General features: G+C 68.8%; 94 protein-coding genes, 1 tRNA gene and 7 pseudogenes (1 of these 102 running past the window's edge). 43 read left to right on the forward strand and 59 right to left on the reverse strand.

Going from position 1 to position 115,343, the window contains the following annotated elements; translation table 11 throughout:
• The first annotated feature begins 316 nt into the window (after window positions 1-316).
• The 7 genes and pseudogenes from IPK24_18905 (at window position 317) to IPK24_18935 (ending at window position 3,177) form a co-directional block, all read left to right on the forward strand.
• Window positions 317-460 (forward strand): hypothetical protein, encoded by a 144-nt coding sequence (locus IPK24_18905; protein MBK8077582.1) that lies wholly within the window; start codon window positions 317-319, stop codon window positions 458-460.
• A 37-nt stretch (window positions 461-497) separates the two neighbouring features.
• Window positions 498-1,062: pseudogene (locus tag IPK24_18910) on the forward strand (nicotinate-nucleotide adenylyltransferase).
• Window positions 1,063-1,100: 38 nt separating this feature from the next.
• Window positions 1,101-1,478: pseudogene (gene rsfS / locus IPK24_18915) on the forward strand (ribosome silencing factor).
• 18 nt (window positions 1,479-1,496) lie between these two features.
• Window positions 1,497-1,622 (forward strand): annotated as a pseudogene (locus IPK24_18920) (histidine phosphatase family protein).
• 615 nt (window positions 1,623-2,237) lie between these two features.
• Window positions 2,238-2,513 (forward strand): hypothetical protein, encoded by a 276-nt coding sequence (locus IPK24_18925; GenBank protein MBK8077583.1) that lies wholly within the window; start codon window positions 2,238-2,240, stop codon window positions 2,511-2,513.
• Between the two features lie 140 nt (window positions 2,514-2,653).
• Window positions 2,654-3,031 carry a hypothetical protein gene (locus IPK24_18930; GenBank protein MBK8077584.1) on the forward strand — a complete coding sequence of 126 codons (378 nt, stop codon included), beginning with the start codon at window positions 2,654-2,656 and terminating at the stop codon, window positions 3,029-3,031.
• Window positions 3,032-3,103: 72 nt separating this feature from the next.
• Window positions 3,104-3,177: transfer RNA gene (locus tag IPK24_18935), tRNA-Ala, on the forward strand.
• A gap of 610 nt (window positions 3,178-3,787) precedes the next feature.
• Here IPK24_18935 and IPK24_18940 read toward each other — a convergent pair.
• From IPK24_18940 to IPK24_19000, 13 genes and pseudogenes are all read right to left on the reverse strand, one after another.
• Window positions 3,788-4,135 (reverse strand): annotated as a pseudogene (locus tag IPK24_18940) (recombinase zinc beta ribbon domain-containing protein).
• Window positions 4,136-4,292: 157 nt separating this feature from the next.
• Window positions 4,293-4,886: a recombinase family protein gene (locus IPK24_18945; protein MBK8077585.1), complete on the reverse strand. Its 594-nt coding sequence runs from the start codon at window positions 4,884-4,886 to the stop codon at window positions 4,293-4,295.
• 1 nt (window position 4,887) lies between these two features.
• A complete protein-coding gene (locus tag IPK24_18950) occupies window positions 4,888-5,421 on the reverse strand; it encodes an ImmA/IrrE family metallo-endopeptidase (GenBank protein MBK8077586.1) in 534 nt (177 codons plus the stop codon).
• Between the two features lie 14 nt (window positions 5,422-5,435).
• Window positions 5,436-5,765: a helix-turn-helix transcriptional regulator gene (locus IPK24_18955; GenBank protein MBK8077587.1), complete on the reverse strand. Its 330-nt coding sequence runs from the start codon at window positions 5,763-5,765 to the stop codon at window positions 5,436-5,438.
• Between the two features lie 263 nt (window positions 5,766-6,028).
• Window positions 6,029-6,349 (reverse strand): hypothetical protein, encoded by a 321-nt coding sequence (locus IPK24_18960; protein ID MBK8077588.1) that lies wholly within the window; start codon window positions 6,347-6,349, stop codon window positions 6,029-6,031.
• Window positions 6,350-6,426: 77 nt separating this feature from the next.
• Window positions 6,427-7,428, reverse strand: a pseudogene (locus tag IPK24_18965) (site-specific DNA-methyltransferase).
• Window positions 7,429-8,217 (reverse strand): replication-relaxation family protein, encoded by a 789-nt coding sequence (locus IPK24_18970; protein ID MBK8077589.1) that lies wholly within the window; start codon window positions 8,215-8,217, stop codon window positions 7,429-7,431.
• A gap of 148 nt (window positions 8,218-8,365) precedes the next feature.
• A complete protein-coding gene (locus tag IPK24_18975; GenBank protein MBK8077590.1) occupies window positions 8,366-10,651 on the reverse strand; it encodes a type IV secretion system DNA-binding domain-containing protein in 2,286 nt (761 codons plus the stop codon).
• A gap of 376 nt (window positions 10,652-11,027) precedes the next feature.
• A complete protein-coding gene (locus IPK24_18980) occupies window positions 11,028-11,837 on the reverse strand; it encodes a hypothetical protein (GenBank protein ID MBK8077591.1) in 810 nt (269 codons plus the stop codon).
• Complete coding sequence (locus IPK24_18985; protein MBK8077592.1) at window positions 11,834-13,009, reverse strand: DNA cytosine methyltransferase; 1,176 nt, start codon at window positions 13,007-13,009, stop codon at window positions 11,834-11,836. The genes IPK24_18980 and IPK24_18985 overlap by 4 nt, the downstream gene beginning before the upstream one ends.
• Window positions 13,006-13,560 (reverse strand): methyltransferase, encoded by a 555-nt coding sequence (locus IPK24_18990; GenBank protein MBK8077593.1) that lies wholly within the window; start codon window positions 13,558-13,560, stop codon window positions 13,006-13,008. Before IPK24_18990 ends, IPK24_18985 begins: the two co-directional genes overlap by 4 nt.
• Window positions 13,548-13,706: a hypothetical protein gene (locus IPK24_18995; protein MBK8077594.1), complete on the reverse strand. Its 159-nt coding sequence runs from the start codon at window positions 13,704-13,706 to the stop codon at window positions 13,548-13,550. Before IPK24_18995 ends, IPK24_18990 begins: the two co-directional genes overlap by 13 nt.
• A gap of 319 nt (window positions 13,707-14,025) precedes the next feature.
• On the reverse strand, window positions 14,026-14,391 hold the full coding sequence (locus tag IPK24_19000; protein MBK8077595.1) for a hypothetical protein: 366 nt from the start codon (window positions 14,389-14,391) through the stop codon (window positions 14,026-14,028).
• Between the two features lie 563 nt (window positions 14,392-14,954).
• On the opposite strand from IPK24_19000, the gene IPK24_19005 reads away from it, so the two are divergent.
• Window positions 14,955-16,016 (forward strand): hypothetical protein, encoded by a 1,062-nt coding sequence (locus tag IPK24_19005; protein ID MBK8077596.1) that lies wholly within the window; start codon window positions 14,955-14,957, stop codon window positions 16,014-16,016.
• Window positions 16,017-16,018: 2 nt separating this feature from the next.
• On the forward strand, window positions 16,019-17,638 hold the full coding sequence (locus IPK24_19010) for a serine/threonine protein kinase (protein ID MBK8077597.1): 1,620 nt from the start codon (window positions 16,019-16,021) through the stop codon (window positions 17,636-17,638).
• Window positions 17,639-17,885: 247 nt separating this feature from the next.
• Here IPK24_19010 and IPK24_19015 read toward each other — a convergent pair whose 3' ends face one another.
• Complete coding sequence (locus IPK24_19015) at window positions 17,886-19,478, reverse strand: VCBS repeat-containing protein (protein MBK8077598.1); 1,593 nt, start codon at window positions 19,476-19,478, stop codon at window positions 17,886-17,888.
• A gap of 716 nt (window positions 19,479-20,194) precedes the next feature.
• Between IPK24_19015 and IPK24_19020 the strand changes: the two genes are divergently transcribed.
• Window positions 20,195-20,575, forward strand: coding sequence for a hypothetical protein (locus tag IPK24_19020; GenBank protein ID MBK8077599.1), 381 nt, complete (start codon window positions 20,195-20,197; stop codon window positions 20,573-20,575).
• The gene (locus IPK24_19025; protein MBK8077600.1) at window positions 20,572-21,030 is read left to right on the forward strand and encodes an abortive infection family protein; all 459 of its coding nucleotides are present in this window, start codon (window positions 20,572-20,574) and stop codon (window positions 21,028-21,030) included. The genes IPK24_19020 and IPK24_19025 overlap by 4 nt, the downstream gene beginning before the upstream one ends.
• 42 nt (window positions 21,031-21,072) lie before the next feature.
• Here the strand turns inward: IPK24_19025 and IPK24_19030 are convergent.
• The 5 genes and pseudogenes from IPK24_19030 to IPK24_19050 all read right to left on the reverse strand — a co-directional run bounded on the left by IPK24_19030 (window position 21,073) and on the right by IPK24_19050 (window position 24,416).
• A pseudogene (locus tag IPK24_19030) lies at window positions 21,073-21,805 on the reverse strand (adenylate/guanylate cyclase domain-containing protein).
• Window positions 21,806-21,812: 7 nt separating this feature from the next.
• Window positions 21,813-22,340 carry a hypothetical protein gene (locus IPK24_19035; GenBank protein ID MBK8077601.1) on the reverse strand — a complete coding sequence of 176 codons (528 nt, stop codon included), beginning with the start codon at window positions 22,338-22,340 and terminating at the stop codon, window positions 21,813-21,815.
• Window positions 22,341-22,381: 41 nt separating this feature from the next.
• Window positions 22,382-23,278 carry a hypothetical protein gene (locus tag IPK24_19040; protein MBK8077602.1) on the reverse strand — a complete coding sequence of 299 codons (897 nt, stop codon included), beginning with the start codon at window positions 23,276-23,278 and terminating at the stop codon, window positions 22,382-22,384.
• Between the two features lie 113 nt (window positions 23,279-23,391).
• Entirely contained in the window at window positions 23,392-23,655 is a 264-nt protein-coding gene (locus tag IPK24_19045) for a hypothetical protein (GenBank protein MBK8077603.1), read from the reverse strand.
• Between the two features lie 215 nt (window positions 23,656-23,870).
• A complete protein-coding gene (locus tag IPK24_19050) occupies window positions 23,871-24,416 on the reverse strand; it encodes a DUF1643 domain-containing protein (GenBank protein ID MBK8077604.1) in 546 nt (181 codons plus the stop codon).
• A 253-nt stretch (window positions 24,417-24,669) separates the two neighbouring features.
• Between IPK24_19050 and IPK24_19055 the strand changes: the two genes are divergently transcribed.
• The 4 genes from IPK24_19055 to IPK24_19070 all read left to right on the forward strand — a co-directional run bounded on the left by IPK24_19055 (window position 24,670) and on the right by IPK24_19070 (window position 31,105).
• Window positions 24,670-26,337 carry a TIGR04141 family sporadically distributed protein gene (locus IPK24_19055; GenBank protein ID MBK8077605.1) on the forward strand — a complete coding sequence of 556 codons (1,668 nt, stop codon included), beginning with the start codon at window positions 24,670-24,672 and terminating at the stop codon, window positions 26,335-26,337.
• A gap of 320 nt (window positions 26,338-26,657) precedes the next feature.
• Window positions 26,658-27,785 carry a hypothetical protein gene (locus IPK24_19060; protein ID MBK8077606.1) on the forward strand — a complete coding sequence of 376 codons (1,128 nt, stop codon included), beginning with the start codon at window positions 26,658-26,660 and terminating at the stop codon, window positions 27,783-27,785.
• Window positions 27,782-29,728 (forward strand): DUF87 domain-containing protein, encoded by a 1,947-nt coding sequence (locus tag IPK24_19065; GenBank protein ID MBK8077607.1) that lies wholly within the window; start codon window positions 27,782-27,784, stop codon window positions 29,726-29,728. Before IPK24_19060 ends, IPK24_19065 begins: the two co-directional genes overlap by 4 nt.
• 3 nt (window positions 29,729-29,731) lie before the next feature.
• The gene (locus IPK24_19070) at window positions 29,732-31,105 is read left to right on the forward strand and encodes a hypothetical protein (protein ID MBK8077608.1); all 1,374 of its coding nucleotides are present in this window, start codon (window positions 29,732-29,734) and stop codon (window positions 31,103-31,105) included.
• Between the two features lie 49 nt (window positions 31,106-31,154).
• On the opposite strand, the gene IPK24_19075 is transcribed toward IPK24_19070, so the two are convergent.
• On the reverse strand, window positions 31,155-31,403 hold the full coding sequence (locus tag IPK24_19075; GenBank protein MBK8077609.1) for a hypothetical protein: 249 nt from the start codon (window positions 31,401-31,403) through the stop codon (window positions 31,155-31,157).
• Between the two features lie 421 nt (window positions 31,404-31,824).
• On the opposite strand from IPK24_19075, the gene IPK24_19080 reads away from it, so the two are divergent.
• Window positions 31,825-32,793, forward strand: a complete 969-nt coding sequence (locus IPK24_19080) for an aldo/keto reductase (GenBank protein MBK8077610.1) — start codon at window positions 31,825-31,827, stop codon at window positions 32,791-32,793.
• A gap of 3 nt (window positions 32,794-32,796) precedes the next feature.
• On the opposite strand, the gene IPK24_19085 is transcribed toward IPK24_19080, so the two are convergent.
• A complete protein-coding gene (locus IPK24_19085) occupies window positions 32,797-33,306 on the reverse strand; it encodes a hypothetical protein (protein MBK8077611.1) in 510 nt (169 codons plus the stop codon).
• 67 nt (window positions 33,307-33,373) lie between these two features.
• Entirely contained in the window at window positions 33,374-34,621 is a 1,248-nt protein-coding gene (locus IPK24_19090) for a DUF4062 domain-containing protein (GenBank protein ID MBK8077612.1), read from the reverse strand.
• A 195-nt stretch (window positions 34,622-34,816) separates the two neighbouring features.
• Here IPK24_19090 and IPK24_19095 point away from each other — a divergent pair, with 195 nt between their 5' ends.
• From IPK24_19095 to IPK24_19120, 6 genes are all read left to right on the forward strand, one after another.
• On the forward strand, window positions 34,817-35,269 hold the full coding sequence (locus IPK24_19095; GenBank protein MBK8077613.1) for a hypothetical protein: 453 nt from the start codon (window positions 34,817-34,819) through the stop codon (window positions 35,267-35,269).
• A 27-nt stretch (window positions 35,270-35,296) separates the two neighbouring features.
• Window positions 35,297-36,013 carry a Crp/Fnr family transcriptional regulator gene (locus IPK24_19100; protein MBK8077614.1) on the forward strand — a complete coding sequence of 239 codons (717 nt, stop codon included), beginning with the start codon at window positions 35,297-35,299 and terminating at the stop codon, window positions 36,011-36,013.
• Window positions 36,014-36,456: 443 nt separating this feature from the next.
• Entirely contained in the window at window positions 36,457-37,737 is a 1,281-nt protein-coding gene (locus IPK24_19105) for a sugar ABC transporter substrate-binding protein (protein MBK8077615.1), read from the forward strand.
• 3 nt (window positions 37,738-37,740) lie between these two features.
• A complete protein-coding gene (locus IPK24_19110) occupies window positions 37,741-38,682 on the forward strand; it encodes a sugar ABC transporter permease (GenBank protein MBK8077616.1) in 942 nt (313 codons plus the stop codon).
• A 148-nt stretch (window positions 38,683-38,830) separates the two neighbouring features.
• Window positions 38,831-39,571: a carbohydrate ABC transporter permease gene (locus tag IPK24_19115; protein MBK8077617.1), complete on the forward strand. Its 741-nt coding sequence runs from the start codon at window positions 38,831-38,833 to the stop codon at window positions 39,569-39,571.
• 67 nt (window positions 39,572-39,638) lie between these two features.
• On the forward strand, window positions 39,639-41,471 hold the full coding sequence (locus IPK24_19120) for a xylan 1,4-beta-xylosidase (GenBank protein ID MBK8077618.1): 1,833 nt from the start codon (window positions 39,639-39,641) through the stop codon (window positions 41,469-41,471).
• A gap of 96 nt (window positions 41,472-41,567) precedes the next feature.
• Here the strand turns inward: IPK24_19120 and IPK24_19125 are convergent, their stop codons facing one another.
• Window positions 41,568-42,149 carry a PspC domain-containing protein gene (locus IPK24_19125; protein MBK8077619.1) on the reverse strand — a complete coding sequence of 194 codons (582 nt, stop codon included), beginning with the start codon at window positions 42,147-42,149 and terminating at the stop codon, window positions 41,568-41,570.
• A 356-nt stretch (window positions 42,150-42,505) separates the two neighbouring features.
• Here IPK24_19125 and IPK24_19130 point away from each other — a divergent pair, with 356 nt between their 5' ends.
• From IPK24_19130 to IPK24_19160, 7 genes are all read left to right on the forward strand, one after another.
• Entirely contained in the window at window positions 42,506-42,910 is a 405-nt protein-coding gene (locus IPK24_19130) for a TOBE domain-containing protein (protein MBK8077620.1), read from the forward strand.
• A 383-nt stretch (window positions 42,911-43,293) separates the two neighbouring features.
• A complete protein-coding gene (gene modB / locus IPK24_19135; GenBank protein ID MBK8077621.1) occupies window positions 43,294-44,535 on the forward strand; it encodes a molybdate ABC transporter permease subunit in 1,242 nt (413 codons plus the stop codon).
• Between the two features lie 32 nt (window positions 44,536-44,567).
• Window positions 44,568-45,665 (forward strand): ABC transporter ATP-binding protein, encoded by a 1,098-nt coding sequence (locus IPK24_19140; protein MBK8077622.1) that lies wholly within the window; start codon window positions 44,568-44,570, stop codon window positions 45,663-45,665.
• Window positions 45,666-45,864: 199 nt separating this feature from the next.
• Window positions 45,865-46,422, forward strand: a complete 558-nt coding sequence (locus IPK24_19145) for a hypothetical protein (GenBank protein ID MBK8077623.1) — start codon at window positions 45,865-45,867, stop codon at window positions 46,420-46,422.
• A 153-nt stretch (window positions 46,423-46,575) separates the two neighbouring features.
• Entirely contained in the window at window positions 46,576-47,757 is a 1,182-nt protein-coding gene (gene trpB, locus IPK24_19150) for a tryptophan synthase subunit beta (protein MBK8077624.1), read from the forward strand.
• Window positions 47,754-48,638 carry a tryptophan synthase subunit alpha gene (locus tag IPK24_19155; protein MBK8077625.1) on the forward strand — a complete coding sequence of 295 codons (885 nt, stop codon included), beginning with the start codon at window positions 47,754-47,756 and terminating at the stop codon, window positions 48,636-48,638. The genes trpB and IPK24_19155 overlap by 4 nt, the downstream gene beginning before the upstream one ends.
• On the forward strand, window positions 48,577-49,362 hold the full coding sequence (locus IPK24_19160; GenBank protein ID MBK8077626.1) for a GntR family transcriptional regulator: 786 nt from the start codon (window positions 48,577-48,579) through the stop codon (window positions 49,360-49,362). The genes IPK24_19155 and IPK24_19160 overlap by 62 nt, the downstream gene beginning before the upstream one ends.
• Window positions 49,363-49,371: 9 nt before the next feature.
• Here IPK24_19160 and IPK24_19165 read toward each other — a convergent pair whose 3' ends face one another.
• Window positions 49,372-50,493, reverse strand: a complete 1,122-nt coding sequence (locus IPK24_19165; GenBank protein ID MBK8077627.1) for a hypothetical protein — start codon at window positions 50,491-50,493, stop codon at window positions 49,372-49,374.
• A gap of 430 nt (window positions 50,494-50,923) precedes the next feature.
• Here IPK24_19165 and IPK24_19170 point away from each other — a divergent pair, with 430 nt between their 5' ends.
• Window positions 50,924-53,755 (forward strand): winged helix-turn-helix domain-containing protein, encoded by a 2,832-nt coding sequence (locus IPK24_19170; protein ID MBK8077628.1) that lies wholly within the window; start codon window positions 50,924-50,926, stop codon window positions 53,753-53,755.
• Here IPK24_19170 and IPK24_19175 read toward each other — a convergent pair.
• From IPK24_19175 to IPK24_19255, 17 genes are all read right to left on the reverse strand, one after another.
• Entirely contained in the window at window positions 53,745-54,200 is a 456-nt protein-coding gene (locus IPK24_19175; protein ID MBK8077629.1) for a phage tail protein, read from the reverse strand. The genes IPK24_19170 and IPK24_19175 overlap by 11 nt on opposite strands.
• Before the next feature lie 113 nt (window positions 54,201-54,313).
• Entirely contained in the window at window positions 54,314-56,263 is a 1,950-nt protein-coding gene (locus IPK24_19180) for a putative baseplate assembly protein (protein MBK8077630.1), read from the reverse strand.
• A gap of 1 nt (window position 56,264) precedes the next feature.
• Window positions 56,265-56,726, reverse strand: a complete 462-nt coding sequence (locus IPK24_19185) for a GPW/gp25 family protein (GenBank protein MBK8077631.1) — start codon at window positions 56,724-56,726, stop codon at window positions 56,265-56,267.
• A 1-nt stretch (window position 56,727) separates the two neighbouring features.
• On the reverse strand, window positions 56,728-57,009 hold the full coding sequence (locus IPK24_19190) for a PAAR domain-containing protein (GenBank protein MBK8077632.1): 282 nt from the start codon (window positions 57,007-57,009) through the stop codon (window positions 56,728-56,730).
• A gap of 27 nt (window positions 57,010-57,036) precedes the next feature.
• Window positions 57,037-58,767: a VgrG-related protein gene (locus tag IPK24_19195; protein ID MBK8077633.1), complete on the reverse strand. Its 1,731-nt coding sequence runs from the start codon at window positions 58,765-58,767 to the stop codon at window positions 57,037-57,039.
• 6 nt (window positions 58,768-58,773) lie between these two features.
• A complete protein-coding gene (locus tag IPK24_19200) occupies window positions 58,774-59,529 on the reverse strand; it encodes a LysM peptidoglycan-binding domain-containing protein (GenBank protein MBK8077634.1) in 756 nt (251 codons plus the stop codon).
• A gap of 13 nt (window positions 59,530-59,542) precedes the next feature.
• On the reverse strand, window positions 59,543-59,986 hold the full coding sequence (locus tag IPK24_19205) for a phage tail protein (GenBank protein MBK8077635.1): 444 nt from the start codon (window positions 59,984-59,986) through the stop codon (window positions 59,543-59,545).
• Window positions 59,987-60,050: 64 nt separating this feature from the next.
• Window positions 60,051-62,189 (reverse strand): hypothetical protein, encoded by a 2,139-nt coding sequence (locus IPK24_19210; GenBank protein MBK8077636.1) that lies wholly within the window; start codon window positions 62,187-62,189, stop codon window positions 60,051-60,053.
• 18 nt (window positions 62,190-62,207) lie between these two features.
• Complete coding sequence (locus tag IPK24_19215; GenBank protein MBK8077637.1) at window positions 62,208-62,363, reverse strand: hypothetical protein; 156 nt, start codon at window positions 62,361-62,363, stop codon at window positions 62,208-62,210.
• On the reverse strand, window positions 62,360-62,836 hold the full coding sequence (locus IPK24_19220) for a hypothetical protein (GenBank protein MBK8077638.1): 477 nt from the start codon (window positions 62,834-62,836) through the stop codon (window positions 62,360-62,362). The genes IPK24_19215 and IPK24_19220 overlap by 4 nt, the downstream gene beginning before the upstream one ends.
• Window positions 62,836-63,279 carry a phage tail protein gene (locus IPK24_19225; protein ID MBK8077639.1) on the reverse strand — a complete coding sequence of 148 codons (444 nt, stop codon included), beginning with the start codon at window positions 63,277-63,279 and terminating at the stop codon, window positions 62,836-62,838. Before IPK24_19225 ends, IPK24_19220 begins: the two co-directional genes overlap by 1 nt.
• A gap of 50 nt (window positions 63,280-63,329) precedes the next feature.
• Complete coding sequence (locus IPK24_19230; protein MBK8077640.1) at window positions 63,330-64,910, reverse strand: phage tail sheath family protein; 1,581 nt, start codon at window positions 64,908-64,910, stop codon at window positions 63,330-63,332.
• Window positions 64,911-65,110: 200 nt separating this feature from the next.
• Complete coding sequence (locus IPK24_19235) at window positions 65,111-69,046, reverse strand: hypothetical protein (protein ID MBK8077641.1); 3,936 nt, start codon at window positions 69,044-69,046, stop codon at window positions 65,111-65,113.
• A 104-nt stretch (window positions 69,047-69,150) separates the two neighbouring features.
• Window positions 69,151-69,939 (reverse strand): DUF4157 domain-containing protein, encoded by a 789-nt coding sequence (locus IPK24_19240; protein ID MBK8077642.1) that lies wholly within the window; start codon window positions 69,937-69,939, stop codon window positions 69,151-69,153.
• 137 nt (window positions 69,940-70,076) lie between these two features.
• Window positions 70,077-72,506 carry an Hsp70 family protein gene (locus tag IPK24_19245; GenBank protein MBK8077643.1) on the reverse strand — a complete coding sequence of 810 codons (2,430 nt, stop codon included), beginning with the start codon at window positions 72,504-72,506 and terminating at the stop codon, window positions 70,077-70,079.
• A gap of 11 nt (window positions 72,507-72,517) precedes the next feature.
• Window positions 72,518-74,590 (reverse strand): ATP-binding protein, encoded by a 2,073-nt coding sequence (locus IPK24_19250; GenBank protein ID MBK8077644.1) that lies wholly within the window; start codon window positions 74,588-74,590, stop codon window positions 72,518-72,520.
• A complete protein-coding gene (locus IPK24_19255) occupies window positions 74,587-75,231 on the reverse strand; it encodes a DUF4255 domain-containing protein (GenBank protein ID MBK8077645.1) in 645 nt (214 codons plus the stop codon). The genes IPK24_19250 and IPK24_19255 overlap by 4 nt, the downstream gene beginning before the upstream one ends.
• A gap of 170 nt (window positions 75,232-75,401) precedes the next feature.
• Between IPK24_19255 and IPK24_19260 the strand changes: the two genes are divergently transcribed.
• Window positions 75,402-77,237 carry a hypothetical protein gene (locus IPK24_19260; protein MBK8077646.1) on the forward strand — a complete coding sequence of 612 codons (1,836 nt, stop codon included), beginning with the start codon at window positions 75,402-75,404 and terminating at the stop codon, window positions 77,235-77,237.
• Between the two features lie 17 nt (window positions 77,238-77,254).
• On the opposite strand, the gene IPK24_19265 is transcribed toward IPK24_19260, so the two are convergent.
• Window positions 77,255-78,277 carry a hypothetical protein gene (locus tag IPK24_19265; GenBank protein MBK8077647.1) on the reverse strand — a complete coding sequence of 341 codons (1,023 nt, stop codon included), beginning with the start codon at window positions 78,275-78,277 and terminating at the stop codon, window positions 77,255-77,257.
• Window positions 78,278-78,381: 104 nt separating this feature from the next.
• Here IPK24_19265 and IPK24_19270 point away from each other — a divergent pair, with 104 nt between their 5' ends.
• Both IPK24_19270 and IPK24_19275 read left to right on the forward strand, forming a co-directional pair.
• A complete protein-coding gene (locus IPK24_19270; GenBank protein MBK8077648.1) occupies window positions 78,382-80,340 on the forward strand; it encodes a dynamin family protein in 1,959 nt (652 codons plus the stop codon).
• Entirely contained in the window at window positions 80,337-81,800 is a 1,464-nt protein-coding gene (locus IPK24_19275) for a dynamin family protein (GenBank protein MBK8077649.1), read from the forward strand. Before IPK24_19270 ends, IPK24_19275 begins: the two co-directional genes overlap by 4 nt.
• A gap of 56 nt (window positions 81,801-81,856) precedes the next feature.
• On the opposite strand, the gene IPK24_19280 is transcribed toward IPK24_19275, so the two are convergent.
• From IPK24_19280 to IPK24_19290, 3 genes are all read right to left on the reverse strand, one after another.
• Complete coding sequence (locus IPK24_19280; GenBank protein MBK8077650.1) at window positions 81,857-83,236, reverse strand: M23 family metallopeptidase; 1,380 nt, start codon at window positions 83,234-83,236, stop codon at window positions 81,857-81,859.
• Between the two features lie 13 nt (window positions 83,237-83,249).
• Window positions 83,250-83,876, reverse strand: coding sequence for a response regulator transcription factor (locus IPK24_19285; GenBank protein ID MBK8077651.1), 627 nt, complete (start codon window positions 83,874-83,876; stop codon window positions 83,250-83,252).
• 105 nt (window positions 83,877-83,981) lie between these two features.
• Entirely contained in the window at window positions 83,982-84,791 is an 810-nt protein-coding gene (locus IPK24_19290) for a DUF2817 domain-containing protein (protein MBK8077652.1), read from the reverse strand.
• Between the two features lie 39 nt (window positions 84,792-84,830).
• Between IPK24_19290 and IPK24_19295 the strand changes: the two genes are divergently transcribed.
• The gene (locus IPK24_19295) at window positions 84,831-85,319 is read left to right on the forward strand and encodes a DinB family protein (GenBank protein ID MBK8077653.1); all 489 of its coding nucleotides are present in this window, start codon (window positions 84,831-84,833) and stop codon (window positions 85,317-85,319) included.
• Between the two features lie 87 nt (window positions 85,320-85,406).
• Here the strand turns inward: IPK24_19295 and IPK24_19300 are convergent, their stop codons facing one another.
• Window positions 85,407-86,459 carry a LacI family DNA-binding transcriptional regulator gene (locus IPK24_19300; GenBank protein MBK8077654.1) on the reverse strand — a complete coding sequence of 351 codons (1,053 nt, stop codon included), beginning with the start codon at window positions 86,457-86,459 and terminating at the stop codon, window positions 85,407-85,409.
• A gap of 35 nt (window positions 86,460-86,494) precedes the next feature.
• Complete coding sequence (locus IPK24_19305; protein MBK8077655.1) at window positions 86,495-88,840, reverse strand: glycoside hydrolase family 3 C-terminal domain-containing protein; 2,346 nt, start codon at window positions 88,838-88,840, stop codon at window positions 86,495-86,497.
• Between the two features lie 402 nt (window positions 88,841-89,242).
• Here IPK24_19305 and IPK24_19310 point away from each other — a divergent pair.
• From IPK24_19310 to IPK24_19320, 3 genes and pseudogenes are all read left to right on the forward strand, one after another.
• Window positions 89,243-90,611, forward strand: a pseudogene (locus tag IPK24_19310) (extracellular solute-binding protein).
• A complete protein-coding gene (locus tag IPK24_19315; GenBank protein MBK8077656.1) occupies window positions 90,608-91,531 on the forward strand; it encodes a sugar ABC transporter permease in 924 nt (307 codons plus the stop codon). Before IPK24_19310 ends, IPK24_19315 begins: the two are co-directional and overlap by 4 nt.
• Before the next feature lies 1 nt (window position 91,532).
• A complete protein-coding gene (locus tag IPK24_19320) occupies window positions 91,533-92,417 on the forward strand; it encodes a carbohydrate ABC transporter permease (GenBank protein MBK8077657.1) in 885 nt (294 codons plus the stop codon).
• 16 nt (window positions 92,418-92,433) lie between these two features.
• Here the strand turns inward: IPK24_19320 and IPK24_19325 are convergent, their stop codons facing one another.
• Together IPK24_19325 and IPK24_19330 are read right to left on the reverse strand one after the other, a co-directional pair.
• Entirely contained in the window at window positions 92,434-93,132 is a 699-nt protein-coding gene (locus IPK24_19325) for a response regulator (protein ID MBK8077658.1), read from the reverse strand.
• Window positions 93,129-95,318, reverse strand: coding sequence for a DUF4118 domain-containing protein (locus tag IPK24_19330; protein MBK8077659.1), 2,190 nt, complete (start codon window positions 95,316-95,318; stop codon window positions 93,129-93,131). The genes IPK24_19325 and IPK24_19330 overlap by 4 nt, the downstream gene beginning before the upstream one ends.
• 145 nt (window positions 95,319-95,463) lie before the next feature.
• Here IPK24_19330 and IPK24_19335 point away from each other — a divergent pair, with 145 nt between their 5' ends.
• The 3 genes from IPK24_19335 to IPK24_19345 are packed head-to-tail and all read left to right on the forward strand — an operon-like array spanning window position 95,464 to window position 99,117.
• Window positions 95,464-97,581, forward strand: coding sequence for an APC family permease (locus IPK24_19335; protein MBK8077660.1), 2,118 nt, complete (start codon window positions 95,464-95,466; stop codon window positions 97,579-97,581).
• 4 nt (window positions 97,582-97,585) lie between these two features.
• Window positions 97,586-98,374 carry a VOC family protein gene (locus tag IPK24_19340; protein MBK8077661.1) on the forward strand — a complete coding sequence of 263 codons (789 nt, stop codon included), beginning with the start codon at window positions 97,586-97,588 and terminating at the stop codon, window positions 98,372-98,374.
• 5 nt (window positions 98,375-98,379) lie between these two features.
• The gene (locus IPK24_19345) at window positions 98,380-99,117 is read left to right on the forward strand and encodes a haloacid dehalogenase type II (GenBank protein ID MBK8077662.1); all 738 of its coding nucleotides are present in this window, start codon (window positions 98,380-98,382) and stop codon (window positions 99,115-99,117) included.
• On the opposite strand, the gene IPK24_19350 is transcribed toward IPK24_19345, so the two are convergent.
• From IPK24_19350 to IPK24_19365, 4 genes are all read right to left on the reverse strand, one after another.
• Window positions 99,106-100,515 (reverse strand): DUF2786 domain-containing protein, encoded by a 1,410-nt coding sequence (locus tag IPK24_19350; GenBank protein MBK8077663.1) that lies wholly within the window; start codon window positions 100,513-100,515, stop codon window positions 99,106-99,108. The two genes, IPK24_19345 and IPK24_19350, sit on opposite strands and share 12 nt — an antisense overlap.
• Window positions 100,516-100,716: 201 nt before the next feature.
• A complete protein-coding gene (locus IPK24_19355; GenBank protein MBK8077664.1) occupies window positions 100,717-102,126 on the reverse strand; it encodes a bifunctional enoyl-CoA hydratase/phosphate acetyltransferase in 1,410 nt (469 codons plus the stop codon).
• Between the two features lie 4 nt (window positions 102,127-102,130).
• On the reverse strand, window positions 102,131-103,060 hold the full coding sequence (gene yidC, locus IPK24_19360; protein MBK8077665.1) for a membrane protein insertase YidC: 930 nt from the start codon (window positions 103,058-103,060) through the stop codon (window positions 102,131-102,133).
• Between the two features lie 110 nt (window positions 103,061-103,170).
• The gene (locus tag IPK24_19365) at window positions 103,171-103,500 is read right to left on the reverse strand and encodes a hypothetical protein (protein ID MBK8077666.1); all 330 of its coding nucleotides are present in this window, start codon (window positions 103,498-103,500) and stop codon (window positions 103,171-103,173) included.
• A 207-nt stretch (window positions 103,501-103,707) separates the two neighbouring features.
• Here IPK24_19365 and IPK24_19370 point away from each other — a divergent pair, with 207 nt between their 5' ends.
• On the forward strand, window positions 103,708-105,468 hold the full coding sequence (locus tag IPK24_19370) for an alpha-glucosidase (protein ID MBK8077667.1): 1,761 nt from the start codon (window positions 103,708-103,710) through the stop codon (window positions 105,466-105,468).
• On the opposite strand, the gene IPK24_19375 is transcribed toward IPK24_19370, so the two are convergent.
• From IPK24_19375 to kdpF, 6 genes are read right to left on the reverse strand one after another with little or no spacing between them, the layout of a single operon-like run.
• Window positions 105,450-106,124: a response regulator gene (locus tag IPK24_19375; protein MBK8077668.1), complete on the reverse strand. Its 675-nt coding sequence runs from the start codon at window positions 106,122-106,124 to the stop codon at window positions 105,450-105,452. The two genes, IPK24_19370 and IPK24_19375, sit on opposite strands and share 19 nt — an antisense overlap.
• Window positions 106,109-108,661 carry a sensor histidine kinase KdpD gene (locus tag IPK24_19380; GenBank protein MBK8077669.1) on the reverse strand — a complete coding sequence of 851 codons (2,553 nt, stop codon included), beginning with the start codon at window positions 108,659-108,661 and terminating at the stop codon, window positions 106,109-106,111. The genes IPK24_19375 and IPK24_19380 overlap by 16 nt, the downstream gene beginning before the upstream one ends.
• A gap of 10 nt (window positions 108,662-108,671) precedes the next feature.
• Entirely contained in the window at window positions 108,672-109,277 is a 606-nt protein-coding gene (gene kdpC / locus IPK24_19385; GenBank protein MBK8077670.1) for a potassium-transporting ATPase subunit KdpC, read from the reverse strand.
• Window positions 109,274-111,322 carry a potassium-transporting ATPase subunit KdpB gene (gene kdpB, locus IPK24_19390; GenBank protein MBK8077671.1) on the reverse strand — a complete coding sequence of 683 codons (2,049 nt, stop codon included), beginning with the start codon at window positions 111,320-111,322 and terminating at the stop codon, window positions 109,274-109,276. The genes kdpC and kdpB overlap by 4 nt, the downstream gene beginning before the upstream one ends.
• Window positions 111,319-112,992, reverse strand: coding sequence for a potassium-transporting ATPase subunit KdpA (kdpA, locus tag IPK24_19395; GenBank protein ID MBK8077672.1), 1,674 nt, complete (start codon window positions 112,990-112,992; stop codon window positions 111,319-111,321). Before kdpA ends, kdpB begins: the two co-directional genes overlap by 4 nt.
• Window positions 112,992-113,081, reverse strand: coding sequence for a K(+)-transporting ATPase subunit F (gene kdpF / locus IPK24_19400; GenBank protein ID MBK8077673.1), 90 nt, complete (start codon window positions 113,079-113,081; stop codon window positions 112,992-112,994). Before kdpF ends, kdpA begins: the two co-directional genes overlap by 1 nt.
• Before the next feature lie 376 nt (window positions 113,082-113,457).
• Here kdpF and IPK24_19405 point away from each other — a divergent pair, with 376 nt between their 5' ends.
• Window positions 113,458-114,900, forward strand: a complete 1,443-nt coding sequence (locus IPK24_19405) for an APC family permease (GenBank protein ID MBK8077674.1) — start codon at window positions 113,458-113,460, stop codon at window positions 114,898-114,900.
• On the forward strand, window positions 114,897-115,343 hold the 5' portion of the coding sequence (locus tag IPK24_19410) for a universal stress protein (protein ID MBK8077675.1). The gene runs 72 nt beyond the window's last position; the window shows 447 of its 519 coding nt (coding positions 1-447); it begins with the start codon at window positions 114,897-114,899; its stop codon lies beyond the right edge, outside the window. The genes IPK24_19405 and IPK24_19410 overlap by 4 nt, the downstream gene beginning before the upstream one ends.

Below are 115,343 nucleotides of genomic sequence, written 5' to 3' on the forward strand. Positions count from 1 at the left end.
GCTCACCGTCGCCGTCGAGCACGGGAGGCGCAACCGGGCTGCGAAGAGAGCAGGACTGCGTCTCTTCGTCCGTACATCAGGACGACGACGCTCAGCTCGACCGGTTCGCGCACCGGCCGGGCCTGCAGGATACCGGCGTCGTCCATCGTGGTGTAGTCCTTCCCTCGTTCGCGTCCACGGCCGGGTGCATCGCACGCGACCCGCCTCCGGCCGTGACCAGACTGTGCGCTGCCCTGCCTGACGCCTAGCCCGCGCGGGAAACGGTTCGAAGGGATCAGGCGCCGAGGTTAGCCGAAGGGTCGTCAACGAACTGCCGATGGACGCGATGTGGTTCAGCCTGCTCGCGTTGGCTGTGTTCGCCCTGTTGCTCGCGGTCACCTTGGCGTTCCGCTCGATGGCCCACCGCCTGACCAGCGGCGTTCGTCGCTCACGGTTCGACCGGCGCGCAGGGACAAGGTAGCCACTAACCAGTGGTCAAGCCCACCCGGCTCGGGGTGATGGGTGGCACGTTCGACCCGATCCACCACGGCCACCTGGTCGCCGCGAGCGAGGTGGCCCCCAGGTTCGACCTCGACGAGGTCGTGTTCGTGCCCACGGGCCAGCCGTGGCAGAAGGCCGACCGTGAGGTCAGCCCGGCCGAGCATCGCTACCTGATGACCGTGGTCGCCACGGCGTCCAACCCGCGGTTCACCGTGAGTCGGGTCGACATCGACCGACCCGGTCCGACCTACACCATCGACACCCTGCGTGACCTGCAGAAGCAGCGTTCCGGGGCAGATCTGTTCTTCATGACCGGCGCCGATGCGTTTGGCTCAGATCCTGTCGTGGAAGGACGGCGGCGAGCCTGTTCGAGCTGGCCCACTTCGTCGGGTATTGGCCGGGCCACGTACTGAGACGATGCCGGGCTTGCCCGCCGACCGGGTCTCGCTGATGGAGGTGCCGGCCGCTGGCGATCTCGTCCACGGACTGCCGGGATCAGGTGGGGCCCGGAGCGAACCGGTCTGGTACCTGGTGCCGGACGGTGTCGTTCAGTACATCGCCAAATACGGGCTCTATGCCCCTGGTTCGCCGTCGACTGTTGGGGAAGGTCCATTCGGTGAGTGCTTCCGGAGCGGGCACGGGAGCCTGGCCGTCGCGCGGCGCTCGCGGCGTCCGACAAGTTGGCGTCCGACGTGGTGGCGCTTTGGACGTCGGCGAGCAGTTGGTGATCACCGACGTGTTCCTCCTCGCCTCGGCGCCCAACGATCGGCAGGTGCGCGCCATCGTCGACGCGGTGGAAGAGCGGCTGCTGGGCCTGGGGCCAAGCCGCTGCGCCGCGAAGGTGAAGCGCGAGGGCCCGCTGGGTGCTGCTCGACTTCGGCGAGATCGTGGTGCACGTGCAGCACACGGATGAGCGGCAGTACTACTCGCTGGAGCGGCTGTGGCGTGACTGTCCGCCCCTCGAGCTGCCCGTGATGCCGCGCAACCCGAGCCAGTGAGCTGGTGGTGATCTCGCAGTGAGCGCTCGACGGCTCGTTCTGCTGCGGCACGGGCGCACGGCGTCCAATGCCGAGAACCGGTTCCAGGGCCACCTCGACGTCGAGCTGGACGACGTGGGGCTGGCTCAGGCGGCCGTCGCGGCGGCCCACCTGGGCGAGCTGTTGGCGGACGCCGCGGCGCTGCGGCGCCGTCCGGGTAGTCTCCTCGGACCTGTCCCGGGCGACAGACGGCCGAGCCGCTGGCCAAGAGCGCTCGGCGTCGACCTGGAGCTGGACGACGCGCTGCGCGAAGCAGGACGGCGGGGCGTGGCAGGGGTTGTTGCGTGACGAGATCGAGCGGCGCTTCCCGGACGAGTACGGCCGCTGGATGGCGGGGGAGGACCTGGTCATCGGCGGCGGGGAGTCGCTGGGGCAGTGTTGGGTGCGCTGCGAGGGCGGTATCAGTCGGCACGCCGAGGCGATGACCGGTGAGGCGGACGGCGGCACGCTCGTGGTGGTCTCGCACGGGGCCTCGATGCGCGGGGCGATGCTGCGGCTGCTGGGTCTGATCGGGCGAGGGCGCCGAGGAGGTCGCGCGCGACCTGGCGCTCTACCGGACCTTCGACGGCTTCGGGAATGCCCATTGGGCCGAGCTGGGGGTGCGGAGCAGCGGCTGGGTGCTGGAGCGGTTCAACCTGAGCGCGCCGGACGCACCGGCGTCCTGAGCAGCGGATTGCATCTGCGTTGCATCTGCGCCTCATGGCGGAGACAATGTCGTTCATGGCAACCACAACGGTGGGATTCGCGGTGGCGGACGAGGATCAGGAGCGCCTTGCTCGGCTGGTCGAGTACTTCGGCGCAGGCAATCGCTCCGCGTATCTGAGGGCGACCCTGGCCGTGATGGAGTCGTTGGCCCGAGCCGAGAGGTTGCGCGAGCTGCAGGCCGAGAGCGCCGAACGGCTGGCGGGCGAGAACCTGAGTGATGGCGATTTGCTCGAGGGCATTCGTCGGGCCTACAAGAAGCGTCCCCGCGGCGAGCACGTGTCGAACCCGTGACCCTTCCCGGCCCGGTGGCCGTACCCGTGGTGTTCGACGTCAACGTCCTGGTGCGAGCTGTAGCTGATGGCGAGTCGGCATTTCGGAGCTGGCCTTCGCCGCCCCCCACGACCAGCAACCCCTGTGCGGATTGCCTCGGTGTGATCAACGATGCCGCTGAGTTCGGGCTGTGGCTGTCGCCCCACATCCTGGTGAACACCGCCACGGTGCTGGTCGACTACCTGCGATGGCCCACCATGCGCGCGGACGCCTATGTCGAGCTGCTGGGCGAGCTCGCGGACGCCTCGGGGGGCGGCCTGGTCGATCCACCGCCGGCCGTCGGGGATTGTCCTGATTGGGAGGACAACAGGGTGCTCGACCTCGTTCTCGCCGTCGGCGCACATCTGGTGGTGTCTGCGGACGCCGACCTGACCACGATGTCTCCGTGGCGCGGTCGACCCGTGCTCGAACCAGCGCAGTTCGCCTCGCTGGTCGACGCCTCAAGGCGTGCACGCCGCAGACCGCCCCGGCAGCGCTGACTGGTCGGCCCGGCAGGCGAGTATCGATTTGGAGTCCGGAGGGGAAGTCGGGATAGACTCACTCCGCTCCACGGGGCTGTAGCGCAGTTGGTAGCGCACCTCCATGGCATGGAGGGTCAGGGGTTCGAATCCCCTCAGCTCCACCATGGCGGTTCTACTCGAACCCCCGTCCAAAGAGACGGGATCGAGCAGCCCCGCCAAGGTTCCCCAGATAGCAGGCTCGCCGTTCGCGGTGGGCCTGTTGTCGTATGCGAGGCTGGTGGCCGCAGCGTGCTGGCGGAACGCTCGCGCGGAGGCCATGAGACCTCGGACGGGCTCGGTGTACGTCTGGTCTACGACCTTGGTCTCCAGGTCGTCGCCCCGGTCGATTAACAGCTCATCGAACATCGCCTGGTTGAGGAGCCGTCGCCCTTGATCGGGGACGCGCTGGTAGAGCGCTTGGGGATGGGCGAGCAGATCGAGTTGAGATAGCAGTACGGCAGCGCCTTGTTCCATGCCGTCGTCGGTGGCCTTGAGCCGTTTCTGGATGCCGTGCCGTTGGTTCTGGAGCCGTGTGAGGCGGGTTCGAATCTTGTCGGTGGCCAGGCTTGCATCGGCGGCAAGATCGAGCAGGTTCTCCTCCTGCACGTCGATCTTCGCCAGCTCGGCCGTCAGCTGCTCGTGGAGCAGCCTGGCGCTGGCGTTCGTGTCGTCGAGCGTCGCAGTCACGTTCGCACGGGCTCGCATGACGAAGTCCTCGGGCAGTGTCTGGGTGCCCCAATGGTCAATGACGGCGTCCTCGACATGCTCCATCGGCAGGTACGGCAGGTCGCAGATTCCGTCCTGGCGACCTCGGCAGAGGAAGTACCAGTAGTCCGCGCCATGCCGGTTCGTGACCTTCGTGATGATCAACCGCCCTCTTCTGTCGTGGGCGTGACAGCGGGCGCACCACAAGCTGCCCTTGAGGTAGTGGTCGTGGACACGCTTCCGCTCACCGGCGACGCCTCGGGCATCGAGGATCACCTGAACGTGGTCGAACAGTTCCTGGCTGACGAGCGGTTCGTGCCGCCCCGGGTACTCGATGCCCTTGAAGGTCACGATGCCGAGGTAGTACCGGTCGCGCAGCATCACGGCGAGCTTCGAGTCAGTCACCGGTCCCGCCGGGTAACGGCCGGGGCGGGTGCGCAGGCCGCGGGTCGTCAGCTCGTCGGCCAGCCGCTCGAAGCTGTACTGGTTGGTCGCGAACAGCTCAAACGCCAGGGCAACAAACGGTGCGCGTTCCTCATCCAGGACGACGGTGCGCACCTCCACGTCCCTCAAACCGCTCGCGCACGTTCGTGTAGCCGAGCTTGGCTCGGCCCAGGGTGCCGCCTCGCTTGGCCTTCTCCGCCATCTTGTAGCGGATGTCCGCGCCGTCTTCAGCCGATCGGTACTCGTTGAAGGCCGCCAGCATGCCGTGCATGAGCTGGCCGACGGGCGTCTCATCAATGCTCTCGGTGGCCGAGATGAGTGTGGTCTTGTACTTGCGCAAGCTGGCCATAACAAGGGCGTCGTCAACCCGGTTACGGTTCATCCGGGACAGCTTGTAGACGATCACGTAGTTGACGTCCCGCATCGTGCGGATGCGATGGAGCATTTCCTGGAACGCAGGCCGCTTATCCATGCTTGTGGCCGACTTGCCGGGCTCGATGTACTCCTCGACCACGCGCACGCCCAACTGGGCGGCCTTGCGCAGGCAGGCCTCGCGTTGCGCCGGGATCGAGATGCCCTCGGGGTCGTAGTCGGTCTTGACCTGACTCGGGGTGCTCACGCGCAGGTAGATCACTGCAGTGGGCGCGGCGAACGTCCCGCCGGTAGGTGTCAGCTCTGCTGTCATGTCATACCTCCTTAACGATGTAGTGGGACTTGGCATCCACCAGCCCAACCTGGAGTAGTCGGATGCGGATGGCCTTGCGGCTCACGCCAAACCGCTTGGCGAGTGCGCCCTGGTCGCGCGTGCCGGAGCGCCAGGCTGCTCGCAGCCACTTCCGTGGGACGAGGAGGCAACCGGCGAAGTAGTCGCAGACCTGTTCACGCAGCTCGTGGGCGTCCTTGGCGTACAAGATCGTCTCCATCGGATGGTCGAGGATGTGCTTGAACTCGTGAGCGAGGCTCCAGCGCTGTCGCCCCAAGCGCGCCGCTCCGTTGACGAGGATCAGCCAGCGACCGTGACTCCACTGAGTCGCCGCCATCGCCTCCGTCGGTGTCACGCGTTCAACCTGAACCAGTGGAATGGCCGCCAGTCGTTCCTCGGGGACGGGTGGCGCAACGACAGCCAGCAGACGCAGCAGCGCCTCGGCCTGCGCTTCGGCGACGTCGAGCGCCTCCGTCTGGGACAGACGGTGAAGCGGAGCCAGGTCGCGCAGCACCATGAGGGTGCCACGCATTAGCCCTGACCCTCCGGTCTCGGCAACCGGTACTTCTCATTAATCAGACGGAAGTGCGCTTCCAGCTGCTGGATTGCCTCGTCGGGTAGCTGGTACTTGGTGCGCAGGTACGGGGCGAAGCCGGGCAGCCCGTGCGGGTCGACGAAGCCTGCCTCTGAGTAGAGGTCGGCCACCTCGATGTCGAGCGCCCGCGCGATCTTGTAGAGCTGACGGGCGGTCGGTGCCCCGACGAGTCCCTTCTCTATGCGTGAAATGTAGGAGAAGTCCACGCCTGCCTTGGCGGCGAGGCCACGCATGGACAGCTTCCGCTCAGATCGTAGCTGTTGCACATATGCACCGAGCCGAGCGGCCTCATCATTTACCGGCTGTAGCTTTGTTCTAGACATTATTGACCACCTCCCAATTCCGTCCGGTCTATTCATTCTCGATTCTATAAGGAATTGTTGCCCTCGTTCCACGCTATGTTTCCTAAAGGGTAGGCTGCCCTTATCGTCTAGAATTGGAATATCAGACATTGACTTTGACTGTTGGGTGAGTGCGGGAGGAGAAAGCAATATGCTTCCCCCTCCCGCACCGATACACGGCCTGATTCTCAGGACGTGCTGGGGCGGCGGCTGCGCCCGCGAGGCTCCTCGCCTGCGGGCTCGCTCGTCGCCGGGGTCGGGCCCATGAGAGCCTGCAGCGCAGCGCGCTTGGTCGCGGCCTCCTGCTCCATCGCCGCGAGCGCCTTGGCCGCCTGAGCCGCCAGATCACCGCCGTCACGCTTGGCGGCGATGAGGTGCTGGACTGCCATCCGGAGGGTGTCGTTGAGCGACAGTTCCTCCAGCGCCGCGATGAGCACGAGCTGCGCGTGCTCATCGTCAGGCAGCCGCACCGCGATGGTCTTGTACCCGCGTCCGCTTGGTTCGGACATCGGACCTCCTCGGTGGGATTGCAGCCGGCCACCCGGGATGGATGACGAGTACGGCTGCAGGCCACCGGCGAGGGGCCTCACGCTGCCGCTGCCATGGGCGGGCCATCCGCTAAACCCAGGCGCTGCTGGGCCAGCCGCACATAGTCCGGGTTCAGCTCGATGCCCAGCCAGTCGCGGCCGAGTTCCTGGGCTACCAGCCCGACGGTGCCGGAGCCGAAGAACGGGTCGAGCACGACGCCTGGCCTGGGGTCGACCGCAAGGCCGCACGACGGCCCAGCGGTGGTCAGCTGCGTGGCCTGGTCTGGTGCGCACGGCAGACCGCAGTGGCTGCACACCCAGCGGGGGCAGGTCGCCAGGATGGGCCGCCGCACGAGTACGGGTGGGAAGGTGGCGAAGTGCGCGCCCGGGAAGCTGCTCGTCGCCGTGCGCCAGACGTCGCCGGGGTTCTTGCCGAGCGGGTGACCAGCGCGACCCTCAGCCTTCAGCAGGGCGAGTCCAGACCGGCTGGCAGCCAGCGGTCCCGTCCAACCCTCCGCTACCTGCCTGGCGGTCGGAGAAGGTGGTGATGTCCGGGTGCGCGAGACGCTCCGGTGCGGCTCCCGGATGGCGTCGAGGTCGAAGTAGTAGGCGGGCGACCGGACCAGCAGGAACAGCACTTCCCAGTTCAAGGCGAGTCGGTCCCGCACCGAGGTAGGCATAGCGTTCGTCTTCGCCCAGATGACCTTGTTGCGCACGACCCAGCCGTCTTCGGCCAGGGCCAGTACCAGCCGCTCCGGAGCCAGCAGCAGGCTCTTGGGTGCCGCGCCATAGCGCTGGTGCGTCGAGAAGCTATCGCCCAGGTTGAGTCAGAACGCGCCCGTCGGCTTGAGCACCCGCGCCATGCCTCGGGCGACAGCCCGCAGCCCGATGACCCATTCCCCGACGCTGCCCTCCAGGCCGAGCTGGCCGCTCGTTCCGTAGTCGCGCAGCGCGAAGTACGGCGGAGATGTGACGACGCAGTCGACGGATGCCTCGGGTAGCCCACCGAGCCGGGTCAGGGCGTCGCCGGTCAGGATGCGGTTGCGTACAAGCTCCTCCATCTATGCCGCCCCCTGCTTGAGCCGGGCGACGGCCTCGGACTGGAGCGCGACCAGGAAAACGCTCTTGAGCGTCAGGGGCTGGCGCTCGATCACTTTGGATACGACGCGTGCTCGGGTGGTGTCGGGAACGAGCCAGAGCACCTTGGGGTAGATCCCGTGCTGCGCCTGTTCCTTCCCTGAGCGCATGTAGCCCAGGTACTGCTCCATCTTTCGGCCGAGCACCGCAGCCGACTCGGTGCTGCGATCGATCTCCAGGAACCAGTGATCTTCGTAGCCGTCGACCCGCAGGACGGTGTAGGCGTCCGGCCGCAGCGTGGCGCGGACACCGCCGACCCCGAAGAAGCTGCGCCAGCACATCGGTTCGCCCTCGTACTCCCGGATGCCCAGCTCGCCCCGGCGTTCCGCCTGAACGATGTCGACGTAGGTCTGGGTCAGCGCGAGGGCGTGGTCGACGTAGGCCGGTCCAACGGCGCGTGGCGGCCGTGGGCGACGTCCGGAGGCCTGGTCGACCACCCGCTGCCCGGCGACGTCCAGGGCGTACACGTGGCCTCTGGAACCCGCTCGGACGCCCCCAATGACGCGGGGCAGACGGGTCACTAGTCGTCGCTCGGCCAGGCTCCGTAGGACGTCCTGGGCGCGCCGCCGGGTGATGTCCGTGCAGTGGAGATCTTCAAGATGAGTCGAGGTAGCCAGCCGTACCTTGGCGAGCGTATGGATGACCTGCCAGTCCCGGTTGGTGAGTTCCAGGCGGACGCGAGCCAAGCGCCTGCGCGTGATAGAAGTCGTCATGACGTCACCTCCAGAGATGACAAGACATTCCCGGGCGTTTTCGCGCTGCAAACGGCCTGTGGCCTGGGAGAACGCGCCCGAGCAATCGACGCGAACTGATGAGCGAGCGGATGGTCGGCGCGCTGGTTTGGGTAGAGGGCTGAGGTGCTCATCGGCGAGCCTTCCGTCCCGTTGGGGCAGCGTCCGGCGTGCCCCGGTGCCGGGCGTTTATCGCTGCCTCAACCTGCCCGCGATCCGCGCCGTAGTAGCTGCGTGAGCGCAACCGGGCGGTCGCGGCCACGCCAGTCACTGGAGGCGGCGGGAGGGTAACGGCGGTGGCAGGTGGGGCAACCCGCGCGCCTGTGGCGAGCGTCGTGACGACCTCGTAGCGGCCGAGCGCCTGCAGATCCGTGGCCTTCACGTGCGGTGCCAGTTCCCGGGCCAGCACCCCAGCGTCGTGGGCGGCCACCTGGAAGATGACCCGGCTTCGGGCGTTAGCCAGGACGGCCTCGCGCACGCTCGTGGGGAGCTGGCCGAGGTGCTGGTGCGCCAGTGTCAGCCCGAGGCCGAGCCCCCGGGCCTGCGCCAGGATCGTCTCAATGCCGGCCGGCAGGTGCAGGTAGTCCTGGAACTCGTCGATGTAGGCGAACGTCGCCGGCCGCTCGGACGAAGGCAGTCCGGCCCGCTTCTGCACGGCCTGCCACAGTCGCGTGACGACGAGCGACCCGAGGAGTGCTGCGGCTTCCTCGCCGAGCAGACCCTTGGACAGCGGCACGAGCACGATGGCTCGCTCGGCCAGCGCCCGGTCGAAGTCGAACGTCGGCTCGGCCTGCCCAATGATGTTGCGCAGGCGCTTGCGCAGCAGGAACGTGCGCAGCTTGTTCATGACCGGGCCAATGGCGTTAGTCCGCTCGCCGTCACTCAGAGCGTCGTACCAGGCCCAGAACGGGCCGAGGGCAACGGGATCGTTGATGCGTCCGACGAGGGGCCAGCGGAAGCTCGGGTCGGTGAGTAGTAGTGGCACTTCGGCGAGCGTCATGCGTGGCACCCCGACGAGGGTCAGGAGCGCTGCCCTGAGGATGTCGTCAGTTCGCGGCCCCCAGGAGTCCTTGTAGAGGTCGTGGAAGATGCTGACGACCTGGTCCACCACGAGCTCGGGGCTGTCGTCGGGACGAGCCAGCAAGTTGAGCCCGACGGGCCGCTCCTCGTCGGCCGGGTCCAGCACGACGACGTCGCCGGTTCGCTCCGGCGGGATGCGGTCGAGCACATCCGCGACGAGGTCGCCCTTCGGGTCCACCACGATGACTCCCCGCCCGGCCTGCATGTCTTGGGAGATGAGCCCCAGCAGCAGCGTCGACTTGCCTGCGCCCGTCGGACCAATGACGTGCAAGTGCCGCAGCGAGTCCGGCAGTGACAGAGCGAGGTTGCGTTCGACGCCCGGGAACGACGAGCGGGCGACGACCCGGCCGTAGCTGGGGATCTCGGAGATGGGGGCGAGGGCAGGGGTGCCGCTCGCGACGAGGCCAGGCAGCATGACGTCGGCCAGAGGCACGCCAAGCAGTCCGACGAGCTCGTCAGCGTTGAGCAGCGCGGGTGTTGCGACGAGGGGCGTCAGATGGCGGTGCATCATCGAGGCGACCCAACGGCTCGGCCACCACGACCGGTACAAGTGAGCACCCGGCACGTTGGCGGTGTGCAGCGACGCGAGCACCTGCGCCCGCAGCGACCGTGCCCGGCCAGTCGAAGCCGCCACCACCCCAACGCGGCCCGTCGCGATGAAGACGGGCGCGGCGTGCTTGCGCTTCCAGTCGGCCACGGCCGCCTGATCCATGGGTGGCGTCGACACAGCCCGCTCAATCACCTGGGGTAGCAGCCCTCGGTTACTGCTCCGCCGGGCCGGCGTGGCGGTTGGGATAGCGCCCGACGGGCCGGCGGGCTGGAGCACCCACTGCACCTTGATCGTCTCGCCGTCCCGCAAGGGCTGGAGGCTCGACAGCAGTGCAGCGGCCACCCGCGGCGTCGCGCCCTCGGCCAGTACCCGGTGTGCTCCGCGCTGACCGAGCTGACAGGCCAGGCTCACCTGCGGCGGCTGGTAGGAAGGGTCCTCGGCGACCCGGGCGCCGGGGACGGCCGCCCGCAGCGCCGACAGCACGGTGGCGGCGTGAATCTGCCGCACCAGCAGGTGGTGGATGATCCCGTCCGCCGTCGCGGTGACCTCCCAGGCGATGGCACGCACAGAGAATGGCCGCTGCCAGCGGTAGGCCACGAGGCCGGAGACTCCAGCCAGGAGGTCGGCGACCTGCGCCGGGCTCGTGCCGCGCGGGAAGGTCACGGCGTACGCCACGAGTTCCTCGCTGAAGCGTGCCCGACTCCCGGCGCGCACCGTCAGGGTGACGAACACAAACACCATGCATAGCCATGAGAGCCAGAAGATAATGAGGGCAAGATCGTTCATAGGTCACCTCCCGTCTCGTACCTGGTAGTGGAAGTAGCGGGCTTGGCGGTGCGCTCCTTGGCCTCCAGTTCCCGGGCTAGTTCGATAAGTGCAAGCACGAACAGATGCACGTCCGGGTCCTTGCGTCGAATCCCAGTTACTTTGATGATTCTTGCCATATACCCCTCCTCACAAGCTCAAATACACGTGGCTGCTCCGCAACACAGATCTGCTTGTCGCTCGTAATTGCGAGGACGCCGAGCTACCACGTGGGATTAGTTATACGTTGCAGGCATGCCACATTTCTTTAGGCGAAATGCAGGCGCGCCTGTCTCACGGCATCTGCAATTTCCTGGACGAATGCACAGGTACATGATTAGCGGTGCCGAGTCACGGGCTAAGGGGTCGCCGGCCCCTGCACGTCTGCAGCCCGGGCTGCCGCGATTGCCGCGCGTACTCGCGCTCCGGAAGCAGCCAGGTTCGCCTCTGCAAGCCTCCGCCGCACCGTTGGCTCGCCTGCGTCCGGGCGCAGCGTCCGTGTCTGATCCACCATGGCGGCCAGCGTCGCCGCATCCGCCCGCTCCCGGCGCGGCGGAGTGCGCCGTGGCCGCCGAGCCCGCTGCTTAGTAAGGCGGGGCGGCTCGACAGCGGACGCCGCGATACGTGATTCGGGCAACCCGGAAGCTGCCTCCCGCGAAACCGGCTCGGGCGTCTCGGAGGACATAGGCTGATCTTCGGGAATCGGGACGGGCAGCGTGACAGCCGCCACCGCCCGGTCTGCCACCCCAGCCACGTGCCACAACACGGATGCCGCGCCGAGCACCGCAACCGGCAGACAGGAAACCGCCGTCACCACCCACCACGGCGCGGCCGTCACGCCGGCCGCCGTCAGCAGGTGGTACGCCACCTGTCCGGCCATACCAAGCAGGAGCGCCGCCGCCGCTGAGGCCCAGGTGTAGCGCCGCGCCCCGGAGGAGAGCGTCCGGCCGCTCGTCGCCACCGCGAGGGCGTACACCGCGTACGCCTCCACGCCTACCGGCAGCGTGATGGCCGTGTTGATCACGAGCCCGTCCCAGATCCCCGGCAGCGGGTGAACGAGGCCGAAGCCGGTGAGTGAGCCGAGGCCCACCCACCCGGACCAGGTCGCCGTCCCCGCCGACGCCCCGATGATGATGAGCGGCCAGCGCGACCGCCTCGGGCTACTCATCGTTCGTCCCGGTCGACGTGCTCAACAGGCCGCCGTCCGGGCCAGCTATCCAGCGCCCCGTCATGGCTTGCGACCAAGCGAGAGACGACCCATTCGGCCACCGGCACAGCAACGGCGTTGCCCATCTGCGTGTAGCGATGGCCGTCTGCCTGGCCGTCAGTCCAGCCGTCCGGGAATCCTTGAAGCCGCTCACACTCGACAGGAGTCAATCGGCGGACGGTCGACGCAACGAGTATTTCGTCGTTGGCCTTGCCTTCGCGGTGATGCATGCTGACGGCAAGAGACGCGACGGCGTGACGATCCCCCCTGGTCAGGGTATTCATCGGGTCGCCCGCGCCTCCGATGCCCAGGCCGTTGCCTTTGCCGTCTTGCTTGTCGCCCCGTTTGCCTGCGTGGCGAGTGGCCTGGTCGTGAATCGGGAGGACGACGGACGCGCTCTCGACGACAACCTTGTTTTCGTTGACGTACTGGCTTCCGACGCCCTTGAAATCGCGAGCCGCGAGCGACCCTACGATGCTGGAGCCGAGGATGCCAGGGCTTCGAGGGCTGCCTGCAGTTGGGCTGGCAATGTCTTTCCGCGCGCCGCCGCTCTGCGCAAGATACCAACGGCGGCCAGGGACGAGAGCGAGTATCTCGCTAGGTGACCGCCAGTGTGCTCCAAGACTTCCGACAATGAAGACGCGACGCCTCCGTTGTGGGACTCCGAAGTATTGAGCGTTAAGCACTCGCCAGCTGACGCTATACCCGAGCTCAACCAGCGTGGCAACGACGGTTCCCATGTCCTCCCCGCGACGAGACGAGAGAAGCCCAGGGACGTTTTCGAGAATGAAGTAGCGCGACTGCGTCTCCCCCAGCAGGCGGACAATGTGCCAGAAGAGTCCTGATCGTTGTCCAGCCAAGCCTTCACGTCGTCCTGCCACGCTGAGGTCTTGGCACGGGAACCCTCCGGTGATGATGCCTGCCTCGGGACGAAAGCCCGCTTGAATGAGTTGTCCACCCGTTACCTCCTTGATGTCGCCAAATAGAACCGAGTTGGGGAATCGCCTGGACAGGACAGTGCTTGCCTGCTTGTCGATTTCCACGGAAGCGGCCACCCTGACGCCGTTGCGTTCGAGTGCGAGGTCGAAGCCGCCGACCCCAGCGAAGAGTGAGACCGCCGTCAACTGGCTCATGGGGTCACCGTCCGCACTCCAGGCGTCGCGATCTCGACGTCGCAGTCCACCTCGTTGCCCCAGGCGTCCCAGCCCGGCTGCTTCCGCCTCGCAAACAGATCCAGGTACGGCCCCGGCGAGCAGCGCTCGATGATCGCGTACTGCTCTTCGGGCTTGTGGCTGTGGTCCTGGAGCGGGGCGTACGTCCACGTGCCTTGACCCTTGAACTGCACCGGAGCCTTGCCCCGCACACCAAGCAGCAGGTGCTCGGTCTGGTTGCGCAGGTAGTGCCCCATGCCGAACCGCGGCTTGATCCAGGTCAGGCACGACCGATACGAGAAGCCCCACGCCTCCATGACCGAGATCTGCTCGAAGATGTCGGAGTTCGTCACCCATAGCCACAGGTGCGCGTCGTCTTCGGCCAGCTCGCCGACGGGCAAGGCGCGGATGGTGTCGAGCGGCATGAGTGGGTAGTGGTCCGACGGGCCACCACGGCCGACGAGGTTTTTGGTGCCCCACGGCGGATCGGCAAGGATCGTCCGGTACCGCGTCTCCGCGCTCACCTGGACCACCGCCCGCCCGTAATGAGCATTGCCACGGCCGCCACGATGAGCAGCGTCTCCAGCGCCGGGAGCACCGGAGCCGCCACCCAGTCGAGGACGCGCACCGTCACGACGACCGCGATGCCGAGCACAGCCATCCACGCCAGCCGCTTCATCGGTAGCTCCGGCGTTCCATCGACTGATCCTCTAGACGACGCAAGCGAGAGATCGCCCGCTCGGCAATCTCGTCGAGTCGGGCAAGATGTGCGTCCAACTCATACGAAGCAACCCGGCTGGGCTCTGAACTCACGCGAACCCCCGAAGGCGAAGCGCCGGGCGCCCTCTCCCGCCGGGGATGCGGTAGGTGAGACGTCCGGATTCGGGCCGGCTGGGAGCGTTGCCGCAGCTGACTCGCCACCCACACCCCTAGCCCAGTAATGACCGGGAGACTGACCACGGACACGAGAGCCGCCAGCTCGACGAGCGTCGACTGATTCACCGCGGCCCCCGTGTCATGTAGCGCCCAATGGCCTGCGCACTCGCCAGGGCGTAGACGCTCAAGATCTCGCGACAGGTGTACTCGGCGTCGCGGTCGCCTTGAATGATGCGCCGGGCCTCGTGATGGAGTTCCCCCACGTGCTGCATGGCCTGACTGGCGAGGATCTTGCCGTTGGTCAGCGACAGCTCAATCTCGCGAGCCTCCCGGTTGGCCGCCACCTCTTGCGCCGCATCCGAAACTGCCGCCTCGTCCTTCATACGCTCGATCTGTTGGCGGGCTCGCCAGTCGAGCTGGCGACTGTTGTCGTCGTATCGGGATAGGCGATGCCCGTCCGGGTCGAAGCCGCCACTCATCACGCTCACAGCTCCTCCTCGGGGGTGAGAGTGCGGGGCCGACGGGGCGGGTTGCACGTCTCGCACCCACCCGATGAGCGGCGGCCGAATTCACCTGCGCACTCCGGGCAGCCCCAGTGTTGAGAAATCATCCGAGCGGCGGCCGTTCCGCAAACGCGAATTCGGCGCAGCGCTCCATTTTCAGATCCCATACCTGCCTCCAGATCTCGATAAATGGCCTACTCGTTGGTACGAGTGGCCGAGGGATCTCAAGGTATGAAGTTGGGAGGCCAAAACATAGATCGATTTGATCTGTTAGTCGGTAGGCGACTCGCTTCGATTCGGAAATGAAGACGACATTTCCTAGAATGAGTCTGCAACTCAGTTATGAACTCAGTGGTCAACTTGGTTCGCGTGCGGCCTCATGCCAGCCGAACCAGGCACCCGACGCTCGCGCCGCCGACCCTCGACCCTGGCGACGCCACCAAGCAGCCAGGCATGCTGGACGAAGTCATGTTGTTGGCTCGCGCCGAAGACATGACAGAGACAATGCAGCTGTTTTGCCGCATGCCTACACGAAAGGGGCGCAGTCCGTGTCCGACGAGGTGCTTCGAGTCGAGCTAGTCAACGAGCTTCAGCGTCTCGTCAGGCGCGGCTCGGGTACCGAGAACCTCGCGCTGCAGCAAAATCTGCTAGCGCTCGAGCCGGTGAAACTGGCTGCCAAGGGCGATGGTGTAACCCCCGCCTTCGCGTTGTTCGCCCTGCTGTCTGTACTGACTGATGTGAAAGCCGGCCCAGGAGCAGCCCGGGACCTTCTGGTTGCCGCGGCGCTCACCGGCGTGAGTCCACGAGACGAGACGAGAGGGGTGCGCAACGACTCCAGCGGGCGAATTGCTGCGGCCGAGGCGGTCAAAGGATCGCCGCGATTGGATGTGCTCAAGCTTCGGGAGGGCCGCGAGCCCTACCTAGGCGCGCTCGCCGACGAGATCATCCTCTTCAGCCGTGCGGCGCAGCGCACGCCCGAAGTCCTCGCACCGTTCCTTCGTGCGTGCCTCATCCCGGACGGCACGATCCGTTCGATGCTCGGGGAGGCCGCTCACGCGACTCTCGCCGCCTCATCCCATGCCGTCGAGCCGCTGCCAGTCTCGCCGGAGATCGTCAACCCGACGCCCTTCCCCATGAACGCTGGGGTGCTCCGCGCGCTGGAGAAGTCTCGCCTGCATTGCGCAGCCGTGCCGCGGGAGTACTACACGCCAGACCTGCTTCGCGCGCTCATGAGCCTGCGCGACAGACGGGTGAGCATCTGCCTCCAGGGTGCTCGTCCCGGCCTCGCCGATGAGGTTGAGGTTTGGCTCCGGGAGACGGTCGACAGACTGGACGAGCAGGCCGAACCTGATAGTCCGCCCGACTGGACACTCCGCCCGGAGCTGGAGCATGCGCACCAGCTGGCGCAGCAGGACGGCAGGATGGCCATCTCCGAGCTGCACTTGTTCCTTGCGGTGCTGGACGGAGACTCAGGAACCGCCCGCGTTCTGACAGCGATGGCTGGGAGGGACTTCCCGAAGCTCCGTCGGATCGCTGACGAGGCCCGGCGTCGTCCCCCAGCGCCCCGACCCACACCCGGTCTGCATCCCGCGCGACCGATCGGCGAGTAACCATGCTCCTCATCCGGATTGGAGACGAGGAGTGGACGCTCGGCGAGCGTCTACCGGGTGGAGAGGGCGGACACGGTGTCGTGTACGAGTGTCATTCCAGGGCGGGGCAGACGGCTGCCGTCAAGCTCGTGGAGAAGGTCACTGGTGCTGACCGCGAGCTACTCATAGCCGAAGGCGTCAAGAGTCTCCACGGGGTCATCCCTGTCTGGGGGACAGGCGAGACTGACTCACACTTCGCTCTCCTCATGCCCCTAGCTGGCCCACCGCTTGACGTGTACCTGGACATGTTGGAGCCGCTGCCATACGACGAGGCATATCCGATCTTGATCGAGATTGCCACCGACCTGGTTGAGATCCACGAGCGCGGCGTGGTTCATCAAGACCTCAAGCCAGGCAATGTGCTGTGGTGGGACGGCGCCTGGCGGCTCAGCGACTTCGGCATCTCGCGCTACGCCGACGCAACACCGACGCTGCAGTCAAGGAACCGACGCACCACCTCGGCCTACGCCGCGCCCGAACAGTGGCGCGGTGAGCGAGTATCCCCAGCGGCAGACATCTACGCCTTTGGCGTGATCTGTCACGAAGCCCTGACGCGCACTCATCCCTTCCGGGGGCCGGAAGTCGAGGAATACCGAAACCAACAGCTGCATCATGTACCGCCCGATCTCCGAGGGGCGCCGCCCCATGTGGCAGTCCTCGTCATGGAGTGTCTCGCCAAGGCCCCCGAAGCCCGGCCATCGGCGGATGAACTCGTCCGCAGGCTCAAGTTCCGACCTTCCGAGCGCTCGGCGAGCGAGGGCATCCGCATGCTCCAAGACGCCAAGGTCGCCACCACCAGAAGCCAACTGGTTCAGGGCGCTCGAAGATCTCAAGAGCGGTCTGCGGCCGAAAAGCGCGCCGCGTTGCGGGAGGCTGCGGCTGGGCAACTGTCTGCACTTCAGCACGAGGTCATCGACCGGCTTCGTTCTTCCGTCGACGGACTAACCTTGACCGAAAGTGAGGGGCTCAAGATCCTACGCGCTGGTCCGGCGGGTCTGGCGCTACACCCCCCAAATCTCAAAGAGCCCGGACGCTATCCTCGGGCTGGGCAAGAAGTATTTGACCCCATGCCCTTTGAAGTCCTAGCGTCAAGCACGATTGCCGTCGGGCGGCTCGTGCCGGGCAAGTATGCGTTCGTCGGCCGCGCTCACTCCCTCTACTACTGCAATCCGCCCCATTCTACTGGCTTTGCCTGGCACGAGATTGCGTTCAAGGGCGACCACGTCCTCGAGAAAGGGGACCACCTTCACCTCAGGGAACGCGTGACCGAGGGCTGCGACTGCTATGAGTGCCGTCCCACCACCGAGGGGCAGTATCGTCCTCACGCCCTTGAACACACGTGGATCAGGGACTACCTCGGCACCGTCATGAACGGCAAATCAAGCTACATCAAACAGGCTTGGCCACTCACACGCCTGGTCGCCGGGGACCTGGACGAGTTCGTCGATCGCTGGGCACGCTGGCTAGCGATGGCGGCCCAAGGCAGTCTGACAAGAGACACTGACCGCTGGCCTCCTCCCCCTCGTAAGAAGGCGCCACCGCCCCAATCTCCCTGGAAGTCCGTTAGGAAATGGATGCGCTAGTGAGTAGGCTCTTCTCAACCGCCAGCTGAGGGGCACGAGGTCACGATTGAGTAAGTGGCTGCGTTCGTACTGACGACGCCTTGCACGGTGCACCAGCCCCAACCTTCTAAATCAGCTAGAAGACTCGGGTTGGTGCCGGTATATCGCTCCGGCGGGCGTCCGACTTCCGGATGGACTGTCACATCCAGTTGATTACCTGTTCGTCGCTACCCGTTGAGTAGCGACCTGTGCCCGATGAACCAGAGGTTCAGCTGAACAGCAGGTTCTGCCAGGCCCAGCTGTCGTTCCAGGCCATGGCGGGACTGCTTGACCCGTTGAACACCCAGAGATTCGAGCAGGCTGCGCCGCACCGGGCCAACATCCCGACGTCGGCCTTGCCGTCGCCGTTGAAGTCGCCGGAGAAGGGCTTCAGATTCTCCCAGGTCCAGGCATCGCTCCACGTCACGGTCGGGCTCGCCGATACGCCAGTTGCTGATCCGTTGAACACCCACAGGTTGGAGTTGGGTGTCGCGCGGGCGAGGATACCGACGTCCGCCTTGCCGTCGCCGTTGAAGTCGCCGGAGAAGGGCTTCAGATTCTCCCAGGTCCAGGCGCCATTCCAGACGAACGTGGGGTTACTTGCCCCGTTGAACGTGTACAGGTTCGCACACGCTGTGCCGCACCTGGTCAGCATGGCGACCTCGCTCTTGCCATCACCGTTGAAGTCGCCGGAGAAGGGCTTCAGGTTCGTCCATGCCCAAGCACCGGACCAGCCGATTGTTGGAGCGGCAACCCCGTTCGCGGTTCCGTTGAGTACCCACAAGTTCGAGCAGGTCGAACCGCAGCTCGCGAGAAGACCAACGTCGGTCTTCCCATCGTTGTTGAAGTCGCCAGCCAACGGCTTGAGATTCTGCCAGGCCCAGGTGTCAGCCCAGACCTGCGTCGGCGACGTCAGGCCAACAGCGCTCCCATAGAAGAAGGAGAGGCTTGCCGATGCGCTCCCCGTCTTGTAGAGGACGGCCAGGTCACCGTACTGATCGCCGTTGAAGTTGCCGGCGAGAACCTTCTCACCTTCCCAATACCAGGTCGAACTCTGCCACCGGAAGACCGGACTGCCAAGTCCGGAGGCAGATCCAGGAAACACCCATAGGTTGGTCCCCGGGGCGCCTGCCCTGGCCAGGACGGCAACATCAGCCTTGCCATCGCCGTTGAAGTCGCCGGACACCTGGTAGGGAGTGTCGTAGCGGCCGACGGGACATCCTGTCCACCAGTTCCACGAGAAGTATCCGTGGTCAGTGGGGCAGGTGTCGGAGGCGTTGAGAACCCCGTCGCCATCAGTGTCGTTCAGCGGCTGCGTCAAGATGTCCTTGAAGTGGATGAACTTCGTGACTGTGCTCGCCGCGATGGTTCGGGTGTTGTAGAGATGGGTGCCCGATCCGGTATCGAAGTTGTATTCCTCGATGGTGACATTGGTGCTGTTCACGGACTCCACCCAAGCCACATGCCCCGACCACCAAGCAACCGCGCCGGCTGCAGCAGTGCTGTCGACGGCGTAGTTGTTGTCCACCGCCCAATCGCGCCACTGTCCAGCGTCTCCGATGGCCCGAGGCATCTCGAAGCCGTTGCGCCCGTGGAGGCGCCATGCCACGAATGAAGTGCACTCGCGGTTCCAGTACCCCCAGTCGTCAACCACGCTATCCGCAGCGTTGGGCTCACGCCATTGAGCCGGATAGTCGTTGCTGGCCGCGTGGGCAGGAAGCGCTGACGCGATCCCTGACAGCACTGCGAGGAGAATCCCCAGCATCAACGCAATACCCGCGCTCGCGGGTCGGCGCCTTGCTGAGAGAGTCGTCGTTTCCACGACGAGCTCCCTTCTGGGCCTGGTACTACGCTTCCCAGGCTCCGCAGTTGCCTTAGTGAGGGCAGGCGACTGCGGAGCCAAGAAATACGCGAGCATATTATGTATGGAATCGTGAGAAAATGCAAGACCAGCCTCTCGATGTAAGTATTGATGTGTTGTACAATCGAAACATTCACATGAGTGACTCAATGATTCTTGGTCTCGATTCTGGTGGATTAAAGCGAGTTGGCGTGCATGCGTTGCAGCTAGCGGCGGTGGCTGTCGTCGCGTTCGTAGCCTGGCACAGCACGCGGGATGGATATCAATGGGCAGGTATTGGAACAGTCGAGTTATCGCGACCCTCCACGCAGGACATTCTCCGGACAAAGGCGTCAATTCGCGCAACAGACACTGTTCCGTGGTTTGGGCATGGGTATACCACCTATCGCATCCTTAGTTTCTCTGATGCGCCCGAAGGGGTGGATGCGAACCTAGGTCACAACGTCTGCACAATCCGTTCCACCTCGATGGCTAGCTCTTGCGTTGTTGAGGGACCAGAAGGCGAATGGAGGTGTGGATCGTTGAGGCTCCGAGCAGGGCTCGCGGTACTCAAGTTGTCGCGAACCCCGTGTTTCATGGACTCCAATAGTGAGTACCGAGAACGATCCTTCCCGCGGTCATTGGCGAGGCTCGTGGCAGCACACCGCCCCGTCGGTGGCGGAAAGTAGAGTACGCCAGTGAGTACGGATACTGCACAACCCGACATCGTCAGTCGCTCTGCGCGGCGCGCCTTCCGTGAGATCGCCCCAGCCATCGTCGTCCGCGAGATCCATGGCTTGTGGCAGGACGAGGGCTTCATGCCCGCGCAACCCTCACCCACCGAGAGCGGCGAGAGACGAGCCCTCTACCAGGGCTACCTCGACGCGGTGGACTGGGCCGATCCAAACATGGTCGAACGTGCTGTGCGCGTCTTCGAGCAGACCGCGAAGCATGTCGATCCCGAGTACCGGAAGACGGCCTACGAGGCCATCGAACGCGACGGCTACAAGGTTGACGACGAGGGCCGCATCGGCGGCGGCCCAGTTGCCTCACTGCGCGAGGGCGCCTTGCCAGCTTGAGCGACCCAACAGCAATACGCGAACACTTGGACCGCATCACCCGAGCAATCGGCGCAGGCGACCCTGCCCAAGCCATCGGCTCGGCCAAGGAGCTCATCGAGAGCACCGCCAAGATCGTCCTTCGTGAGACCGGGCGACCGGTAGACGATGCGTGGGACCTCCCGAAGCTGGTCCTCGAAGCGCAAGTCGCGCTCAGGGTTCACCCCACGACCGCGCAGCCCAGCCCCGACGGCAGCGACGGCGTGAAGCGCATCCTTGGAGCCGTCACCAGCATCGCGGCAGGCGTGGCCGAGCTACGCAACCGTGGCTACGGCACCGGGCATAGCACAGGCGGCCCGCGTGTGGGCCTATCGGCGCGCCACGCTCATCTAGCTGTGTCGGCGGCGCGGCTCTGGTGCGAGTTCATGCTCGACACCCTCGGAGATCCGGGCGCGCCTTGGAGGAAGTCTGATTGATGATCTAGGACTATGTAAGGGGAGTCTTCGCGGCGGCTACTACTACGTGCAGTGCTCCTCATACCAGTCGTGCATCTTGGGGTCGATGACGTTGGCTACATAGCAGCCAAGAGACCAATCCTTCTTGACCAGTCTCACGTTGTCCTTATCGAGGTTCCCAGCGAATGTGTCATCAATCATGATGGGTGGTGAAGGAAAGAGCCCTTTGCTGCCCTGTGCCGCTAGCTTGGCGGCGGCATTCACGACGTCACCCATATACACGACATCCGCCAGTCCACTACCGTTGTAGCCAGCCTTGATCATCAGTGCTCGTCCATAAGCCATACCAATCCCCACCCGGATGGGGTCGGTGTACCCAGCCTTGCGGAGCTTGTAGTTGAGCACCTCAACCAGGGTGTTCACACGGGCCCGCAACGGCGAAGACTTCGTCAATGTTGCTCCTAGCCGGCGTGTTGAGGACAGCCCACACCCCGTCGCCCACGATGTTGACCTCGCGCGCCAACCGAGTGCCGTTGAGAATTGCCACCATTTCGGAGATGTAGGCGCGGTAGAGCTTGGCCAGCTCCGGGCGTTGGTACTTGCTGGGCAGCTTGGACGAGTCGCGGATGTCCACGAACAGGGCGGAGCAGTAGGCATAGAAGCCGTTGGCGTACGTCAGCCGATCGCGGTCCGGCAGTGCGTCAACTTCTTCGTAGCTCGACTGCGACTGCGCCAGGATGCTATCCAACCGGGCGAAGCTGGCGATGTGGTCATACGGCTTGTAGTTGCTGTCCACCAGTGCCCTACCTCTTCATCGCGATGATCGTGGCCACCGCGCCGAGCGTCAGGACGTCGACCAGGAGCGCCCGGATGGCGCGGTCCGCCCAGCGGTACTTCCGCTGCGCCACCGTCGCGTTCGCATGGATTTGCTGGCTCAGGTGGCGCACAAGGTCATCTCGGTTCGTCGCCAGGGTGTGCAGGACGGCTGCGTAGCTCGGCGAGTCGCCCTGGTACGCGCGGGCCACATCATGGAAGAACAGCGGGTTGGCGGTGTCGGGCGGGTGTGTCTGCTGCAGCCGGAGTCGCGGGTATAGGCCGGCCATCGCGCACACACCTGCGACGAAGATCGCTACGCCACACACTGCTGCAGACAGGTTGAAGATCGCGCTGGCGTGCCCGCGATCCTTCACGAGGTTGAACAGCACCCCGCCCGTCACGCCGGTAGCAGCCAAGGTGACGCCGAGCTTCGTCTCAGCGTGCTTGACCCAGTCATTGACTAGCGAGAGCGCCTTCCACGCCTGGTCGGGGTCAGGCGGCACCAGCACGGTCACCGCTGCGTCAGGCGGAGCCGCAGCTGAGGGCTTCTGTCGCCTCATGACGCGAGGCCGCGCGTGTGCGCCAGGCGCAGCGCCCGCTCGTTGCGGGCCTTGCTGCGGATCGCCGACAGCATCTGGCTGGCTGCGACGGCCTTACGCGCCTCGGTCACCTCATCGCGGTGACGCTTGCCGTCGAGCACTGCCGTGCAGTACTCGTCCCCATGCACCGAGCACCAGCTGGCGTCCAGGACGCGGCCCTGGGCTTCTGCGTCGCCGTCCGGCAGACGCTCGATCTCAGCGTCCTTCCAGAGGGTGTCGCTCGGCCCGTCGCTGCAGGTGCAGCTGATCGACAAGTAGTCGTTCTTCTCCACGACGTCCCACACGGTGCCGGTGACCACCATCTGGTGACGCTCGGCTCCCTGGGCTGCCTTGGCGGCGTAGTTCACGGCCTTACCCGCCCACACCGGCTCCTGCTGAGCAGGGTTGCGCGGCGTCCCGATGCGCTTCACGAGGAGGCGACTGCTCGCGACGCCCACTTTGAACCCGGTCTCGGGCAGGTCGGGCCAGCGCTTCTCGAGCCGCTCGACCATGTCGACGCTGAAGGTCTTGATCGTGATGCCAGCGCACAGTGCCCGCTCGTACCGCAGGTCACCCCAGAAGAGCGCGACAGCTCCATCGCCCTGGATAGCCAGGAAGTCCGCGTCGAACTGGTCGAACACCTTGACCACCCCGCCCGTGCTCGCCTCATAGATGCTGGCCGTCGAGGCGGCCCACTTGCCCGTCCCGAGCTTCGTCGAGTTCTTGAGGTCGGCGACGACCGCGACGGCATCGGTCACCTTGTGCCACCGCCGGGCCGTGATGGGCAGGTCGTTCACGTCGAGCTTGTGGCCCTTATCCACCACCTCGGGTGTAGAGGCCAGCTCCGTCTTCACGGCCTCGTCGAGGTCGCCCAACAGGGCCTTCAGGTCGATCTCGGTCACTGGTGATTTCCTTTCACGCTCGTCGGTACGTCAACGAGGCTAGGGGCCACCACCGACAGGTTCGGTCACGCAGCGCAGCTGCACGGCTACAACCAATCCGCCGAGCACCACAAATCATGGGATGAATGCCAGCCCACGGCCTTCGCCGAACCTCTGACTTCGAGCTGGAGCTGGCCGTGCTGCCAGGTGTGCCAGTCAGGCCGGTTCTTGAGGAGGAACAGCACCGGCGCGAAGGTCGGCTCCGCCACCGCGACTTGGAGCCGGGTGAAGAACATGAGGACCTTGGGGATCTCGCTGGCCGGGCCGATGAAGCGGATCAGCTGCGCGAACCCCTTCGCCTCCGGCCGCATAGCGCTTCGGCCACGCCCGGCCGAGGATGCGCTCCAGCTCGTCGAAGACCGTGACTGTCGCGGCACGACCGGCCGGGGTCACGCTTCACGTCGTAGCCACGTAGCGCAGCAGATCCCAGATGGCTTCCTCGGTGGTCGGACGCGGGGGAGGGGTGGGATGGCCGCACCGCTGAGCTGGTCGCCGTCGGCGATCTCCATGCACCGAACCTTTACGGTCAGGTCCGACAGTCTCGTGGCAATGGGGCGGGGGTCATGCACATGGCGCTCACCTCGTTGCGTCGAAGAACCGAGGCCAGCCGCTCCTGGAAGGAGTTTCCTATTGCCCTTCCGTGCCGCTCGCTCACGTATTGATGCCACCGCGATGGATGACGAGACTCGCCGTTGAGCGTCCAGACTGGCAAGGGCACCGGCACCTGGGCGACCCGCTCAGCGATCCAGCTCAGCTGCTCGCGCTGATGCGCCGCCGCCTGACCATGCAAGCCACTTACACCCCACCCGGCCACAAGTGCTGTCGACGAGTCGAGGACCGCCGCCAGGCTGGGACGGGCCGCCTCCCAGCCGGCCGCCGTACTCCCGATGACGTTGATCTCGATGACGCTCTTGGTCGGGATGGCGAAGAGATTTGCTACCTGGATCTCAGCGCAACCCAGCAGATCGGCGGCGACTCGCAGATGCCTAACAGTTGCCGTCCCGGCAGTCAGCGGTGGATTGAGCAGGATCGCACCGAGCGTGCCACCGACGATGCCGTCGGCCCGGGTCATGTCTTCACCCACTATTCGTGATCGTTTCGCCGTTGAGGAGGTCCGACGCCTTCATAGCAGTCGATTGGCTTGCTCTCCTTCGTTGCGGCGTCGCCCAGGCGCACCGCCGAAGCGGGACGGACCACCAATCGGGCTGCTTGTGCCCCACGGACAACACCGCCGCTGCGTTCGACAAGAGCCTGGCATCGAAGACTCTTACGCTTTCACCCTTGGTGACCGTTCAGTTACAATGATCACCTACGAAGGGATCTAGATGCCGCGTCGCCCGAACCCAACTCGCCGAACAACGATCTGGGCGCTGGGCTCGGAGACCGACCTGCAGGCCTGCGTGCAGTCCAAGTACCTGAATCAGGACGGCTTCCAGGCGCGGCAGACGACCGTGGCTGGGCATCCAGCCCTCACGGTGACCGGCTCCATCGTCAACGGGAGCATCGAGTGGGCTGAGGTCTTTGAGGCCTACACCGGACAGACGCCGGGTCTCGTCAACCAGACGGCCGCCGGCCTCATCCTGCTCAGTCGGCCCAAGCGCACGCTGGCGCTGGCCTACGGCATGGGCTGGCTCCTCCTCGACCAGTCCAAGGTCGAGCAGGCCTTCGGCCTCAAGTACGCCATCCGATCCCTCGACCCGGAGCAGGTGCGCCAGGTGACCCGGCACATCCTGGAGCGACGAGCGCGCATTGACCGCAACTCGGTACCGGGTGGGCAGCGCATCGAGGACTTCGTCGTGGAGGAGTATGGCGAGATCGTCAGCCGCCTGGTAGGCAAGGGCCGCGCACCCGGCCTCACGTTCTCGACCACCGGCCGCACGCACTTCAGCCTCGCAGGCGCTGACTCGCTGGCCATGCCCGTCGCGCGCACTGCTACCGATCTCATGGTCGACTTGGACGAGATCGAGCGCATTGCCGATGAGACCGAGCCGGCCGACGAACTGCGCTTCGTTGAGCAGCTCCGCACTCTCAAAGCCAAGGATCCGCGTCAGGCGCGTCTCGCAAAGCAGCTCGCGGGCGACGTGGCCGCCGGAACCGCCCGCGTCGCCCTGGCGTACCCCTTCGAGCGCGATGACGAGCACGGTGAAGCCGAGGCCTATCGGTTGCGGGTTCCCGGGAGTGACACGGTCGTCGTCGACGACCTCGACGTCGCGCTCCTCACCGACGCCGTTGGATCTGTACCAGGCGAGCAGTGGCTCGAAGACCTTGCGCGTATGACCATCCAGGCGTTGGCCGACGATCAGGGCACCCAGGTCATCGGACGAGCAATCACGGCCAACAAGTGGATCACGGCCGAGGTGACCCTGGACGGTCAGCACTACTTCTACCGCCAAGGCAACTGGTACGAGGTAGGCAGCGGCTACCTCGAGTTCCTGAAAGGCCAGGTCGCCGACATCCTGGCCGAACCCACGCCGGTGGCGATGCCCGCCTGGAGTACCGCCGAAGAGGAGAAGGACTACAACAAGCGCGTTGGGGCGGATCTCGGCTACGTGGTGCTGGATCGGAAACTCGTCTATACGACGCAGCACCCGCGGGGCATCGAGCTGTGCGACCTTCTCGGGCCCGACAACGAGCTGATCCACGTCAAGAAGGCCGACTCGTCCGCGCCCCTGAGCCACCTCTTCGCCCAAGGCATCGTCTCCTGCGAAGCGCTCATCACCGACGCCGAAGCCCGCGCTGAGCTGCGGCGGCGAGTCGCCGAGGAGCGTCCCAACCAGCTTCTGTCCGAAGACTGGCGACCCCGCCAGGTGGTCTACGCCATGGCACTCGGGCGTGAGATCACGTCGGATACACTCTTCACCTTCACGCAGGTGGTCTTGGTTCGCAGCGTGCAGCAGCTCAGCCGCATGCAGGTCGGCGCAACTGTGGCGCAGGTCGACTTCACGGGGGTCCTCCCCGCAGGCGTGGGAGCGGGCGAGGAGGTCAGGAACTGACGCGACACGCCGTGCCGCCCTCCCCGGGGCGAGGGGACTGTCGGTGACGACTCGTAGGGTGGTCGACGTGACGAGGAGGGAGCGACGCCGCCCTGCTTCGGAGTGCGCCGCCGCAGATACGTACCCGGAGTCACGAGCTACCCGAGGCTGCCCGCGCGCCAGCGTGTACACCCGCGTTGATCTTCTGAGCGGGGTGGCCCATTATTAAGACAATGCCTCAGGATCTACCATTGACCGATCTCGACACTCTGTGCACTCGCTGGCACGAGGCGCCTCGGCGTTGGGGTCACCCCTTGCACAGTGTCTGCAGCTACTTCGCTATGTTTCCGCCCCAGCTCGCGCGGTATGTCATCGAGTGGCTCACGAAGCCAGGCGACACGGTCTACGACCCGTTCTCTGGCCGAGGCACAACGCCCCTAGAGGCGCTCATGCTCGGACGGCGCGCTGTCGCCAGTGACGCCAACCCCTTGGCCGTAGCCCTCTCCCGCTCGAAGACTGCTATTCCGTCGTACCAGCAAGTGTCGTCACGCCTAAAGACGCTAACGGAGGAGTATTCAGCGTCCGACATAGACATCTCGTCGGAGCCGGACGACATTCGGATGCTCTACAGCGACTCGACGCTCCGGCAACTTGTCTATCTCAAGTCACGGCTACGCCCGAACCACCAAGTAGACAACCTTCTCAAGGCCGTCACGCTGGGCATGTTGCACGCTAACCACTCTTCCGCTGGCGCTACCGCAGGCTTCTCCATCTCCATGCCGAATACCTTCGCGATGTCCCCAGGTTATGTCCGCCGATATATCACCGACCACGGGCTCGTAAAGCCCAACGTTGACGTCTTCGCCATGTTGCAGGGCAAGCTGGACAGGATGGGCCTTCCCGACGAGGCGATTGTGAGCGGTAGCGCTTGGATGCAGGACGCCACCAAGCGGCCACCCAAGAGCCTGCGTGACAATCGCGCCAAGCTCATCCTGACGTCGCCGCCATACCTCCAGGTCATCCAGTACGGAAAATACAACTGGGTCCGCCTCTGGTTCTTGGGGCAGACGCCCAAGCAAGTTGATGCGACGCTGATGAGCAGTGGCTCTCTAGCCAAGTACCACACGTTCATGGGCTCCGTGCTGAACCAGTTACGCGAAGCCGTTGCAGCGGATGGCTACCTGTGTTTAGTTATAGGTGACGTGCGTCGCAAGGACGGGGACTTGAACCTGGCGCAGTCAGTCTGGGATGAGGTGGCGTCTAGTCAGGGGTGGCACCTCCACGGCATCGTGCCAGATCGGCTCGCGACCGAACACAAGGTGAGCCGTATCTGGAAGAACAATGTTGGTCGAGCCACGAAGGTCGATCGACTCCTGATCATGAGTCCCACCAAGACGGCCCTCCCTGTGCCGGTGAATCTCAGCTGGGACCGTCCATCACTACCTAAGAAGGAACCCTCCGCGCTATGACCACTGCCCTCATCGAAGACCTCAAGAAGCTCGCAACCGTCGACTTGTTCGCCGAGTGCCGCAAGAACGAGGCCTTCGTCGGCCGGCCGTTCTACCTCGATTTCGACCGGCTTCGACTGATGAGCAACGACAAGTGGAAGCGTGGCGTCGGTGGCGTCCCCGCTGGAGCGTTCCTGCTCGCGCTGTACAACGGAGAGCCTGACATCGACGAGGCCATCCTCTTGCGGGTGCTCCGGCCGACCAAGTTGCCGACGGATGACGACATCGTCATGGCCATGGTCGACCACTACAAGGAGATCACGCCGGACCAGGACGGCACGCCCATCGACTCATACACCCGGGCAGAGTTTCAGTTCTCGGGCCTCGAGTGCCGCGTCATCGGCACCTTCTACAGGGACGCCGACGCCAGGATTCGGTTCGCCGGCGACCTCGACAATTTCTACTCGCCACACAACTACCGTGTCGTCAAGCCCACGGGTCGGGTGCTGGAGTACATCGTCAACTTCCGTGACGGCGGGATCCCTGGCGGCGTGGGCGACGAGCGAATCGGGCGCATCCGCTACAGCTCCAGCCTGCTCCACGACCCTAGCGTTGAGGCCCCTGTCTACGTCTCTGCACTTGACTTCCTGGGCAAGCGCACGGCGCTCTTCGGCATGACCCGTACCGGTAAGTCCAACTCCGTGAAGAAGATCATCCAGGCAACGGTCGGCATCTCGGACTCAGGAGTGCAGGTTGGCGGCCAGCCGCTGGCTCCCGTCGGCCAGATCATCTTCGACATCAACGGTGAGTACGCGAACGCCAACCAACAGGATGACGGCACAGCCATCTTCGAGCAGTACCCCGAACGGGTCACCCGCTACAGCGTGCTAGACAAGCCGGGCTTCAAGGTCATGAAGCTCAACTTCTACCGATCGATCCATGACGGGTTCGGCTTGCTGTCGACTCTGCTGGCGGATGACGGCGCCGACTACGTCAAGGCATTCACGAGTATCGACTGGGAGGTGCCTGACCCCAGCGACAGGGGAGCGACGACTCGCTACGAGCGCAAACTTGCCGCGTACAAGGTGTGCCTCTACAGGGCAGGATTCGAGCAGCGCGGAGAAACGGTCAAGTTCGCGTCGCACGCGCTAATCATGGGGTCTGGAGTGCCTGGCCTCGACGGCGTTGATCCAAGCAAGGGAATCAGCCTGGATGACGCCGCCGCTTGGTTTTCTGCTGCCTGGGACAAGTATCGCGAGCAGAGTGGCCCATTCGAGGCATACAAGAGCGCGAACAAGGGGAAAGAGTGGGCGGAAGAAGACCTCCAGACGCTGATGCGCTTCATTACGAGGAAGCGCACACCGGGCGCAGCCAACGCAACGGAGAGTGGTTTCCGCAAGCTCATCAAGGGTCGCGATCTTCACACACCCACCCTCAGCGCCTCGTTTGAAGATGAGATTGTGGGGCTGCTGCGGGAAGGCAAGATCGTCATCATCGACCTGTCCCAGGGCGATCCAGCGATCCAGCGCACCTATTCTGATCGCGTCTGTAGGAAGATCTTCGCGGACGGTATGCAACGGTTCATCAATAACCACGCAGCCAACTTCATTCAGCTCTACTTCGAAGAAGCCCACAACCTCTTCCCCCGCAAGGAAGAGAAGGACCTCACGCTCATCTACAACCGGCTGGCCAAGGAAGGGCAGAAGCTACGTCTCGGGTTGTGCTATGCCACCCAAGAGGTCAGCTCCATTTCTGGCAGCATCCTCAAGAACACACAGAACTGGTTCGTGTCGCACCTCAACAACCAGGACGAGCTGCGAGAACTCAACAAGTACTACGACTTCGAGGACTTCACCGACAGCCTGCGCCGCACCACCGACCGTGGCTTCATTCGCCTCAAGACCGACTCCAACACGTTCATCGTGCCGATCCAGGTGGATCAGTTCAAAGTGGCTGGAGCGTAGAGCATGGCGTATTCCAGCGTGCGGGGTCGCAAGCCCATTGAGCGTGCCAGCAAGATCTCTCATGGCAACGTCATCTCGAACCCGATGGTTCAGGAGTTCCTCGACTCGTGCACCATCCCGCGCCCGGCCGAGAAGAGCGCTCTCGACACACTTCTCGTGGACCTGCCAGAACTGCCGGACCAGCCGATCCGGGCTGTCGTAGCAGTCGACGGAAGCATGCGCGAAACCCCAGTGCGCACGCAGTTCCCCTCGGCCTCAGTCACGTTCTTCGCGTTCGGGCCGCTGCTGTTCCACTTGGAAGCACTGCGCGAGTTGGACCGAGAGCCCTTCATTGCACCCGAAGACCTCATCCGACTGAAGAACATCCAGCGTTACAGCCTCGTGCTGCCCACGCGAAACATTTCGCTAAACGGGCTGTCGCTTACGGACTCAGTCCGGCGCACGTTGCACGAGTTCTTCCTAAAGCGCCACGCAGGCGACGAGCCGTTGGTGACGACGCTGCGCTGGCTCATCTTCCGTGGCTGGGCACTGGGGGGCACGAAGAGCTGGACCATCGAGCGCTGTCCAAACTCAGCCTGCAACGCCACGGGCATCGCCGTCACGCCGGCCACCCCCGATGAGTTTCCGTGCGCCCAGTGCGGCCAGTCCATCCTGCTCATCGACGTCTTCCGCCTGCATGAGCGGATCGACGAGGAGATGGGGGCATCCGGCATCTCCTCCTACGTCCTGACGCTCCTTGAGCAGACCGTGCTTGCCCACGTGATCCGTGCGGTCTGGCAGATGAAGCCAGCCCTCCTACGAGAGATCCTTTTCATCAAGGACGGCCCCTTGGCCTTCTTCGGCCAGACAGCACCGCTCTCGAAACCGTTCCGAGAGATGGCGTCGTTCCTCGGCGAGCAGCCGGATCCGGCTGACAACAGCCGCAAGGTCTCGCTCCTCAACGTCGTTGGTCTGGAGAAGAGCGGGGCCTTCGTCGAGCACGCCATCCAGATGGACGAGCACCTACGCAAGTCTTCCGTCCTGCCGCTAACGAACGAGTACATCTACAAGTACGTCGTCCCGGGTGACCCCAATAGCCCTGATCCCTACGGTAAGAACACCTACTGGGGCAGCAAGCTCGTCTTCAAGGCTGGAGACGGCAACGCGTACGTGGCGACCATCCCTACCAAAGGCGGTTTCACCCCCGCGCCCAAGATTGAGGACTACCTCAACGCCGCCAGCGTCCTGCACGCCGTCTCGGAGCTGAAGTGCTCGATGTATGACAACGCACTGATCCCAGTGGCTCTGGCCAACCGGCTCATCTCCTTGTCCGACGTTCCAAGCAGTCGCATCCTCGAGACATTCGCCAGGGACCGTCTGGGCACGACCCGCGGCTGAGGGCGCTACTTGGTCGTGCCACTGTTGGATCCCGGCCGCCCTGGGTCCCTCACCGCTCGCGCCCATGAGAGTCGCGCATCCGCACGCCCTTGGCATGGAGCGCGTTCATGATGGTCTTGCCGTCGAACCCCAGCCGCTCGCCAACCCGCGCAAGCGAAAGGCCCGCTTGGTACAGCGCCGCCGCCTGGTCGATCTCGGAGCCCGTCATTCTGTGGCCACGCAGCCTGACGCATTGGCGGCGCAGGTGGTCTGACACTGTCGTACGGTGGATGCCAAAGGAGTCGGCGAGCTCGTACACCGTAGCTCCCTGGCGGTACTGCCTTACGAGATCGGCTATCTCCGTCTTGTGCAGCCGTCGCTGCACTGGATCGTGACGGACGGTGTTCATCACGGGTGTTTCGATAGCTGTGGGTACATTTGGTAGGCGTTTTGTCCAATAAGTCCAGTTGGAGTAACGTCCCAGGAGCTCCACAACGAGAAGCACCCGGACACGATGTTCGTCCGGGTGCTTCTCTCGTTGTCGAACGGAGTCCCCTCAGCTCCACCGCATTTTCTGCAGGTCACAGGCCCTTCACCCGGATCGAGTGGAGAACCTGAGTGGCACTGTGGGGCACAGTGTGGGCAGAGCGTGCCAGCAACGGTGGGGCACCGGCCGTGAGCGTGCCGTCAGTTGCGTCCCTGCGGTTGTCCGACGGCGCGTCCGGTTGGAGGGTGTCGAGGTGGAGTACACGAGGCTGGGGCGTTCGTGTCTGCAGATCAGCCGGGTCGGGCTGGGCTGCATGAGCTACGGCCAGGCGGGCGCTGGTCTGCACCAGTGGACGCTGGACGAGGAAGCCGCCGCGCCGCTGTTCCGGCAGGCGGTCGAGCTGGGCGTCACGTTCTGGGACACCGCGAACGTCTACCAGTCAGGTACGTCCGAGGAGTACGTCGGCCGCGCAGTCACCAGGTTCTCCCGCCGCGAGGACATCGTGCTGGCCACCAAGGTGAGCGGCCGAATGCATGACGGGCCGGGCGGAGGTGGCCTGTCCCGCAAGGCGATCCTCGAGCAGGCCGACGCGTCCCTGCGACGGTTGGGTACGGACTACGTCGACATCTACTACGTGCACAGGTTCGACGACCAGGTGCCGGTCGAGGAGACGATGCAGACCCTGGACGACCTGGTTCGCGCGGGCAAGGTCCGCTACCTGGGCGCCTCGTCGATGTGGGCGTGGCAGTTCGCCAAGCTTCAGCATGCCGCCGCCCTGAACGGGTGGGCGCAGTTCTCGGCGATGCAGGACCAGTACAACGTCCTCAAACGCGAGGAGGAGCGGGACATGATCCCGATGTGCCTCGACCAGGGGGTCGGACTGACCCCCTACTCTCCGCTCGCCAAGGGCCGCGCCGCGCGCCCGTGGGGCGAGCAGACCGCCCGGTCCTCCACGGACACCGTGGCCAAGGCGTTCGACCGGGACGTCGACAAGCCCGTGGTGGACGGTGTCGAACAGATTGCAACTGCCCGCGGTGTGCCGATGGCGCACGTCGCTCTGGCCTGGGTGCTGTCCAAGCCGGTCGTCGCCTGCCCGATCGTGGGCGCCACCAAGCCCCATCACCTGCAGGACGCCGTGGCAGCGCTCGATCTACGGCTCAGCGCGGAGGAGATTGCCGACCTCGAGCGGCCATATGCCGCGCAGGACAACTTCTGGTGGTGAGCCTTACGTTCGGAGGATCTCGACCTCGGGTCGTGCCTGCGCGAGCGCGCCGAAGAAGCCCGAGAGGTCCTCGGCGCTGAACGCCGCCTGGAAGCAGTGCGCCAGCACCTCGCCGGCGGCGTTCGAGAACACCAGCACCGGACGCCGCGCCGCGGTGCCGGCCACGATGGTGCCGACGGTTCCCGCCGTCACGGTCGCCAGGTCCTGCGGCCCAAGGTGCACTCGCCGAAACGGCATCGTGAGGACGACGGAGCGATCGGCCTCGATCACGAGCCGGTAGCGGCCGGTCAGCCGGCCGATGAGCCAGAGCAGCCCGAGCGGCCAGAACGAGGCCAGGCAGATCAGCAGCACCCACGGGTGCTCGGGCACCTGCGGCAGCAGGCTGAGGCTGAACGCGACGGCGATCCCGCCGAACACGACGACCATGAGCACCCCGAGGACGCCGGGCACCGGCAGGTGCCGGTACGGCCGGCTACTGAAGATCGTGCCCGTCGCCGGGACTGCATCCGTCATGGCGGATGAGTATGTCGCCGGGGCGGGAGTGCGCGGGCACGGATCGCCGACGTGGCGGGAATGTCGGTTATCCGCTCTCGTCGAGCAGCTCGGTGACGTAGGCCTTCGCGAGCTGCAGGCTCAGCGCGCGCTTGTCGATGACGTGGTACTTCACGACGTCCTTCTGGGCGGCGCGCTCGACGACCGTGATCGGCACGAAGTCGCCGGGGAAGTCGAAGAGCCGCACGAGGTCGAGCGGTCGCGCCCGGGTCGTGCTCTCGAGGTGGATCGGGCTGGTCACGAGGGAGTCTTCGAACCACCGTCGCAGATTGGCCTTGGTGACGTCGACCTTCGTCGACGCCTCGACGGACTCGGGGCTCGGCCCGGCTGCTGGGCGCGCCTGGCCGTCCGGCCCGCGCGGTCGGAAGCACGATTGGAACAGTTCGACGAGCGCCTCGGCTTCGCGGACGACGTCCGGCTCGGTCTGCGCGCGTCGCCGTTCTGCGGTCTCGAACTCCCGGATCCGGTCGTGCAGTGCGGCCATCCCGCGGAGCACCGCGCCGAGCGGGAGCAGCCCGACGAACTCCGCGTCGTCCGTGACCAGGATGCGCCGGGTCGCGGTCAGCCGGTCGAGGAGGAAGGCGAGCAGGTAGAGCCGCGTCGACCACCACGGACTCGCGATGTTGACGTGGGCCACGCTCTCACCGCCACGATGGCGGACGATGTCCACGATCCGCCCGGGGTACGAGGCATCAGGGGTCGTCTCGGGCCCCTGGATCGGCGTGCCCAGACTGAACTGGTTGAGGAAGACGCCGCGGGCCAATCGGGCGGACGTCACCGCCGCCGTGACGAGCGCCTCGAGCTCGTCGGGCCGGCTGAAGAACGACACGATGTGCTCGCGTGCCAGGGTCGCCCGGAAGGTGCGCACCTGGTCGATGGTCGTGTCCGCACCGTGGTGGTCGTCGAAGCCGTCGATGTCCTGCGGCTGCCAGGGCGCCGTCTCGGCGAGCAGGAACGGCAGGATCGGCCGATCCGGATCCTCCTTCGCCGCGAGGTACTCCCACTCGGTGATGGAGATGCCAGCCCGGCCCGCAGGCACCACCGGGAGGTCGGCCACGTCCTCCGTGACCGGGGGAAAGCCGTACCGCCACGCGACGATGACGACATAGGCGTCGCTCGCGCGGACGAGCTCGACCACCCGGCTCAGGGGGTAGGCCGGCGCGGCGGTGAAGTCCTCCATCGCGACCACCGTGTGGCCGAGCCGGCGCAGCCCGCGGATCGCCGCGGCGCGGTACTCGGCGAGATCCCGAGACGTGGACGACACGAAGATCCTCATGGCGCTCGCTCCGGTCGACAGATCGGACTGGACACACGCATGAGGCGGCGACGTGGTCGATACGTACATGGCTGATCGCGGATGACGTCCGGTGAGGACCGCGGACTGTGTCCCAGCACACAGAAGTCGTACGGAAAGCCTCCTACCGTCCCGGTCAGTGACACCCGCTGGGGGTGTCACCGGGAGGAGAAGGTCATGGCGACGACAGCAACTCGGGGAACCTCCGCGCTCACGGCGTCGGTGATGTCGCGGGTCACGGCGGCAGCGGCCGGCGGTGTGGCCGGCGGGCTCGTGTTCGGGATGATGATGCAGGCCATGGGGATGATCCCGATGGTCGCGCAGCTGGTCGGGTCCTCGTCCACGGCGGTCGGTTGGGTGGTGCACCTGGCGATCTCTGCCGTGATCGGAGGGTTGTTCGGGGTCATCACCACGCGGTTCTCGGGCGGGACGCTGACGATGGTGGGCGCCGGGGCCGGGTACGGCATGGTGTGGTGGGTGCTCGGTCCGCTGTTGTTGATGCCGGCCAAGCTCGGCATGCCGCTGTTCACCATCGACTCCATGGCATGGAAGAGCTTGATGGGCCACGTCATCTTCGGGATGGTGCTGGGGGCCGTGAGCTGGGCTCTGGGCCGCCGGGCGACCGCCTGAGTCAGGCCGGCGTGACAGGAGGCGAACATGGGTGAGCATGCCGGCTTCGGCCCCGCGGGTTCGGGGGAGCTGACCGACTCCGTTCGCACCTGGCGGCTGTCGGAGATGGACCTGTTCGCCGACCTGTCGGCGGCGGAGATGCAGGCGATCGCCGACGCGGCACCGATGCGCGAGGTGGCCCGCGGCGCGCTGCTCTACGGGATGCAGCGGCGCACTGAGGTCTTGTTCATCCTCAAACGAGGGCGGGTCCGGCTCTACCGGACCGCCACCGACGGACGGAGTCTGACCACGGCGATCATCACTCCGGGTGAGCTGTTCGGTGACATGCCTCCGCTGGGGCAGCAGATGGACGGCGCCTACGCCGAGATGCTCGACCCGGGGGTGGTCTGTGTGATGAGCCGCCGGGACGTCGAGCGGCTGATGCTCAGCGACGTCCGGATCGTCACCCGGATCACCACTCTGCTGGGGGCGCGGGTCGGCGTCCTCGAGACGCGGTTGTCGGACACCGTCTTCAAGCCGGTGCCGGCGAGGATCTGCTCCACGTTGGCGACGCTGGCCGGTTCACCTCCGACGGCGGTGCGGCTGACCCACGATCAACTCGCGGACCTGGTGGGCACCACGCGGGAGACCACCACGAAGGTTCTGGGCGATCTGCGCGAGCGCAACCTGATCCGGCTGCGCCGCGGGCGGATCGACGTCCTCGACCCGGTCGCGGTGCTCGGCCTGGCGCAGCGAGTCAGCTGATCCCGACCTTGCCCTACCACGACAGCGCCGTGATCTCGTGTTGACACCCACCACCGGTGGGCGTTCACTGACCTCACGCCGTGTCGATGCGGCGTGAGGGTGCCTTCGCCCTCGCTTCACCTTCGCCCAGACCTCGCGGAGCTCACGGGACGTCGTTCCCGAGTTCTGGAGGCTGGGCGATGTTCGTTCTCGTGGAACCCGCGGTGGTGCTGCTGGCGACGGGGGTCGCAGCGCTCGGCGTCATGACCAAGCGAGGGATCTCGACCCGAGGGCGCCACAAGGCGCCCCGATCGCGAACGGTCCCAGCAGCTCGACGACCGAGCAGAGCCCCGGGCAGAACACCGAGCCATCGCTGACACGTGCCCGCCGCGCGCGTCGTTCGCGGCGTTCACACCGCCTTCCGCCCTCCTGCACCAGCTCCGGCTCGACCAGGGAGAACCACCATGACACGGCACTCTCGTCTCACGACCGCCGTCGCGCTCGGGCTCGGGGCGGCATTCGCCCTGGCCGCCTGTGGACGGTCGGCCGATTCCGCCGGGACCTCGACCGGTACGGCCGGTGTCGTGAGCTCGGGCAAGGCCACCGGCACGATCACGGTCTGGGCGATGGGCACCGAGGGCGAGAAGCTGCCCGCGCTGGCCAAGCAGTTCGAGGCCGCCAACCCGGGGGTCACCGTGCAGGTCACCGCCATTCCCTGGGACTCGGCGCACGACAAGTTCGCGACGGCGATCACTGCCGGCAAGACCCCGGACGCCGCGATGGTCGGCACGACCTGGATGGGTGAGTTCGCCACGCAGGCACTCGATCCCACGCCCAGCAGCATCGACAAGGGCAGCTTCTTCGCCGGGGCACAGAAGACCACCGAGGTCGGCGGGACCTCCTACGGGGTGCCGTGGTACGTCGAGACCCGATTGGTCTACTACCGCAAGGACTTGGCCGCCAAGGCGGGTATCACGACCCTGCCCACCGACTGGGCCGGTCTGAAGGCGATGGCCAAGGCGATGCAGACCAAGGCCGGCGCCACCTGGGGGATCAACCTGCAACCCGGGGGCACCGGTTCGTGGCAGACCATCCTGCCGTTCGCCTGGTCGAACGGAGCGGCCGTCGTCACCGACGACGAGAAGTCCTTCACCTTCGACAGCCCCGAGATGACCGAGGCGTTGGCCTACTACCAGAGCTACTTCACCGAGGGCATCGCCGCCAAGCAGCTGCCCGAGGGGTTCATCGAGGCGGCCTTCGTGAACGGGACCATCCCGATGTTCATCTCCGGCCCCTGGGAGATGGGCGCGGTCGAGAAGCTGGGCGGCGCCGCGTTCAAGGACAAGTACGGCGTCATGTTGCTGCCCAAGCAGAAAACGGCGACCTCGTTCGTCGGCGGCTCCGACTTCGTCGTGTTCAAGAACAGCACCAACCGCGACAGCGCCTGGAAGTTCGTGCAGTGGCTGGTCGAGGCGAAGACCCAGATCGCCTGGTACAAGCTGTCGACCGACCTGCCGTCGGTGAGCAGTGCCTGGCAGGACGCCTCACTGACCGCGGACGCCAAACTGGCCGTCTTCGGCAAGCAACTCGAGGACGCCAAAGCCCCGCCGGCGATCGCCAATTGGGAGCAGGTGGCGGCAGCGTTCGATGCCGAGATGGAGAAGGTCACCAAGTCCGCGCTGTCACCCGCTGCGGCGCTGAAGACGGTGCAGTCCAAGGCCACGGCGATCGGCACCGGGAACTAGGCCATGACCACCGTTGCACCGCCGCCGCTTCGCACGGCTCCGCCACCTCTGGTCACCCGGCGCGTCAAGCACGGATCGCGGCAGAGCCTGGCGGCCTGGATCCTGGCGCTGCCGTTCCTGTTGCTCTTCTCGGTGTTCACCGCTTGGCCGGTGATCTCGTCGCTGTACATGAGCTTCACCGACATCAAGGCCCGCGACCTGCGTTCGCCCTTCGCGGTGAACCTGGTGGGCTTCGACAACTACGTGCGGGCCTTCGGCGACGAGACGTTTCGCCAGGCGGCCCTCAACACCGCCTACTTCGTGATCGTCGGCGTCCCGCTGACGCTCGGGATCGCGCTGGCTGCGGCGCTGGCCCTGGACAAGGGGATCACCCGGTTCCGGTCCCTCTTCCGGGTGGGGTACTACACCCCGGTCGTCACCTCCATCGTGGCGGTGGCCGTGGTCTGGCGCTTCCTGCTGCAACCGGAGAACGGTCTGGTCAATACCGTTCTGGGCTGGATCGGCATCGCGGGGCCGGATTGGCTCGGGTCGACCCGATGGTCCATGCCCTCGCTGATCGTCATGGCATCGTGGCGCAACTTCGGCACGGCGATGATCATCTTCTTGGCCGGGTTGCAGTCCGTTCCGGCGATGCTGCACGAGGCGGCGTCGCTGGACGGCGCGTCGTCCTGGCAGCGGTTCCGCTACGTGACGCTGCCGTTGATGCGACCCACGCTGCTCTTCGTCACGGTGACCACCGGCATCGGGTACCTGCAGTTCTTCGAGGAACCCTTCGTGATGACCCAGGGCGGCCCGCTGAACTCCACGGTCTCGGTGTCGATGTACACCTACCAGCAGTTCGGGTTCGGCAACTACGGCTTCGCGGCGTCGATGAGCTACCTGCTCTTCGTGGTGGTCGTGGCCTTGACCGCCATCCAGTTCCGGCTCTTGCGCTCCAACACCTGACGGGGTGGCACGCGTGAACACGACCGCAACCAGCGCAGCCACTTCAACCAGCGCAACCAGCGCAACCAAGAGGTCGGCGATCTCCAGCGGATGGCTCTACCTGATCCTGAGCATCGGGTTCATCGCCGTGATCGCGCCGTTCGTCTGGATGATCCTCGGCAGTTTCAAGGGCGAGGGCGAACTGCGTCAGGTACCGCCGACCTGGTGGCCGCAGTCGCCGACCCTGGACAACTACCGCGATCTGTTCGACAAGCAGAACTTCCCCCGGTACTTCCTCAACTCGACCCTGGTCGCGGTCGTCGTCACCGCCGGCAACCTCGTCTTCTGCTCGATGCTGGGCTATGCCTTGGCCAAGCTGAACTTCGGCGGCAAACGGGTGGTCTTCGGGCTCGTGATGGGCACGCTCATGGTGCCCGGCATGGTGACCTTCGTGCCCTTGTTCGTGCTGGTCGCCAACCTCGGCATGGTCGACTCCTACCCGGGCCTGATCCTGCCGTTCCTGGTGACGCCGTTCGGGGTCTTCCTGATGCGCCAGTTCATCGTCACGTTGCCGGACGACCTGCTCGACGCCGGCAGGGTCGACGGAGCGAGTGAACTGCGCATCTTCCGGCAGATCATCCTGCCGCTGTGCGGGCCGGCGCTGGCCACCCTGGGCATCCTGACCTTCCTCGGCAGCTGGAACAGCTTCTTGTGGCCCCTCGTGGTGGCACAGACCCAGACCCACTACACCCTGCCGGTGGCCCTGGCGCTGTTCTCGACCGGGCAGAACCAGGTCAACTACGGCCTGCTGCTGGCCGGTGCCACCGTGGTGGTCGCGCCCGTCCTCGTGGTCTTCCTGATCTTCCAGCGCCGGTTCATCGAGGGCATCGCCACCACGGGCATCAAATGAGATCGTCACTCAGCGAGGAGAACCGGACATGACCGCCCTACCCGAGTCTGCTGCCCCAGCGGCGAGCGTGGACACCGCGGCGCGGATCGATTGGGAGGCCCGGGTCTCGCGACCGAGTGATGCTCGGGTGCCACTGCACGTCGGGATCCCCGAACTGCCACCCCCGTCAGGGCTGACCGCGGTCGCTGGGGTGGGTCACGTCACCCTCGACTGGGAACCGGTTCACGGTGCCGTCGGCTACCTGGTTCATCGGGCGCCGTCGGCAGCCGGTCCGTTCACCCCGGTGGACCACCACGGTGGCGACGTGCTGGCAGTCCCGTTCGCGCCGTATCTGGACACCACCGGAGAGGTGGGAGCCGAGTATTGGTACGCCGTCGCGAGTCTGGCCGAGGTGAGCGTCGTCGGCGACCTGGGTCCGTCGGTGCCGGCCCGTTCGGTGCCGTCCCCGGGGACGCCGCCGCAGGTACAGGTCACGGTGCCTACTGGCGAGGCCGGGACGCCGCTGGCCCGGCCGTGGCAGCACATGATCGGCAGTGAGCGTCTGTCCCAGCTGCTGTCGCCGGCGCTGTCCGGCGGGCGGGTGATCGGTGAGGAGCTGCGGACCGCGCTGAGCCGGGTGCACGACGAGATCGGCGTCCAGACCGTGCGCGCGCATGCCATCTTCCACGACGACACCGCCGTGCTGCGTTCGGTCGGTGCGCCCCTGATCCACGACTTCTCGATCGTCGACCGGATCTACGACGCGGTGGTCGAGATCGGGCTCGAGCCGGTCGTCGAGCTCGGCTTCATGCCGAGGGATCTGGCGTCCGACCCCGAGCGCACCGTCTTCGCCTACCGAGCCATCATCTCCCCGCCCTCGGACTACAACCGCTGGGGCGAGCTGGTGCGTGCCTGCGCGCAGCACCTGGTCGACCGCTACGGCCGGGAACGGGTGGTGCACTGGGACTTCGAGGTCTGGAACGAGCCCAATCTCGAGGTGTTCTGGTCGGGCACCCAGCAGGAGTGGTTCCACCTGTACGACGTGACGGCGGCGGCGCTGAAGAGCGTCGACGACCGGCTCGCCGTGGGCGGCCCGTCGTCGGCGGCCGCGGGGTGGGTCGACGACCTGCTGGCGCACTGCCAGGTGTCGGGGTCGCCGGTGGATTTCGTCTCCACCCACACCTACGGAAGCCCTCCGCTCGACGTGCGGCCGACCCTGGCCCGGTACGGCTTCGATCGGGCGCGGATCCTGTGGACCGAGTGGGGCGTGACACCGCGACACTTCGACCCGATCAACGACTCGGTCTTCGCCGGGGTGTTCCTGCTGCGGGGGATGCGGTCGGCAGCCGGACGGGTCGACGCCCTGTCGTACTGGGTGGCCAGCGACCACTTCGAGGAACTCGGTCCACCCCCACGACTGCTGCACGGAGGCTTCGGGCTGCAGACCGTGGGCAACCTGCCCAAGCCCCGCTACCACGCGCTGCGGTTGCTCTCCCGGCTGGGCGAGCAGGAGCTGCCGGCGGTGATGACCGGGGACGGCGCCGGCAGCCTGGTCGAGGTCTGGGCGAGCCGGGGCGATGACGGGCGCATCGCCGTCCTGCTGTGGAACCTGACCCTCGATCAGACCAAGGCCGCGGGGGCGGCGGCCCTCGAGCGCCGGGTCGAGCTGACCCTGCTCGGCGTCGAGGGCGAGTGGCGGCTACGCCAGACCCACCTGTCGGTGGGCCGGGGCGATCTGGTCGCTGCCGTCACCGGTCTGGCGCTCGGTGATTGGCCCGTGGACGACGCCGAGTGGGCGCAGCTCGAGGCTGCCGTCCAGCTGCCGGTGACCGAGTCGACCGTGACCGCACGGGGATCGCTCGACCTGGAGCTGACCCTGACCATGCCCGCAGCCACCTTGATCGAGCTCGAACCCGCCTGAGCGCATCTCACTGCGCAGCGCACAGGCCCTTCACTCGGCTGGAGTGAAGGGCCTGATTGCTGAGGTGGGTTGAGTGCGCCGACACGGCCGGGCGGGTCAGTGGGTCCCGGTGACGGTGGTCTGGGCGGGGCGGGGGTGACGGTTGCGCACCAGCAGCAGGATTCCCGCCACCGTCACGGCGGCGACGGGCAGTGCGAACCCGCTGTCGGTGACGGCGAGGGCGGCCAGCAGCGCGCCGACGAACCCGATACTGATCCGGCCGGTGAGCAGCCGCTGGGCGTGGATGTGGCCGTCGGCCTGCGGCAGGAACAGCCAGGCCAGGCCGTAGAGCGAGACGCCGAGACCACCGAGGAACGTCAGCACGATGAAGGCGACGCGGACGACGATCGGGTCGAGGTTCCAGCGGCGGGCCAGACCGGAGGCGACGCCGGCGATCATGCGGCCGGAGCCACGGGTGGTGCGGACCACACCGGCGCTGCGGATCGTGTCGAAGAACCGTGCAGCGGGCGGGGTCACCGGGTGCGAGGTCACGGGCGGCGGGGTGAACGCCGGGCCGGTGGAGCCGGTGGAGCCGGTGGAGTCGGTCGACGGGGCGGCGGGGGCGGAGCCCCAGGACGGCTGCTCGTCGGAGTCGATGGTGAGGGTGGTGGGGGCGGCGGGGGTCTCGGTCGTTGTCATGACTCCACTCTCGTCACCCGAGGCGTTGGGCGGATCAGGTGCCGACCCCGGCCGCACCCTGAACCGCCCCTGACCGCAGGTCGGGGACATCCATGACGCCGATCTACCGAGGGGAGGGGGGATCCCGGTCGCTCCCGTGCTGTCGGCATCGCACCAGAATCGTCACAACTGGGCCGGGCGACCCCGCGAGCCGTCCGCGGGGCCGGTTCTGACGAATCTGGTGCGATGGGTACGCCAGCTCGCGAAGGAATGCGCACTCCTCCACGGTTCCGTACTTGCGTTGTCAGCTTCATGCCATGAACGCTAGATCGGATTCTCGGCATAAGAAGATCCGCAGATGCGGTTATCATCATCCGGTGACCAGCTTCCGGATCCGCCAAGCCGCCGAGCTGCTCGGCGTCAGCGACGACACTGTGCGTCGATGGGCCGACCACGGCCGACTGGCCACCACGCGCGACGGGTCCAACCGCCAGGTCGTCGATGGTCGCGTGCTGGCTGCGTTCGCCGAGGAGTTGGCCGCTCAGGCGCCACCCACGACCAGTCGGACGGTGGCGCAGTCCGCCCGCAATCACTTCCGCGGCCTGGTCACCAAGGTCATCAAGGACACCGTGATGGCCCAGGTCGAGATCCAGGCCGGGCCGTTCCGGGTGGTCTCCCTGATGAGTCGGGAGGCGGCCGACGACCTCGGGCTCGAGCCCGGGGTGCTCGCCGTGGCGAGCGTGAAGTCCACCAATGTCGTCGTGGAGATCCCCGACGAGTAAGCGTTCCTGTCGTCCAACTCTGGGAGCTCTGGGTGTCTCGTTCGGAGTCACGTCCCTTCGTCCTCACCCTGGCCGCCGCCTCGCTGGTGCTGGCCGGCTGTGGCTCGTCCTCATCGGCGTCTGCATCGGGCGCCGTCCAGGGCTCGATCACGGTGTTCGCCGCGGCCTCGCTGACCGAGGCCCTCACCACGCTGGGCACGAACTTCCAGACCGCGCACCCGGGCACCACGATCACCGTCAACTTCGGCGCCAGCTCTGCCCTGGCCACCCAGATCACCCAGGGTGCGCCGGCCGACGTGTTCGCCTCGGCGTCCGCCACGACCATGGACCAGGTGGTCACGGCGAAGGCGGCCGCGAGCCCGAAGACCTTCGCGGAGAACGTCATGCAGATCGTGGTGCCGTCGAGCAACCCAGCCGAGATCACGCAGCTGTCGGACCTGGCCGAGCCGGGCGTCAAGGTGGTGCTCTGCCAGGTGGAGGTGCCGTGCGGCTCGACCGCCGCGAAGGTCTTCACCAACGCCAAGCTCAGCGGTGAAGCCGGTCTCGCAGGAGGCCGACGTGAAGTCGACCCTGTCGAAGGTCACCCTGGGGGAGGCCGACGCGGCGCTCGTCTACGTCACGGACGTCCGGGCCGCCAACGCCAAGAACAGGGGCAAGGTCACCGGCATCGAGATCCCGGCCGCGGTCAACGCCTCGACCAGCTACCCGATCGCCCCGTTGACCAGCTCGAAGAACCCCGGCCTGGCCTCGGCGTTCGTCGACTACGTTCTGTCCCCGGACGGCGCGGCGGTGCTCACCGCCGCAGGCTTCGCGCGGCCGTGACCCGCTCCGTCGGGACGCCGCGCACGCCGTGGCCGATCGCTGTGCCGGCAGCCCTCGCGGTCGCCTTCCTGCTCGTGCCGCTGCTCGGCATGCTGCTGCGGGCGCCCTGGCGTGACCTACCCCGGATCCTGGTCGAGACCCAGGCCGTCGATGCGCTGCGGCTGTCGCTGATCTGCGCGACCAGCGCCACCGCGATCTCGCTGGTGCTCGGGGTGCCGTTGGCGTGGGTGCTGGCCCGCTCGACCGCTCCCGGGCTGCGGTACCTGCGGGCACTGGTGACCCTGCCGCTGGTGTTGCCGCCGGTGGTCGGCGGGGTCGCGCTGCTGCTCGCCTATGGGCGTCTCGGCGTCGTGGGACAGTACCTCGACCGGTGGTTCGGGGTGACGGTGCCGTTCACCACGGCCGCCGTGGTGCTGGCCGAGACGTTCGTGGCGATGCCGTTCCTGATCGTCAGCGTCGAGGGCGCCCTGCGTAGTGCGGACGCCGGGCTGGAAGAGGCTGCAGCCACCCTCGGTGCCCGACGGTTCGCCACCTTTCGGCGGGTGACGCTGCCGCTGATCCTGCCCAGCATCGCCGCCGGCAGCGTGCTCTGCTGGGCACGAGCCCTGGGTGAATTCGGCGCCACCATCACCTTCGCCGGCAACCTGCCGGGGGTCACGCAGGCCATGCCCAGCGCGGTCTACCGCGCCTTCGAGACCGACCCCCCGGCCGCCATCGCGTTGAGCCTGGTGCTGCTCGCGGTGTCCGTGACGGTGCTGGTGCTGTTGCGTGATCGCTGGCTCCGGCCGGGGACGACGCTGTGACCCAGCTGGACGGTGAGCAGGTAGGTGCCGGGCTGGACGCCGAGATCCGCGTCCGGCGCGGTGAGCTGACGGTGCAGGCACACCTGCAGGTCGAGGCCGGGCAGATCCTGGCGGTCATCGGCCCCAACGGCGCGGGCAAGACGACGCTGCTGCGCTGCCTGGCCGGGCTGCTCGCGATCGGCTCGGGCCGGGTGCGGGTGGGGCAGGCGGTCTGGGACGACCCCGCCGGTGGGGTGTTCGTGCCGGCCACGGACCGCCGGGTCGGGGTGGTGTTCCAGGACTACCGGCTGTTCCCGCACCTGTCGGTGCTCGACAACGTCGCGTTCGCCGACCGCTCGCGAGGACTGCGGCGTGCTCCGGCGCGCGAGCGGGCGGGCGCCGTCCTGGATCGCCTGGGCATCGGCGACCTCGCGGGGCGGCGTCCGGCGCAGCTGTCGGGTGGTCAGGCCCAGCGGGTCGCCCTGGCCCGGGCGCTGGCCGCCGAACCGGCGCTGCTGCTGCTCGACGAACCCCTGTCGGCGCTGGATGCGCGCACCCGGCTGGAGGTGCGCGGTGAGCTGCGCCGCTACCTGGCGACGTTCGCCGGCCCCACGATCCTGGTCACCCACGACCCGCTCGAGGCGATGATCCTGGCCGACCGGATCCTCGTGCTCGAAGCCGGCCGCACCGTGCAGGAGGGCACGCCAGCAGCCGTGGCGCGGCGTCCGGCCACCGACTACGTCGCGCGGCTGGTCGGGCTCAACCTGTACCGCGGCGCGCTGGCCGATCGCGCCACCCGGCGGGTCGACCTGGACGACGGCAGCAGCCTGTATGCCGCGGGAAGCCGGCCGCACGAGGTCGAGGAGGCCGCGGTGCTGCCGATGCCCGGCAGCCGCATGCTGGTCGCGCTGGCGCCGACGGCGATCTCGTTGCACACCCACGAACCGGACGCCGGGTCGGCGCGCAATGTCTGGTCCGGCGTGATCACGCATCTGGAGCTGCTGACCGACCGGGTGCGGGTCGGCGTCGAGGGCCACCCGGACGCCCTGGTCGACATCACGCCCGCTGCGCTGGCCTCGCTGCAGTTGGACGTCGGCCGGCAGGTGTGGCTGACCGCCAAGGCCACCGAGGTCATTGCCTACCCGGCCTGAGCCGTGGCGAACGCGACAGGAACGTGCACGGATTGCCTGATCACCAAGGTTGGGGGGCGTGGCGGTCAATCGGGGCGGTCGAGCTGCCGATGGGTACGGCAGGAGACCGCCCGCGGAAGGACCCGCCATGACCAGCACGGACACTGCCCGGCACCGCGACGAGCCCGCTCGACGCACGCGGGGGAAGCGTCGGCGGACCATGGTCGTGTCGCTGCCGATCGCGCTGCTGGTGAGCAGCGCGGTGGTCTACGAGGCCTCGAATGCGGCGTTCACCGCCTCGACGAGCAACGGGACGAACCAGTGGTCTTCGGGCACCGTGGTGCTGGCGGACGACGACACCGGCTCGGTCATGTTCTCCGCGACCAACCTCGGCCCCGGCGACACCGACACCAAGTGCATCAACGTCACCTACACCGGCACGTTGGCCGGCGCGGTGAAGTTCTACCTCGGCACACCCACCGGCACCCTCGGGCAGTACATCGACTTCACGGTCGAGCAGGGCAGCGGTGCCACCGGCGGGAACACCTTGTCCTGCACGGGCTTTGTCTCGGCCACGACCTTGTCGTCCGGTGGGGACACGCTCGACACCTTCGCCGCGGCCCACAGCAGCTTCGCGACCGGCGTCTCGAGCTGGTCGCCGACCGGCGCCGCGTCCGAGACCAAGAGCTACCGCATCACCTACACGCTGCAGAACTCCAGCAGCGTGATGGGTTTGAGCGCCTCGGCGATGTTCACCTGGGAAGCCCAGAACACCTGAGCAGGATTCGATGGTGCAAGAGTTATAGAACTGTGGCATGGTTGACGCCAACAGTTCTATAACTCTCGAGGTGAGGGCATTACCGAGGTGGCTCTGGCGTCCGGTGGCGTGATCGAGACCTCCGGCGCGCCTGGTGTGGTGGGTCAGCGGTACATGGCGGCGCCGTCCGCGCGAGGGCGGTTCGGTGACTACGGCGGGCGGTTCGTCCCCGAGTCGTTGGTCGCGGCGTGCGCCGAGGTCGAGGCGGCATTCCGGGATGCCTGGGCCGATCCGGCGTTCCGGCGCCAACTCGATCAGCTGCGGGCCGAGTATGTCGGACGGCCCACGGCACTCACCCCGGCCTGGAACCTGTCCGCCGAGCTGGGTATCACCCTGCTGCTCAAGCGAGAAGACTTGGCGCACACCGGGTCCCACAAGATCAACAATGTATTGGGTCAGGCGTTGCTGGCCCGGCGCATGGGGCGCACCCGGCTGATCGCCGAGACCGGCGCCGGTCAGCACGGCGTCGCCACGGCCACGGCGGCGGCGCTGTTCGGCCTGAGCTGCACGGTCTTCATGGGTGAGCGCGACCTGGAACGTCAGGCGCTGAACGTGTTCCGGATGCGCATGCTCGGCGCCGAGGTCATCCCGGTCACCAGCGGCAGCCGAACCTTGAAGGACGCCACCAGTGAGGCGATGCGGCACTGGGTCGGCGTCACCGATACGGCCTACTACTGCATCGGCTCGGTGATGGGGCCGCATCCCTATCCCTGGATGGTCCGCGAATTCCAGCGGGTGATCGGTGACGAGGCCCGCAGTCAATGTGCCCGAGTGCTGGCGGCGGCTGTTCCCACCCATGTGATCGCCTGTGTCGGTGGAGGTTCCAATGCGGCGGGCAGCTTCGCCGGGTTCGCCGACACCAGCGCCGAACTCATCGGGGTCGAAGCCGCCGGCGGCGCCGCGATGGGCGACGGTCGGGACGGCGTCCTGCACGGCTATCGCTCGCGGGTGCTGCAGGACGAGGACGGCCAGATCCGCGAGGCACACTCCATCGCCGCCGGGCTGGACTACCCGGGCATCGGCCCGGAGCACGCCCACCTCGGCGACATCGGCCGCGCCCGCTATGTGAGCGTGACCGACGAGGAGGTGATCCCGGCACTGACCCGGTTGGCCCGCACCGAGGGCATCCTGTGCGCGCTCGAGTCGGCGCACGCCGTGGCCTGGGTGTTGCGCGCGGCCGGTACCCCGGAGTTGCCCGCCGCCTCGACCGTGTTGCTCACCCTGTCGGGCCGGGGCGACAAGGACATGCCAGCCCTGATGCAGCACCATGAGCAGCAGGGGGAGCGGTCGTCATGACTGTCGAGACCGTCACCACCATCACGCCCGGGCGCGTCGAGACCCGACTGCGCGCCGTCCGGGATCGGGGCCGTGCCGCCCTGGTGCCCTATGTCATGGGAGGCGTCAGCGCGAACTGGACCGACCACCTGGTCGCCTACGCCGACGCCGGGGCCGACGCTGTCGAGATCGGGTTGCCGTTCTCGGACCCGATGCTCGACGGGCCGGTGATCCAGCAGGCCGGCGATCGGGCGCTGGCCCGCGGCGCCCGGCCGGACGCCGTCCTGGCCGAATTGGCCACCGTGAGCGGCCGGTTGAGCGTGCCGACCATCGTGATGACCTACGCCAATCTCGTGTTCCACCCTGGCGCGCAACGGTTCTGCCGGCAACTGGCCGACGCAGGCGTGGCCGGGCTGATCGTGCCGGACGTGCCGTTCGACGAGGTCGACGATCTGGAGTCGGCGGCCCGGGAGGCGGGTATCGAGCTGGTGCAGTTGGTGGCGCCGTCCACCGATCCGCGACGCTCCGACGAGATCTGCCGACGCAGCCGCGGCTTCGTCTACGTCGTGGCCACCATGGGCACCACCGGGGTGCGCGAGCGGCTCGACCCGGCCGCCGCCCGCGTCGCGGCCCAGGCGCGGCAGGCGACCGACCTGCCGGTGCTGATCGGCTTCGGCATCTCGACGGCGAGTCAGGCCGTCGAGGCCGCGCGGTCGGCGGATGGGGTCGTCATCGCCTCGGCGCTGATGCGTAGAGTGCTGGACGGCGCCACCCCGGACGACGTCGCGCGCGAGGTGTCGGTGGTGCGCCGGGCACTCGATCACTCACGGCAGGACGGGAATGCAGCCACGCGAGCCGAAATACCGCACGATCGCGGCCGACCTGGCCGCGGCGATTCGTGACGGCGTCCACGAGCCGGGCCAGGCGCTGCCCTCGCAACGTGACCTGAGCGCGGCCTACGGGGTCACGCTGGCCACGCTGCGCCAGGCGTTGCAGCTGCTGCAGGACGACGGGCTGATCAGCCAGCAGCCCGGGCGCGGCACCTTCGTCAGCGAGCCCCGCGCGGCCTACCGTCTCGACAGCTTGCGCGGGCTGGAGGAGGACCTGGCTGCCCAGGGCCAGCAGCTCGCCACCGAGATCCTGGTGCACGAGCTCGTCATACCTCCGCCGGATGTCGCAGCGCAGCTCGGCTTGGCCGGCGCCGCTGGCCCGCGTGCTCGTTCGCGTGTCGCGACAGTGCTACGGCTGGAACGGATCCGGCTGATCGGCGGGCGGCCCGCCGTCCACCAGATCTCGTGGGTGGGCGAACCGGGGGCGCACCTGCTGACCGACGTCGACCTCAGCGCGCGCTCGCTCTATGCGGCTCTCGCCGAGGTCGGGGTCGTGGTCGAGGCAGCCGAGGAGGTGCTACGGCCCGGGGTGCTCGCCGAGCCCGTCGCCGGCCTGCTGCGCCGCGCGCCGGGGGAGGCGTTGTTCTGTTCCGAACGGCTCAGCATGACGGGCGACGGTCTGGCGGTCGTGCTCGACCAGGCCACGATCCTCGGGTCGGCGATGGAGATCCGCACCCGTCGGGTGGCCGACGGGGTGTCGTTGCAGTGGACGCGCCCCGAGACCGGCCGGGCGTGAGCCGGCAGGTCACGTCACGCGGACCACGAACGACGGCGATACCGCCCGGACGAAGCGCTGCTGGGTCTGCAGCACCACCCGGTAGACCTGAGAGCCCCGCGTTCCGCCGCGGGCGTCGGCCCGGGCCGTCAGGACGAAGGGCGAGCCGCTCGCGCGGGTCTGCACGGTGAGCCACACCCCACGGGTACGGCGCTGCAGCTGCAGGCGGGGCAGATAGCCCTGGATCACCACGGCGGGTGCATAGAGGTACGTGATCCGGCCGGTCACCCTGACGGTGCCGGTCAGCTTCGCCGTCGGTGTCGCGGCGCGGGCCGTCAGCTGGACCACGTAGTGCAAGGGGGCGAGGGCGCCGGCGTAGAGGGGAGCTCCCTGTTGGGCCCGGACCCCGGGGACCGTCGCGATGAGACAGACCGTCGGACCGCCGCGCGGGTCCATCGACATCCGGTAGCGACCGTCCGCGTCGGTTCGTACGGAGGCGCGCGCCGCCTGCGCCGTGCAGAAACCTTCTGGTTCGGCTGTCAGGGCAACCCCGCTCAGCGGTTTGCCGGTCTCGCTGTCGGTGAGGCGCCCGGTGACCTGGACGACCTTCTGCCGCCGGATCGGATCAGGGGTCACCGCGATCGTCAACGCGGGGAGGTGACGTCCCACGACGGTCACCGAGGGGTAGTCGACCCCTTCGTGCGGCGCACAGAACGGCAGGTTCTGGCTCACGGCCGAGCTGCCCGGGGTCAGGACGCATTCCACGCGCCACGTGCCGCGGGAGGCCGAGGCGAAGTGGAAGGTACCGCGCCAGACGCCGTCGCGACGGGTGCCGGACACCAGACTCAGGTTCACCCACTCGAAGAAGGTCAGCGGGCCGCCCGGACGCCCGCCGTCGAGCACCACGTTCGCGCCGACGGGGCTGCCGGGCAGGTCGGGGTCGTAGTCGGGGCTGGCCAGATCCAGCTCGAGGGTGACGGAGCCCCGCTGCAGACCCGACAGCTCGAGGTGGTCGGTGGAGAACCGCATCGCGGTGACGGTGGCGGGCCGGGGTTCCGCCGTCGCGTCGGCGACAGCGGGCGGCATCGCCGCCGGGGCACACAGCACAGCCGCGAGGAGCGGGACCACGAGACGGAATCGCTGGGAGATCATCGCGATCACCTCAGGGTCAGCCTGCTCCGGGGGTGGGACTCGAGGTGGGGACGTTGGTCTCTCTGTGTAGTCGATGGCTTCAATGCGTGATGGAATCGGCGTCGAGCCCGGGTGCCGCGCGATCACCGAGCTGGTCGGTGTGTCCGAGCAGCCCGACTCCGATCGGTAGCCGTAGCACCAGGGCGGCACCGATGTGTACTGCCACGGCACCGCCCGCGAGCGCTCCCGCCAGGAATCGGAGGGTACGCGGCGGGCCGATGTGATGGACGGAACTGCGCTCGCCGCCCACCGCGCGGCATCAGCGGCATCATGAGAACGCTCAGATCAAAGAGGGACTCGAGGCACTCGACGATCACGGGCGTCAGGTACCGGACCGGCGGGGCGGCCGAGGAGATCTCCAGGCTGTTTCGGCACGACCCCGGGGGGTGACGTGGCCGGATCGACGAATGCTCAACCCGAGCGCGCTGCGGCCGGGTCGGGCACGGCCGGGTGGCGTGACGTGGCCGCCAAGAGCCGTCCCCCGCAGGCCATCGGGTTGGTACGCGAGCGCCTGATCTCGGTCACCGCTGTGCCGGTGCTGTTCGTGGTCGCTGCTGCCGGCCACGGCAAGACCACGCTGCTCGGCCAGATCGCCGCTCGGTTCGACGGGCAGGTGGCGTGGTATCGGGCCGACTCCTCCGACCGTGATCGCGCGACGCTCGTGGCGGGGCTGGTTCGCGTGATCAGCGCGGCCGCGGGAATCGAGGACCTGCCTGCCGACCTGCCCGCGCTCGCCGAGGTGATGGCCGGGCTGGGCGAGCGTGGTGCCGGGCCTCGTTGGTTGCTCGTCGTCGATGATGTGCACGAGGTCTGGGGCAGCCTCGCCGAGCGAGAACTGGCGCGGTTCATCGGCCAGGCCCCGGCGGGATTGAGGATCGTGGTGGCCGCACGCCGCGTGCCGGGAATCGACCTGGACGACTTGAAGATCACCCGGGACGTCGCGGTCCTCGAGGCCGACGACCTGCGGTTCCGTTCCTGGGAGGTCGAACGGCTCTACCGCGACATCTATCACCAACCCCTGCCGCCCGAGGACGCGGCCGATCTGTCCCGGCGCACCGAGGGCTGGATCGCCGGGCTGGTCATGTTCCACCTCGCCACCACCCACCACTCGCCGGTGCAGCGCCGCCAGTCTCTCGCTGGGCTGGGCCGCGGTTCACGGTTGGTCCGTCGCTACCTGGTGCGCGAGGTTCTCGGTGAGCTGCCCCCCGCGTTGCGCCACTTCCTGCGGCGGACCAGCGCACTCGGCGTCCTCACCGCAGAACTGTGCGATGCCTTGCTGGATACCACAGACGCCGCTGAGGTGCTCGAGGCGCTGGAGCAACGGTTGCTGTTCATCCACGTCGATCGCAGTGGTGAGCGCTATCGCTATCACCAGGTGCTCGCCGACCACCTCGAACTGGAACTCACCGACGAGCTCGGGCCGCGGCAGGCCCCTTTCTGGTACCGACGCGCCGCACGGGTGCTGTTGCACGCGGGCGAGGTCCGCGCCGCCTTTCGCGCGTTCGCGCGCGCCGAGGACTGGGCCGCCGCGGAGAGGTTGCTCCAGACGAGCGGCGAACAGATCGTGACCGATGGTGGGCCGGCCACCGATCTGTTACCCGCGGAACTGAGTCGGCACGACCCGTGGCTACGGCTGGCCGAGGCCCGCCGGCTGCGCGGCCGCGGCAGGTTGCAGGCCGCGGTCGAGGCATATCGTGAGGCCGCCGAGATCGCCGAGGACCCCGATCTGGTGGATGTCTGCCGCGCCGAGGCCCGGGCGACGAGTTTGTGGTTGCCCGGCGCCGTTCCACCGCCGCAGGATCCGTTCGGCATGCTGCGGGCCGCCACGATGCGACACCCGTGGCAGCACCTCGAGGCACTCGGCGCCCGGAGGGACGTCACGTCGATGCTCGCGGCCGGCGTGGTGGCCGGGCTGTGCGGAGACGCTGAACGGGCCGAGAGCCTGCTGCAGACCGCCTGCGAACACCCTGAGGCCACGGATGCCACCGTGGCCACGGCGACCTGTGCGCGAGCGGGCCTGCGCTGGCTGTCGAGGACGGTGCCGGTGTCGGAGTCCGATCTCGAGGACGTGGTGCAGGCCTGCGAGTTGTCCACACCCTGGCTGGCACGTATCGCTCGAGCGCTGCTGGCTGCCTGCCGGGGCGAGCTGGCCAGCCTGTCCTTGCTGCGGATCAGCGCGGACGCCGATCAGGACCGCTGGGGGGCTGGGCTCGTGGCGCTGGTGCAGGCTGTGGCCGACGGCCACCGACAGGCCTATCAGGACGCCTGCACCGCCCTGGCCGTGGTCGACGCCCCGGTCGTGGAGCTGTGGGCGCGCAGCCTGGCTGCCGCCGCACACCCGCCGGGTGAGGCCGGGGTCGACCTGGTGCGCGAGGCCCGATCGCTCGGCGTGCGGGATGTGCCGCAGATCGCCGCGCGCTGGCGGGGCGGCGTGGCCGAGTCGCCTGCCTCAGCCGCGGGTCACCAGGTGGTCATCACCGACGAGCCTCTGCTGACGCTGCGGTTGTTCGGTGGGTTCGCCGTGGCGGTGCGCGGCGAGCCGGTCGATCTGGGCGGGGTCCGCCCCCGGGCGCGGGCGGCGATGCACCTGCTCGCCCTGAACGCAGGTCGGTGGGTGCACCGGGATGTCCTCGCGGATGCGATCTGGCCGGACGCCGGTGGGGAGGCCGCGTTGCGCAGCCTGCAGGTGGCGCTGTCGAGCCTGCGCACCGAGATCGCCAAGATCTCGGGTGGGAGCCCCGTGGTGCCCGCCCGGCGTGGGGAGAACTACGGCCTGGTCGTACCCGGACCGATCCACAGCGACGTGATCGGCTTCGAGGCGGCGCTCACGGCCGCTCGCGAGGCGCGCGGGCGAGCCGATGCGCCCGCCGAGCGTCAGGCCCTGCAGCGCGCCGGGCAGCTCTACGTCGGCGACCTGCTGCCCGAGGCGGGGCCGGCCGAGTGGGTGCTGGCCGAACGAGATCGGCTGCGCCTGGCGGCCGCCGATGCCGCCTGCGCCCTGGCCGTACTCCAGGGCGGCGCGGGCGAACTCGAGGGGGCGATCGAGCAGGTCCGCCGGTGCCTGCGGTTGGACCCCTACCGAGACGCTGCGTGGCGCCTGCTGGCCCGGCTGCACGACCGGGCGGGCGATCCCGCGGCAGCGCAGGCCGCCGTCCTGCAACGTCGACGGGTGATGGCCGAGTTGGGCATCCCGCTATCGGGTCGTGGGCCTGTCACGCAATGAGTGTCACCTCCACCCGCCAGGCCAGATGTGCCGGCGCCACGAGCGCGACCAGCCGAGACAGCAGCGCGGCGTCCGGTGCGTTCTGTCCGGCCGGGACGATGACGTGCACCACCAGTTCGTCGGGTCCGGTGCGTGGTGGCCGCGCCCCGGCCTCGGCCGACCACGTGGTGCTGCCCGGGTCGTCGAGCTGGGGGGTGATGCCGGTCGCGAGTTCGACCAGCTCTCGGACGGCGAACGCCGTACCGCGCCAGGCGTGGAGCTCGGCTGCCCTGGCCACGAGCAGCCGGCGGCGCTCCTGCGGCCACAGTGCGGCGTCCGGCAATCCCACCCACCCCGCGAGCCACGTGAGGACGTCGGGTGGGCTGAGCGCCGGGTGCAGGTAGGCCGGCAGGCAGTCGAGGGTCGCCAGCACGGGGGCGAGCACCTCGTCGAGCGCGGCGCACATCCGCTGAGCCAGGTCGTCCTCCAGGAACAGGCTGGGCAGTCCCGCCCCGATCGGGTGTGGGGAGATCAGCCCGGGCACGTCGCGTCGTCCCGAGCGGGCGCCCGTGGGAGCGCTCACTGGACTCTCACCTGATGCAGGTGTGAGTGCACCAGCGCATGGGGTGCCAGGTCGAGGCGGGACACCGGCTGGTCCCCGCGGCGGCCGTCCTGCAGCCTGACCGGGAAGAGCAGGACCTCTTCGACCGCGGCCACGCCCGGCGCATCGGCCAGCAGGCCGGCGAGTTCGAAGGCCGGCAGGCTGCGCCCGAACGGCCATCCGGTGCCCTCGGGCCCGCCGTCCAGCGGGGACAGGTACCGGTACAGCAGCTGCAGCAACAACTCCCGCAGCTGCGTGGCGTCCTGCGCTCCCGGAGCCCGGCTGACCCGGGCGACGACGGTGACCCCGACATAGTCGGGCGGCCCCACGATCAACCGGGTGCCCACCAGCCGTCGGGGCTCGAGGTGCTCGGCGATGCGGCGCAACAGATCGTCCGGAGGGCGCGAGATGTCCTGGTAGGCAAGGCGTCCGTGCTCATCGGCAGGTACCCACGGTACGACGACGAGCCGAACGTTCCCGACGTCTGCGGCGCCGGGTCCGGCCGGTACGCAGCGCACCCGGGCGGCGTCCGGGGCGACCTGGCGAGCCAGCTCCTCGAAGTCGTCGGCGGTGACGGCCCGGCCGCCGGCGCGCAGCTCGAGCGGGCCGCGCAGGCGAACCTCCGGCATCGTCTCGCCGTCGATGCCGCCGATGGCCGGGTGGCGGTTCTCGACCCGTGCCACATACGGCACGCTCGTCTTGAGCACTCGGATCGTGCCCCGGGCGACGTTGCCGCGACGCCCCCCGCCGATGCGGTAGGCCGACAGACGCAGCCGGGAATCCTTGGCCGGAATGGCGCCGAACTGCCGAGTCGACCCGTCGGGACGGCGCACCATCGGCCCGAACTCGACCGTTCCGCCGGAGCGGTCCAAGCGGTAGTGCCGGTCGTCGGGCCCGGACGCCGCGAAGTCGTGGACCGGCGTCCAGGTCTGCACTCTGCTCTCGGTGACGACGTCGAGCAGCCCCTGGTGCTCCCAGGGCAGCACGGGGGCGTGGCCGAGAGCGAACCGTTGCCCCGGGGCACCATCGGATCGGCCCAGCATCTCGTCGTGAACCGTCTCGGCGTTCACCACGTCGACCGTGCCGCCGATCGTCATCGCCTGCACCGAACGGATCTGGGGGCTGGTGCGGTAGGCGCGACCGGTGGAGTTCTCGATCACACGGCAGCGCAGCCATCCGCCGCGTGCCCTGGCCTTGGCCGACAGGGTGTGCTTCGCCGGGACGTGTAGCACGACGTCGCCGGGGCGGTTGAGGCCACCGGTGTGGTCTCGATCGACATCGCAACGGGTCCAGTCCGTTCCGGTCCACGCCTCCCACACCAGCGGCGGGTCACGCGGGTCGATGCCCGCCCCGCCGACCGGACAGTCGAGCCGAAGGAGCACGGCGCAGGACGGCACGGCATCCGACAGGCCGAACAGGACGGCATCACCGACCCGGGGCGGATCCGAGAAACACTCCACGGGCTCTCCGGCGGCGCGCTGAGCGGTGCGCGAGGTTTCGGTGACGCCGTCCCAGGTGGCCAACTCCGCCAGTGAGCACGGCACGATGCTCAGGTCCTCGGCCGTGCTGAACACGATCGCCTCGTCGGTGTCGGTGCGCGCGGTGGCCACCTCGGTCTCGGCGCGCACCAGGACCGGGGCCGGTTGGGCTGCCGACAGCCAGAACGTGGTCGTGCCCCGGGCCGCGGTGGGCGGGAACGGACGCACCCCGAGCAGGTCCAGGAACGCCAGGTAGTGACGGTCGGGGACGCGATTGAGGCGATAGATCACCTGATCGACCATCTGGGCGAACGCCTCGATCAGGGTGACCCCGGGATCGGACACGTTGTGGTCGGTCCACTCCGGACACCGTTGCTGCACCAGGCGTTTGGCTTCGTCGACCAGGGACTGGAAGTCGCGGTCGTCGAGATTGGGTGACTCGAGCACCATGTCAACGGCCTCCCTCGATGGTGGCGACGGGGGTGACGGTGGTGTCGGTGGCGACGCCGGCCGATGGTTCGTGGTCGGGGATGACGTAGAACGGGAAGACCAGGTTGCGGGGGTCGTTGGTGCCGCGCAGCCGGTAGCGGATGTCGAGGTAGAGCACGCCGTCCTGGGCATCGCTGAAGTCGACCTCGACGTCGTCCAGCGTGATGCGCGGTTCCCAGCGGTCGAGGGCGGTGCGCACCTCGTACGCGAGGCGCCCGGCGGTTGCGGCGTTGGCGGGCGCGAACACGTGATCGGCGAGGCGAGAACCGAACTCGGGTCGCATGGGCCGCTCGCCGGGGCGGGTGGCCAGGATCAGCCGGATCGCCTCCTCGACCTCGCGCTCCTGGCTGACCAGGGCCAGGCCGCCGCCTGCCCCGATCCGCAATGGGTAGGCGATGCCGGAACCGATGAAGTCCGTGGCCACGTCAGCCTCCGATGAGTACGGTCGGGCAGCCCAGCACGATCGGCGAGCCGCAGACCGAGCAGTCGCCGAGCACTGCCGCGGGCAACCCGGCGATCAGCACGGTCGGCACGCCCGGCCCGACGATGGTGCTCGGCGGGTGCGGTGGCGTGCCGGGGAAGGAGCAGACATGCATCGCGCTGACCGTGGCCGCGGGCTTGCCGCCGATGAGCACGGTGGGGACTCCCGGCGGTCCGATGACGCCGGGGTGGCCGGTTTGGTCGCCGACCCGAGCTGCCATGGGCATGCGATGCTCCTTCGGTGTCGAGTGCGGTCAGTTGATCCGCACCAGGGCGGCCTTCAAGGTGGCTTGGGCGCCGCCGTCCAGGGTCAGCCCGGTGGTGGCCTTGATGCTGATGTCGGCGCCTTCGAGCTGCAGTCGGCCCTGCCCGGCTTTGATCGAGATCCCTTGTGCGCCAGAGATCTCGACGCTGCCGTTGCTGGTGACGGTGATCCGGGTGTTGCTCGCGTCGAGTGTCAGTTCGAGCGCGTCGTCGCCGGTGGCCAACCGGACGCCGGCGCCGGAGTCGGCGTCCAGCAGGTCGATCCGGTGGCCGCGCCGCGAGACCACCGAGCGCCGGGTGACCGCCCCGGACCCGGAGTCGACGGCGGCCGGGCCGGACGGCGGGGTGTCGCGGCCGTTGTAGAGGCCCCCCAGCACGTAGGGGTGGCGCAGATCGCCGCGCTCGAAGGCCACCAGCACCTCGTCACCCACCTCGGGCAGGATGAATGCCCCGCGGGACTCACCGGCGCCGGCGTGCACGGTGCGCGCCCAGTCGCTGACGTGATCGTCGGCCAGCCAGGGGAAGCAGACCTTGACCCGGCCGGCGTTCGTGGGGTCCTGCACATCGGTGACCACGGCGAGGGTGACCCCGGTGATCGGTGGGATGCCCGTGCCGTTGCCGCCGCCGCCGGAGACCAGGCCGTACAGGGAGCGATCCTGGCGCCCGGTGACCGAGAAGTGGGTCTGGTAGCCGCCCGCCTGATCGAAGGTGTGCCGCGAGGTGGTCACCACGTATTTGCCGTCGAAGGGGGCGCCCAGGTCGGTCAGGGTGATCGCGGCGCCGGCGCGGATCATCGGGTTGCCGCGCGCGACGGCGTCCACCTCGGCGAAGGCACCCCCGAGCTGCTCCGACAAGGCCTGCGCCGCCGTGTCGACCTCGGCCTGGGTGCGGTACGGGACGTCGCCGGTGACGTAGACCGGGTCACCGAACGTCTTGGCGAGGTCGGCCGGCGTGGCGCCGTCCAGTTGGGCACTGCGGGTGCCGGCACGATGCCGCCCGATGAGGGCCTTCTTCTCGGCGACGTCCCAGCCACGCACCTCGACGTCGCTCACCTGGTCTGCAGCCGTGACCACGGCGCGCAACCGCAGCAGGTCGGACGAGCGGCGCAGCACCAGCGCCTCCTCGGCGGGGGCGGTGCCGTCGGGGGCGTCCTCGGCCGGACGCGGAGCACGGAACTCGAACGCGCCGTCCCGCACCGCGACCTCGTGGCCGATCTCGCGGGCCAGACCGTTCAGGAAGACCCAATCACTGACGCCCGCCTGGCACACGTGGTCGAACACCGTGCTGGTCGAATCGATGCGACCCAGCGTCAGACCCGCGCGCTGAGCGACCTTGGTGGCCACGTCGGAGGCAGTGGCCTGGGTCCAGGTGTCGGTGCGTCGCCCACGGAACAGCCGGTGGGCTGGGTCCAGGCCGCGGACGACGGTGTAGGACCCCGTGGTGTCGAACTCGACCTCCAGCGCGGTGATCTCGGCCGTGATCAGCTTCTGTGGCGCAGAGCGTCCGGTGACGCTCACCGAGACGACCAACGGGGCGCCCACCGAGGCGCCGGTCGCCTTCAGCAGCAGGCGATCCGGGTCGCGGAAGCGCAGCACGACCAGGTCGGGCAGGTTCAGGCTGTCGTCGACGTAACCGCTGACCAGTTGCTGCAGCAGCAGGCTCGACAGCTCGGTGCCGTTGATGCTGACACCGAAGCCGCTGCTGAACGTGGGTTGGGGCACGGCGGCCTACCCGTGCTCGGTCAGCAGCAGGTCGACCGCCGGCAGCAGCAGCGTGCGGCCGGGGCGCACCCGCAGCGGATCGTCGATGTCGTTGGCCCGGGCCAGCGGCCGCCACAGGGCGGGGTCGCCGTACTCCTGCCAGGCGATCGAGGCCAGGGACTCGCCGTCCACGACGGTGTGCCGGCTCGCGGTGGCCAGGCCACCCGAGGTCGGGTTCTGCCGAGACGGTTCGCCGGGCATCTCCTCGAGGGTCACCGAGCAGGTCGCCCGGATCGGGGTGCCGTCGGCACGGAACAGGGTGTACTTCGCCTGCACCGAGGTCACGAACGCCACGAAGCTGGCCACGGTGCCCCAGCGCAGGATCACCACCGGGGGCGATCCCTTGGTGTGCGTCAGGCTCAGGTCGGTCGGGACGCAACAGCTGAACAACTGCTCGACCTGGGCCACGACGCTGCCCGATGAACTGGTGGAGGCGTCGAAGAACAGTTCGAAGCTGAGTTTGCAGGGCTCGGCGCCCGTGAACTGGGGTGGTCCGGCGCTCTTCGACCCGCGTGCGCGTTGGCGCTCCCAGGTGGCCGACTTCTGGATCGAGAGCTCTTTCGGCTTGAACTGGAACGCGATCCGGCCGCAGGGGGCGCCCGGCTTGCCGCCGTCGGCGGCGGGGGTGGCCTCGAACAGTTCGAGGGCGGCCTCGGTGAGGCTCGGCGAACTGGACTTCGCCGGGCCGGCGGCAGGCGCGGTCAGGGCGATCGGACGGGGCATCGGCGAGCCTCCTTCAGCTCTCGGGCGCGAACGTGAAGCCGTGGTGGGCGATCTCGATGGTCTCCATCGCGATCTTGGGGGAGTCGAGGTTGAAGCTCGGTCCGGTCCAGCGCACCGGGACGACGCCGGCGAGGTTCCAGCGGGCGACCGGCCGGTCGTCGGTGCCGCGCGCGACGATGCTCGCCGTGCCGGGGCCGAGGCCGGTGGCGACCTGGGTGAACCACTCGGCGACCTTGCGGCTGTCCTTGCCCAGGGCGCGGCTGAGTTTGATGTTCGAGAACTTGAGCCGGGTCGGCAGTTGCCACACGAAACCGTTCGTACCGCCCTCTTCTCGTTGTTCGAGCACCACCTCGATGCCCAACCCGTCGCAGCTGGTGAAGGTGCCCAGGTCGATGCCGTCGATCTGCACCGAGAAGCAGACGGTGACCACCGGGTCGGTGCCGGGCGTCGTGGTCATCGATGCTCCTGTCCGGGTGGGTGGCGTTCGGGGTGGCGAGCTGGTCAGCGGCGCAGGTCGGTGGTCAGGCCGGCGCGTTCACGATCGAGGCGCAACTCGGCGCGCAGTCGGGCCGCGAGGGGTCGAAGAGGCGTTGGACGAGTTCGTCGACCGGGGGCATGGCCGGCCCGGTGGGGGACGGATCGGTGGAGGTCGGTGAGGGCGAGGGCGCAACGACACCGGAGCCGGGGGCGTGGAGGTCGGCCGTTGTGACGGGTGACGGGAGATCAGATGGCAGGTCGTCGACTGACCCGCTCGGTTCGGTCGCCGCAACGGTTTGGACGGCGGGGTGGTCGACCGAGCTGTCGTCGGCATGGGCGAGGCGTGGCGCGACGGGTTGGGGCGGCAGTGAGAGTCGTTGCAGTGGAGCTGACGCGGGAACAGTCCGCGGCGCGGTGGTGGGCAGGTCGAACACGACCGAGCCGTCGGAGGAGCGGTGGGCGATGCCGGCCGAGATCGCGACATCCCCCGGGCTCCAGGCGAGCGGATGCCCGGGTGATGCGGCGGCGCCCGGTGCGGGCGGTGAGGGGTGCGCGGGCGGTGCACCGGGTGGGGTGTGGCGTTGGACGGCGGCTGGCGCGGGGTGGGCGGGGCCGGTGAAACCCGTTGCGGCAGCTGCTGGGTGAGAGATCGTCCCGGTGGCAGTGCGCTGTACAGAGGGGAGGGCGGCAGCGCCTGCCGGGGGAGTCATCGTGATGGAGCTGTGTGAGATGCTCACCGGCGGAACCGATCCCGGGGCGCGTACCGGCTCGAACGTCCGGACTGCTGTGGGTTGGGCGCCGTCGTCGATCGTGGCTGTGCGCTGGGGCATCGAGGCGTCCAGGGCGGCGACGGCGAGTGAGGGCGTCAGCGGTCGGTCACCCAGCAGGGGGGCTGCGGCGGTCGGGGCAGCGGGCTCGGCGTCGTCCGGCAGCGGGGTGTGCGGGACGGGGTCGTGCAGGAACGACTCGTGCGGCAGTTCGCCGATGTCGGCGGGCGGGGCGTCAGGCGTTGGGACGGCGTGCGCTGGAACGGCGGGCGGCAGGTCGCGAAGGGGTTCTGGCAACCGCTGGACCGACGGCGCCGTGGGTAAGGGGGGCGTCGGGTCGGTGGGCCGAGTCGTTCCATCCACTGGTGCCAGGGGCTCGGGTGGACCGGCGTTGTCGAGGAGGTCGTCGTCCGGCTGGGGTCGATCCCCGAGCAGGGGCGCCTCGTCGCGGGCTGGTGGCGTGATGAGCGCGTCCGGTGGGACGGGCTCCGGATCAGCGGTCGACGGCCTCGCGGCCAGAGACGTTGCGTGCGGGGGCGTGCTCGGCGGGGGCGTTGCGGCCGATGTCTGGGTGCGTTGCACCTGCGGTGGTGTGGCGCTCGCCGGGCCCGGCGGGTCGGGGAGTGCTGCCCGGCGGGGAGCGCCCCGGGGCAGCGGAGCACCCAGGCCGAGCCGAGGGCTGCCGTCCGGTCGCAGTCGGCTCACCACGGGCGGTGTCGGTGTCACAGGGGCGGTTTGCACCTCGGTGTCGGGTGGTGCCGCGGCCTCGTGTGGCGGTTCGGCGAGCAGCGGAGCGCTCGGTGTCGGCGAGGGGCTCCGAGCCTCGAAGGCAGTCGCCTCGGCCGGTGGCGTGGAGGTCGCGCCGGCGTCGGGGGACGGCGAGGGCGGCGAGGTCTCGATGGCGCGCCGCTGCAGCTGGGGCAGAGCCGGGGCGTGCGCGGTGACGAGTGGCCCGGCCGCGGGGGGCAGCGGCTGGACGACGGGTGGCTGCTCCGGGTGGTTGCCCTCAGGGGGTGAGTCCGTGACCGGCAAGGACCCAGGGCCGATGCTCCGGTCGGGCCAGGTCACGGTGCGGTGGTCCGGCGTCGACGAGGTGCGTTGGACGGAGGTGTTCGCTGCGGCGGGGTTGGCCTGGGCCGGTTGGGCGAGGTCGTGCACCAGCCCGACCGGCGCGTGCGGATCGATGGCGTGGGCCAGCGGAGCGAGGACCCCGGGGTTGCGGTGTGACAGCAGCAGGCGCGGGAACGCCTGAGGCTGAAGGGTTGTCGGCATCGGCCCGAGGCTGCGCTGGATCGGTGGTGCTGACCGCCAGGCGGCAGGCGGGGGGAGTTGCGGCGGGGCGGGCAGCGAGGCCGGCGCAGCGTCGTCCGGGCGGCCGAGAGCCCACTGCCGCAACCGGGTCCACGCCGTTGCCACTGCTCTCACCTCCACCCGTCACCCGGCGGAGATCCGGGTGTTGATCCGTGCGATCTGCTCGACGTACAGCCGGCGCTGCGCGTGGTCGAGGTCGAGCAGGTCGTCCAGCGACCAGTGGAAGTGGGAGGCGATGTAGGCCACCTCTTCGTGCAGCCGGTCCGGGCCGCAGGTCACGATTCCCCCAGGCGGCCCCCGGCGATGTCGACGCTGAACTGGTGGTCGCAGGCCGGGCAGGCCACGGTGGCGTGGGTGTGGCCTTCGGTGTTGACCCGTCGGTACAGGTCCTGCAGAAAGGCCAGATCGGTGGCGAACAGGTTCTCGATGATGCCCACGTGTACGTCGTCGATCGTGCCGAGCCGGGTGATCACTCGCGCGAGCAGCACCACCGTGAGGTAGGCCGGGTTCGCGCGCACTCGGTCGTCCCGCAGCGGAACCAGTTCGTCGCGAGCAGTGGCCAACCGGATCACCCCGTGCCGGTGGACGGTGCCGGAGCCGTCCACGTAGCCGCGGGGTAGCTCGAACGCGAACTCGGTGTAGAGAGGCTCGAGGCGCCGCGGGGCGACCGCCTCCGGAGCCCCGAGATCGCCGTCCGGTGAGGTGCCGGGGGCCTGGCGCTCGCGCAGGTCGCCGCCGTGGGCGCGACGCATCACTCCACCTCGAGCCGTTCGTAGGTGATGACGAGCTTCTCGGTGAGCACGTTGGTGTCCCCGGCCTTGAGGGCGCCGATCTCGAGGCTCTTGGGCCAGGCGTTGGTCAGCTTGTAGTGCTTGAGGGCGTTGCCCTCGTAGTCGTAGACGATGATCGCGCCGCCCTTGCGGGCATCGCTCATCTTGCCGAACTGCGAGTCCTTCATCCACTTCTCGAAACTCTTGTCCGCGGTGAGACCGCGGGTCAAGGTGACCTCGCCGGCCTTCCAACGCCCCGGCAGTTTCTTGATCATGTACTTGCCGTCGGGGCCGTTCTGTTTCAACTCCACGACGTCCTGCTCCATCTTCAGTCCGCTCACCTCGGTGATGGACTTGATGACGATGCCGTCGATCTCGAGGCCGAACGAGTGGCCGACGGAGCTGTCGAGGTCGGGCAGTGCCATGGTGATCTACCTCCGGTGGGGCGGGTGCTGGGCGATCGGTTCAGGGCGGGTCACTCGGTGGCCAGAGCGGTGCCGCCGGAGAACTGGGAGAGACGGAAGACGACGAACTCGGCCGGTTTCACCGGGGCTACGCCGATCTCGCAGACCACCTGCCCGGCGTCGATACCCTCGGCGGGGTTGGTCTCGCGATCGCACTTGACCCAGAACGCCTCGTCGGGTGTCAGGCCGAACAACGCCCCCTTGCGCCATTCGTTGACCAGGAAGGCACTGATGGTGCGCCGGATCCGCGCCCAGAGCGCGTCGTCGTTGGGCTCGAACACCACCCACTGGGTGCCGAGCAGGATCGATTCCTCGAGGTAGTTGAACAGTCGGCGCACGTTGAGGTAGCGCCAGGCCGGGTGGGACGAGAGCGTCCGGGCGCCGTAAATCCTGATGCCGCCGCCAGGGAAAGCCCGAATGCAGTTGATGCCCTCCGGGTTGAGCGACCCGTGCTCGGTCTTGGTGATCTGGGTCTGCAACGAGACTGCGCCTCGCAGTACCTCGTTGGCCGGTGCCTTGTGCACTCCCCGGGGGGCGTCGGTGCGCCCCCACAGGCCGGCAACGTGACCGGAGGGCGGCGCGAAGATCGTCTCGGCGGTTGCCGGGTCGTACACCTTGATCCAGGGCCAGTAGAGGGTGGCGTACTTGGAGTCGTATCCGGCCTTGTGTCGCCGCCACTCCCTGATCTGCTGCGCGTTCAGGTTCGGCGGCGGATCGAGGACGGCGACCCGGTCGCCCATCAACTCGCAATGCGTGACGACGGCCAGTTGCACGGTCTTGAGGGCCTCGTCATCGATGGCGCCCTGCTGGTAGGCACTCATCAGGTCGGGGACGCACACGATCGTGACGTCGTCCACGGCCTCGAGACCGCCGAACCCGGTGCGGTCGGCCGCGCTGCCGACGTAGTCGTCGGCGGTCAGGGCGGGGCTGGGGACGGCGGCCGGTGGCGGGGGCGCCAGGAGCGCGACGGTACCGGCGGCTGGCTTGTCCACCGTGCCGCTGCCGACTTCCTCGAGCCGGATCACCTTCGAGGAGGTGTTCACCATCGTCGCGACGTTCTGCCGACCGCGGCCGGTGACGGCGCGGTCGAACTCCTCGACGACCTGGCCGGCCTGCTTGACCACCAGCTTGAACATGTCGTCGGTCGGTGCCTCGCCGCCCGCATCCGCGACCTCGATCTCGATGCTGCCGGGTGCCACCGCAGGGTCGAGGGCCTGCACGCGGTAGCGGTTGCCCAGCATCGCCTGCGGGGCGGCGGCAGTGAGGCTCCTGGTGCCGTTGCCGTTCTGCTCGGCCGGGGAGCCGCCGATCCGCACGACATAGCAGTTGCCGCCGCCGTTCATGAAATAGCCGTAGACGGAGAGCGCGAGGTAGCTGCCGGGCAGGAACTGTGGGACGGGACGGTCCGTATCCTGCGGTGCGCAGAACACGTTGACGAACTGAGTCCAGTTGCTCACCAAGGTCGGCGTGTTGACCGGACCGGTCGCCGCCAAGCCCACGAAGGCCGCCACCGCGGTGCCGACCCCCTCGATGGGCCGTGCGCCGGAATCAACCTCTTCTACGTACACCCCGGGCGACAGGTACGTCGGCATGCTGACCTCCTCGACGGACTTCGTTCGTCCAGGGTCAGGGTGGTCGGGTCAGATCAGCAGGGTCGGGGGGACGGGGGTGAGGGCAGTCAAACCTGCCCGAAGGGGCAGTGGAAGGGAGCGCGCGATGTTAGCCGACAGACGGCTTGGCAAGTGGCGCAATGCGCCCTCTCGATTGTGGGTGAGTCTTCTCGTCGCAATTTTCAAGACGCTTTTGTTCCCTCAATCTCCTGCTCAATCTGAAGAATTACCTTTTCAAGCTTGTCGGCGCGGGATTTCAGAGCCTTACTGAGCTCCTCGTGATCCGCTCGTTCGCTTCCATCATGACTCTCGGCCAGGTCACCACTGCGGAGGGCCGAAACTGCGATTCCTTGGCGGCTCAGTATCGCCAGGCCCAGTTCGCCGACCCGTGGTCCCGAAGGGAGGCTCTCGAGGCCACGACTAGTATTCCTCGGCTTCATTCCCGAGTTTAGAATTCCCCAAAGTCGCCCGCGCTTCACAGGGCGAATCTCGCCATCGAGGAAGAACATACGCCTGAGTGCGCGGTCGTCCATCGAACCGGTAGGAACGATGACGCGCCCCTTTGTTGGATTGCGCATGGAGGGGCCATGGTAGAGACTGCCGAAACGGAGCTTCGCCTCGACTGCGCAACCATCCTTGCGCATTCTTTGGACAAAGTCAGCGATCTGTTGCGCGCAATTGGGGCAGCAGCTGACCGAAACGTCAATCCCCATCTTGATTGAATAAGGAATGGCTTCCCTGGGTGCCCCGCGAGCTTTCTTGCGGACGATTTCCTTGTAGATAATCTCGAAGGAATTGCATACTTGTTCTTCGGCGTGCGCCCCTTCGGATGACATTGTTGCATGCTGTCGGTATTTAGCTGACTCGCTACTCACCATCTGCTCGATGGCATGCCCTTTCCCATTGTAGAGAAAGTACCCTCTCGCCGTGGCACTATTCTCCGACTTGAGCTCATCGCTCGTCAGGCCTCCAGCATTGTGTTCGTCGGCCTGACTGATCTCACGAATGGCTATCGGACTTATCGTGATTCGCACGCCGTCACGCCAGATATATGTTGGGTTTACCGAAGCCTTTACGTGCAAGGCATCGTCTTGGAGCGTCAGCTCTAGGCTCCTTACCCCAAACCGTCTGTGTCTGTCCAGCACCCCATTGAGGATGGCGGATGCATTCTGGGGGGATGCGCCTCGACCGAGCGTCTTGATTGCGTCTTTTGATGCGGCCCGAGCCGCTGATGTGGCCTCATCTGGAGTGGGAGGTCGGTTGAGGGCAGGTCTTCCTCGCATGCCGAACCTGGCTCGCGCTGCGGCCACTTTGTCCCTCGTCCAGGCCTTGCCTTTCTCGACCTTGCCCTTCACCCACGCCTTGCCCGCGGCAACCTTGGCCTTGGCCTTCGCGGCAACCCCCGACAACTTCCGAATGATCGGGCTGGCCAGCTTCATGCCCTTGGCGATGACCCAGTCCAGCGCCCGGGTGACCGGCTTGCGCAAGGCCTCGATGATCTCGCGGATCTTCTGGCCGATGCCACCGAGTCCCAGCACGCTGGCAAGGAATCCGATCAGGATCGGCACCATCTGGGCCAGCGCGTTCTCGATCTTCGCGACGACGCCACCGACGTTGCCGCGCACGATGTCGACGACCGAGTCGACGACCGTGTTGACGAATTTCGCGATCCGTTCGCCGTTGTCGATGAAGAACTTGATGACGTCGTAGATCAGCTTGCAGGCCTTGATGAACGCCGCCGCGGGGTTGAGCAGGCTGATCAGCCAGGTGATGCCGGCGGTGATGATCCTGGTGATGACGAAGTCCTTCACCTTCTCGAGGATCATGTCTCTGATGTTGCCGAGCTTCTCGAGCAGCATCTCCCACAGACCACCGAGCCCCTCGGTGGCGAACCGGCGGAAGATGTCGACCCCGGTTTCGACGGCCCCCATCGCCTTCGCGCCGATCCGCCGCACGATGCGACTGCGGATGTGAGCCCAGGTCAACCCGAAGATCGAGGCCAGCATGCGCAGGATGCCCTGCACATCGAAGCTCTTCGGGATCTCGACCCCGCCCGCGGCGAGGGCACCGAAGAGCCAGCTCATGAGCCCCCTGCGCAGGTGGGACGCGATGTTGTCGCGGAACCGCACGATGCCACCCTTGACGCCGGCGATCAGGTTGCCCAGGAAAGCGATCGGGTTCTTGATGATGTCGCCGACCACGTGGACGGCCTTGGCCAGCACGTTGGTCAGCATCGCGACCAGGCCACGGATGGTCTCGACCACGGCTTTGATGGCGCCGATGGCCTTGTCGACCAGACCCTTGTTCTCGGACTGCAGTTGCTCGATGCGCTCGTCCAGACCCTTGCGCGCCTCGACGTACTTGGTGGCCAGGGCATCGACGACGGCGGCCTGCTTCGCCTCGACGTCCTGCTCGAGCTGGGCGAACTGGTCGCCGATCCGTTCCGACGCCTCGGCTCCCACGGCCTTCAGGTCCTGGGGCAGCGAGGCAACGTAGGAGGCGATCTGCACCTTGCCGTCCGCGATCCGCTTCTTGGCGGCCGCGAGGTCGTTGCCGACGATGTCGGCAACGTTCGAGATCACCTGGTCCATCTGCTGGAGGTAGAGCCGGCGCCCAGCGGCATAGAACTGATCCACCTCGCGCGGCATGCCCAGCAGCTTGTCCTTCACCCAGCGGGCGGCGCCCGCCAGACCGCTGTAGCGCTCCTTCTTGTAGGCGGCCATCTTGGCCCCGACGAACGACTCGAACGCCGTGCGCGCCCGTGCCTCACCGGCCTCGAAGGCCTTGTCCACCTTGGGGTCGATACCGTCCAGCAGCTTCTTGACGTCGGTTTCGGTTGACGCATAGAGGGACTGCACTTTGGCGGTGACCTCGGCCCGCTTGGCCTCGTCCTTCGACTTCGCCTGTTCCTTCTGCCCGGTCAGGCCCGTCAGCGCACCGGCCTTGGCCGCCTGCATGCCCGTGACTCCCTGCACCGCGGCGGCCTTGGCCGCGGCGGTGCCCTGAGCGAGGGTCTGTTTCTCGTGCGCGCGATACGCCGCGGGGGCTGCGGCCGAGTGCGCCGCGGCCTGCTGGGTATCGGTGAGGGCCTGGGTGAACTGCGGCTCGTTCGAGTGCGCCAACTGCTGCTCGGTGACGCCGCCCTCGGCCATCGCCGATTGCGCCTGGTGCGGGCCGGCAGCCAGGTTGAGCTGTTCGGGCGCAGCCGGTTTGGGTGCCGCACCCTCACCCGGAACGACGGCCGCCGTCCCGGGTTGCTCGTTGATCATCGGCGTGACCGGCTTGGCGACGGCTGTCGAGGTGTCGGGCGCCGCCTCCGTGGCGGCTGCGACGTCCTTGCCCTGGTCCTGGGCGCCCTGCCCGACCAGGCCCTTGACCTGGTTCTTCACCTCGCCGGCCTTGCCGGAGCCGGTGTACTCGTCGGCCTCCTCGAGGTTCTTGGGCGACTTCGCCTCGATGGCGGCGGTTACCGCGGCGATGAACGCCTTCTTGTCGAACCCCCCGACCGGCTGGGCGTTCATGGTGTCGACCTTGGCCGTCTTGGCCTGCCCGTCGAGATCGCCGGTCGGTGCCACCGCAGCGGCCTGGGCCTCACGCGCCTTCGCGGATGCCGGGGGGTGGGCCTTCGTGGCTGCCCCCGCCTGCGCCAGGCGGCCGGTCACCGCCCGGAAGGCCGGATCAGCGGACGGCGCGAGTCGGCTCGGCGGCGTCGGGGGCTGCAACAACTGATCGCCGGACAGCTCGCGCGTCGTCGATGCCGGCTCGGACATCGTCACCGAGGCGCCCGCGCTCGCTCCGCCCGCCCGCGCTGTCGCCTGGGACGCCGACTGGCTGGTGCCTGCGGCCTGGGATCCCGACCGGGATGGTGCCTTGGGCGTGGGGCGAGCAGCTGCTCGCGCCTGCGGCACCGCGGGCCGGGGCCGGGTCTGGCTCTTGGCCGCGGGCCGAGCAGCCAGCAACGCGCTCACCGCGGCGTTGCCCGCCGACTGTTGCAAGGCGAGCAGACCGGCGCGACCGCCGGCGGCCCGGTCGCGATCGGCGATCCGGCGCCTGCCGTCGGCGTGAGAGTCGCGGACCGTTGCCCGGCCGGGCTCGGCCCCGCGCCGTGCGCCGGCCATCCTCCGAGGGTCGCGGACGGCGGTGCGCGATGGGTCCGGGACCGGGGCAACCGTGAGGGCACTTCGGGCTGCCCGAAAGGGCAGGAACGCGGACGAGTAGGCGCTCAGCTCTCGGGCTGCTCGTCGTCCTCGCTCTCGTCGCGCTGCACCGGAGGCGGTCCGGCGAAGCTGCCCTGGACATCCTCTTGTTGTTCCTCGTCCTCTTGACGCTGCACGAACAGCCCTTGGACGGAGTCTTCGGACTCCTCGACCTCGTCACGTTGCACCGCGGCGGACGGGCCGGCCGCAGTGCCGAGCGAGGTCGGTGCCGTCGCGGGCGCCGGGTCGGACATCACGCGGGCAGCGGTGTCCGCCGCCTCGCGTTCGAAGCGGTCACTCGGATCGCTGATGCGCACCCCGCCGGCAGCAGGTGTGCCGTCGACCGGACCCGAGCGCTGCTGGACGACGTGGGTCAGTTCGTGCGCCAGGGTGGTGCGCCCCTGCGTCGATGACGGGTCGTACTGGTCGCGCTGGAAGACGACGTTCGAGCCGACCGTGTAGGCATGCGCGTTGACCGCCCGGGCCGAGTCGTGGGCCGCGGAGTCGTCGTGAACCCGCACGTCGGAGAAGTCGGCCCCGAGCCGGGACTCCATGTCGGTGCGCACCTCCTCGTCGAGGGGGCGGCCGCTGCTTGAGACCACGTCGTGAACCGGTGAACGTTCCTCCTGGTCGAGCGCAGCGGCGATGCCGGCATTGCCCACGGATCGCTGCAGATCCGCCAGCCCGGCGGCGCCGACGGCACCCCATTGGCCGGTGGCCGCCGCCCGGGCCGCCAGCGGGTTCTCCTCGTCGAGCCGGGCCGCCTTGGGCCGTAGCGAGTCGCCGCTGTCGAGGTCGTGCTGGTGCCCGCGCATGAATCCTCCCCGCTCGCGTGGATGACCCCCCAGCCTGGTCACGACGCAGCCGGTCACGCACGGACGCGGGAGCGCCGAAACGGGCAGCCTGCGCTTCCCGAACGGGCAACGGCATCGGGGTTGGAGGGCTCCCGTCGTCAACTGTTCGTCGGTACCGATCGTGTCGATCCCGATCCTGTCGGCACCGAACGCGTTGTGGCCGAGCGCGTCGTGGTCGGGCCGCTACCCGATGCGTTGAGCGGGGTGACGGACACCGAATAGGTCCGACCCGGGCGCAAACCGATCAAGGTCACGCCCCGGCGGCTTGCTCCGTACTCGGTGTCGCTCGACCTCCAGGTCCGGCCGTCCGCACCATTCTCGGTCCAGGCCAGGCGATAGCTGGTGGCTCCGTTGGCGGCGCCCCAGTGCAGGGCCAGGGTGGTCGTCGTCGGATCGGACAAGCTCATGGACGAGACGGCCGACGGCGGCGATGCCGCGGCGAGCGTGTCCATCGCGCGCTGGGATGTGGGGCCGGCGCCGACGGCGTTGAGCGGTGTGACGGTCACGGTGTACGTGCGACCCGGGCGGAGGCTGATCAGGGTGACGCCCCGACGGTCCGCGCCGTACTCCGTGTCATCCGAGGTCCAGGTCCGGCCGTCGCTGCCGCTCTCGGTCCAGCCGAGCCGGTAGCTCGTTGCCCCGGGGGCCGCGCCCCAGGCCAGGTCCAGCGTGGTGGAGCTCGGGTGAGAGAGGCTCATCGACGTGACGGCGCCGGGCCGTGCGGCGACCGATTTGGAGGTCGTGATGATCGTCGTGGGCGGCCGGCTGGCGTCACGGGAGGTCGGCGGGATGCGGTTCGGCCCCACGCCATTGCCGTTGTTTCGCGTCGGGGCGGTCGTCCCCCCAACGAACGTGACCGTCACCTTCGTCCCGGCGACGACGGCTGCCCGGCACTCGGCTCCGGCAGCGGTTCCGGCGCAGGCTCCCCCCCAGACTGTTGACGAGCCGGCGTCCGGGTGGGCCTGCAACGCGGCGACCGCCCCCGTGATGAACCGTGCGGCACACCGGGTGCGGCCACCGCCACAGGCGATCAGCCCGTCGGAGGTGCCCACCCAGCCACCGGTGGCGGGCACGGTCAGGGTCAACGTCTGCAACGGACCGTTGGTGGGCAGGGATCCGCTGGGCAGGGCGGTGGAGATCGGAAGCGTCTCGGTGATGTCCTCACGGCCGAAGGCGAACCACAAACCCGTTCCCAGCGCGAGCAATCCGACCACGGACGCCGCGGTGATCACCCTGCCCGACACGACCGGCAGCGTTCGCCGGGCCGGGGCGTCCTCGGCGGGACCGAGCGAGCTGAACCGATCCCCCGAGGGGATCACGGTGGTCATCGCACCCACCGGCGGCGGGGTCATCGGCATGATCTCCGGTGCTGTGACGGGCACCTCCGAGGCACCGACCGCGGCACCCGAGGCACCGACCAGGGCTGCGGTGTCCGCAGCGCCGGCCGCACCGACCGGCGCCTGCCCGACCAGGGCGGCCCCGAGCGCGACGGCCAACTGCGGCTGGTGGTCGAGCACCACGGGCCGGCCCAACCGGCTGCCCACCAGTTCACGCACCAGCGGGATCCGGCTCGATCCACCGGCCAGCACCACGGCGGCAAGGTCCGCGGCCGCGACGTCGGCCCGGGCCACGGTGCGTTCCAGGCAGTCGACGGTCAGTTCGAGCGAGGGGCGGATCATCTCCTCGAACTCGCCGCGGCGCAGGACGACGTCCAGACTGGTCCCGGGCAACCGGACCGGGATCACCGCGTCCACGTCGTCCGAGAGCCCTTCCTTGGCCTCGATCGCGGCGCGTCGCAGGGCGAGCAGCGAACTGGCGTCGGCCGTCTCCAGGGCCGAGGTGCGCTCACCGAGAGCGCCCCGCAGATGGCCCAGCACCGCCTCGTCGAAGTCCATGCCGCCGAGGTTCTCGATCCCTTCGGGGGCGCCGACCGGTTCGAACCCGGCCTCGGTGCGCCGCAGCACGGCCGCGTCGAAGGTGCCCCCGCCGAGGTCGTAGACGGCGACGATCTCACCGACGTCGATCCGTTCCGTGCCGGCGAAGTGCAGCGCCGCCGCTTGCGGTTCGGTGATCAGGGTGACCACCGGCAACCCGGCGGCGGCGAACGCACCGACCAGGGCCTCGGTCTTGAACCGGCTCCAGTTGGCCGGATGGCTGACGATCACCTCGTCGGGGGGAGCGCCGCGCAACTCGACGGTGCGCTCGAGCACCCACTGCAGCACCATGGCCATCAGCCGGGGGGCGGGGTAGGGCGACCCGCCGAGCAGCAGTGGAACGCTGTCTCCGACACGGCGTTTGAACTCCCGCGCCACCCGGTCGGGGTGCTCGTGGGCTCGGCGCTCGGCAGTCTCGCCGACCAGGACGGTGCCATCGGGGCGCACCAGGACGACAGTGGGCACCGCCGCGCCGCGGCTGCCCAGTGGCAGGGCCTCCGACGGGCCGCCCGAACAGATGGCGGCAGCGGTACTCGTGGTCCCGATGTCCACCCCCAGGTGATACGGCACGGCGCGCTCCTTCGAACTGGTCATGTTCACAGGGGTCATGAACGGGGTAGATGGGTGCCGAACTCCTCTCGCAGCACCAGGCGGCCGAGCTTGCGGTACTCCTGTTGGACGGCCGTGATCACGTCGGCCATCGACACCGGCCGCCCGGAGGCGGCGCAACGATAGGCGGCGGTGACCGCGACCGACCGGATGTTGCCGCCGGTCAACTCGAACGCCCGTGCGCAGAAGTCGAGGTCCACGTCCTCCCCGATCGGCAGCGGCGCGGTCAGGCAGCGGTGCCACAGCGCGCGTCGTGAGGTCTCGTCCGGGGCCGGGAAGTCGATGATCACATCGAGTCGACGGGTGAAGGCCTCGTCGATGTTGGCCCGCAGGTTCGTCGAGAGCACGGCCAGCCCGTCGAAACTCTCCATGCGCTGCAACAGGAACGCGCTCTCGACGTTGGCGTAGCGGTCGTGGGCGTCGCGCACCTCGCTGCGCTTGCCGAACACCGCGTCGGCCTCGTCGAACAGCAGGACGGCATTCACCCCGGCCGCCTCGCTGAAGATGCGTTCGAGGTTCTTCTCGGTCTCGCCGACGTATTTGTCGACCACGGTGGCCAGGTCGACCTGGTAGAGATCCAGCCCGAGTTCGGCGGCGATCACCTCGGCGGACATGGTCTTGCCGGTGCCGGAATCGCCGGCGAACAGCGCCGTCACCCCGCGGCCCCGACCGCCTCCCGGGCGCATCTTCCAGGTGCCGAGTACCTGATCACGGTGCCGGGCGCGGGCCGCGAGTTCGCGCAGCTGGCCGTGCACGGCGTCCGGCAGCACCAGGTCGACCCACCCGACCATGGGCTCGATGCGATGGGTGAGCCGCTCCAGGCCGGCGGTGTTCTGCGAGCGCGCCCCGGCCTGCAGATCGTTCTCGCCGATCGGCGTCCCGGCGAGATCCGCCGCCAGGCGCGCCGCGGTGACCGCTCGGTCGATCTGGTCCGGTCCGAGATGCAGGTGCACCGGGACGACGACGTCCTGGTCGGCTCCCAGCGCTGTGCGCCAGAGGCGTTCGCGTTCTCGAGGTGCGAGCACCGGCGCTGACACCAGCAGCGGGACGTGCCTGCTCCAGCGGGGGTCCCAGGTGCTCTGCCCGGTGACCAGCACCGGCACCGGCAGCGCTGCCAGGCGGCGCACCAGCCCGGCGTCCACCTCGGCGAGTGCCTCGATCGGACCGGCGATCAGCGCGCCGTCCTGCAGCAGGGCCTCGCGGCCGGCCAGGATCAGCAGCTGCTCGCGCTCACCGGCCGTCGCCAGCTGCGCCAGATCGACGATCACCGCTCGTCGTCCGGCGGCCTGCACCGCCGCGACCGCCACGGCGGTTCCGGTCAGCCGCCCTCGATCGTGCAGGTAGATCAGCCGGACGCCACGCTGCAGTTGGCGGGTCAGCCGATCGGATGCCACGCCGGGCAGCGGCGGCGTGGTGGCGAGCACGTCGCCCACCGCCGCGTCCGGGGTGTCGTCGCCGAGCAAGTGCGCCGTCACGCGGTCCGGTACCCGCAGGGTTCGGCCCAGGAAGGGGCGGTCGGCCTCCTCGACGACGACCAGCCCGTGACGGATCAGGGCTCCGGACGGCGCCAGCCGAGCCCTCGCGCTCGCGGCCGAGGGCGGTACCCCACACAACGCCAGCGCCAGGCCCGGTGTGGCTCGGCGCCGGGTCACGTCGTCGTTGAGCCAGCCGTAGAGTCGCTCCAGCCGACCGTCCAGATCGGGGGCCAGGGCGATGAGCAGGAACTCGACATCCAGTGGCGTCAGGGCCGTGGTGCGCTGCAGCCGGCGCAGCCGCGAGGCAGCTCCGGCGGCCTCGCACGCATCCTGAGCCTGCTCGACGGCCGCCAGATCATCGAGGGACGCCGGGGCCGACGACCCGGACGAGGCCAGGAGCCGGTCGACGTCCTCCTCCGACAGGTACAGCCCGCGGAAAGGGTCCTCGACGGCAGGGTCGTCCAGACGTCGCTGCTCCACCAGGGACCGTACCCGGGCCTCGATCAGACCCAGCCGGGTGGCGAGGTGATCGCCGGCGAGCGTCTCGATCGGCACGGCTCGCGGCGGGGACAGCCCGTGCTCGGTCGTGCTCATGCCGGGTCCTCTCCTCGTCCGGGTGATCCGTCACCCGTCAGGCGACCGCTCCGTTCCTCGACCGCCGGGTTCGGCCCCGCCCCCTCGACGCGCACCTTCGGCGGGCGGGTGACCGCCTTCTCGGCCTCGAATCGGCGACCGGTGTCGATGGGCATGGTCACCACGAGGTCCAGGGACGGCTTGAGCTCACCGCCCAGAGCCGACCAGACGTCGGCGAAGGCCCGATCCTCCGGCGGCGGCAGGCCGATGGTCAGGGCGAACGGCGGGCCGTCCGCCACGCTCTCGGGCAACAGGTCACGCGGGATCGCGTCGTGGCACAGCAATCCCGACAGCAGCGAGGACAGGGTGCGGTGTTCGTCCTCGGGTCGCTGGGTCCACGCGGTGATCAGGTAGGACAACTTGAAGTGACGCGGTGGCAGGCGTCGGGCCACCACCCGGCCGTCGGCGTACTCGTTGATCCGGCCGCGTTCCCGGCGTCGCAGGTCCTCACGGATGTCGTAGAGGTAGACATCCACGGTCGGGGTGTTCCGTCGGCTCGCCCAGTCCTTGGTCGGGGCGTCGAAGACCACTTCGACCTCGGCGGTCACCAGGCCCTCGGTGCGGATCAGGCGACGCAGGGCCTCGTCCACCTCGTAGATCACGTGGCCCGCCTCCCTCCATCGGCTCAGGATCGAGGCGGAGGCCACCGCTGGGGGACGGCCGGCGTGCGGCCGGATGGGCACCATGCCCTGCCCTTTCGGGCGGCCGGATGCACTGCGACTGCTGCGGTGCGCCGTCCTAGGCTCGACTCGGGGACGCGTGGGGAGGCGTGATGGCGGAGGAGGGCTCGAGAATCGTCGACCTCGGCCAGGGTGCGGATCCCGAGCTGACCCTGGGCGGCGTCCGATTCGCGGTCGAACCCGGCGGGCAGGTTCCGGTTCCGATCCAGGTGCGCAACCCGGGCCAGATCGTGGAGTCCTATCGCGTCGACGTCGTCGGGCTCGATCCGCCGTGGTGGCAGGCCGTACCGGGGGAGCTGCGGGTCTACGCCGGCGAGCAGGAGGAGGGCACCGTCGTGTTGTGCCCGCCGGCCGGAGCGGTCGCCGGGTCGGCGCCGTTGCCGTTCGGGGTGCGGGTGTACTCCCTGGTCGACCCCTCCAGATGCGTTGTGGCCGAAGCCGATCTGGAGGTCGGGCGGGTCCTGGATCTGCAGAGCAGTATCGTGCCCATGACCGGTCGGGCGCGCTGGCGCACCACGTTCCGGATCACCTTCGCCAACTGGGGTAACGCTCCGGTACACCTGGTGTTGAAGGCTTCCGATCCCGATGAGCAGTTGGGATTCGCCCTGTCGCAGGACGCGGTCGTGGTGCCGGTCGGCGGCCGGGTCATGGTGCGCTTACAGGTGCGTCCTCGTAAACCGTTCCTGCGCGGCTCGCCGGTGCGGTTGCCGTTCCGCGTGAGTGGCGAGCCGGCGGGATCGGGGCGGCCGCTGGGCACCGGGCGGCCCACAACCACACCAGGCCTGCCCGATCCCACCCGGCCGGTGCTCGAGGCCGCCGTCGATCAGCGCCCGGTGCTCTCGCGCGGGGTGATGACCGCGGCCGTGGCGTTGCTGGTGCCGCTGCTGCTGCTGGGCACCTGGCTGGTTCGGCTGCCAGCCGTCAAGGGTGCCCGCCAGACGGACGCCGCACCCGGGCAGGTCACCCGGGTCACGGCGCGGGGGGTGAGCGCGCAACGGGTGCGGGTGAGCTGGGTCCCCGTCGACCGGGCCACCGGATACCTGGTCAGCCCGGTGGACCCGACCTCGGGTGGGCTCGGTCAGGGGCAACCCGTCGGTGGGGAGGCCACCCAGATCGACGTGGCGGTGCCCGAAGGGTCCGAGCAGGGATGCTTCACGGTGCAGGCCACCCGCGGCAGTGCGGCCGGCGGCCCCGCAGACCCGGTCTGCGCGACGGTGCTCGAGGCATCGCTGACGGCGCCGGCCGGGGTGACGGCCACCGCCAACACGGACGGAACGCTCACGGTGGCCTGGCAGCGGCAGCCGAAGTACGACCACCGAGTGCTCATCGACGGGCTCGTGAACGACGACGTCGTCCGCCCCGGTTCGATGATGCGGACCGACGTGGTTCCCCCACGCGACACCTGCGTGAGCGTTGTCGTGGTGGCCGTATCGGGCGACACGGTCTCGGCCGAGGACGCACCGGGCGCTTCGACCTGCGTTCAGCCGGTCGCGGTGACGACCACTCCGACCACGGCACCGGCACCGGTGCCGGTGCCGGACGGCGGGTCGGACACGACTCCCTCGGTACCGAATGAGTCGACGCCGTTCACTCCCGATCCGATTCCACCCAGCTCGACCCCACCGTCGGAGCCGATCACCAGGACCACCGGCGTACTGCGTCCGTGGGTTGCGCATCTGGGGACGGCCTATCCCGAGGAGGCGCTGGCCCGAGCGGTGCGCGATCAGATCGCTGCGTCGATGCCCGGCGCAACGATTCTGTTGGTGACCGTGGATGACCTACGGGTGAGAACCCCCTACCGCTCCGGGACCTATCTGGTGGTCTACAACGGGTTCGACACCCAGCAACAGGCAGCCGCCTTCTGTCTCTCGACGACGACGGCGCCCACCGGGCTGACGTGCACGCCCTTGGCGACGGGATTCGGGTGATGACGCACTGCCCACCCTCAGCGATGCCAGACGGTGATCTCGCCGATGTCGGTCGAGCCGGCCACGGCGGGGTCGGCCGGGTAGCACGACAGAATCGTGACCCGCACGCCGCTCACGAGCGTCGGCTGAGCGACGCCGAAGCGCTGCAGGTCGGGGACGTCGTCCAGTTGGATCGCCTGGCAGCCGCCGCCGACCCAGTCGAGTCGGATCACCTCCGGTCGCCAGCGGTGCACCCGTTGGCCGTCACCGTCCGGCAGTCCGGCCTCCACGCCGATCTCGCGAACGTCGGCCTCCTCGGCGAAGGTCACCATCAGGCTCGGCCCGACGGCAGAGGTGCTGGCGCACACGGCGTCCGGGTCGATCCGGGTGGTCGTGCCGGGCCAGCGGGGGCTCCAGCCGAGGGCGCGGACGTTGTCGACCGCGGCCGCGGGCTTGCCCTGGGGCTCGGCGCTGGTGGCGGTGAGTCGATCAAGGCGGCCGGTGCCGCGCAGATGCCCTGCCAGGTCGGTCACCCGGCGTACCGGGTGCTGGCCGGTGAGCGCGAGCAGCAGCACGATCAGGGCCGGGACCCCGACCGCAGCCAGAACGCGATAGGCGATGGTGGTGCGGGAGAGCTCCCCGGTATACGGCGTCCTGGGTCCGCCGAGCCACCATGGCCGGGCGTCCCGCGCCGAGGGGCGTGTGGCCTGGGGGCTCGACGTCGGTGTCACGAGCCAGTTTCCGCAGCGGCGGCAGAATCGGCGGTTCGCCTCGTTGCCGGTGCGGCACCAGCCACACACCAGGGCTGGTGTGCCCATCACGCCGACACCAGCGGACGAATCGGGGGCCCGGCTCGGTGTCGGTGTCGCCCGGGGGGTGGGTGTCGCGTGAGGTGTGGGTGCCGCGCGGGGAGTTGCCGTCGACCGAGTGCCGCGGACCGCGTCGGGCTGCGTCTCGGCGACGGCCTGACCGGTCCATCCCAAGAAGGCATCGCAGCCGGAACAGAAACTCGAACCGGCCTGGTTCATCGTGCCGCACGCGGTACAGGCCAGGCTGGACATGCCGGCCACCCCTTCCGAGGAGACCCGTCCCCCACGGGTGCCCTGTCGTCGAGGCTACCCCTGGGTTGCCGCCAGGGGGAGGGGCTTTCAGAGGGGGGTCCGCGGTGACCGCGTGTCATGCCTGTCGTGCCCCGATTGCGGACGACGAGCAGTTCTGTGGCTCCTGTGGCGAGTATCAGAGGTGGGCCTCCGACTCACCTGCGCAGGCACCTGAACCGTCGTCGCGCCCACCGTCGATCGGCGATGCGCTCAGCGCGCTGGACGCCGGACGCCGGCTCGCCGAGCAACTCGAGCGGCCCGATGTCGGCCGGCACCTGCAGTCCGCCCGGCAGCGACTGGCCGAGCAGCTGTTCGCGGTGGCCGTGGTCGGTGAGTTCAAACAGGGCAAGAGCACCTTGCTCAACGCGATCCTGCAGACCGATGTGTGCCCGGTGGACGCCGACATCGTGACCACGGTGCCCACTCTGGTTCGGTGGGCCGACCCGCCGATGGGTGTGGCGCTGCTCGAACCCGAGGCGGCTCACGATGAGGCCGGGGTCGAGGCGCAACCGGGTGTGCCCGAACGGGTTCCCGTGGACGTCGACCGGTTGCGCGACCTGGTGTGCGAGAGCGCAGATCCCGCGTGGCGCCGACGGTTGCGCAGCGTCGAGGTCGGCCTGCCCCACCGGTTGTTGCGCACGGGCCTGTGCCTGGTCGACACGCCGGGCGTCGGCGGTCTGGACTCGGCCCACGGACTGGCCACCCTGGCGGCACTGCACCGGGCTGCAGCGGTCATCTTCGTCACCGACGCCTCGCAGGAACTGACCGCCCCCGAAGTCGACTTCCTGCGCCGTGCCGTCGAGTGCTGCCCGATCGCGGTGTGCGTGGTGACCAAGACCGACCTGTACCCGGAGTGGCAGCGCATGGTCGATCTCGACCGCGAGCACCTGCGCCACGCCGGGCTGGAGCTGCCGGTGATGGCGGTGTCCTCGTTCCTTCGACTACGTGCCTGGCGGACACCGGAACTCAACGACGAGAGCGGATTCGAGTCCTTGTTCGACTGGTTCCGCGATGCCGTGGTGCAGGCCGCGGCGACGTCCGCGGTCGATGCCGCGGCGCGAGACCTGCGCTTCGCTCGCGACCAGCTTGCCGATGAGCTCGAGGCGGAGCAGGAGGTGCTCGCCGCGCCTGAGACCAGCGCCCTGGTGGTCGACCGGCTGCAGCAGGCCTGCGATCGCGCGCAGCGGGTCGCCGGGCAGCACGCGAGCTGGCAACAGATGCTCACTGATGGCATCGAGGATCTGGTCGCCGAGGTCAAACACGATCTCGCCGAACGACTTCGAGTTCTGGCCCGGGATGCCGAGACGGTGGTGGACTCGGGCGACCCGCGGGAAACCTGGCCCGATATCGAACTATGGCTCCAGCGCCGCGTCGTCACGGCCGCCACCGAGAACCAGGCACTGCTGGTGCAGCGTGCTCACGAACTCGCCATGGATGTCGCCCACGAATTCGCCCTCGAATCCGACACCTCGCTCGAGATCGGGCTGACGGCGGCGGCCGATGTGCTGCGCGGGGTGTCCATGAGCCGGCCCGAGGAAGGGCCACCCGTGAAGGGGCAGCATGCGATGCGCGCGGTCATCGCCGGGCGCACCGCCGTGCTGGTGCCGACGATCGTCGCGGGCGCCGCCTCGCTCACCGGCGTGAGCATGCTGGCCTTCGTCCTGGGGCCGCTGGCCCTGGCGGTGGGGGTCGGGATCGGGCGTCGGCTGATCAAGGACGAGGGGGCGCGGCAGTTGGCGTATCGACGCCAGCAGGCCAAGATCGCCATTCGCCGCTACCTCGACGAGGCGATGTTCGTCATCGGCCATGACTGCTCCGATGCCCTGCGCCGCACCCGCCGCGAGCTGCGCGACGAATTCCAGGACCGGGCCGGCGTCCTGGCCGAGTCCTCGCAACGGGCACTCGACCAGGCTCGCCACGCGGCTGCGCTCGAGCCCCGGGCACGCGACCGACGTGCGGTGGAGCTCACCCGGCGCCGAGAGACGATCAGCGGCCTGGGCCGCCGGCTGGAGGCGCAGGGATGACGGATCTGCTCGAGTCGGTGCGCAACCTGCTGGAGTGGGCGCATGGCCAGGCACAGGACGCCGCGACCCAGGCCCGGCTGGTCGACGTCACACGCCGTCTCGACGGCCCGCTGCGCGTGGCCATCGCCGGCCGGGTCAAGGCCGGCAAGTCCACTCTGCTGAACGCCCTCGTGGGGGAGGAGTTGGCCCCCACCGATGCCGGTGAGTGCACCAAGGTGGTGACCTGGTACGTCGGGGCCGAGCGACCACAGGCGATCATCCATCGTCGAGATGGCACGTCCGGCGTGCGGCCGTACCAGCGAGACGGCGGGTCGATCGACGTCGACCTGGGCGTCCCCGTCGAGGCGGTCGACCATCTCGAGATCCGTTGGCCCACCTCGCGTCTGCGCGATGTCACATTGATCGACACACCCGGCATCGCCTCGTTGTCGGCCGAGGTCTCGGCGCGTGCCTCGGTCGTGCTCGGCGGTGAGGGCGGCGGTCCGTCGGTGGCCGATGCCGTGTTGTACCTGCTCCGGCACGCCCATTCCAGCGACGTGCGCTTCTTGGAGGCCTTTCACGACGACGAGTTCGCCCGGGGCAGCCCGGTCAACGCGGTCGGCGTGTTGTCCCGTGCCGACGAGGTCGGCGCCTGTCGGCGCGACGCTCTCGAGGTGGCGGCCCGCATCGCCGCCCGCTACACCACCGATATCCGGATGCGCCGGGTGTGCCCGCTGGTGATCCCCGTCGCGGGGCTGCTGGCGCAGGCCGGCGTGACCCTGCGCGAGGGGGAATTCCGGGCACTGGCCGTGCTGGCTGCTCTGACGCCTCGGCAGACCGACGATCTGATGCTGACGGCCGGCCGGTTCTGCGCGGACGACCACCGGCTGCCGCTCACCTCGCTCGAGCGGCGCCATCTGCTCGACCGCCTCGGTCTGTTCGGCGTGCGCCTCGCCGTCGACCTGGTGCGTGCCGGCCAGACGCCCTCGGCCAACCTGCTGGGACGACGGCTGACCGCCGATGGCGGCCTCGACCGGTTGCGGCAGGTTCTGCTGCACCAGTTCACCGCTCGCAGCCGGGTGCTGCAGGTGCGCTCGGCGCTGGCGGTGCTGCGCGCCGTCGCCGCCTCGCGCGGCGTACGCGATCCGGGGCGCCTGCAGCTCGCGATCGATGAGGTCACCGCCTCGGCCCACGACCTGGTCGAGATCCGGCTGCTGGACGAACTGCGCTCGGGTGTGCTCGCCGTCCGCAGCGATCTCGCCGCCGAGATGGACCGCCTGCTCGGCGGCAGCGGGTACAGCCCCGCCGATCGTCTGGGCCTGCCCCCGGACGCCTCCCGCGACGCCGTGCGCGCCGCGGCCCTGGCCGCACTCGGACACTGGCAACGGCTCGCCGAATCGCCCATCGCCGAACGCACGGTGCGTACCGCGGCCCGGGCGGTGGGCCGCACCTGCGAGGGGATCGTGGCCGGCGCCGGATGATCTGGCCCGCAACGGATCTCGGGACTTCAACCATGCTGGTCAGAGGTCGTGGCTGGTCAGAGGTCGTGGCCGGGCACCAGATCGTCGGTGCCGCCGGTTGCCGAGGATGTCTCGAAGGGGTCGGTGAGCCCGTCGTCGTCGCTGTCGATCGAGAGCGGATTGCTGCCGCGTGCCACCTCGACCCCGTCGGCCAGGCCGTCTGCATCGCTGTCGGCGAGCAGCGGGTCGGTGCCGCCGTGGATCTCGTAGGCATCGCTCAGGCCGTCCTGATCGCTGTCGAGGGTCTCCAACCCGCCGAAGCCGGCCACCCGGGCCGCCGCCGGCACCACGGCGTGACCGGGGTCGCTTCCCGTAGCCACCTCGTAGGCATCGCCCACGGCGTCCCGATCGGTGTCGCCGGACAGCGGATCGGTATGGCTGGTGGCGGTCTCGTAGGCGTCGCTGAGGCCGTCCTTGTCGGAATCGACCAGCGTCGGGTCGGTGCCGAAGTAGGCCTCGAACTGGTCGGTCAGCCCGTCGTGGTCGGTGTCGGCCACGGACGGCGGGGCGCCGGTATCGATGGCGAAGCTGTCGCGCATCACAGCGGTGCTGCCGCCCGCGACGTCCTCGATGTCCGGCAACGGCTGCAGGAAGCCGAAGGGGTTGATCCACTGGCCGTCCTCGCGGATCTGCAGGTGCAGGTGCGGTGGCGTGGTGGCCGCATCGCCGCTCGTGCCCACGCCGCCGATGACCTGACCGGCCTGCACGTGTTGACCGACCTGCAAGTGCGACTGACTGCCCGGCACCAGGTGGGCGTAGTAGTAGTAGCGGCCGTCGTCACCCTGGACACGCACCACGACCCCGCCGATCGAGTTGCTGAAACCTTGGACAACGGTGCCCGAGGCGACGGCGTGGATCGGTGTTCCGCGCGCGGCGAAGATGTCGATGCCCTCATGGTGGCGTCCACCGGCCCGGGCCGCGCCGAAGGTATCGGTGAGCCGGGCATCCGAGACGGGTTGGCAGGTCGGCCCCGAGCCGGATACCCCGGAATAGGTCAGGGCATCGGCCACCGCAGACCCCTGACCCGCCCCCGGGACGGTGCCGATGTGCCCGTCCGCGGCCGCGGCCGCGTCGTCGAGGTAGCGCCGATAGTCCCGGGGGGTGTTGGCATTGGCCGCGTGGGTGACCGACCAGGGTTGCAGGCGTTTGCCCCCGCCGGAGATCTCGTACGCCGCGCGGGCGTTGACCACGGGGTCGTACAGGTCGCCCCAGTGATTGGTGTGCGCATTGAGGTTGATCTGCCACAGACCGCGTGAGTCCTCACCCTGCGTGGCGTGCGCCCGAGGGTTACCGCTCGACTCGGCGAGCGCGATCGCCGTCCAGGTGACGGCGTCCTGCCGTGAGAAGCCGGCCTGGAGCGCAGCCTGGTAGATCTCCAGCGGAGTCAGTCGTTCCATCGCTCGACCCGGATCAGATCAGGCCCTCGCGGACGGCGTAGGCCACCGCGTGCGCCCGATTGCGCAGCTGCAACCGGGTGGTGACATCGTGCAGCACGGCCTTGATCGTCCGTTCGCTGAACGACATCCTCCGGGCGATCTCGCCGGTGTCGAGTCCCTCGGCGACCAGCCTCAGCACCGCGATCTCGCGTTCGCTCAGTCCGTAGAAGGTGAGTCCGCGCGGGGCGAGTACCTGCCGTTGCAGCCGACCGACGTGATCGAGCAGCCGGGCCAGCAGATCGGCCGGTACCTCGCCCTCCCCGGCCCGAACGCGCACGATGGTGCTCACCAGCCGGTCGGCTGTCGCCTCGGCCCGGCGCAGGATTGCCGAGACGCCGGCTTCGGCGGCGGTGATCACCGCCTGCTCGTCCAGCACCGAGGCGATGAGCACGGTCCGGGGGTCGTTGCCGCGTTTCATGGCGCGCAACACCCGTTGAATGTCCTCGTCGACACAGTCCGTGACGACGACCGCCACCTCGGCGGTGTCGAGGTCTGCTTGGCCGACCACCCAGGTCTCGGGCCGTGGCCGCAGTGCACTGGCCACCCCCGCCTGGCTGATCGGATCGTTGGCGTACACATAGACCGGAATGCGCTGGCTCATGACCCACCCCTTGTTGCCGAGCCCGTTCCGATCCCTATTGTCCTGATCGCCCTGCACGTTCCGTCACCGAGGGCTCAACATCCGCTCAACGCGGCGCGACGTGGTTCAGCCGGACGCTGCCACGGTGACCGCCAGCCGACGCACGGCGGTCACGTGCCGCCGGCGCAGCGCCGTGCCGACCGCGGCCGGCAGCTCGACGGTGACGATGGTGCAGGTGGGCAGCAGCCGGTGCAGCCAGGTGGCCATCGAGCCGGGGTAGCGGGGCAGCTGAGCGGCCCGCATGCCGGTCTGACTCGCGTAGGCGCGGCTCACGGCCAGGTCCCCGCCACAGTGGTCCACCACGTTCAGGTGCTGGTGGTAGACGAGCATCGCGTCGGGTTGCGTCTCCTCCATCAGCCCCCGCATCAGCCGGGTCTCGACCTCAGAGGCGTCTCTCGGCCCCGAGTAGTAGACGTCGCCGGGTGTGCCGCGGTGCACCCCACCGGGGAAGTTGCGGTTGAGGTCGACGCCGCGGGCGTTCTGGCGCCGACGCAGCGCGTCGCCGTCCGGGTTCATGGTGGGCACCACGACGAACCGGACGCCGAACGGCGGGGCCTGGGTCAGCAGCGCCTGCGCGATCGGGATACCCGCCGGCTCGCTGCCGTGGATGCTGCCCACCACCAGCACGGTGGCGGCGGCGTTGGCCGGTCCGCGCTGGTGCACCCAGATCGAGCGACCCTGAGTCGAGCGGCCGAGCAGGCGGCGTCCGGGCGCTGGGCCCGTGGGCGCGGCCTCGGCCCGTGCGACGACCGGGTGCGCAACCTCGCTCGCGACGGTCGCCACCCCTGAGAGCAGGCCGACGATCAGCGCTCGGCGGGTCAGGGGTTCGTGCACGCCGTCCCATCGGCGTCGCCGGGCACGGACCTGAGCCGTCACGAGCCTCGGGCTGATCTCGGCCTCGCCTAGGCTCGGGGTATGAGTGCCGCCGAGGATGTCGTGGAGCCGGGTCGCGCAGAGATCGAGGAGATGCTCGAGGAGAACCGCGCCGAACTCGTGGCCGCCGTCGACGGATTGACCGAGGATCAGGCGAGGCGCCGGCTGGTGCCCTCGCTGACCACCCCACTCGGCCTGGTGAAGCACGCTGCCTTCGCCGAACGGGTCTGGTTCGAGGTCACCGTGGCCGGTCGAACCCGCGACGAGGTGGGCCTGCCCGACGACATCGACGAGAGCTTCACCCTGACGGACGACGACACCGTCGCCTCGGCGATCGCCGATTTCCGGGCGGCCTGCGAGAGCTCACGTCGGATCGCGGCTGCCCATCGGTTCGCCGACGAGGTGCCGCATCGCCGCAGGGGTTCGGTCAGCCTGAGATGGATCCACCTGCACCTCATCGAGGAGCTGGCGCGCCACGCCGGCCATGCCGACATCCTGCGGGAGCAGATTCTCGCCGCCGACCCCGGCTGACGAGCGCAATGTGACATCACGCTCGAGCCCGGCGGGCGCAATGTCACATCACGCTCGCCAGACGAGTGCGATGTGACATCGCGCTCGTCAGGGGGTGGTGGCGGGGGGTGGGGCGGTGGAGCCGCGGACGACGAGGTGGGTGGCCAGCTCGACGTGATGGGATGCGATGGTCTCGCCGGCAGCCAGGCGCAGCGCCGTCCGCAGCGCCACGCCGCCCATCTCGGCCAGCGGCTGACGGATCGTGGTCAGCGGCGGCGAGGCCATCCGTGACAGCTGGGCGTCGTCGAACCCGATCACCGAGAGGTCCTGCGGCACCCGCAGCCCGCGCAGCCGGGCCGCCTCGATGACCCCGAGGGCCATCTCGTCCGAGCCGGCGAAGATCGCCGTCGGTGGTTCGGGCAGATCGAGCACCGTAGAGGCTCCGGCCAGTCCGGTGGCGTAGCTGAAGTTGCCCGAGGTGACGTACTCCGAGGGCAGGGTCAGACCCGCCGCCTCGAGGGCCGCCCGTAACCCAGCGCCACGGGCCGAGGTGCAGGCCGCGGTGCCGGTGCCTCCCACGTACGCGACCCGACGGTGGCCGAGGCCGATGAGGTGATTCCCGGCGGACATCCCACCGGCGAAGTTGGTCGACCCGACACTGGTCAGCCGAGCCAGCTGCGGGTTCAGCGGGTCGATCACCACCACCGGGATCCGCGCCTTGTCGAGCGCGGTCAGGTGGGCGGTGGTCAGCTCACCCGTGATGGCGACGACCGCCGTCCGGCCGGCCGTGAGCAGCCGCCGAGCCCAGGCCGTCGGACGCTCGGTCACCGGCTCGTCCGCGGTTCGCGGTCCGCTGCTGGCGGTGATGGTGACGCCCAGTTCGAGCGCGGCGTCCAGCACCCCCTGCACCACTTCGGCGGTGTAGGCGTGCAGACCGTGGTCGAAGACGACCTCGACGGTCCTGAGCCGGGGGTCGGTGCGGCGGGGTGCCACGGCCACGTAACTGTGTTGCTGCAACACGTCCTGTACTCGGGCACGGGTCGACGGCGCAACGTCGCTGCGGCCGTTGAGCACCTTGCTCACGGTCGCCACCGACACCCCGGCAGAGGCGGCCACTGCCGCCAGCGTCGGGCGCCCTCGGCCCCTGACCTCGCTGTCCATCCCGTCCTCTTCCTTGCCTCTCGTGCGTGCCTCGGCTAGGTGGCCACGACGTCCACCGGCGTGAGCAACCGACGGTCGTGCCCGACCACCCGCAGCGGCCCGGTGAGCCGGAACGAGGCCCGGCAGAGCAGATTCTGCCCGGAGTTGCCCACCATGACCTGGATCTCGCCCGGCTCGACGACGCGTCGCAGGTCGCGGCCGGTGAACGCGGTGCGATCGGCGTGCAGCCGGAAGCTGACCCGGGCCGAGGCGCCCGGCTCGAGCGGCACCCGGGCGAAGCCCGCGAGCTGGCGCACCGGGCGCGTCACCTGAGCCAGGACGTCGTGCAGGTACAGCTGCACGACCTCGTCACCGCTGCGCCCGCCGGTGTTGGTCACCCGGACCGACACCGTGAGCTCTCCGTCGGTGGCCACCTCCTCGGCGTCCAGTTGGAGGTCGTCGATCTCGAACGTGGTGTACGAGTGGCCGTGGCCGAAGCCGAACAGCGGCGAGGCGTCCAGATTGCTGATCCCGGTGCTGTCGGGTGAACCCAGCGGCGGCTGCAGGTAGGTGCCCGGCTGCCCGCCCGGCCCCCGCGGGATCTGCACCGGCAGCTTTCCGCTGGGCTGGACCCGACCCGAGAGCACGCCGGCGATCGCGGTGCCGCCCTCCTCACCGGGCATGAACGCCTGCACCAGCGCTGCGGCTCGGCCGTGCACCGCGCCGAGGGCATACGGGCGCCCAGAGACCACCACCACGACGACAGGGGTACCGGTCGCCAGCACGGCCTCGAGCAACTCGGCCTGCACGCCCGGCAATCGCAGGTCGGCGGCGTCGCAGCCCTCGCCCGAGGTGCCCAGGCCGAACAACCCGGCGCGGTCGCCGACATAGGCGATGCAGACCTGCGCCCCGGACGCCGCGGCGACGGCCGCCGCGAAGCCCGAGCGGTCCTCGCCCAACACGTCGCACCCGCGAGCGTGGACGACGTCCGCCTCGGGTAGCTCGGTCCGCAGCGCGTCGACCGCCGAGGTCACGTCGATCCCCAGGCCCTTGTCGGCGTAGCGGGGCAGCACGTGGTTCGGGAAGGCGTAGCACCCCATGAAGGTGCGCGGGTCGTCCGAGCACGGTCCGATGACGGCGACCCGGTGCAGCGGCGGGCGCGCCTCGCCGTGCAGCGGCAGTGCCGTGCCTGGATCGAGCAGGACGATCGAGCGCTCGGCGAGTTCGCGGGCGATGGCGCGGTTGCCGGGGGAGTCGAGGTCGACCGCGAGGGCGCCGGCCACCGAATCCTGCGGCGTCCAGCCCGGGTCGAGCAGGCCCAGCTCGATCTTCTGGCGCAGGTGGCGAGCCACGGCCCGATCGATCAGCGCCTCGTCGAGGTCGCCGCGCCGCACCCAGTCGGCCAGGTGACGGTCGAAACCGAGGGTGTCGGGCAGCTCGACGTCGATCCCCGCCGCCAGGGCGATCGCCCCTGCCTGTTCGGTGTCGGCGGCCACCCGGTGCATCGAGGCCAGGAACGGCACCGCCCAGTAGTCCGAGACCACGGTTCCGGTGAAACCCCAGTCGTGGCGCAGGATCTCGGTGAGCAACCAGGGGTCCGCGCCGGCCGGTACACCGTCGATGTCGGAGTAGGAGTTCATCACCGAGCGGGCACCGCCGAGAGCGATCGCCATCTCGAAACTGGGCAGGATCAGGTCGAGCAGCTCGCGCCGTCCCATCGAGACCGGGCCGTGATTGCGCGCCGCGCGCGAGGCGGAGTAACCGGCGAAGTGCTTGAGCGTGGCGATCACCCCGGCGCCTTCGAGCCCGCGAACGTAGGCGGCACCGAGCATGCCGACGAGATAGGGGTCCTCGCCGATGGTCTCCTCCACCCGGCCCCAGCGGTAGTCGCGCACCACGTCCAGCAGAGGCGAAAGCCCTTGGTGCACACCGAGAGCGGCCATGTCGCGGCCGATCGCAGCGGCCATCCGCTCGATCAGGTCGGGGTCGAACGTCGCGCCCCAGGCGATCGCCGCGGGGAAGACGGTGGCGCCGTAGGCGGTGAAGCCGGTCAGGCACTCCTCGTGCACGATCGCCGGGACACCGAACCGGTTGCCCGCCAGGACGACGTGCTGCTGGCGCACGACCTCGGCCGCCCCCTGCGCGACCGAGACCGGACGGCTGCCGTAGACCCGGGTCAGCTGGCCCAGGCCGTCGCGGCTCGCCTGTTCCAGTGGCACCGTGCCGGAGGCGGCGAAGACGTCCTGCATCGGGGCGACGGTGAAGGTCGCCTCGTCCTGACCGTCGCCCGGCCGGACGACGGGGCTCGGGTCGGCACCGACGTGGCCGGCCTCGGGGGCGAGGTGCATGTCGTTGCCGGCCCAGCGGCTGCCCAGCTGCGCCACCTTCTCGTCCAGTGTCATCGCGGCCAGCAGCGCGGCCGTTCGTTCATCGATGGGACGGCGCGGATCACGCCATGCCTCGTCCGCGGTTCCGGGGGAGTCCGACCTGGCCTGGTCGTCGATCATCTGTGCGCCCTCCAGCTGAGACGCCCAGATATTTCGAAAAGTTTCGAGACGGGTCCGGGGCGCCGAGGTGGCTGTATCGCCTATGAGTGTTGCTCTTTGGACACGAGGACTTCAAGGGTATTGACAGTGTCATCGTCGAAACCTACGTTGACACGTACGGTGTATCTCGAAACATTTCGACACCGTCCATCGCGTCGGTTCCGTGATCACCCGGGCGACCTCACGGTCGTGGCACTCGGCATCACCCTGCACGGCAACCCGGACCAGCAGACAGTCCGCGGCCGGACCGCGGCTCTCATGACGGAGATCAGTGTGGACTCCAGGATGACCTCGCGGCGCAGCTTCCTCGCGCTGGCCGCCGGCCTGCCACTCACCGGCGCAGCCCTCGCCGCATGCGGCAGCTCCGGCCCGACACAGTCCAGCGGCAGTGCCTCGGCCGGCGGTGCCGCCGCCGCGGGTGGCGCCTCGTACTGGACCCTGACCGGGCAACCGCAGGAGGCGATCCGCAAGGCCACGGTCGAGCGGTTCAACGCGGCCAACCCGAACTCCAAGATCGCGTTGACGATGTTCCAGAACGACGCTTACAAGCAGAAGATCAAGACGGCGCTCGGCGCCGGCCAGGCTCCGACGATCCTGTGGGGCTGGGGCGGCGGCGGTCTGAAGAGCTGGGTGGATGCGGGCCAGGTCGAGGACCTGACCAGCTGGTTCGGCGAGAACGCTGCGGTCAAGGACAAGATCTTCCCGGCAGCCTTCGGCGCGGCGACGGTCAACGACAAGATCTACGCGATGCCGGGCGAGACGGTCACGCCGATCGTCCTGTACTGGAACAAGAAGGTCTTCGAGAAGGTCGGCGTTCAGCCCCCGCAGTCCTGGGGTGACATCTTGGCCCTGGTCCCGAAGTTCAACGCCGCAGGTGTGGCGCCGTTCTCTCTGGGCGGGCAGTCCCGCTGGACCAACATGATGTGGCTGGAGTTCCTCTTCGACCGGATCAGCGGCCCCGAGGTCTTCCAGGCCGCCTTCGACGGTGAGAAGGGCGCTTGGAGCAACCCGGCAGCCATTCAGGCGCTCACCGAGATGCAGAAGCTGATCAAGGCCAACGGCTTCGTCAAAGGGCTTCTCCTCGATCACCGCCGACTCCAACGCCGACCAGGCCCTGCTCTACAGCGGCAAGGCCGCGATGATGCTTCACGGCGCCTGGACCTACGGATCGATGAAGACCAGCGGCGGCGACTTCGTCACCGGCGGTCACCTCGGGTACATGAACTTCCCCGGCGTCGACGGCGGCAAGGGCGACCCGAGCAACTCGGTCGGCAACCCCGGCCAGTACTACTCGATCTCCGCCAAGGCCACCGACGCCGAGAAGGAGACGGCCAAGAAGTTCTTCAAGGACGCGATCCTGGACGCCGAGGAGCAGAAGGCCTGGATCGGCTCGGGCAACATCCCGATCGTCAAGGGCTCGGACAGCCTGATCGCCGGCGCCGACGCGGACTGGCTCAAGTTCCAGTACAAGATCGCCAGTGAGGCCAAGAGCTTCGTGCAGTCCTGGGACCAGGCGCTCAGCCCGACCGCGGCCGAGGTGCTGTTGGACAACATCGCCAAGTTGTTCCAGCTCTCGATCAGTCCGGAGCAGTTCGCCACGGCGCTGAACGCAACGATCGGCACATGACCGCGCTCGCTCCGCCCGCCGTGAAGGGCACCCGCTCCGCCACCCGCGGCGGGCGGAGCGGGTCGCTGGGCTGGCTGGTCATCCCCGCGCTGGCATTCTTCGTGGTCTTCGGTGTCGTCCCGTTGATCGGCGTCGTCGTCCTGTCGTTCACGCAATGGGACGGCATCGGCGCCATTCATCCGGATGGCCTCAACGCCTGGCGCGCCGTCCTGGCCGATCCACAGCTGGTGCACTCGCTGCTCGTGACCTTCGAGATCATGATCCTCTCGTGGCTGGTGCAGACCCCGGCAAGTCTGTTGTTGGGCACCTTCCTGGCGGGTCATCAGCGCTACCGCGGCGTCATGGCGGTGCTGATGTTCATCCCGTTGCTGCTGTCGTCGGCGGCGATCGCCATCACCTGGAAGGCGTTGCTGGACCCGAACTTCGGGCTCGGCGCCGGCCTCGGGTTGGCGTTCCTGCAACAGGACTGGCTCGGCAAGGACACCCTCGCCGTCGGCGTGGTCGTGTTCATCGTGTCGTGGCAGTTCGTGCCGTTCCACTCGCTGATCTACCAAGGCGGCGTCCGGCAGATCCCTCGCTCGATCTACGAAGCCGCCCAGATCGACGGAGCGGGGCGGGTACGGCAGTTTTTCTCGATCACGCTGCCGCAGTTGAAGTACACGATCATCACCTCCTCGACCCTGATGGTGGTCGGGTCGTTGACCTTCTTCGACCTGATCTTCGTGCTCACCGCGGGGGGCCCGGGTGATGCGACCCGGGTACTCGCGCTCGACATGTACAAGCGCGGCTTCATGGCCAACCTGATGGGGCCGGCCAGTGTGATCGCCGTGATCCTGGTCTTCGTCGGGCTCGGGATCGCCCTACTGCTGCGCCGCCTCGGTGGCACCGATCAGACCGACAGCATGTTGGAAGGTGCCTGACATGGCGCCGTCGACACCCGTGACCGAGCCCCGCATCGTCTCCAGCGGGACCAGTACCACCGCCAAGATCCTGCGGCTCAACTGGGCCGGCGGTCTCGCCGGCTGGGTGTGGCTGGTGATCGGGATGCTGCCGATCTACTGGATCGTCATCTCGAGCTTCAAGAGCCAGAGCAACTTCTTCGCCACCAACCCGCTCACCCCGCCGGACCAGTGGTCGCTCGAGGCCTACCGGCTGGTGATCGAGAGCGATTTCATCCGCTACTTCGCCAACAGTGTCGTCGTCACCGTGGGCGCCATCGTGCCGGCTGTACTGATCTCGTTCATGGCCGCGTTCGGGATCGTCCGGGGTGGCCACGGCTGGTTCCTGCGCATCTCGAACTCGATCTTCCTGATGGGCCTGGCGATCCCGCTGCAAGCGGTGATCATCCCGGTGTACCTGATCATCATCCGGCTGAGGCTCTACGACACCCTGACCGCGATGATCCTGCCCTCGATCGCGTTCGCGATCCCGTTGTCGGTGCTGGTGCTGTCCAACTTCATCCGCGACGTCCCGCGGGAGCTGTTCGAGTCGATGCGGCTGGACGGCTGCAGCGAGTGGGGCACCATGTGGCGCCTGGCGTTCCCGTTGACCCGGCCGGCCCTGGTGACGGTGACCATCTACAACGCCCTCGGTGTCTGGAACAACTTCCTGCTCCCGTTGATCCTGACCCAGAACCCCGAGCGGCGCACGCTTCCGTTGGCGCTGTGGACCTTTCAGGGCCAGTACGGCGTCAACATCCCCGCGGTGCTGGCCTCCGTCGTCCTGACCACGCTCCCGATCCTGATCTTCTACGCCGTCGGACGCCGGCAGTTGCTCTCCGGCCTGACCGCCGGCTTCAGCAAGTAGCATCACCGAGGGAGGGTCAGTCGGGCTGGAAGCGGTACCCCATACCCGGCTCGGTCAGCAGATGGCGGGGCCGGGCGGGGTCGGCCTCGAGCTTGCGGCGCAGCTGGGCCATGTAGACCCGCAGGTTGGTGGGCTGATCGAGGTAGCCGACGCCCCACACCTCGGTGAGCAGGTAGCGCTGGCCGAGCAGCTTGCCCGGCTGACGCACCAGGACCTCGAGCAGGTGCCACTCGGTCGGGGTGAGGCGCACCGTCTCGGTGGTGCCGTCCGGCAGGTCGCGGGTCACCCGGTGGGCTGCCAGGTCGACGCTCACGGCCCCCACCCGGACGACGGGCGTCGCCGCCGGCTCCGCGGCACCGAGCCGTCGGGTGATGGCGCGCATCCGAGCGAGCAGTTCCTCCATACCGAACGGCTTGGTCACGTAGTCGTCTGCGCCGGCATCGAGCGCACGCACCTTGTCGGCGCTGCCCGCCCGCCCGGACAGCACGATGATCGGGACGTCGGTCCAGCCACGCAGGCCGCCGATCACCTCCACTCCGTCCAGGTCGGGCAGTCCCAGATCGAGGACGACGAGTTCCGGCGGGTGCGCCGCGGCGATCCGCAGCGCGTCGGTGCCGGTGGCGGCCACGTGCACCTCGTGATCGCGAGCCCGCAGGTTGATCCGCAACGCCCGCAACAGCTGCGGGTCGTCGTCCACCACCAGCACCCGGCTCACGTCGGCTCACCGCGCTCGCGCCGTCCGGGTTCGACGGCGAGCAGGTCGGCGGGGGCGGCCGGCAGCGCCAGCACCATGGTGAGTCCACCGCCGGGGGTGTCCTCGGCCTCGAGGGTGCCGCCCATCGCCTCGACCAGACCGCGTGAGACCGCGAGCCCCAGCCCCAGCCCGGTCGAGTTGTCGGTGTCTCCCAGACGTTGGAACGGCACGAACATCCGGGAGCGCTCCTGCTCGGGAACCCCTGGCCCCCGGTCGATCACGCGCACCTCGACCTGCCCGGCGATGCTGCTGATCGCCACCAGCGGCGGCGTGTCGGCGGGGGAGTGGCGCACCGCGTTGGCGATCACGTTGACCAACGCCCGCGTCAGCAGCGCGCCGTCCGCCATCACGGCGGGCAGGTCCTCGGCCAGGCGCAGCCGCACGTGCTGCGCGTCGGGGCCGACCTCATCGAGCGCCGGGGGAACCAGGTCCTCGAGCCAGACCGGTTCGCCGGCCACGGTCAGCGCCCCGGCCCGCAAACGGGACAGGTCCAACAGATCGGCGACCAGCCGGCCGAGGCGTTCGAGTGACTGCGCAGCGGTGTCGAGCAGCTCTTGGCGTTCGGCCGGTGCCCACGTGACGTCGGAGCTCTGCAGGCTGCTCACGGCGGCGCGGGCCGCGGCGAGTGGGGTGCGCAGATCGTGCCCCACGGCGCCGAGCAGGGCATCACGCAGCTTCTGCCCTGCCTCGAATCGAGCGGCCTGTGCTGCCGCGCGCGCCAGCCGGTCGCGTTCCAACAGGCCCTGGGCCTGCGCGGCGAAGGCCCGCAGCAGGGTGCGATCTCCGGCGGCCAGGCCGCGCCCGGCGAGCGCCAACATCAGGTGATCACCGGCGGGCACGGTCACGTCGGCCTCCTCGGGCCGCCCGGGTGGCTGCGGCCCGCGCCCGGCCACCACGCGCCAGGTCGGCGTCCCGGCCTGTTCGAGCAGGCTGACCGAGGTCATGCCGAAGGCGGTGCGCAGGTGTTCGAGCAGGGCCGGCAAGGCCTCGTCGCTGCGCAACACCTCCTCGGCCAGGGTGGCCAGCGATCGAGACTCCGCCGCTGCCCGGGTGGCTCGCCCGGCCTGCGTCGCCGCCCGGTGCACGACCGTGCTCACCAGACCGGCCACCAGCAGGAACATGATCAACGTGATGACGTTGTGCGGCTCGCCGACCCGGAGCGTGTACACCGGCGGGATGAAGAAGTAGTTCAACAGCGTCGACGCCAGCACAGCGGCCAGCAGCGCCGGCCACAGGCCGCCGACCAGGGCGGTGATCACCACCGTCAGCAGCAGCAACAGGCTGTCCATCGCCAGGCCGGCCCAGCTTCCGGCGGCGCGCAGTGCCAGGGTCGCCAGCGACGGCATCACGAGCGCCAGCGCCGTCCCGTATCCCAGTCGCCGGGTCGAGAGCCCTCGGCGTAGCCGGGGGATGGCCCCGCGCCCGTCGTCCCGCGGCGTGGCGAGCCGGATGTCCAGCGGAGGAGTGACCGGCGAGGCGATCGCTGCCAGCTGCGTGTCCAGGCCGGCCGGCCGTTCGCCGTGGGCGAGGTGCTGCTGGGCGATGGTGGCCGCTGCCCACGCGAGGGCCACCTCGCGCAGGGCGGCCAGCACCTCCGGCCGGAACCCGGCGGCCTGCTGGGCATCGAGCTGCTCGGCGGTGAGCAACCCGCCGTGGGCGAGCCGGCGGCGGAGCGCGTGCGGCGGGATGTCCACCAGCTGCAGCTGATCGGCCTCGCGCAGGAGCCGGTCCGGCACGGCGCCGTCCGGGTCGGCTCCGGTGATCGCCCGCACCACCTCGGCCAGCGAGGCGATGTGGCGGACGTCGACCGTCGCCACCACGTCCAGCCCGGCGGCCAGCAGGTGCTCGACGTCCTGCCACCGGGTGGCACGCTCGGCGCCGGGCGGGTTCGCCCGCTGCAGGTCGTCGACGAACACCACGGCCGGACGTCGCGCGAGCACGGCCGCGACGTCGATCGCCGAGCCGTCGCCGACCAGCTCCACGCCGTCCAGGGCCTGGTCGAGCCGGGCGCGCCGGTGGGTGTCGACCGCCGCCAGGACGACGTCCGTGCCGCGATCGGCGCGCCGGTGGGCCTCGTCCAGCAGGGCATGTGTCTTGCCCGCACCGGGAGCCACTCCCAGGTAGACGCGCAACCGGCCGTGCCGCATGGGGTCCTCCTCGCCGATCACGATGCCAGGTCGCGACGGCCGATGCGGTGCGTCAGCCGGGCGTTCCGCAGCCCTAACAACATCCTTACGCGCGCAGGCCCGGTCCTTGCACCATCCCAACGCGGGCCTTCCTAGCGTGATCGGTATGTCGAACACGGTGAACCTCGTCAAACGGGTGCTGGTCGGACGACCGATGAGCAGTGACACCTTGGGCGAGACGTTGCTGCCCAAGCGGATCGCGTTGCCGGTGTTCGCCTCCGACCCGCTCTCCTCGGTCGCGTACGCCACCGAGGAGATCCTCAAGGTGCTCACCCTGGGCGCCCTGGCCTACCTGTACCTGACACCGTGGATCGCCCTGGCCGTGGTGTGCCTGCTGACTGTCGTGGTGATCTCGTACCGGCAGGTGGTGCACGCCTACCCCGGCGGGGGAGGCTCCTACGAGGTGGTCAGCCAGAATCTCGGCGCCTCGGCCGGCATGGTGGTCGCCGCGGCGCTGATGGTCGACTACGTGATGACCGTGGCGGTCTCGGTGGCCGCCGGCGTCGACAACATCATCTCGGCGGTGCCCGGGCTCCACACCCATCGCGTGCTCCTGGCGGTCGGGATGGTCGTGCTGCTGACCGCGATGAACCTGCGCGGAGTCCGCGAATCAGGTACGGCCTTCGCCCTGCCCACCTACCTGTTCATCGCCGGCATCATGATGATGATCATCTGGGGTCTGGGGAGTGCCCTGTTCGGACACACTCCGGTCGCCGAGAGTGCGGACTACACGATCCGCGCCGAACATGCCGGACTGACCGGGCTCGGGCTGCTGTTCCTCGCCCTGCGGGCGTTCTCCTCCGGGTGCACTGCCTTGACCGGGGTCGAGGCGATCAGCAACGGGGTGCCGGCGTTTCGTCCGCCCAAGGCACGCAACGCCGCCCGCACCATGGCCGCCATGGGCATCATCGCGATCACGATGTTCGTCGGGATCACCGTCCTGGCCGTGGTCGCCAGGGTGAAGGTGGTCGAGCACCCCTGTGACATCGTGAACTTCCCGGGGGATTGCACCGCCGAGCCGCAACGCACCGTGATCGCCCAACTGGCCTCGGCCATCTTCGGCGGCGTGCACAGCCCCTTGTTCTACTACGTGCAGGCCACCACGGCCCTCGTGCTGGTGATGGCGGCCAACACCGCCTACAACGGCTTCCCGATGCTGACCTCGATCCTGGCCAAGCACCGGTTGATGCCACGCCAGCTGCGCAACCGGGGCGACCGGCTCGCCTTCAGCAACGGCATCGTGATGCTGGCACTGATCGCCGGCGCCTTGTTGGTGGCGTACCAGGCCTCGGTGACCCGATTGATCCAGCTGTACATCCTGGGGGTGTTCACCTCCTTCACCCTCAGCCAGATCGGCATGGTGCGGCACTGGAATGGCGATCTCGCCCGGGTCACCGCACCGGGAGTGCGTCGCCAGATCATGGTGGCTCGATCGATCAACGCCGTGGGGGCCGTGCTGACCGGGATGGTGCTGGTCATCGTGATGATCACCAAGTTCACCGGTGGCGCCTACCTGGTCGTGATCGCCGTCCCGATCCTCGTGGTGATGATGCGGGGCATCGCCCGGCACTACGACCGCGTGGCACGCGAGCTGAGGGCGCAGCCGCGCGGCAGCCGGCTCCCGAGCCGGGTGCATGCGGTGGTGTTGGTCTCGACGATGCACCAGCCCACGATCCGGGCGCTCGCGTACGCGCGAGCCACCCGGCCGTCGACGCTGACCGCGCTGACGGTGCGGGTCGACCCGGACGAGACGGAGGCGCTGACTCGGGAGTGGATCGCCGCTGACCTGCCGGTGCGGCTGACCATCCTGGACTCGCCCTACCGCGAGATCACCGAACCGATCATCGACTACATCGCCAGCATCCGTCGTGAGAGTCCGCGCGACCTGGTGGCGGTGTTCGTGCCCGAGTACGTGGTCGGCCGCTGGTGGGAGGAACTGCTGCACAACCAGAGCGCCCTGCGGCTGAAGGTTCGGCTGCGGTTGCGCGGTGGCGTGATGGTGACCAGCGTGCCGTACCTGCTCGACGCGGTCGGTGAGGACGAGGAGCTCGCCACAGGCCAGACCACCCAGACAGCCCAGACAGCGTCCCCGCTGTCGGTCACGACAGCGTCCCCGGTCTCCGGGACCGCCCACCACCCGAGCACCCCCGAGCAGACCGCCGAGTCAGCGCAGCCGGCCGACACCTCACCGGCGGGTGAACGCACTCCGGTCGTGACACGCTGAGGCGATGACGAGCCATCAGGGGCCAGCGCACGGTCAGATCGGGTACCTGCAGCTCCCGGCACTCGACATCGCCCGGTCGGCGACCTTCTATCAGGAGGTGTTCGGCTGGACGGCGGAGCTGACCTACGGCTCGTTCGAGGCGCCTGGCCCGGGTGGGCAGGGGCTGATCGGGCAATGGACGACGGAGCTCGCCCCGGGGGGCCACGGCGGGCCGGTGCTGTGGCTGGCGGTCGATGATCTCGGACCGGCGCTGCAGCGCGTGGTGCAGGCCGGGGGCCGGGTACACGACCGCCCCCGGCGAGACCAGCGAGCGCGGTGGCTGGTCGAGGTCGACGACCCGGCCGGCAATCGGATCGGCCTCTTCGCCCTGGCGCGCACCGCCCGCTCCCAGACCCTGATCGCGGTGCGCGACGTCGAGGCCTCGAGCCGGTGGTACCAGCACGTGCTGGGGCTGGTGAGTGACCACGGTGGGGCGGAGTACGAACGACTGCTGGCCGATGGTGTCCTGGTGCTGCAACTGCACCAGCGGGAGGTCGATCACCATCACGGTCCGGTGGTGGCCTCCGACGGGCCGGTGGGCAACGGCGTCCTGCTCTGGTTCGGCGAGGTCAGCGACTTCGACGAGGTGGTGACCCGGCTGGCTGACCTGGGCGCAGAGGTGGTGCGGGACGTGCACCGGAATCCGCCGCCCGGACAGGGCAACGGACCGGGTCACCGCGAGATCTGGGTTCGCGATCCGGACGGCTATACCGTGGTGGTCGCCAGCCCCGACGGAGAGGCCCTCGAACCGTGACCAACCTGCACTTCGCCGACTACGACGCGCTGAGCTTCGACTGCTACGGCACCCTGATCGATTGGGAGACAGGCATTCTCGCGGTGTTGCGGCCCTGGGCCGACGCCGCGGGTCTCACGGTGGACGACGAGAGCCTGCTGACCGCGTTCGGTGTGCAGGAGTCGCGGGTGCAGGCCGAGGCCCCCTCGACCCTCTACCCGGACGTGCTGGCGCTGAGCCTGCGCGGGCTGGGTGAGCAGTTCGGTGCACCGGTCAGCGACGCCGACGCCGACCGGATCGCAGCATCGGTGCCGGACTGGCCCGCCTTCCCCGACTCCCCGGCAGCGTTGGCGGCCCTGGCCGAGCGCTATCAACTGATCATCCTGTCGAACGTCGACCGCACCTCCTTCGCCGGATCGAACGCCCGGCTCGGGGTTGAGTTCACCAGCATCCTGACCGCGCAGGACATCGGCTCCTACAAGCCCGACCCGCGCAACTTCGCCGCCCTGGACGCGGAGCGACGGCGCCTCGGCATTGCCGACGGACGCCTTCTGCACGTGGCGCAGAGCCTGTTCCACGACCACGTTCCGGCCCAACGCGCCGGCCTGACGACCGTCTGGATCAACCGCCGCCACGACAACCCCGGCTGGGGCGCCACCCCTCAGGTGTCCGCCGGGGTCACTCCGGCCGCCACCTACCCGTCGATGGCCGCCTTCGTCGAGGCGGTACGCGCGGAGCCCACCACCCCCGCGTCAGCCGGGTAGGGCATCGCCGGCGCCGAGCCGGGCACGGTCGGCGGCCGCCCGCCCAGAGGCCCAGCCTTCTCGGTCGGTGACCCGCGCACCGGAACTCAGCCGCAGTGCCGGGAACAAGACCTGGCTGGCGGCCGCGACGGCATCGGCGCGCGAGGCCAGGACCGGTAGCAGGTTGGGTGCGCCCGCGGCGGCAGCCTCGGCGGTCTGCTGTTGGGTGGCCTCCGTGAGCCGTTCTCCGATCCGGGAGGCGTAGGCGACCAGGAAGGACTGGCGGAAGCCGCGAGTGCGCGAGCGGCCGTACCGATCCGTCTTCGAACCCTCGCGGGTCATCGCCGCGGTGGCCTGGACCAGCAGTGACGTGAACAGCACCTCGACCAGGTCGAGGTCGGTCGGGAACCCGATGACGGTGACGAAACCGAACTCCTTGGTCCACACCGCACGGCAGTTGTTCGCTGCGGCCACCGCGTTGAGCAGCGATGTCTTCGGGCCTTCGTACGGATTCTCGATGCCGATCCGACGGGCGCCCGGTTCGTCGGACGGCACCCGGCCGGTGGCAGCCAGCAGCGCGTGGTCGATCGAGTGACGGGCCATCAACGCTTGGGCTCCGGCGGTGAAGGTCTCGGCCTCGGCGGGGTAGTCGGTCGACTCGGCCTTGGCCAACAGTGCCCGAACCCGGGTCAGCACCCGCTCGTCGACACCGGCCGCTCGGGCGGTGGCCGCGGCGGTGCCCGGGATGGGGCAGGTGAGCTCGATCCGGGGCAGCCGTGCCCACAGATGGCCCAGCTGCAGCGCGGTGCGGATCACGCTCTGCCAGTCGTGGGGATGGGCACGGGCGAACGAGGTGATTGCCGTGAGCTGGGGTTCCCACCAGACGGCGAGCACCTCCGCCGCGATCTGGTCGGCCCAGCGACGGTCGATGGTGGTCGGTGCGTAGCCGGCGAGTTCGGCGGCCATGAGGTCGCGCGCGAGGAGCAGATGCGCGGCGTCCAGGTGTCGGCCGACCAGGCGGACGACATCGGCGGGCTGCCAGCCGCCGCCCCAGAGCGCCGTGACGAGCCCCAGCAGTCGGTCGAGCAGTGTCCGTTCGACCTGCGGACGCCAACCGGGCGCCGTTCCGTGGGCCAACCGGGTGACCGTCGTCTCGAACGCATCGTGACGGTGAGCATCGAGCTGATCCATCGACCGGTCGAGCAGCTCGGTGACCTGCTCGGCCACGGTGGGCGGCGGGACGCTCGCCCGAGCTCTCGTGCCCGCCGCCGTCTCTGCTGCGGCCAGCTGACGAAGGAACTCCTGCAGCTCCACGTCACCGGGTGCGGGAACCGGACGCCGTCCGCTGCCGGACCCCTGATGCGCCCGAGCCCGGGTCTTCTGCTTGATCCGGCGTCGCTCGCGATTCGCCTTGCCCATGGTGCCTCCTCGTCACACCCACCAACTCGATTCCGCCGCAACGCTATCGGCCACCCCCGACAACCTGGCCATGCTCCGCAGCCGCCCTGTGATGCACCCCGGCGGACGTCGATGGCGGGTGGGCGAGGAGCATGACGAGGCACCAGCGGAGCATGACCGGGTTGGGTGTCCGTTGCTGGGTGTGCCAGTCGACCTCGAGGGTCAGCGTGCCCGCTGCCGCGTGTGCCGGTCGACCAACATGGCCATCGCGCAGGACCCGAGCCGGGCCAGCGTCGAGTCCGACCCGGTCGTCAGGATGATCGGCACCTTCGCCCCCAGCACGATCCCTGCGGCATCCGCGTCGGCCAGCGAGACCAGTTGCTGCACCAGCATCGTGCCGGTCTCGAGATCGGGGACGACGAGGACGTCGGCGTGACCGGCCACCGCCGACCCGTTGCCCGGGGTCTGTGGCCCGAGCCGGTCGCGCACGTCGTCCGTCACGGCATTGTCGAAGGCCAGCGGGCCGTCGAGCACCCCGCCGGTGATCTGGCCGCGGTCGGCCATCTTGCACAGTGCGGCGGCGTCCAGGGTCGAGGCGATCGTCGGTGAGACGGTCTCGACGGCGGCCAGGATCGCCACCCGGGGCAGCTCGATGCCCAGGGCGTGGGCCAGGTCGATCGCGTTCTGCACGATGTCGCGCTTGTCCTGCAGGGTCGGCGCGACGTTGATGCCGGCATCGGTGATCAGCAGGGGCCGGGGGTGGCGGGGTACCTCCATCGCATACACGTGGCTGACCCGACGTTTGGTGCGCAGCCCACGAACGGGGTCGAGCACCGGGTGCAGCAGCTCGTCCGGGTGGAGCCCGCTCTTCATCACGGCCCGGACCTCGCCCGCCCGCGCCATGGCCACCGCCCGCGCCGCGGCGGCATCGCTGTGCGGGACGTCGACGACCTCGAACTCGGTGAGATCCACCGAGGCGTCCCGGGCGGCCTGACGGATCTTGGCCTCGGGTCCGACGAACACCGGCACGATGAGCCGCTCGCGGGCCGCCTCGACCCCGGCCAGCAATGAGAGGGCCTCCACCGGGTGCACCACCGCGGTGCGCAGTGGCTCGAGCCCCTCGGTGTGCTCGACGAGCTCGCGATAGCGCCGGCCCCGCTCGAACAACTCGACGTCGGGCAGCGTCATGCGGGGCCGGGACACCTTCTCGGTCGGGGCGATCACCGTGGCGTTGCCGCTGATCACGACATCGGCGCGCTGGTTGACCACCGAACAGTCGAGCACCACGCGGTGGCCGTCCGGCACCTTCTCGGCGACGGTGACCGTGACCACGACGGTGTCGCCGATGTAGACCGGCTTGTGGAATCGCAGCGTCTGCCCCAGATAGATGGTGCCCGGCCCGGGTAGCGCCGTCCCCAAGACGGTCGAGACCAGGGCGCCGCCCCACATGCCGTGCGCGATGACCCGGTGGAACAGGTCGCTCTGGGCATAGACCACATCCAGGTGCATCGGGTTGACGTCACCGGACATCACCGCGAACAGCTCGATGTCGCGTTGGGTCAGGGTGCGCGACAGGGTCGAGCTCTCGCCGACCTGTAACTCGTCGAACGTCCGGTTGGTGATCTGTTCCATGGCCTCACCCTGCCATGTGTCCCGCGTGGCCCGAGCGGTCCAAACGTGCACGGATTGCATGATCACCGCGGGGTTTTGGTGCGGCCCGGCGGGCGTGGGCCGGGGAACCGGGGGTCGGGACCCACCGATTGATCACCGACTGCTGGCCCGCCGTCCAGAGCGCCCCGACCAGCCAATAGACCAGGACGCCGAGTGGCAGTGCCCAGCCGGACGCCAGGATTCCGACGCCGGCGAAGGCCGGCATCACCCGCATCATCGTCGAACTCACCTGCGCCGCCAGCTGGGTCGCCGGGTCATGGGCTGCCCCGGAACCGGCCTCGGCCCCCGACGGCGTCGGGATGTTCGCCAGCATCAGATAGCGGCTGGTCAGGTAGGTGATTGCCGCGCAGAGCAGGCCCACAGCGGCGATCACCGCGCCGTCCGGCCAACTCGACACAGCCGTCAGATGGGCGCCGAGGCCGACCCCGAGCACGTCGGCCGACCGGGCCGAGTCGACCAGGGCGGCCGTCATGGCGCCGACACCGACCCCGGCCCCGACGTCTCGCAACACCCGGAACAGGGCCAGCATCACCGGCAACTGGACCAGCAGTGGCAGCGCCCCCCACGCGCTCAGGCCGTGTTCGGTGCGGACGGCGCGCAGCTCGGCGAGCTGAGCGCGCCGGCTGTCGAGATCGGTGCGGCCGGCATACCGGCGTCGGATCTCGGCCATGGCCGGGTTGGCCCGGGCACCGGCGTGCGCCAGGCGTACCTGGCGCACGACCAGCGGGATCAGGGCGAGGCGCACCGTGATCACCAATCCGATGACGGCCAACAGCCAGGCCAGACCCGAGTCGGGGCCGGCGCCGAGGCTGACGGCGAGGTGATGGGTGCCGGCGAGGACGGCGGCAACAGCGACCTGGAACGGGTGCAGCAGAGTGGTGAACCACGTGGGCATGAGGGCTCCTGGGCAGACGCGAGGCGATGCGGGCGGGTGGGCACGCGAGGGCCCGCCCCGGCCAGGAGCGCATCCGAGAAGTGCGAAGGCAGGCGAACGTCAGGCCGGGATCAGACCCGGCCACACCCCGGCGCTCGGGATCGCGAGCTGCTCGGCCGGTCGGGGTCGACCGCCCGCAGCACCGGCTGCCCGGCGTCCCGGCTGGGGATGGGCACCCGCGCCGGACGCCGTGCGGTGAGGTGGACGGCGAGCCGCGCCGCGAGCAGTGCACCGCCGATGGCGAGCGCCACCGCGAGGATCACGGTCGGGGCCGTGCTCGAGAGGCCGCCGGCCGAAGCCCAGAGCTGGACGACGACCAACCAGCCGACGACCAGGGCGAACATGAGCGACACGACCACCGCAAGCGTGCGCGAGCGCGCGTCGTCCGGCCGGTTTCTCACCCCACCACCGTACGTCGGGGTCCAGCCGATCCGCCAGCGCTGGCGGTCTCCCCTGGAGTCGCGGTGTCGGATGCCCCGTCGTGGTGTCGAGATCGTGTGCTCGGATTGCATGATCACGGGGGATTTGTGCGCGGAGTGCATGATCACCGCGGAGGGTCGGGATTGCGCGCCCGCGGAGTACTGACTCGGCGCAGCGCGACAGGGAGAATGCCGACTGTGAATCCCCAGAGCGTGGCCACCGACCGGTCCGAGCCCGATTGGTGGAAGTCCGCCGTCGTCTACCAGATCTACCCACGCAGCTTCGCCGACTCCAACGGCGACGGTGTCGGCGACCTGCCCGGCATCACCGCACGGCTCGACTACCTGGCCGCGCTCGGCGTCGACGTGATCTGGCTGTCACCGGTCTACCCCTCACCGCAGGACGACAACGGCTACGACATCAGCGATTACCAGGACATCGAGCCGGTGTTCGGCACCCTCGCCGACTTCGACGAGCTGCTCGCCGGCATCCACGACCGAGGCATGAAACTCGTGATGGATCTGGTGGTCAACCACACCAGTGACGAGCACCCGTGGTTCGTCGAGTCCCGCTCGTCGGCCGACAACCCGAAACGTGACTGGTACTGGTGGCGCCCGCCCCGTACCGGGATGGCTGCCGGAGATCCGGGCGCCGAACCGACCAACTGGCACTCGTTCTTCTCCGGCTCGACCTGGCAGCTCGACGAGGCCACGGACGAGTACTACCTTCACCTGTTCTCGCGCAAGCAGCCCGACCTCAACTGGGAGAACCCCGAGGTGCGTCGGGCGGTCTACGCGATGATGCGCTGGTGGCTCGACCGCGGCGTCGACGGGTTCCGGATGGACGTCATCAACATGATCTCCAAAGACCCCGCCCTGCCCGACGGGATCGTCCACAGCGGTCTCTGGGGGGACGGCACGCCGCACTTCCTCAACGGTCCCCGCATCCACGAGTACCTGCAGGAGATGCACCGCGAGGTCTTCGCCGGGCGGGCACAGCCGTTCCTGACGGTGGGGGAGACCCCCGGCTGCACCGTCGAACAGGCACGCCTCTACACCGACCCTGCCCGCGCCGAGATCGACATGGTGTTCCAGTTCGAGCACGTCGAGGTCGACCGCGAGGGCGGCAAATGGCAGCGTCGTCGGCTGCGACTGGCCGACCTCAAGGCGGTGCTGAACCGGTGGCAGGTGGGCCTGTCCGACCTGGGGTGGAACAGCCTCTACTGGAACAACCACGACCAGCCTCGGGCGGTCTCGCGCTTCGGTGACGACAGCCCCGAACACCGGGTGCGCTCGGCGACCGCCTTGGGCACGGTGCTGCACCTGCACCGCGGCACGCCGTACATCTACCAGGGCGAAGAACTCGGCATGACCAACTCCCGCTTCGCCGCCATCGAGGACTTCCGCGACATCGAGTCGCTGAACCACTACGCCGCAGCCGTCGCCGCCGGGCAGGACACCCACCAGGTGTTGGCCGACCTGCGCCCGGCCAGCCGCGACAACGCCCGTACCCCGATGCCCTGGGACGACTCCGACCAGGCAGGCTTCACCACCGGCACCCCCTGGATTGCCCTGAACCCCAACCACTCCGAGATCAACGCCGCAGCGGCGATGGCCGACGAGGCCTCGGTCTGGCATCACTACCGAGCGCTGATCGCGCTGCGGCACACCGAGCCTGTCGTCGTCCACGGTGATTTCACGATGCTGCTCGGCGATCACGATCAGCTCTACGCGTTCACCCGCCGCCACGGCGACGTCGAGCTGCTGGTGCTCGCCAATCTGTCCTCGCGTACCGCGATGGCCGACCAGCTGCCGGACGCCGCAACCTGGGAGCGCGCGCAGGTGCTGTTGAGCAACGCCCCACCGCCCGACCCGGCGCACCACCGGCTGGGTCTGCGGCCCTGGGAGGCCAGGGTCTACCGGCGTTCGGTTCAGGGCACCAGCCGGTAGCCCACGCCGGACTCGGTGATCAGGTGTCGGGGCCGGGACGGGTCGACCTCGAGCTTCGCCCGCAACTGCGCCAGATAGACGCGCAGGTAGTGCGTTTCGGTGTCCAGGTGTGGGCCACGCAGTTCGATCAGCAGTTCGCGGCGACCGACGATGCGGCCGAGGTTGCGCGCCAGGATCTGCAGGATGCGCCACTCGGTGGGAGTCAGGTGCACCTCGTGGCCCTCGCGAACGACCCGTCGTAGGGCCAGGTCGACGGTGAAGCCGGCGGTCTCGACCACGGGCAACTCGCCTTCGGATCCGCTGCGGCGCAACGCGGCCCGGATCCGGGCGAGCAATTCCTCCATGCCGAACGGCTTGGTGACGTAGTCGTCGGCGCCGGCATCCAGGGCGGCCACGATGTCCGGCCCCGCCGTCCGGGCGGTCAGCACCACCACCGGGACCGCGCTCCAACCGCGCAGTCCGCGGACCACGTCCATGCCGTCGATGTCGGGCAGGCCGAGATCGAGCAGCACCACATCAGGCGGACGCCGCGCGGCGGCCGTGAGCGCGTCGGCGCCGGTGTGCGCCACCTCGACCTCGTACCGGCGCGCCCGCAACGTGATCGCCAGCGAACGCGCCAGCCCGGGGTCGTCCTCGACGATCAGGATTCTGGCCATGACTGCTCCTGAGCGAGTGCCTGTGGCAGGGCGATGACCAGGGTGAGGCCACCGCCGGGGGTGTCCTCGGCGTCCAGGGATCCGCCGTTGGCCTCGACGAACCCGCGGGCGACGGCCAGCCCCAGGCCGAGCCCCTGGCCTGCCGGTGCATCACCGAGGCGCTGAAACGCCTGGAAGAACGCGGACTTTCGAGCATCCGACACCCCCGGGCCGCGGTCGGCGATGCGGATCACCACCTGGTCGTTCACGGCTGCGGCATCCACCGCCACCGGGGTGTCGGAGGTCGCGTGCCGGACGGCGTTCTCGAAGATGTTGGCCAGGGCTCGTTCGAGCAGCCCGGCGTCGACCGACACCACCGGCAGGGTGTCCGGTACGCGGAGCACGAAGTGTTCCGGGGGCAGGCCGCGCAGCGCTCGGGGCACCAGCTCGTCCAGGGCCACCGCCTCGCGCTGCGGGGTCACCACCCCGGCATCGAGCCGGCTGAGGTCGAGCAGGTTGTCGATCAGGGACTGCAGCCGATCCGCCGAGTCCTCGATCTCGTGCAGCAGCGTGCGTTGGTCGCGCGGATCGAGCTCGACATCGGTGGCCAGCAGACTGCTGGCTGCTGCCTTGACCCCTGCCAGGGGGGTGCGGAGGTCGTGGGAGACCGCCGCGAGCAGCGCCGTCCGGATCGCGGTGCGCTCTCGCTCGGCCCGGTTGACGCTGGTCTCGGCGCGCAGCAGGTCGCGTTCGACCAGCGTTTCCACTTGAGCGGCAACGACATTGGCGACGCGAGTGTCCTCGGCGCTGAGTCGACGTCCGGTCAACACCAGGCGGATGTCGTCGGAGACCGACAGCGTCGTCGAGTCGTCGGACTGCTCCCTGACGCCGCCGGAATCGGCGACGCTCGAAGGCTCCAGCGGGCCGTCAGGGCGATGGGCGGCAGCCCGGTGCTGCCAGCGACCGGACGTGCGTTGTTCGAGCGTCACCGATGACAGGTTGAAGGACTCGCGTAGCCGGGCCAGCAAGGCCGGGACGGCGTCGGCGCCCTGCAGTACGGCACCGGCCAGGGTGCTCAGGGTGTCGGCCTCCGCCCGTGCCCGGGCGGCATCGGATTGTCGCTGGGCCGCCAGATCGACGATCATCGACACCGCGATCGCCACCCCCAGCAACACCGCCAACGCCAGGGCGTTCTGTGGCTCGGCGACCGTGAAGGTCAGCACGGGTGGGGTGAAGAAGTAGTTCGCCAGCAGCCCCGAGGCACTCGCCGCGACGATGGCCGGCATCCGGCCCCCCACCATCGCGACCCCGACGGTCAGCACGAGGAACAGCATGAGGTCGGTCGCCAGGGTGTGCAGATCACGAAATCGATAGAGCACCGCGGTCAGAGCCAACGGACCAGCCAGGGCCAGCGCCCACCCGATCAGGCGGCGGCGCCGTCCCAGCCGAGGTTGGCGCCCGATGCGGGGGTGACCACGACCTTGTTGATCGTGCGTGACGATGTGCACGTCGATGTCGCCCGAGTCACGCACGACGGCCGAGCCGGGCCCGGGGGAGAGCAGGTGGCCCAACCGACCCCGGCGCGGGGCACCGAGCACGATCTGGCTGGCGTTGACCGCGCGGGCGAACTCGAGGATCGCGGTGGCGACGTCGTCACCCACCACCGAGTGCCAGGTGCCGCCGAGCGAGGTCACCAGCTGGCGCTGGCGCGCCACCGTGTCCGGCGCGGTACCGGTGAGGCCGTCCTGACGCGAGACGTGCAGCGCCAGCAGCTCGCCGCCCAGGGCGCGTTCGGCGATCCGCGCTCCTCGCCGGATCAGACTGGCCCCCTCCGGGCCGCCGGACAGGGCGACCACCACCCGTTCGCGGGCGGGCCAGGGCGCGGCGATGGAGTGTTCGGCCCGATACCGGTCCAGCGCGTCGTCGACCCGGTCGGCCACCCACAGCAGGGCCAACTCGCGCAGCGCGGTGAGGTTGCCGACCCTGAAGTAGTGCGCCAGGGCGGCGTCCACCATGTCGGCGGCGTACACGTTGCCGTGAGCCATCCGCCGGCGCAGTGCCTGCGGGCTCATGTCGACCAGCTCGATCTGGTCGGCTCGACGGACCACCTCGTCGGGCACGGTCTCGAGCTGCCGCACGCCGGTGATCGACTCGACGACGTCGTTGAGCGATTCCAGGTGCTGGATGTTCACCGTCGAGATCACGTCAATGCCCGCCTCGAGCAACTCCTCGACGTCCTGCCAGCGCTTGGCGTTGCGCGAGCCGGGCACATTGGTGTGGGCGAGTTCGTCGACCAGGGCGACCTGTGGCTTCGCAGCCACCACGGCGTCCAGATCCATCTCGGTGAACTCCGCGCCGCGATGCTGCAGGGTGCGCCGGGGGATCACCTCGAGGCCGGCGACCAGCGCGGCGGTCTGGGGCCGGCCGTGCGACTCGACGATCGCCACCACGACCTCGGTGCCACGGTCCCGGCGGCGATGACCCTCGCAGAGCATGGCGTAGGTCTTGCCGACGCCGGGGGCGGCGCCGAGGTAGATGCGTAGGACGCCGCGGGCCATGGCAGCAGTCTCAACCCGCCGCGGGCCGCAGCGCGTCCAGAGCCAGATTGAGCTCCAGCACGTTCACCCGAGGTTCGCCGATGAATCCCAGTTGGCGGCCGCGGACGTGCTGTTCGACCAGGGCCGCCACGTCTGCCACGGGCAGGTCGCGGGCCCGGGCCACCCGGGCCACCTGCAGCCGCGCGTACTGCGGGGAGATGTCGGGGTCGAGGCCGGACGCCGAGGCGGTCACCGCGTCGGGCGGCACCGCAGCGACGTCCACGCCCTCGCGGGCGGCGACCTGCGCGATGCGGTCGTGGATCGTGGCGGCCAGGTCGGCGTTGTTCGGCCCCAGGTTCGAGGCTCCCGAGGCCATCGGGTCGTAGCCGTCGCCGGCCACCGAGGGCCGGGGCAGGAACCAGCCGTCGCCGGTGAACGGCTGACCGATCAGCCGGGACCCGATCACCTGGCCGTCGGCTCCGGCGGAACTGATCAGCGAGCCATCGGCCCGGCCGGGGACGAGCCGGGCGAGCCCCACCATCGCCAGTGGGTAGGCCAACCCCAGGACGACGGTGAAGACCAGCAGCAGCCGTAGGCCGGCCAGGGACAGACGTGCCAGCTGACGCACGGTGATCACCCGATCCCGGGGAGGAGGGACACGAAGACATCGATCAGTTTGATCCCCACGAACGGTGCGGCGACGCCACCCAGGCCGTACACCAGGAGGTTGCGGCGCAACATCTCGGCGGCCGAGCCGGGGACGTACCGCACCCCGCGCAGTGCGAGCGGGATCAACGCGACGATGATGATCGCATTGAAGATCACCGCCGACAGGATGGCCGACTCCGGGCTCGACAGGTGCATCACGTTCAGCCGGTTCAGTTGCGGGAAGGCCACAACGAACATGGCCGGGATGATCGCGAAGTACTTCGCCACGTCGTTGGTGATGGAGAACGTGGTGAGGGCGCCGCGCGTGATCAGCAGCTGCTTGCCGATCTCGACGATCTCGATCAGCTTGGTCGGGTTGGAGTCGAGGTCGACCATGTTGCCCGCTTCCTTGGCCGCCGAGGTGCCGGTGTTCATGGCCACCCCGACATCGGCCTGCGCCAGCGCCGGGGCGTCGTTGGTGCCGTCCCCGGTCATCGCCACCAGGCGGCCGGCCGACTGCTCCTGCTTGATCAGGGCCATCTTGTCCTCGGGGGTGGCCTCGGCCAGGAAGTCGTCGACGCCGGCCTCCTGCGCGATCGCCTTGGCGGTCAGCGGGTTGTCCCCGGTGATCATGACGGTGCGGATACCCATCCGCCGCAGCTCCTCGAACCGCTCCCGCATGCCCTCCTTGACCACATCCTTGAGGTGGATCACGCCCAGGGCACGGGCCGGTGCGTCGCCGATCCGTTCGGCGACCACGAGCGGGGTGCCGCCGCCGGCGCCGATCGCGTCCACCGCGGCGCCGATCTGTTCCGTCGGGGTGCCGCCGTTCTCCCGAACCCACTTCATCACCGCAGCGGCGGCCCCCTTGCGAATCTGCCGGGTGCCCTGCGGCGAGGTCAGATCGACACCGCTCATCCGGGTCTGCGCGGTGAACGGGACGAAGCGGGCCGAGGCCAGCACCCCGTCGTCCGGTGCGCGCAGCGCGAATCGTTCCTTGGCCAGGACGACGACCGAGCGTCCCTCGGGCGTCTCGTCCGCCAGGCTCGACAGCTGCGCGGCGTCGGCCACCTCGGCCACGTCGACGTCGGCAGCCGGAACGAAGTCCGCCGCCTGCCGGTTGCCGAGGGTGATGGTGCCGGTCTTGTCCAGCAGAAGCACGTCGACGTCGCCGGCCGCCTCGACCGCCCGACCGGACATCGCCAGGACATTGCGCTGCACCAGACGGTCCATCCCGGCGATCCCGATCGCCGAGAGCAGCGCACCGATCGTGGTCGGGATCAGACAGACCAACAGGGCCACCAGGACGACGACGGGCTGGCGGCGACCGGAATAGGCCGCGAACGGCTGCAGGGTGACGACGGCCAACAGGAAGATCAGGGTGAGTGAGGCCAGCAACAGGTTCAGCGCGATCTCGTTGGGGGTCTTCTGCCGAGCGGACCCCTCGACCAGGGCGATCATCCGGTCGATGAAGGTCTCACCGGGGGCGGCGGTGATCCGCACCACGATGCGGTCCGAGAGCACCGTGGTGCCACCGGTGACCGACGACCGGTCACCTCCCGACTCTCGGATCACCGGAGCCGACTCGCCGGTGATCGCCGACTCGTTGACGCTGGCCACGCCCTCGATGACGTCCCCGTCACCGGGGATGACCTGACCTGCCTCGACGACCACCAGGTCGTCGAGCCGGAGCGAGGTTCCCGGCACCAGCTCCTCGCCGCCGTCCGCGGTGACCCGGCGGGCCATGGTCTCGGTGCGGGCCCGGCGCAGGGTGGCGGCCTGCGCCCGGCCACGGCCCTCGGCCACCGCTTCGGCGAGATTGGCGAAGAACACGGTGGCCCAGAGCCAAAGCGTGATCGACCAGGTGAACACCGACGGATCGCCGATCGCGAGCACGGTGGTCACGGCGGCGCCGACCCAGACCACGAACATCACCGGACTGCGCAGCTGGTGACGGGGGTCGAGCTTGCGCAGCGCGTCCGGCAGACCGGCAACCAGTTGCGCCGCCGAGAAGGCCTTCCCACCCGTACTCATCGCAGTGCCTCCGCAATCGGCGCGAGCGAGAGCGCCGGGAAGAAGGTCAGGCCGGCCACGACCACGACCACGAAACCCAGCAGCCCGACGAAGATCGGGGTGTGCGTGGGCAGGCTGCCCTCGGTGGTGGGGTGTTGTGGCTGGCGGGCGAGATGGCCGGCCAACACCAGCACCAGCACCATCGGGACGAAACGTCCGATCAGCATGGCCAGCCCCAGGGCGATGTTCTGGTAGTCGGTCGCTGCGCCGAATCCGGCGAAGGCCGACCCGTTGTTGTTGCCCGCCGAGGCGTAGGCATAGAGCACCTCGGACAGGCCGTGCGGCCCGGCATCCTGTACCGAGGCCGTGCGCAGTGCCGGCACCCCGGCGGTCACCGCGGCGCCGACCAGGACGACGGCCGGCATGGTGAGCACGTACAGCGCGACCGCGGTGACCTCGCGGCGTCCGATCTTCTTGCCCAGGTACTCGGGCGTGCGACCCACCATCAGGCCGGCCAGGAACACGGCCAGGACGGCGATCACGAGCATGCCGTAGAGACCCGAGCCCACCCCGCCGGGGCTGACCTCGCCGAGCATCATGTTGACCATGGCCACGCCGCCGCCGGCAGCGGTGAAGGAATCGTGGAAGGAGTTCACCGAACCCGTCGAAGTGGCGGTGGTCGAGGCGGCGAACAGGGCCGACAAGCCGCTGCCGAAGCGCACCTCCTTACCCTCGAGGGCGCCACCGGCCGCCCGTGCCGCCACACCCGCTCCGCGGATCTCGGCCCAGATCGTCAGGCTCACGGCGGTCGCCCAGAGCAGGCCCATCACGGCCAGTACGGCCCGTCCCTGCCGAAGGTTGCCCACCAGGCGCCCGAAGGTTCGGGGCAGAGCGAAGGGGATCACCAGCAGCAGGAACACCTGGAACAGGCTGATCCACGCGCTGGGACCCTCGAACGGGTGAGCGGCATTGGCGTTGAAGGGGCCGCCGCCGTTGGTGCCGAGTTCCTTGATGGCCTCCTGGGTGGCGATCGCACCGCCGTAGAGCCGTTGCCCGGATCCGCTCAGCGTGGTGATCGTCCGGTCGGCCCCCAGGTTCTGGACGACACCGCCCAGCAGCAGGACGACGGCCGCGACGGCAGCCAGGGGGACCAGGATCCGCACCGTGCCGCGCGTGAGATCGACCCAGAAGTTGCCCAGCGTGTCGGTGCGCGAACGGGTGAAGCTGCGCACCAGGGCGATCGCGACGGCCAGCCCCACCGCCGCCGAGAGGTAGTTCTGCACCGTCAGCCCGGCCATCTGCACCAGGTGGCCCATCGTGGCCTCACCGGAATAGGACTGCCAGTTGGTGTTGGTCACGAAGGAGACCGCGGTGTTCCACGCCGTCGCCGGAGCCACCCCGGGGAGGCCACGGTCCAATGGCAGGATTCCCTGAATCCGTTGCAGCGCATACAGTCCCAGGACCGATATGGCCGAGAAGGCGAGCAGTGAGAGGGCGTATCCGGTCGAGCGTTGTTCGGCGTCCGGGTCCACCCCGGCGGCGCGGTACACGACGCGCTCCACCCTCAGGTGCCGGGGGTCGGTGAACGCCCGCGCGATGAAGTCACCCAGGGGGCGGTGCGTCAGGGTCAGCGCGGCCATCAGCGCGAGGACCTGTGCGGCGGCCGCCCAGCCCTCGGTCAGGGCCGGCATCAGAATCGATCCGGGAACAGCAGCGCGGCCAGCAGATACCCGACCAGCGCCACGGCCAGGGTGAGCAGGGCGATGTCGGAGGCGTTCACAACCGCTCCGTTCCCCGCACCAGCAGGACGAGGAGGCCGAAGGCCACCGCCGTCAGGACGACGAACCCGACGTCCGTCATGATGTTCCCCGATCATGTCCCGGTGCCCTGTGGGCTCCGGCAGCGGCCACCGCTGCCCCTCCATCAAGCCCTCCTGGCCGCACGCGGTCCAGCGTCTTGACGATCTCCGGACGGGCGGCCCCTGGAGCCCTGACAGATCTCGGACGCTGCGCCCAGGGGGGATCGCTGTGTTGCGCGCTGTGAACGCCCTGTTTCGGTCCGCACGATTCCCTGATCTGCTCTATTCAGCCGAGCATCGCCGCTGCTAGCGTGCGCGCGCCGGGGTCCTCCGGTGATCGGGGAACAGGGAGGCCGGGATGACCGAAGGGTCTGCTGCGCCATCGGCGACAGCCGGTGGCATCGACGTCCGGACCATCACGCGCAAGCTCGGCCTGGGGTCCATCGTCGGGATCATCTTCTTCTCGGTCTCCGGCGGCCCGTACGGCCTCGAGGACGTGGTCGGGTCCTCTGGTGCCGGGCTGGCCATTCTGCTGATCATCATGACCCCCTTGATCTACAGCCTGCCGATCGCGCTGATGGTCGCCGAACTGGCGACGTTGATGCCGGTGTCAGGTGGCTACTACCAATGGGTCAAGGAGGCCATGGGGCCATTCTGGGGCTTCCAGGCCGGCTGGTGGGCGTGGGTCGCGAGCTGGTTCGACCTGGCCATCTACCCCGTGCTCTTCGTCGAGTTCAGCGCCTACTTCCTGCCCTGGCTCGACACGGCCACGGTGGCCGGACTGCCGGCGAAGTGGTTCATCGAGTTGGCCTTCATCTGGGCCTTCGCCGCGATGAACATGGCCGGATCCTCCGTGGTCGGCGACTCCTCGAAGCTCTTCGGGCTGATCGTGCTGGCCCCGTTCGTGCTGATCGTCGTGATCGGTCTGTTCAAGATGGAGTTCAACCCGCTCGTCCCGGTCAAGCCCGAGGGCGTCTCGCCGATCGCTGCGCTCGGTGCCGGCTTGTTCGTCATCATGTGGAACTACTCGGGCTGGGACGGACTGAGCACCGTCGCCGGGGACATCGACAACCCGCGCAAGAACTACCCGAAGGCCCTGGCGATCACGATTCCGATGATCACGTTGATCTACCTGATCCCCACGGTGATCTCGCTCGCCGTCGTCGGCTCCGAGGACGTCGAGTGGACCGCGGGTGCGTTCACCCTGGTGGCCGAGGGGGTCGGCGGGCGCTGGCTCGGGCTGTTCATGTCCGGGGCAGCCATCGTCTCGGCCATCGGGCTGTTCTCGGCCTGGCTGCTGAGCTACTCACGCATCCCGTTCGCGCTGGCCAACGACGGCTATCTGCCCCCGGCGCTGGTCAAGCTGCACGATCGCCGTGGGACGCCGGTCCGCACCATCGTCATCGCGGCGGTCATCTGCTCGGCGGTCACCTTCTGGGCCTCCCTCGACGAGGACTCCTTCGGCCAGCTGGCCAGCCTGTCGGTGCTGGTGGGCGGCTGCGTGATCATGCTGGAGTTCATCACGCTCATCGTGATGCGCCGTCGCCACCCCGACCTGGTGCGACCGTTCAAGGTGCCGGGCGGGGAGTGGGTGCCGTACCTGCTGATCTTGCTTCCCGCGGCGGTGATCGTCACCGCGGTGTACTTCACTGTGCTGGAATCCGGTTGGATGGGTGGTATCGGCTACGCGCTGATCGCCCTGTCGACCGGGGTGATCGCCTACTTCGCCTTCCGCGGCAGCAGGCTCCGGCGTGGGATCGATAAACGGGTCGACTTCGAGACCGGGGAGTTGAAGGGATGAACGCCACAGCCCGTCCCGAGGACTGGGACAACCCGGTCGCGCTGCCGCAGGTCACCGCACCCTCGCGGATCCTGGTGCCGTTCGACGGATCGCACAATGCCGAGCGAGCGCTCGCCTGGGCGGTACGCCAAGCCCGCCAGGACGGCGCGGAGGTCCTCGTCATGGTGGGCTTCGAGCAGCCGATGACCATGCGTGGGCGTGGCGCGGCGTACATCGAGTCGGTGCGAGAGGACCTCGAGATCGAGGCCCGCGAACTGGCCTCGGAGGCGGTTCAGCTGGTGACTGCTCACGGGCTGCCGGCCCGGGGTCTGGTGGTCAAGGGCGATGTACCACACGCGATTCTCGACATCGCGGAGTCGGAGGCCTGCGACCTGATCGTGATCGGACGTCAAGGCCTGACCGCCGAGTTGCGGGGCCTGTCCACGGCGCTGGAACGGGTGCGC

It is taken from the genome of Kineosporiaceae bacterium, from assembly GCA_016713225.1.
Classification (GTDB): Bacteria; Actinomycetota; Actinomycetes; order Actinomycetales; family Kineosporiaceae; genus JADJPO01.

Excerpts from the sequence above, each read along its gene's own strand:
- IPK24_19085 (MBK8077611.1), bottom strand. The coding sequence starts at position 33,306 with ATGACGGATGCAGTCCCGGCGACGGGCACGATCTTCAGTAGCCGGCCG.
- IPK24_19155 (MBK8077625.1), top strand. The coding sequence starts at position 47,754 with ATGACTGTCGAGACCGTCACCACCATCACGCCCGGGCGCGTCGAGACC.
- IPK24_19125 (MBK8077619.1), bottom strand. The coding sequence starts at position 42,149 with ATGACAACGACCGAGACCCCCGCCGCCCCCACCACCCTCACCATCGAC.
- IPK24_19340 (MBK8077661.1), top strand. The coding sequence starts at position 97,586 with ATGACGAGCCATCAGGGGCCAGCGCACGGTCAGATCGGGTACCTGCAG.
- IPK24_19370 (MBK8077667.1), top strand. The coding sequence starts at position 103,708 with ATGCCGACTGTGAATCCCCAGAGCGTGGCCACCGACCGGTCCGAGCCC.
- IPK24_19240 (MBK8077642.1), bottom strand. The coding sequence starts at position 69,939 with ATGCGCGGGCACCAGCACGACCTCGACAGCGGCGACTCGCTACGGCCC.
- IPK24_18950 (MBK8077586.1), bottom strand. The coding sequence starts at position 5,421 with ATGGTGCTGCGCGACCTGGCTCCGCTTCACCGTCTGTCCCAGACGGAG.
- IPK24_19160 (MBK8077626.1), top strand. The coding sequence starts at position 48,577 with ATGCAGCCACGCGAGCCGAAATACCGCACGATCGCGGCCGACCTGGCC.
- kdpB (MBK8077671.1), bottom strand. The coding sequence starts at position 111,322 with ATGAGTACGGGTGGGAAGGCCTTCTCGGCGGCGCAACTGGTTGCCGGT.
- IPK24_18905 (MBK8077582.1), top strand. The coding sequence starts at position 317 with ATGGACGCGATGTGGTTCAGCCTGCTCGCGTTGGCTGTGTTCGCCCTG.
- IPK24_19200 (MBK8077634.1), bottom strand. The coding sequence starts at position 59,529 with ATGCCCCGTCCGATCGCCCTGACCGCGCCTGCCGCCGGCCCGGCGAAG.
- IPK24_18970 (MBK8077589.1), bottom strand. The coding sequence starts at position 8,217 with ATGACGACTTCTATCACGCGCAGGCGCTTGGCTCGCGTCCGCCTGGAA.
- IPK24_19115 (MBK8077617.1), top strand. The coding sequence starts at position 38,831 with ATGATCCTCGGCAGTTTCAAGGGCGAGGGCGAACTGCGTCAGGTACCG.
- IPK24_19375 (MBK8077668.1), bottom strand. The coding sequence starts at position 106,124 with ATGGCCAGAATCCTGATCGTCGAGGACGACCCCGGGCTGGCGCGTTCG.
- IPK24_19350 (MBK8077663.1), bottom strand. The coding sequence starts at position 100,515 with ATGGGCAAGGCGAATCGCGAGCGACGCCGGATCAAGCAGAAGACCCGG.
- IPK24_19280 (MBK8077650.1), bottom strand. The coding sequence starts at position 83,236 with ATGGAACGACTGACTCCGCTGGAGATCTACCAGGCTGCGCTCCAGGCC.
- IPK24_19180 (MBK8077630.1), bottom strand. The coding sequence starts at position 56,263 with ATGGTGCTCGAGTCACCCAATCTCGACGACCGCGACTTCCAGTCCCTG.
- IPK24_19010 (MBK8077597.1), top strand. The coding sequence starts at position 16,019 with ATGCTCCTCATCCGGATTGGAGACGAGGAGTGGACGCTCGGCGAGCGT.
- IPK24_19055 (MBK8077605.1), top strand. The coding sequence starts at position 24,670 with ATGCCGCGTCGCCCGAACCCAACTCGCCGAACAACGATCTGGGCGCTG.
- IPK24_19315 (MBK8077656.1), top strand. The coding sequence starts at position 90,608 with ATGACCGCGCTCGCTCCGCCCGCCGTGAAGGGCACCCGCTCCGCCACC.
- IPK24_19090 (MBK8077612.1), bottom strand. The coding sequence starts at position 34,621 with ATGAGGATCTTCGTGTCGTCCACGTCTCGGGATCTCGCCGAGTACCGC.
- IPK24_19380 (MBK8077669.1), bottom strand. The coding sequence starts at position 108,661 with ATGGCCCGCGGCGTCCTACGCATCTACCTCGGCGCCGCCCCCGGCGTC.
- IPK24_19305 (MBK8077655.1), bottom strand. The coding sequence starts at position 88,840 with ATGACACTGGACGAGAAGGTGGCGCAGCTGGGCAGCCGCTGGGCCGGC.
- modB (MBK8077621.1), top strand. The coding sequence starts at position 43,294 with ATGCAGATCGTGGTGCCGTCGAGCAACCCAGCCGAGATCACGCAGCTG.
- IPK24_19070 (MBK8077608.1), top strand. The coding sequence starts at position 29,732 with ATGGCGTATTCCAGCGTGCGGGGTCGCAAGCCCATTGAGCGTGCCAGC.
- IPK24_19065 (MBK8077607.1), top strand. The coding sequence starts at position 27,782 with ATGACCACTGCCCTCATCGAAGACCTCAAGAAGCTCGCAACCGTCGAC.
- IPK24_18945 (MBK8077585.1), bottom strand. The coding sequence starts at position 4,886 with ATGACAGCAGAGCTGACACCTACCGGCGGGACGTTCGCCGCGCCCACT.
- IPK24_19205 (MBK8077635.1), bottom strand. The coding sequence starts at position 59,986 with ATGACCACGACGCCCGGCACCGACCCGGTGGTCACCGTCTGCTTCTCG.
- IPK24_19245 (MBK8077643.1), bottom strand. The coding sequence starts at position 72,506 with ATGACCAGTTCGAAGGAGCGCGCCGTGCCGTATCACCTGGGGGTGGAC.
- IPK24_18925 (MBK8077583.1), top strand. The coding sequence starts at position 2,238 with ATGGCAACCACAACGGTGGGATTCGCGGTGGCGGACGAGGATCAGGAG.
- IPK24_18960 (MBK8077588.1), bottom strand. The coding sequence starts at position 6,349 with ATGTCCGAACCAAGCGGACGCGGGTACAAGACCATCGCGGTGCGGCTG.
- IPK24_19165 (MBK8077627.1), bottom strand. The coding sequence starts at position 50,493 with ATGATCTCCCAGCGATTCCGTCTCGTGGTCCCGCTCCTCGCGGCTGTG.
- IPK24_19295 (MBK8077653.1), top strand. The coding sequence starts at position 84,831 with ATGAGTGCCGCCGAGGATGTCGTGGAGCCGGGTCGCGCAGAGATCGAG.
- yidC (MBK8077665.1), bottom strand. The coding sequence starts at position 103,060 with ATGCCCACGTGGTTCACCACTCTGCTGCACCCGTTCCAGGTCGCTGTT.
- IPK24_19110 (MBK8077616.1), top strand. The coding sequence starts at position 37,741 with ATGACCACCGTTGCACCGCCGCCGCTTCGCACGGCTCCGCCACCTCTG.
- IPK24_19250 (MBK8077644.1), bottom strand. The coding sequence starts at position 74,590 with ATGAGCACGACCGAGCACGGGCTGTCCCCGCCGCGAGCCGTGCCGATC.
- IPK24_19230 (MBK8077640.1), bottom strand. The coding sequence starts at position 64,910 with ATGCCGACGTACCTGTCGCCCGGGGTGTACGTAGAAGAGGTTGATTCC.
- IPK24_18995 (MBK8077594.1), bottom strand. The coding sequence starts at position 13,706 with ATGAAGCGGCTGGCGTGGATGGCTGTGCTCGGCATCGCGGTCGTCGTG.
- IPK24_19235 (MBK8077641.1), bottom strand. The coding sequence starts at position 69,046 with ATGGCCGGCGCACGGCGCGGGGCCGAGCCCGGCCGGGCAACGGTCCGC.
- IPK24_19260 (MBK8077646.1), top strand. The coding sequence starts at position 75,402 with ATGGCGGAGGAGGGCTCGAGAATCGTCGACCTCGGCCAGGGTGCGGAT.
- IPK24_19175 (MBK8077629.1), bottom strand. The coding sequence starts at position 54,200 with ATGTGCGCCGCGCTCGACGAGGTGCTCGCCCCCGTGCTGGCGACCCTC.
- IPK24_19220 (MBK8077638.1), bottom strand. The coding sequence starts at position 62,836 with ATGCGTCGCGCCCACGGCGGCGACCTGCGCGAGCGCCAGGCCCCCGGC.
- IPK24_19320 (MBK8077657.1), top strand. The coding sequence starts at position 91,533 with ATGGCGCCGTCGACACCCGTGACCGAGCCCCGCATCGTCTCCAGCGGG.
- IPK24_19190 (MBK8077632.1), bottom strand. The coding sequence starts at position 57,009 with ATGCCCATGGCAGCTCGGGTCGGCGACCAAACCGGCCACCCCGGCGTC.
- IPK24_19045 (MBK8077603.1), bottom strand. The coding sequence starts at position 23,655 with ATGCGGCCGGAGGCGAAGGGGTTCGCGCAGCTGATCCGCTTCATCGGC.
- trpB (MBK8077624.1), top strand. The coding sequence starts at position 46,576 with ATGGCGGCGCCGTCCGCGCGAGGGCGGTTCGGTGACTACGGCGGGCGG.
- kdpA (MBK8077672.1), bottom strand. The coding sequence starts at position 112,992 with ATGCCGGCCCTGACCGAGGGCTGGGCGGCCGCCGCACAGGTCCTCGCG.
- IPK24_18975 (MBK8077590.1), bottom strand. The coding sequence starts at position 10,651 with ATGAACGATCTTGCCCTCATTATCTTCTGGCTCTCATGGCTATGCATG.
- IPK24_19405 (MBK8077674.1), top strand. The coding sequence starts at position 113,458 with ATGACCGAAGGGTCTGCTGCGCCATCGGCGACAGCCGGTGGCATCGAC.
- IPK24_19105 (MBK8077615.1), top strand. The coding sequence starts at position 36,457 with ATGACACGGCACTCTCGTCTCACGACCGCCGTCGCGCTCGGGCTCGGG.
- IPK24_19300 (MBK8077654.1), bottom strand. The coding sequence starts at position 86,459 with ATGGACAGCGAGGTCAGGGGCCGAGGGCGCCCGACGCTGGCGGCAGTG.
- IPK24_19225 (MBK8077639.1), bottom strand. The coding sequence starts at position 63,279 with ATGGCACTGCCCGACCTCGACAGCTCCGTCGGCCACTCGTTCGGCCTC.
- IPK24_19100 (MBK8077614.1), top strand. The coding sequence starts at position 35,297 with ATGGGTGAGCATGCCGGCTTCGGCCCCGCGGGTTCGGGGGAGCTGACC.
- IPK24_19275 (MBK8077649.1), top strand. The coding sequence starts at position 80,337 with ATGACGGATCTGCTCGAGTCGGTGCGCAACCTGCTGGAGTGGGCGCAT.
- IPK24_19355 (MBK8077664.1), bottom strand. The coding sequence starts at position 102,126 with ATGGAACAGATCACCAACCGGACGTTCGACGAGTTACAGGTCGGCGAG.
- IPK24_19095 (MBK8077613.1), top strand. The coding sequence starts at position 34,817 with ATGGCGACGACAGCAACTCGGGGAACCTCCGCGCTCACGGCGTCGGTG.
- IPK24_18980 (MBK8077591.1), bottom strand. The coding sequence starts at position 11,837 with ATGAGTAGCCCGAGGCGGTCGCGCTGGCCGCTCATCATCATCGGGGCG.
- IPK24_19330 (MBK8077659.1), bottom strand. The coding sequence starts at position 95,318 with ATGCGGCACGGCCGGTTGCGCGTCTACCTGGGAGTGGCTCCCGGTGCG.
- IPK24_19050 (MBK8077604.1), bottom strand. The coding sequence starts at position 24,416 with ATGACCCGGGCCGACGGCATCGTCGGTGGCACGCTCGGTGCGATCCTG.
- IPK24_18985 (MBK8077592.1), bottom strand. The coding sequence starts at position 13,009 with ATGAGCCAGTTGACGGCGGTCTCACTCTTCGCTGGGGTCGGCGGCTTC.
- IPK24_19335 (MBK8077660.1), top strand. The coding sequence starts at position 95,464 with ATGTCGAACACGGTGAACCTCGTCAAACGGGTGCTGGTCGGACGACCG.
- IPK24_19265 (MBK8077647.1), bottom strand. The coding sequence starts at position 78,277 with ATGTCCAGCCTGGCCTGTACCGCGTGCGGCACGATGAACCAGGCCGGT.
- IPK24_19060 (MBK8077606.1), top strand. The coding sequence starts at position 26,658 with ATGTTTCCGCCCCAGCTCGCGCGGTATGTCATCGAGTGGCTCACGAAG.
- IPK24_19285 (MBK8077651.1), bottom strand. The coding sequence starts at position 83,876 with ATGAGCCAGCGCATTCCGGTCTATGTGTACGCCAACGATCCGATCAGC.
- IPK24_19145 (MBK8077623.1), top strand. The coding sequence starts at position 45,865 with ATGGTCGTGTCGCTGCCGATCGCGCTGCTGGTGAGCAGCGCGGTGGTC.